Source organism: Ruegeria sp. TASC047 (genome assembly GCF_059612445.1).
Window position 1 is genome coordinate 389,776 of record NZ_JBXWQP010000019.1, and the last position, 113,481, is coordinate 503,256.

Genomic DNA, 113,481 nt, shown 5'->3' on the forward strand with positions numbered 1-113,481 from the left:
GGAACAAGTACATCAATGTCCGTGAAAACTCCGGCCGGGAGCGCCTCGCGCGGCCAGGGGTGAATTGTGACGTCGTGCGCTTCGATCGTTTGACCAAAAGCAATTTCTGATCGGGCCACGTAAATCTCAACCAGATCGGCATCTGGCGAGACATCGGCAGTGCTTGTCTTAAACTGAATGTGATCTTTCGCCAGGTAAACGGAACCGGACGCTATCGCAATTCCAAACAGTGTAGAAATGATTGGCCTGATACGCATCACTCTCTCCAACAATTACGTTCTGAAATATGGAACTTCGGTCGTCTTGCTTTCGCGAAATTCCTGGCGGTGAACTCTGCGCCGCAACAGTGGCGCGGCGGCGCAGAACTCAGTATTTTGGTAAGTGTGTTTGGGTCAGCAGGTCGCGCTACCCAGAGCAGCGCATGCACCAGTCACGTTTGTGTTGGTGGTAGTGCCCAGATACGAGAATGCGCCAACTGCAATCGACGCCACGACCAAAAGAGCCAGGCCATACTCGACGATTGCTGCGCCGCTTTCGTTTTTAACAAACTTCTTCATGAATTTAGTCATTATTTCCCCCAAATAGGTTAGACGTTTTCAGCACTCCGTACTCTTGAGCGCAAGCCAGGCGAAAATGCATTAGCTCGGAAATCAGAATAGGATCGGGGGAAGTGCGTGCCTTCCTTCAAAGGTAATTGAAATACAACTAATGATAGAAATAATTATAGCAAATAACCCTTTTGGGAGAATACTTTTAACCCTGCATTAACAACGTATTAACGTATGGCGAATCACCTTTTTCGGAAACAATGAATTGAGCCGGGTCGCGATTGTGAGCGGGATGGTGGTTGATTTTTACTGACCGGTCTGGCGTTTGCGGATTGGCATCGTGCGGTTCAGTGATGACAAGACTCAGAAAAGCATATTAAAAACAGATATATAAAGTTTCTTAAAAGGCTTTGTTTGAAAACTTCTCGTGCAGACAAGCCGATAATTCCGGTTGCTGTGACTTCGAAAGGGACACAAATTCGTTGTAGTAACCCGAACCTGTTTGTTTGGTCGGTCTGTTTGGTTGAATGGTTAATTGTTATGAGTGTGAGTTTTTTAAAGAGCGCTCAGGCGAGGGAGAGTCTGGACTTTGTAGTGGAGTGGACTCAGGCCCTATGCGGTAATGGCTCCGTGTCTCGATCCGTAAATTGTTTAATGCGCCTGGCAAATGCTGATGCGGTTCTAATTGTCAGAATGCAGAAAAAGGATTGGAAGGCAAAGCATATTGCGCGCTGTTGTGTCCAGCAGGGGAAAATCTGGCCTTCACAGCCGCAAACGCAGGCAGAGTTGGTTATTGGAGAATGTATATCAACTGCAAGGCCGGGTTCAGTCTGGAAACTATCAGACTTGGTGTTATCCGACGCATCACCAATGTCCCATTGTCGGCCCCAAAGGCCTGAGGGGCTGGTGGAGGTTATCCTGATTCCGCTGGACGTAACCGGAGCGCAGGTTGATTACATCGAGCTTCACTACAGTATTCACCCGCAGACCTTCGAACTTGATCTGATAAGTGCGCTGGCTCCAACATTATCGTCTGGCTGGAGAAAACGCTTGCCCGGAACAGTTGCTGCCAATTCCGAGGTTCTTCGGAGTCACCGGTCCAAGTTCAACAGCAACAATCGCTTTGTTCCGATCCTTGATCCACATAATCCGGCCGACCTCAGCAGATGCGAGTTTCGGGTATGTGCGATGATGAAAGAGGGAATGACAGTGAAGACGATTTCGGAGACTCTGTCCATTGGCCCGACAACGGTTCGTTCGCACCTAAGTTCCATTTTTTCCAAAACAGGGGCGACGAGCCAGGTCGAGCTTTTGCATCTATTGAACCGAAGCGTTGATGCTGACAGGGGTTTTGCTCAGATCGCGGGTTAGCGAACCGAATGGATTGCTATCAGGACGGTCTGAAGACCTTTTCTTGATCTTTTAAGGATCCATCTGTCGTCATGGTCCTGCCCATTGTTGTGCCATGACGGTCGAACAACTGCTGAACTTAGTCGCAATTTCTTCGGCTGTCTTGTAAGTTTCTAAATTTCGGCCGCAATTTTGCTCTCTATAGCAATGTAGGGAATCTGACTCGTTCGCCATGACCAACTGCCGCTTTCGTGGGGAGGAAACAACCCTACGGAGTGGGGAGAGCGCGTCAGATTTTTATGCCCTTCCAGTCTGATTGTATCTGATGACGAAAAAATATCCTGTTTTGTTAGCCACTTAGTCGTTGTTCATGATTTCGCGACAACATTAACATAATGTGAACAATGTATTCTCTGAGTGTTCAACTGGCTCGGGGCATACTGATCGCACAGGCCGGGCAAACCACGTCCGGTTGAATGGAAGGGGAACAGCATGATTAAGACTGCTATTGAGGTTGCGCCGTATGCATGTGCGACAATGCAACCCCATAATCCCGTCATGAACGGCGAAGTTTCAAGTAATACAAATTCGAGCAGCAGTCGCTTCCCTCCTATCGAAAATGCACTGACAGAAATCGTAAATAACAAGCGACTAGAAGAGGCGAACCGGGACTTCTGAAAATCAGACGCCCGATGGATTTCCGGATCAACTTGATCAGGGAAAGATAAAGCCCGCTCCGAATTGGAGCGGGCTAAATTTTTTCTCAGTAACCTTTGCCAACTTGCGTCGGGCATACGCGCAATACAACCTGGCGGTCAGAATCTTAATGGGAAAGTCGGGCCAGCCAAACGGCTGGTAATCACTTAGCTGGCCCGGTCTTCTGCCCACTTCATAAGAATGAAGGCAAAAGCTATTAGCTATCCAGTCCGAGCATTGCCTTTACAGCAGCCTCGACCTCGTCGGTGACGGGTTTGTTCGCAGCGTCTTCCAATGCCGCGCGCTCATCGAGTGACTGCTGCTCAACGGCGTCTGCCAGGTCTTCGACGTTTTGCACGGCTTCCTCGTACTCCAAGGCTGCCTGTTTTTCGGCATTCAGGCTGTCGGCGGCATCTTTGGAAGCTTGCAGATCATCGTTTGCGTCCTGAAGTGCGTCCTCGATATCAGGATTGGTGCCTCCCGCATCTGCCAGTTGCTGTTCGAGATCATCGACGATGTCCTGCTTTTCCTGAACATCGGCCAGCGCATCCTCAAGGTCGTCATTGATTTCAGCGCTGGAGCGCTCCGGCGGGGTCATATCATCCAGAAGGTCTTGTTTTTCGGCAAGCTCCGCTCGGATGCTGTCGCCAGCCAAAACTGTGTCGCGATAGGTTGCAATGCGACCGACGCGCGAATTCGGGGCAGCGTTCTGAAGGGCCTTCTCACTTGCGTTGGCTGCGTTCAGTGCGCCCAGTTCCGAAGGGTGGACGCCCAGCGCGGCAGCCAGTTTATTCCCCTTCTTATGGGAATCGGTCAGGTCCGTTTCCTCGACTTGAACCTTGGATTTTGTCGCGTGCGCTGCCGGTGCGGTCTTGGTCTGAGTTTTCTTGGACTTCTTACCGGTAAACAATTCTTTCAAAGAGAACGATTTTCCCTTCGAAGATTTTGACTTCGAACCCTTTGCGCCAGAGGTAGTGCGCCCCGACTTACCGGCGGATTTTGAACCACCACTTTTAGCCGCCCCATTACCGCCGCCTTTGCCATTTCCGGCGCCGTCGCTGTTTCCTTTACCGCCGCCGTTTCCTTTACCGCCACCATTGCCCCCACCGTTGCCATTACCATCTTTGGCATAGGCCACATCAGGAAGGGCAACTGCCGCCACAATTGCGGTGGAGCCCAACATTGCGATTGCGAGAGCGGAGGCCTTCAGCACGCCGGTCAAGTTGGTTTTCATAGCGGTCCTCGTAGGTCAAACGCGGGTTTCATTTGGACCGGCAGTGTGTTTCGCGCTTTGCACACACAGAAAACGCTTGCCGGAATCAATATCTGACAGGTGCCATCTAAACCCATCATCATTGAACCCACGCCGAACTGCTCGTTCATCGCCAGTTCATGTTGAAATCGGTAGATTGTTAAGGTGGTTGCGCAGTAAAGAGTGCTGAAGATGAGAAAGCTCTTAACCATCTTGTTTCTTGTTGCCGTTCTCCAGCCCGGAGAAGGCAATGCAGCCGTTCGTGAGCTGAAGCAGACAGAACTGCGCAAAGCAACAACCTCGGGCAACGCAATCCGGTTGCAGAAAGTCATCAAAGGGGTCGAACAGGTCTTTGGCGGTACGCCCATTGATGCGCGAGCTTTTCAGGCCGACAAAGTTTACTACCGCGTGCTGGTCAAAAAACCGAACGGGAAGATTGTCAGTGTTATTGTTAACGCAAAAACCGGCGTTGTCGTTTCCAACAGGTCCAAGATCGGCAAACAAATCTCAGAAGCGGCCAAATCTGCGCCCGGAAACTCGGCCAATGCGAAATCTCAAGGCAAGTCTTCTGCCAACGCAAATGGTGGTCAAAGCGGCAACCGTGGGAACAGCGGTGGCGGTCGCGGCAATGGTGGAGGCAATTCCGGAGGTAACGGTGGCGGAAACTCCGGTGGTAACGGTGGTGGCAACTCCGGTGGTAACGGTGGCGGAAACGGCGGCGGCAACGGGGGTGGTAAAAAGTAATGGTTAAACTGCCATTCGCAGGCCTATAATTCCCAAGTATGAGAGTCTTACTGGCAGAAGACGAACCGCGCCTTTGCGAGCAGATCAAGAAACTGTTGAACGCTGAAGGTCGGGTCGTGGACATTGTGAACAGCGGCCTGGAAGCTTTGCATCTGGGTGCAACAGAACCCTATGACATGATCATCCTCGATATTGGATTGCCAGAACGAGATGGCATTTCAGTTCTGCGGGAATGGCGCAGCGCGGGCATCAAGACCCCGGTGCTGATCCTCACGGCCCGCGATGGCTGGAGCGAAAGGGTCGACGGATTGGACGCAGGCGCGGACGACTACATGACCAAACCGTTCCATATGCCCGAACTGGCGGCGCGGGTCCGTGCCATACTGCGGCGGCAGAGCGGTCAGTTGAATCCCGTCGTCGAAATGGGAAATGTTGTGCTGGATACCCGCAACGGGCGTGTAACGGCGGATGGCGTTCCAATCGACCTGACCGCGCAGGAGTTGGCTGTTCTTACATATCTGGCCCATAATGTTGGGCGTATGATCTCAAGGACCGAGTTGTCGGAACATATTTACGAATACGATGGAGACAGGGACTCGAACACCATTGCCGTCTTCATAACCCGTCTGCGCAAAAAACTTGGCCCTGATCTGATCACAACGATTCGGGGCCGCGGATACATGATCGACTCTGCCTGATGTTATCCCTGCGTCAACGGGCTCTACTGGGGGGGATCGCGTCGGGTGCCCTTTCAGTGGGTGTTGGTACGCTGGCCGTGTTCTCGTTCATCAATGCCCGCGTTTCAGACAGGTTTGATACCGCACTACTTGATCGTCACACGCAACTGGTCGTTGGGTTGAGCGTTACGACCCATGACCCGGATGCGCTGCGGAATCTGATGTTCGATCCAGCCTATGGCACACCGTATTCCGGCAGATACTGGCAAGTCAGCAACAGCGAAGGTGAGATCTTTACCTCGGCTTCCTTGTTTGATGAAGTCATTGCCGAACCGCCGGGGAACCCTGATGTAACGACGCTTTGGAACACTCCCGGTCCGGAAAGCGAAGCTTTACGAGGAGCCTTTCAGAAAATTACCTATGAGGATGGTACGGTCTGGGGGGTCAGCGTTGCCGAAAGTCAGGCCCAGCTTGTCGCGGAACGCCGCGCTGCACAACAAAGCCTGCTTCCGGTTTTTGCGCTGGTTGGTCTGATCGGTGTCGTTGGGTCGCTACTTCTGACGTCAATCATCCTGACGCCACTCAGAAAGCTTCGGTCAGATGTGGCGCATCGTTGGGATCGGGACGAAGACCTTAGGCCAGGCGATTATCCAGAAGAGGTGTCTCCTCTGGTCGAGGATCTGAACCAGCTCTTGCGTCGAAACCGGGAAATCGTATCGGGATCACGTCGTCAGGCGGCAGATTTGGCCCATGCCCTGAAAACACCTACTGCAATCATGCGCAATGAACTGCTGCTGTTGTCCGAAGCGGGAGGTTCTACGGAAACCGCTGTTGAAGCTCTCGACCGCATTGACGCGCAACTGGGCCGGTCTTTGGCCAGAATGCGGGCGCTGAACACTGCAGACTTGACCCATTCTCGTACTGATCTGTCTCATTCGATTGATCGGCTGGAGCGTCTGTTCACGACCATGGCCGAGCGCGAAGGAAAGTCATTGGAAATTGAACGCGACCCCGGTCTTTGGGTGCGAATGGACGCGCAGGATATCGAAGAAGTCTTGGGTAACCTGCTGGATAACGCGGTCAAATGGTGCAAACACAAGGTCCGCATGACGGCTATGAGAACCTCGAACGGGATCGAAGTTGTGATTGACGACGATGGCCCGGGAATTCCTCAGGACGCTCACCGCGAGGCGTTGCGATCGGGGGGGAGGCTGGATACCTCTGTTTCGGGCAGCGGCCTTGGGCTGGCCATCGCGGTTGATTTGTTAAAGGCCTATGACAGTCGGCTTGATCTGGGTGCATCCAGCTCGCTTGGCGGTCTGGAATGCCGGATCGTAATTCCGAAGGGAACCAATGCGCATCCTGCGTCAGGCTGATCATTTGCCCTGAAGGTTCAGGGTGTTTTGGGTGTGTCGTACGTGGACAAGATGCGAAAACAAGAAAAGCGGACCCATGACAGGTCCGCTTTTGCCCTTACGGGCGATAGGCAGCCAAGGTGGGCTTAGCTGCTCATGTCATAGGCCCGCTCACCATGTACCGAGAGGTCAAGGCCATTTGTCTCGGTCTCGGCGTTTACGCGAAGTGGTGTGATCAGTGCAACCGCCTTGACCAGAACTATCGTGACAGCTGCCGTAAAGACACCCACGATAACCAGCCCGCCCAACTGTGCGGTCCATGTGCCAAGGCCAAACACGGCGATCATGATGGTGCCGAAGATGCCTCCGACGCCATGTACCGCGAACACGTCCAGCGTATCGTCGATATTCAGCTTGTTGCGCACCAGGCTGACGGCTTCCTGACACAGAACGCCCGCAACAGCGCCGATGATAAGGGCCTGAACCGGACCCACAAAACCCGAAGCGGGCGTGATCGAAGCCAGACCTGCAATTGTTCCGGTAACAAGACCCACCATCGAGGCTTTGCCAAAGCGGATGCGTTCCCAAAGCGCCCACGTCAGCGAGGCGGTTGCGGCGGACAGGTGGGTAACGGTCATCGCCATCGCAGCGCCACCGTCCGCGGCCAGTTGCGAACCGCCATTGAAGCCAAACCAGCCGACCCATAGCATCGCGGCGCCGACCATGACATATCCGGGATTATGCGGCGGGGTCGTGCGGTTGCGGCGCGGGCCAAGGATGACGGCGATGATCAGGGCTGCCAGACCAGCGGTTTCGTGCACCACGATACCACCTGCGAAATCACGCACGCCAATGTCGCCCAAAATACCACCATCGGCCAGCATGCCACCGCCCCAGATCCAGTGAACCACAGGCGCATAGCACAGCAGCATCCACAGCGCCGAGAAGGTCAGCACAAAGCCAAAGCCCACCCGTTCGACATATGCGCCCACGATCAGGGCTGGGGTGATGATGGCAAAGGTCATCTGAAAGGCAAAGAACAGGATTTCCGGTAGAGTGCCAGCAAGGCTGTCTACATCAACACCGTTGAGGAAAGCCTTGCCCAAACCACCCCAAAGCCCACTTTCACCGGCTCCAAAGGCGATGGAGTACCCGGCAACCAGCCACAGAATGCTCATCAAACAGGCAATGGCAAAGCAATGCATAAAAACGCTGAGCACGTTTCGGGCACGTACAAGCCCGCCGTAAAACAAGGCCAGCCCCGGCAATGTCATGAAAAGGACCAGTGCTGTAGCAACAATGATCCAGGCTGTATCGGCTCCATTCATGGGCCGCTCTCCTTTTCCCTGCATGGTTTCCCGGGCAGGTCATCTGACAACGCCCGGGATCGAGTGAGTGTATGTGCAGAGCCTTGAAGCGGAGGGCAGGTGAGGAAAAAAGAGGCAATACCCGAATTGGTCGCCTATTTTGTCGCCTTTTGTTCAAGTGATGACAGTTTTGGCGGCTATGGGCAGATAATGCTTAAAAAAGGTGCGCGTTATGAAAACCCAGTCAGAAGCAACGCCAGCGCATGATCCCGCGCGGCGCGGCGCACCGCATCCCGCCCTTGCGCGCCAAACTCAATCGTTTCTGTTCGGGTTTCCCGGCCTTCTCTGGCCAGTCCGAAACATACGCGCCCTTCGGGTTTGAATTCAGACCCGCCCGGCCCGGCAATGCCGGTAATCGCGACCGCAAGCTGAGCTTGTGAGTTGCGCAATGCGCCTTCGGCCATTTCGCGCGCAACCTCTTCGGACACTGCGCCGAAAACCTGCAGGGTTTCCGCTAGCACACCCAGCATGTCCTGCTTGGCCCCGTTGGTATAGGTGACAAAACCCCGATCCACGACGGCCGAGCTGCCGGGTATATCCGTCAGGGCCGCAGCGACCATACCGCCGGTGCAGCTTTCCGCTGTTGCGATCATAACGCCCTGCGCTTTGGCGCGGTTCAGCAGGTCGGGCACGTTCATAGGCCCAGAACCCCGTGCGTGATGCCAGCCAGAACCATCACGCCAACGGCTGCGAAAATACCCGCAATCACGTCGTCCAGCATCACTCCCATAGGATCGCCGCGACGATCTGCCCAACCGACGGGGCCGGGTTTAGTGATGTCGAACAGGCGGAACAGAGCGAACCCGGCAACCCAGCCGGGCCAGAGGGCGGTAATGTCGATCCCATGCGCCCAGGACGGATATGAGATCGCCCAGAGGGCAATGAACTGGCCCGCGACCTCATCGATGACGATTTCCGACGGGTCGTGATCGTCCTGGCCGTCGGTCATCACGCGCGTGGCCCACAGGCCGCCTGCGAACACCACGAGCGTTGCGATTGCCAGCAATGGGAATCCGCCCAGCGTGTGCAGGACCCAAGCCATCGGCAGCGCGGCCAGCGAACCCCAGGTGCCGGGGGCAGGGCGTATATATCCGACGCCGCCAACGGTGCCAATCAACAGCGCCGCGTTCATGATTTCACCAGGCAGGCCGTCGCAAGCGATGCGATGCCTTCACTGCGACCGGTGAAGCCCAGACGCTCGGACGTGGTGGCCTTGACCGAGACCTGATCGGCACGCAAACCCATGATTTTGGACATTTCTTCGCGCATAACAGCGGCGTGAGGGCCAATCTTCGGGTATTCACAGACCAGCGTACAATCCACGTTCGAGATGCGATACCCCATCTGTCCGGCCAGTTCGACCGCGTGACGCAGAAAGATCTCGCTGGCGGCCCCTTTCCATTGCGGATCCGAGGGCGGAAAATGCTGTCCGATATCCCCTTGCGCCAATGCGCCATAAATCGCGTCGGTTACAGCATGCATCCCGACATCCGCATCTGAATGCCCCTGCAGCCCGCGATCATGGGGAACCTTCACACCGCAAAGGACCACATGATCCCCGTCGCCAAATCGGTGCACGTCATAGCCGTTGCCAAGTCTTACATCCATATCCATTCCCATGATACGTTCCGCCCGGGCAAAATCCTCGGGGCGGGTGATCTTCAGGTTGTCCGCATCGCCCGGTACGATGCAGACATCTACCCCCGCAGCGCGTGCAACCTCAACATCATCAGCAGCACCGCCCGGATGCGCCGCATGGGCGGCGGTGATGGTGTCATAGTGAAAGCCTTGCGGTGTTTGCGCCGCAAACAGGTTGCTGCGGTCTTGCGTGCCTGTCACGGCCCCGTCTTGTCCTTTCCACAAGGCGTCAGTCACCGCCAGTCCGGGGGCGGCGGCCTGATGTACGTCCAATGCGTTCAAGACGTCCTGAATGGTGCGCGACGAAACGCAGGGTCTGGCAACGTCATGAATCAGGACGCGCTTCACGTCGAGGTGCGCCAGGGCCTTCAAACCGTTGCGTACAGAACCCGTGCGATCTGTGCCGCCCGAGGCGAGGATCAGATCGGTATCACGAAACTCCTCCCAGACCAGAGTGTCTTCGTCGGATAAGACCAGAACGATATGGGCGACCTGTCCGCGGAACCGATCGATTGTCCAGTCTGCCACGCGACGGCCTGCAAGGCCGCGCCACTGTTTTGGGACGTCGCCCCCTGCGCGCAGGCCGCGGCCTGCGGCGACTATGATGGCAGCTGTGGTCATGCCGCGCGCACTCCATTTTGTTGCGTTTGTTTAGGCGGCAGTGATTGCAGTGGCAATCACCTATGGTCTGGTGATTAAAAAATAGGCAGATGATGGTTTTGCGGGCTTGTTGCGCGTCGTTTTGTTGTTCATATGCGTGGAATTCGATATCAGAACTGCAACTGCCCAAGGATTAAGCACGTTGACTTTGCGCTTCGCTGACAAACTCGTAACATCGCCGGTTTTGCTGGCCCCGATGGCCGGAATCACAGATCGCCCGTTTCGGGATCTGGTTATGCGCTTTGGTGCCGGCATGGTCGTCAGCGAAATGGTCGCCAGTCAGGAAATGGTGCAGGCCAAACCCGGAGTGCGGGAGCGCGCCGAACTGTCCGCCGATGTGGAAAACACAGCTGTGCAACTGGCAGGGCGCGAGGCGCATTGGATGGCCGAGGCCGCGCGTCAGGTTGCTGATCGTGGAGCGCGGGTGATCGACATTAACATGGGGTGTCCTGCCAAAAAGGTAACAAATGGGTATTCCGGTTCGGCCCTGCTGAAAATACCGGACCACGCACTGACGCTGATCGAGGCCGTTGTCAGTGCAGTCGACGTTCCAGTGACATTGAAGACCCGTCTGGGGTGGGATGACACCCTGCTGAATGCCCCCGAGGTTGCGCGCCGTGCACAAGGGGCAGGCGTTCAGATGGTTACGATCCACGGACGCACGCGATGCCAGTTCTACAAGGGGCGCGCTGACTGGAGCGCAATCCGGGCCGTTAAACAGGCCGTGTCGATTCCGGTTATTGCGAACGGAGATATTGTAGACACAGCAGCCGCACGAACCGCTTTGGAACAATCTGGTGCAGATGGGGTCATGGTCGGGCGTGGCGCACAGGGTAAACCCTGGCTACTGGCGCAGATCAGTCACGACCTTTACGGGGCGGATGCGCCGGATATTCCGGTCGGGAATGACCTGATCGACATGGTGCGCACGCATTATCAGGCGATGCTGGGATTTTACGGTGCCGATCTGGGCCTGCGTGTCGCCCGCAAGCATCTGGGATGGTACATGGATCAGGCCGCAACCCCTGCGCCGCTGCGGCGGGCGGTTCTGACGTCGCGCAGCACGGATGAAGTCCTGCGTCTGCTTGGGGACGCACTTGCCGAAACGGGCGAGGTGGCGGCATGAATTCCAACGCCAACATCTGGAACTCATTGCCGGTTCCGGCTTTTATTATTGATGAAAACGACCGCATCGCAGATGTGAATTCGGCGGGCGAGGGGTTTTTGAATGCCTCGCGCCGGTCGGTAATCGGGCATCCGGTATGGGACCAGATCGCCGTTGACGCACCGCTGGAGGAAGCATTCCTGCGCGCCCGCTCGCAAGGCACGCCACTGTTTGTAAACGATGTGGATGCGGGTTCTGGGAATCGCGCGCCGTTGCAATGTGCGTTGCAGATCGCGCCTCTGGTCGGCCATCCGGGGTCGATGATCATGATCATAACGCCTCGTGAACTGGCGGGCAGGATGACCTTGGGTAACACGGTCAAGTCAGCGGCGCAGTCGGCGATTGGCATGGCCGAGATGCTGGCGCACGAGATTAAGAACCCGTTGGCAGGGATTACCGGTGCAGCGCAACTGCTGAGCATGAACATTTCGTCACAGGATCTTGAACTTACAGACCTTATTGTGGCCGAAAGCCGAAGGATCGTGAAGCTTCTGGAGCAGGTCGAGCAATTCGGCAACTTGCAGAAACCGGACCTCAGGCCGGTCAACATCCACGATGTGCTGGACCGTGCAAGGCGGTCCGCGCTGCTGGGATTTGGCGCGGATATGACAATCATCGAGGATTACGATCCTTCATTGCCGCTGGCCTATGGCGATCCGGACCAGTTTCTTCAGGTGGTTCTGAACCTGCTGAAAAACGCATCCGAGGCTGCGGGGCCGCAGGGCGGTACGATCCGTCTGCGCACTTATTTCGAACATTCCTTCCGCCTGCGCCGAAGCGACGGATCGGGTCATTCCCTGCCGTTGCAGATCGAGATCATCGATGACGGTCCGGGCCTGCCCGAGGATATCCGGGGTGATATCTTTGACCCGTTCGTGTCGGGCAAGGAAAACGGCACCGGTCTGGGGTTGGCGCTGGTCAGCAAGATCGTTTCCGACCATGACGGCTGGATTTCCGCCGACTCCGTGCCCGGCCGCACCGTATTCAAACTGTCGCTGCGCCGCGCACCGCGAGATGCAACCGAACACAAGAAGGAGAGCACCTGATGGATGGCACCGTACTGGTTGCGGATGATGACCGCACAATCCGCACTGTTCTGACGCAGGCGCTGACGCGGGCCGGATGCAAGGTGCACGCAACATCTTCGCTGACCACCCTGATGCGTTGGGTCGGCGAAGGCAAAGGCGACGTGGTGATCTCGGACGTTGTCATGCCCGATGGCAACGGTCTGGAGATGCTGCCGAAGATAGCAAAGGATCGCCCTGGATTGCCGGTTATCGTGATTTCCGCGCAAAACACGATCATGACCGCAATTCAGGCGGCTGAGGCTGACGCATATGACTATCTGCCCAAACCGTTTGACCTGCCGGATTTGATGAAACGCACGGCGCGGGCGCTGGATCAGAAGCAGCGCGCACAGCCGGAACCCATACAGGCAGGTGGCGAACGCCCGGATGAGCTGCCTCTGGTCGGCCGCACGCCAGTTATGCAGGCCTTGTATCGTTTGGTCGCACGCGTGATGAATACCGACCTGCCGGTTATGATCTCGGGTGAAAGCGGAACGGGTAAGTCGCTGATTGCCCGGGCAATTCACGACTATTCGGATCGGCGTACATTACCCTTTGTCACAGTCACCGCAGCCGACCTAAGCGATCTGGAGGGCCCGGCCCGCGTGATGGCGCGGGTGCGTGGCGGTACGCTGCTGATAGATGAAATCGCGGATATCGGCGATGAAATTCAAGCCCGCGTGGTGCGTATGATGGATACGCCCGGTGATCATGTTCCGCGTTTCATGGCAACCAGCCAGACAAACTTGACCGATGGGATGGAAAACGGCCGTATCCGTCAGGACCTGTATTATCGTTTGTGTGGGGCGACGATCCACGTGCCCTCATTGCGCGAAAGGGTCGACGATATTCCGCTGCTGGCCGAACATTTTCTGGCCCGGGAGGAGAAGGAAAATGGCAACAAGCGGTGGCTCAGCCCGGAAGCGGTTGAGTTGGTGCGGCGCTATTCATGGCCGGGGAATGTGCGGCAACTGGAAAACGCCGTTCGCCGTTTGGGGCTGACCAGTCGGGCAGATGAGATTTCAAAGGCCGAGGTGGAAATGGTGTTGGGCAGCCAGCCCGAAGCTGCACCGGTTCTGAGCGGCGGCGAACGCGAGAAGCTTTCAACCTCGGTCGAGCGTCACCTGCGACGGTATTTCGATCTGCACGGCAATATATTGCCGCCACCGGGCCTTTATCAGCGGATATTGCGTGAAGTTGAGGCCCCGCTGATCGAAATCGCACTGGATGCAACTGGTGGGAACCAGGCAAAATGTGCTGATTTACTGGGGATTAACCGAAATACGCTGCGAAAAAAGATTACAGATCTCGATATTCAGGTGACACGGCGCCGCAAACTGATGTAATATCGCCACACAAACCGTGGCATCCCGGCATCTGTCGGGAAAAGATCACGAAATATGGCGGTAAGCCGCACAAGCGGCACATCAGGATGAGGGCAGACGGTGGCAACCCGAGCACAGAGCGGGATGATCCCATCAATTGGTCGATGGCGTAAATCACGGAAACTGCGCAATTTCGGCACCTTTGGGCTGGTCCTCATGGGGCCTGTTCTGGCGCTTGCCACATATCTTGTCATTGGTCCCTTTGACCTAGGTGCGACCGCGCCGACATTGCGGCTGATTCTGCTGGCCGATCTTGTCTATGTTTTGGTCGTTGCGGCTTTGGTGCTCAGTCAGTTGGGCAGCCTGATTGCGGCCAGACGGGCCAAGTCGGCGGGCTCGCGCCTGCATTTGCGCCTGATTGGGGCGTTTACGCTGCTTGCGCTGGTTCCGACCGTTACGGTCGCCATTTTTGCCGGCCTGACCGTGAATATCGGCCTGGAAGGCTGGTTTTCGGATCGCGTGCGCCAGGTTGTCGGGTCTTCCCTGACGGCGGCAGAGGCTTATGAGCAGGAACATCGCAGCGGTCTGACGCAGGACGCTACGGTTCTGGCGCGGTTCCTGAACAATGCACGTTCGGTGGAGTTTTACATTTCTGATGCCGAACTCCGCGAGGTTCTGGCGCAGGGGCAGGCCCGGATTCAGCGCGGATTGCGCGAAGCCTATGTCATCGACGGAACGGGCGAAATCCGGTCGCGCGGGGATCGGTCCTATCTGTTCAACTATGAGGCACCAACAGCCGAGCAAATGACGGAAGCGGCAGATAAGGGGCTGCTGATCATTGCCGACTGGCCGAATAATGAATTCCGCGCGCTTGTACCTCTGACCGCTTATCTGGACCGCTACCTCTATGTTAGCCGCGAGGTGGATGGGCAGCTGTTGACGCTGCTGGATGACACCAAGGAAACGGCGCAGTTCTATCAGCAGCTGGAAAGTGAACGGGGCAGGGTGTTGTTCGAATTCGGTCTGCTTTATCTGGGCTTTGCGCTGATCCTGATCCTGGCTGCGATGTCGCTGGGGATGTGGTTTGCCGAACGGTTGTCGCGCCCGGTCGGACGTTTGACCACAGCGGCGCAGCGGGTCGGCGCCGGAGACTTGAGCGTTCAGGTCATCGAAGAGGCCAGCGACGACGAAATTGCGATGTTGGGCCGATATTTCAACCAGATGACCCGACAACTAAAAGGGCAGCGGGACACACTGCTGGAAAATACCCAGCAAATCGAAAGCAGGCGTCGCCTGTTTGATTCCGTGCTCAGTTCGGTCACGTCCGGTGTTGTCGGCGTGGACCCCGATGGATGCGTTACGTTTGTCAATCGCTCGGCTGAACGCTTGCTGGACTGGTCGCGTGGTGAAGAACACCTGGCTATCGGCATTGCGGTTCCCGAGTTTCTGCCTTTGTTTGAAAGCCTCAAGGACAGCGGGCAGGAGGCTGTTCAGGGTGAGGTTAAGGTCACACGTAAGGGGCAGCTTGAAAACCTGCTGGTTCGCATGGCTATCCGTCGTGGAGAGGATGGCGGGCTGGAAGGCTATGTGGTTGCCTTTGACGATGTAACCGATCTGGTCAGCGCGCAGCGAATGGCGGCGTGGGGTGACGTGGCCCGCCGCATTGCACATGAAATCAAGAACCCATTGACGCCGATCCAGCTCAGCGCAGAGCGCATCAAGCGCAAGTTCGCCCGCAAACTGGATGAGGAAGACAGCGGCAGCCTTGAATCGATGACCGGCGTCATCGTGCGGCAAACCAATGACCTGCGGCGTATCGTGGATGAGTTTTCCAAGTTCGCGCGGATGCCCGAGCCCGTTCGCCGCGAAGAGGACCTTGTCGAACTGGTACGCGAAGCCGTACTTTTGCAACAGGCGGGACAGCCGGACGTACAGATTGACGCCGATCTGCCGCAGCAGCCGATCATGGCGGATGTAGATGCGACCATGCTCAACCAGGCGTTGACGAACCTGATTAAGAATGCCGGAGAAGCCATTGTTACCTTGAAAGAAAAGGGTGCTCCGGAAAACCTGGTGCCACAGATCAAGGTGGCGGTTTCAAGCGATGATGCGGGTACAGTCATCACCATTGCAGACAATGGGATCGGTCTGCCGGAAGACCGGGCGCGTTTGTTTGAACCTTATGTAACGACACGCGACGAAGGGACCGGGTTGGGTCTTCCGATCGTTAAGAAAATCATAGAAGAGCATGGCGGCGCGCTGACCCTTGAGGACGCGCCCGTATTCGACGGACAGGACCATTTTGGCGCAATGGCAGTGATCCGTTTGCCTGGGGCAAGTATGTCCCCAACCGTTGCGCCGCAGAAGCAGGCAATTAGAACCAACAAACTGAAAGCAGGCCAAAGATGAGCGACATTCTGATCGTAGATGACGAGCGCGATATTCGCGAGCTGGTGTCCGACATTCTGGAGGACGAAGGCTATTCAACCCGGCTGGCAGCCAACTCGGACGAGTGCATGGCGTCGATCAATTCCGAACCGCCGGGTCTGTTGATCCTGGATATCTGGCTGAAAGACAGCCGCATGGACGGGATTGATATTCTCAAGACGGTAAAGCGCGATAACCCGGATGTGCCGGTGGTGATTATTTCGGGCCACGGCAACATTGAAATCGCTGTTGCTGCCATCAAACAGGGTGCTTACGACTTTATCGAGAAACCGTTTAACATTGACCAGTTGATGGTGGTGATCCGCCGCGCGATGGAGACGTCTCGTCTGCGGCGCGAGAACGCGTCGCTGAAGCGGAAAGAGGTCAACAACTCGGACATGATCGGCAAATCCGCGTCGTTCCGGGCCATGCAGGGGCAGTTGGACAAGGTGACCAAATCAAACGGTCGCGTCATGCTGCGTGGACCTGCGGGTTCGGGCAAGGAAATTGCTGCGCGTTATATCCATGCCCACTCCAACCGTGCGAACGCTCCGTTCGTGACCGTCAACTGTGCCGGGATTGAACCTGAGCGTGTGGAAGAAGTTCTGTTTGGCCGGGAATCGGCCGAACGTGGTGTGGAATCCGGATTGCTGGAAGAAGCTCATGGCGGCGTGGTCTATTTTGATGAAGTTTCCGACATGCCTTTGGGCACACAGTCCAAAATCCTGCGGGTGCTGGTGGATCAGCAATTCCAGCGCGTGGGTGGCTCGGACAAAGTGCGCGTGGATCTTCGGGTGATCTCATCAACCAACAAGGATCTTGATGATGAAATCGCCGCCGAGCGTTTCCGGGAAGAGCTGTATCACCGTCTGAATGTGGTTCCGATCTCCGTACCCTCACTTGAGGACCGGCGCGAGGATATACCGGTACTGGCCCAGCACTTCATCGAAATGTGCAACGAAACCCAAGGGTTGCCTATGCGGGAGCTGTCGGACGAGGCGGTCGCTTTGCTGCAGACAATGACCTGGCCGGGTAACGTGCGCCAGTTGAAGAACCTGATCGAACGTGTTTTGATTCTGGGCGACGGCACCGGCCCGATTGAGGCGCGCGAGCTGCCCAATGAAGAAGACAAGGCCGAAGAGTCGGGCCGCGTTGTCTTGTCGGGTGCGCTGGCCACTTTGCCGCTGCGCGAGGCCCGCGAAGCGTTCGAGCGAGAGTATCTGCTGACCCAGATCAACCGCTTTGGCGGCAATATCAGCCGCACCGCCAGCTTTGTCGGCATGGAACGCAGTGCGCTGCATCGCAAACTTAAGTCGCTGGGTGTTGTGACCTCGAACAAATCTGGTGCGCGGGTCGCGCAAATCGACGAACCTGAACCGGCGGAATGAGTCTGGGGTCATAGTTCACGGGCAGATGGATGTGTGGAACTGATGGCGAGAACGGTGAACTCTGATCTGTCTGGCCGGTTCGTCGAAGGCTACCCGGCTTTTGGCAGGCGGTTAAAGCGACTTCGACGGTCGATCGGATTGAAACAAGCTGCGCTGGCCGAGGTTCTGCAGGTCGATCAGACCACGGTTTCCAGATGGGAGAACGGGATTCAGCTTCCAACGCCTGATCAACAACACTCGGTGTTTGCTGCGCTGGCTCCTTTCAGGGCGGATGACAACGCGCTAAGACGGCTTGTCGTGAACTCGGCAGACTGCATCCATCTGGTTGAGGAGGCCAGCCACCTGTGCCTGGCCTATTCCCGCAGGCGGGCGCGGGACTGGAAAACCACCCAACGGGCACTGCTTGGCGTGTCCCTCTGGCAATTTGCGACGGACGAAATCCGTCAGGCTGAGGCCGAGCTACAGGACGAGGGATGGTGGGATTTGCAAGCGCCCAACCCCAAGTCGTTTGTAACCTCCGAAGCGCGGCACGACCGTATCCGGATCAGTGCCGGACAGATCACCTGGGAACGGTTGTACCTGTCGGATGGAACGCCGGTCCGGCTGGTCAGTGGGGCACGGTCGGGACGCGCATAATTTATGCGTATTCCTGTGCGGTCGGGTGCAGTAGAACCGGCTTATGCCCCATCCATTACGCATCTTGTTACAGGTTTTGTTGCTTTGGCTTGCCGGGCTAGGTGCGGCGACCCAATTCGCCAAGATCGCGGTTCCTTTTGCTCAGGTCGCAGCCCTCTATCCTGCGCACGCGGATAAGATTGGCTGGCTTTTGTCAGTCATCAGCCTGATTGGTGCGATTCTTGGTGCATTGTCCGGCGCGATAGCCGGGCGGGTTGGGCCTGTCCGGCTGCTGATGTTTGGCTTGACCCTTGGCGGGGCGGTGTCCCTGTTTCAGGCCAGTATCCCCGGTTTGGGCCTGATGCTGGTCAGCCGCGTTGTCGAAGGGGTCTCTCATCTGGCTATCGTTGTCGCAGCACCAACACTGATTGCGCAAATCACGATTGGAAAATGGCGCAACGCGGCAATGGTTTTGTGGAGCAGTTTCTTTGGTGTCGCCTTTGCCCTGAACGCATGGCTTGGGCTTCCCTTGATCGCTCAGGTCGGGCTGCCGGTTTATTTTGCTACCCATGGCGCGCTGATGTTTCTGATCGCCGTCCTGATCGTATCTTTCCTTCCCAACAGTGCATCGGCTTTGGTGAACAATCCCTTTTGGAGCGTGCGAACACTGATTGACATACACGTACAGACCTATCGCTCTGCGTTTGTGTCCGCTCCGGCGCTCGGGTGGTTCTTTTACACGCTGACCTTTGTCTCGCTGCTGGCCATTCTTCCGGGAAGATTGCCGGACGATGTCAGTGCGATGATTGCTGGTCTGATGCCGTTGGCCGGGATCGTGATTTCCTGGCTTACCGTTCCGGTGTTGCTGAGCGTTTGTTCTGGTGTTTTTGTTGTTAACCTCGGTTTCGGACTGTCTATCCTTACGATAGGCGCCCTGTTTCTTGGTGCCACGTTGCCCGTTGTCTGCGTTGCGCTTTTTGCGGTGCTGGGGCTTGTTCAGGGCGGCAGCTTTGCGGCGGTGCCGCAGTTGAACTCAACGTCCGAAAACCAGGCGCTGAGCTATGGTGCCATGGCTCAGATGGGGAATGCGGGTAACCTTTTGGGCACACCTGTTTTGCTTGCAATACTGTGGCGGACTAGTGAAGCGGGCATGTTGATTGCCGTGGTCGGGTTCTATGCTGTTGCCATGGCTCTGCATTTGTGGCTTGCCGCGCGGCGCAAACGCGCTTCAACCGGACTGGAATGATCGATCGCGCGGTACCGTGGTTTTTTTATCCGGATTGCCCCGGTGTGATGATCTGAAACGACCCGTCATCGAACTTCACAAAACATGAGGCACTGTTGAGGGGCGGCAATGTTGTTGTTCGCGCCAATGGTACCCCCGATTTCACATTTTGCTTGCAGGGCGGCAAGCTGACAGGGCGAAATCCCTTTCCGGCCATGCATTGCGCTTCGACCGTGTTCCGCAGGCCCTGATTCACATCGACGGTATAGACCCTGCCGGGCTGCCACCAGCCTGGGGATTGATAGCAACGACCTCTGCCGTCACAATATGTGCGCCCGGGCCAATAAGTCGGCGGGCTTTGGCGGATCTGATTGGCAACCGGCACCTCTTTGACCGCCCTAAGCTGACACTGGGTGGTCTCTTTTTGCAGACGTGACACGGTTTCACCCTCGCGATAGTAAAGCGAGAGCGGCCCGCACGAGGACAGCACCATCAGAGGCACGAGCATAGGAAACAGCGTTTTCATATGCTTATCTTGCCGCAGCTGATCGGCGATGACAATTCAATTGACCGCTTTGGGGCCATCTGTCATTCAATCCTTTCAGGCAGAAGGGCCAGAAACATGAAGGTCATTATTTGCGGCGCGGGTCAGGTCGGTTGGCAGATTGCGCGGCACCTTTCGGGTGAATTGAACGACGTCACCGTTGTCGACAACAATCCCGATCTGGTACGGCGGGCGACCGAAACGCTGGATGTGCAGGGGATCGCCGGGTTTGCAAGTTACCCCGATGTGCTTGAAAGGGCAGGCGCGCGCGATGCGGACATGATCATCGCTGCGACCCATTCGGATGAGGTGAACATGGTCACCTGCCAGATGGCGCATTCGGTCTTTTCGATCCAGCGCAAGATCGCGCGACTGCGGTCGAAATCATATCTTGAGGCGATCCACTCGGACCTTTACCGGCGCGATCATCTGCCGATTGATGTGGTGATCAGCCCCGAACGCGAAGTTGCCGCTGCCGCGATGCGCCGCCTGTCGGCCCCGTCCGCCTTTGACACCGAGATTTTCATGGACGGCAAGGCGCAGCTTTTGGGTATTCGCGTGGATGAAGACTGCCCGATCGTGAACACACCTTTGCGGCAACTGACCGATTTGTTCTCGACGCTCAGTTCGATCGTAGTGGGGGTGCGTCGCGATGGCACGCTGTTTGCACCAGAATCCGAGGATCAGCTGTTTGTGGGCGACGAATGCTACGTCTTTACTAATGTAAAAGACGTGGATCGCACCATGGAGGTGTTTGGCAAGACCCAAAAGCGTCAGGATCGTGTGGTGATCGTGGGCGGGGGCAATGTCGGGCTTGAAGTGGCGCGAACTCTGGAAGAACAAAAAAGCCGCGTGCGCGCCAAAATCGTCGAGCGGGATCGCCGATGCGCCGAGATCGCCGCCGAGGCGCTGGAACGGACGATTGTGCTGCACGGTGATGGCCTTGATGCCAGTTTGTTGAGCGAAGCCGGTATCGACAGGGCGGATGCAATGCTGGCGGTTACGGATGACGACCGCACGAACATGCTGGCCGCTGTACGCGCCAAGGCCGAGGGTTGTGCCCTGGCGATCGCTTTGATCAATGATCCCAGTATGGTGGCCCTGATGGGACCTTTGGGGATTGATGCGTATATCAATCCGCGGGCAACCACCGTCAGTTCGATCTTGCGCCACATCCGTCATGGCCGGGTGCGACAGGTCTACTCGATCGGAGATGCTGAGGCCGAAGTGATCGAGGCTGAGGTTCTTTCAACCTCTCCCATGGCGGGTCAAAAGCTGCGCGATATCGATTTTCCCGAGGGCGTACTGGTGGGGGCCGTGCGCAAAGGAGATGAGGTTATGCGACCGACGGGCAGCCTCAGAATCGATGAAAAGGATGTCGTCGCGATCTTTGCCATGGCCAACGATGTGCCAGAGGTCGAACGTCTGATGCAGGTTTCAATCGATTTCTTCTGATGGCGCATGCGGGGATACAACAGATCGGGCTATTGCGGCGGTTGCCGCTGTTTCTTCTGATCTGGGCTATTGCGTCACTGGCCATGTGGATTCCGGCAGTTTACGCGCTGGCGCTGGATGATCACGATACATCCCGGTCGTTTTTGTACTCCGGTATCATAGGGTTGTTTCTGGTCGTCAGTGTCGCACTGGCCTCGTCCAACCGTGTGCCAAGGCGCGGAACTTTGGGACAATTGGCGGTGATGCTTGCATGTTTCACCATTCTGCCTGTCTTTCTTGCGATTCCATTTCACGATGCGCTGGGAACGACCACATTCCTGAACGCCTATTTTGACATGGTCAGTGCCCTGACAACCACGGGGGCAGATCTGTTTCCGGATCCAGACCGCCTGACGGCGCCGCTGCACCTGTGGCGCGCCTTGGTTGGATGGATGGGCGGTTTGCTGATGTGGATTGCCGCTGCGGCAATCCTTGCGCCTTTGTCGCTGGGTGGGTTCGAGGTCACGGCCCGCGGTCAGCCGGGTCGCCCGGTATCGGGTGTTGCGCAAAGCGAACGCGTTGATCCGCGCGGTCGACTGCTCCGTGTGGCAAAGGGACTGACCCCGGTCTATGCCGGGCTGACGGCTGTGATCTGGATCCTTCTTCTGATCGCAGGCGAAACCGGACTGACAGCCGTTTGCCACGCAATGTCGGTCATGGCGACGTCCGGAATTTCTCCGGTGGGCGGCATGGAAGGCGCGCAGGCGGGCTTCACGGGTGAGGCGATCTTGTTTTTGTTCCTGTTCTTTGCCCTTTCGCGCCTGACATTTTCGACCGACACGGCGACATCCGGTTATTCCCGACTGGATACGGACCCGGAGTTTCGCATTGGCCTGATGATTGTTCTGGCCGTTGCGGCCTTATTGTTCTTTCGCGTTATTGCTGGTGTTACGGAAATCGGTGGGCAAATCGAGCCTTTACAGGCATTGCAGGTCATTTGGGGTATGCTGTTCACCGTTCTGGCCTTTCTGACAACCGCCGGGTTTGAAAGCGCAAACTGGGATGATGCGCAGCAATTGTCTGGTCTGGGAACGCCCGGATTGTTGCTGATGGGGCTGGCCCTGATCGGTGGCGGGGTTGCGACCACGGCTGGCGGCGTGAAACTGCTGCGGGTTTTTGCCCTGTACCTGAACGGTGCGCGCGAGATCGACCGGTTGATCTATCCCTCATCCGTCAGCGGGGTTGGAGGCGGCAACCGACGCATTCAAAGGGACGGCGCGTTTATCGCCTGGATTTTTCTGATGCTCTTTGCGCTGACACTGGCGGTGTTCAACCTTTTGCTGGCCGCAATGGGTGCCGGGTTCGAACAGGCCATGGTGCTCAGCGTCGCAACGCTCAGCACGACGGGTCCGCTGATTGAATTGGCCACTGATGTTCCAATCCGGTTGATCGACCTGTCCGCAGGGGCCAAGCTGACGCTGTGCGCGGCGATGGTCATTGGCCGGCTCGAGACGCTTGCGATCATCGCCCTGATCACCCCTTCGCTGTGGCGGGATTGAACCGGTTGGATCCCGTCGTCTTTAGTGCTTAATTTTTCGTCTGGAATATCTTACCGCGGCACTCCATACTCACCGGGAGGGAGCGCGTTGGTCCGCAACGCGTAGCAAGAACAATGGCGAGATTATCATAATATGGCTTCGGACAGACAGAATCTTCAGGATGCTTTCCTGAACAATGTACGGAAAGCTAAGGTTCCGGTTACAATTTTCCTGATCAATGGCGTGAAATTGCAGGGTGTGATCACCTGGTTCGACAATTTCTGTGTATTGTTGCGCCGCGACGGACAGTCGCAGCTGGTGTACAAGCACGCGATTTCAACCATCATGCCATCACAGCCGATCAACCTGTATGAGGGCGAAGACGCCTCTTGATGGAACATGACCGGACGCGCACCCGGGCCTGGGTGCTGCATCCCGAAATCAAATCAGATGAACAGCGCCGCGTTCCCGAACCAGCGCTGGCCGAGGCGGTTGCGCTGGCCGCCGCTTTGCCCGATCTGGATGTGATCGGGTCTGAAATCGTACGCCTGCAACGCGCCCAACCCGGCTATTTGTTTGGCAGTGGCAAGATCGAAGAACTGGGTGAGCGGCTTCGTGAAGACGAGGTTGAGCTGGTTCTGATCGATGGACCGGTAACCCCGGTTCAACAGCGCAATCTGGAAAAGGCATGGAAGGTCAAGATCCTCGACCGGACCGGGCTGATCCTTGAGATTTTCAGCGACCGTGCGCGCACCCGTGAAGGGGTGTTGCAGGTCGAAATGGCTGCGCTCAGCTATCAGCGGACACGGCTAGTGCGGGCCTGGACCCACCTTGAACGTCAGCGTGGCGGTTTGGGATTTGTCGGCGGACCCGGCGAGACCCAGATTGAAGCCGACCGCCGCGCCATTGATGAACAACTGGTGCGTCTGCGTCGCCAATTGCAGAAAGTGGTCAAGACCCGCACGTTGCACCGTGCCGCGCGGGCCAAGGTGCCATATCCAATCGTTGCGTTGGTTGGATATACCAATGCCGGGAAATCTACTCTGTTCAATCGGCTGACCGGGGCCGAAGTGTTGGCCAAGGACATGCTGTTTGCCACGCTGGACCCTACCATGCGCCGCGTGCAACTGCCCGATGGCCCGGAAGTGATCTTGTCGGATACGGTGGGTTTTATCTCGAACCTGCCGACCGAGCTTGTGGCGTCTTTTCGGGCCACGCTTGAAGAGGTGTTGGGTGCTGATCTGATTGTTCACGTGCGCGATATCAGCCATGAAGAAACCGAAGCACAGGCGCAGGATGTCGAAGCAATCCTGACCTCGCTTGGTGTCGACGAAGAACGCCCCCGGCTTGAAGTTTGGAACAAGACTGACTTGCTGAGCACGGAAGAAAAAGACGCCGCCTTGGCGAGGGCGGATCGCGATCCTGCTATATTTGCCATTTCGGCAGTTACCGGCGAAGGCGTGACCCCTTTACTGTCCGAGATTGCAGCAATTCTGCAAGGGGCCCGGCACGAGGTTGTTTTGAACCTGACCTTTGCGGAAGGGAACAAGCGGGCGTGGTTGTTCCGGCAGGATGTTGTACAATCTGAAGAGCAGACCGAAGAAGGGTTCTGTATCACTGTCCTTTGGACAGATAAGCAGGCCGCCCAATTCGACACACTATAGATACAGTGAAATTGCGGAAGATGGCTGATACATTGGATCAAAGAGTATTCCTGACCGGATTTATTGATGTCTCGGCGGACCGCCTTGAAGATGTGCGCGCCGCTCTGCCCACGCATATCGCCCTCACAAAGGCGGAAGAGGGTTGCCTGTCGTTCGACGTTGTCGAGGATCAGATCACACCCGGACGGTTCACTGTTTCAGAGGTTTTTGTGAATCAGCACGCCTTTGATGCGCATCAGCAGCGGACGAAGGCATCCGAGTGGTTTCTGATTACACAGGGAATACCGCGGAGTTACACAATTGAAACCGCTGGCAAAAAGACGTCCTAAGTCACACGCCTTCAAGTTGTCGCTGTAAGTCATCGGTGTCGAACCAGCCTACTGACGACTGTACAAGATGATCGGGCGCAAGTTCCCATTCATCCCATCCGCGCGCGATAACATGGTTGCCGGTCTGAGCATGATGCCCCTCACGTGTCCAGACAAACAGGGCGTGAGAGCCAGCCCATCGCATCATGTCGCACCGCACTTCCAGATCCGGAAAATCGGCATAGACGTCTCGGGCCATTTCGGCAATCGCGGCACGCCCTTCGACAGGCTCACCCCGGTTAGTTGTGATCCGCCCGTCCGGCGCGAAAAAACTGGCAACGGCATCGGCGTCACCTGAACTCCAGGCGATTGCGTAATCCCGGGCAAGGTTGTTCAGAGTATCCCGAATGCTGGCCATAGTTTCCCCCTGGTCCGAAACAGTTCGCCCGGTGATGGTAGGCGAAACTGCCGCATGGCGTCCACGGTCCGGACAAAAAGGGGCGGGGAGTCGCCGAAACCCTGATGCTTAACGTGGGATCAGATTGGTCACTCCGACAGCAGCGGCGCGGGCAAGGTCAAGGTCCAGCGACATGGGAATATACTCGCCACGCCGCCACAGCTGCGCCTGATCGTCGTAATAGCGCGACAGGAAATGGCCCGATTGGCCGGTAGCGGTAATAAAGACCGAGCTGTTGGGATCGGCAAAGTCATACACACCGCGATACCCGGCCCCGTGCACATTCTGAAACGGGTCGAGCCCTTCGCCCGACGTGCGCCCGCGCAGCAAGGTGTTGTCGCCGCCACTGGTCGATTGGCGAATGTTCACAAAATACCGAAGTATAGGCACGTTCCCCAGAACCGGGTGGTCGTGGGTCGCCTGATGGGCATCACCCCAGCGCAGGGATTCCAGTGCGCTGCCGTAGCGTTCGGTGATCCAGATTAGCGCGTCATCCAGCGCAAGTCGTGCCATTTCGGTACAGGTTTCAACCGGCGCGCTTTGTCGTACATCGCACCAGACACCGGCGCCATCAATATCACGATAGACCCGTTCGATGAACAGGGGCTCGACGTGTTTGAATTCGCTGGCCAGCGGCCCAAGCTCGTCCGAAATCAGGCGGATCTGAAGCGCCCGCACCCAGGCTGCATAGATCAGCGGTTCGGGCAGGTGCTCGTTCATCTCGCCGTTCCAGTCCGCCAGCAGCGACAGCGCAATCTGGCGCTGTCGTTCGGGCGTCCCTTCAGGGGCCGAGGCACCGGTGTACCAAAGGTCAGCACCGATCAGCGGCAGCAGAGAGCGCGCGGTGAAACTGACCGTATCCAGTTGCGCCTCAATGAAACTGTCGCGGGTATGCACCTCACGCGATTGCATCAGGCGTTCCCAGCGATGTACGCGCTGAGTGTCACCCCACTCGTAGGACACATGATCCGGGAACGGGCGGTCGATGATCTTGTTGTTGGTGTTGCCCAGAACGCCACCGGCAGGGGCCACGAATTCCGGGTTGTTGGCGTAGGGCAGGCGGCCTTGCCAGCGGTTTGCTTCGATCCAGCCGGGTGTCGGAATGCGTCCGCGGCTTTGGTTTTGCAGATCACGCCGGGGCATGGCGCCAATCAGTTTCATCCCTATTGTCGTTTTGTCGACCAGTGACAGGTTTTGCGAGGGCGCAATGAATTGCCGCGCCACGGTTACGGCGTCCTGCACGTTGTCCGCGTTCATCAGGGCCATGGACGCCGTCATCGAAGTGTCTTGCGGGCTGAGCGCAGTCCAGGACAAAGACGCAACATGGCCGGGCGGTGTGATGGTTTCCAGCTTGTAATCCGTACCGGGCAACACTGGCCCGTTTTCAGTCCAGCGCAGCGTCAGTGTAACCGGAGCTTCCCCTTTGATTTCAATGATCGAAGGACGGGTCTGGAATTCCTTATAGCCATCCGGGGTCAGGTATTCTTCGGGGTTTTCCGGGTTCAGCTGCTCAATATGAATGTCCTGATCGTCAAGATAGGATGACGTCACCCCCCAACCCAACCGGTCACTGCGGCCGGTCATGATTGCGGGAATACCAGGGATCGAGGCCCCAATAACGCTTCCCTTTTCCAGACCAAGATGCGCCAGATACCACACGCCGGGTGCTGTGAAGCCGAGATGCGGGTCGTTGGCCAGCAATGTTCCACCGCTTGCCGAGCGCGAAGGCGCAGCAGTCCAGGCGTTTGATGCCCCCGCCAGCCCGCGTTTGGGAAGGGGTGACAGCAGCGTTTCAGGAAAACTCGTACCAGCGGCATAGTGTGGAAGGTTGGGAAACAGCGAAGCATATTCAGGCAGCGCGGCAATGCCGGGGCCGGGAACATCGGGCAGAATATCTGCCAGCCTGTCAGGATTGCTCAGCATCAAAGACGTACGCGCCCGGAGCACCTCGTCGGTCAGGTGACCGGACAGTTGCAGCGCCATAAGCTTGATCACGGCGATACTGTCACCCGGTTGCCAGGGCGAGACGGGTGCATTGAACAGGAACATCTCAGGCGCGCCGCGCCCCAAGGCCTCGTCGTTGATCTCGGTCAGGCGTGCGTTGACCCCGGCCGCATAAGCACGAAGGGCAGCCTTGGTATAGTCGTCCTGCACTTCGACCGAGCGATGGGCAAGGCCGTACAGATCCAGCCGGCGCAAAAGCTTGTCGACGCGCAGGGTGCGTGGTCCAAAGATTTCGGACAAGCGGCCCTGCGCGGTGCGGCGCATGACCGTCATCTGCCACAATCGATCCTGCGCGTGGGCATATCCAAGACCGAAAAACACATCTGGGTCATTTTGGCCCAGTATGTGCGGCACATTGGCGGTGTCGCGCACGATCTCAACCGGAGCGGTCAACCCGTTGACTTCGAGCGTCTGGTCATAATCCGGCAGGGATTGGCTGGCCAGAAAATAGACAAGGCCCATTGCGGCGAGGATCAGCATGATCAGACCCGACACGATGCGCACCAGCCAGCGGAAAACAAGACCCATTACTGCCCCAAATTCTAGTACATGAAGGTTGCGCGGAGATTAGTGGATGGCGGGTCCAACCGAAAGAGGAACGCGGCGAGAACCTGTGCAGAAAGGATGAAAACAAATACCCCACCGCAGCATTCCGCTGTGATGGGGTTTGTCAGAAGAAGTGGGAAGCCCGAGTTATGGAATAATGCGGGTATATTTTGTGCCTTCCACGGTCGCACCGACCTGAAGCCCAGCCTGTCCGAAGATGGCGGCCAGAACGGGCGAGCGCAGTGTCGTTGTGTCTGTCGACAGGGAATCGCCCTGATCGCTGACCACATAGCCAATATCTGCTCCGGCCGTCCAACCACTGGAGCGCCGGAAATCGTTCAGGGCATCTTCGGTCATGAAAAACAGAACATGCGCATATTGCTGCGCGCCGATCTGTAGCCCGGCCGTGCCCTTGACCGCCGAGTAAAAGTCAACTGTTGCACCGCTGATGCGCAGTGCGCCGCGACCGTAACCGCCACCGAACACGAAACCGGCTTCGGTAATCAACGGCATGACCAGCATGCCGTTGGCCTTGTTCGCAATTTCAACCGTGTTGGGATAGCGGCTGTACATCTCGGTCAGCGTGGCGTCGACACGGGCATCGATTGTTGCTGCGTTGGAATTGCCGACACCGTTGCCGCAGGCGGCGGTCAAGCTCAGACCTGCCATGCCCAAGGCAAAGCCGCGACGATTCAGTCGGGGGGAATTGGAACTGCTCATGGTTTTATATCTCTGTAACTGTGCCTGATATGCCGGGTGATCCCGGTCTTGGCGGCAAGGATACGCCGATCAGGGCGATGTGTCACGGGAAAGCTGCCCGATCGGGCAATCTTATCGGCGAAATATCGCGAAACTTGCGGGCTTTATCCCTGCAGGATGCGCGCAACCTGAGGAGAGAAATAGGTCAGAATTCCGTCGCATCCGGCGCGTTTGAAGGCCAGAAGGCTTTCCAGCATCACCTTCTCGCCATCGATCCAGCCGTTCTGGGCTGCGGCCTGAATCATCGCGTATTCGCCCGATACCTGATAGGCATATGTCGGCGCACCGAAACTGTCTTTCACGCGGCGGCAGATATCCAGATAAGGCATGCCCGGCTTGATCATCACCATATCCGCGCCTTCAGTCAGATCGCGTTCGATCAGGCGCAAAGCCTCGTCCGAGTTTGCGGGGTCCATCTGGTAGGTCTTCTTGTCGCCCGTCAGGGCCCCCGATGCGCCGACCGCGTCGCGGAAGGGTCCGTAGAACGCACTGGCATATTTTGCGGCATAGCTGAGGATCATCACGTTGTGATAGCCTGCACCTTCCAGCGCGCAACGCATTTCCCCGATCCGGCCATCCATCATGTCCGACGGGCCGATGATATCCGCACCGGCGTCGGCCTGTGCCAGCGTCATCTTTACCAGTGCCTCGACGGTCTGGTCGTTGACGATTTCGCCGTCAACGACATATCCGTCGTGACCGTTGATGTTATACGGGTCAAGCGCCACATCCGTCATTACGGCAATGTCCGGAGCCGCTGCCTTGATTGCCCGGATGGCCCGGTTTGACAGGTTGTCGGGGTTCCATGCCTCGGCGCAGTCTTCGGTTTTCAGTGCCGGGTCGGTGTAGGGAAAGATGCAAATCGCAGGAATCCCAAGGGCCTGGGCCTCGACCGCCGCTTTGGCAATCAGGTCAACCGATCTGCGAACCACACCAGGCATCGAGGGCACGGGCTCTTCAATGCCTTCGCCATCGCGTACGAAAACCGGCCAGATCAGGTCATCCGTTGTCAGAGTGTTCTCACGCACCAGCGCACGAATTGCCTGTGATTGACGGGCGCGGCGAAAGCGGGTCATGGGAAATGGGGCAATGGTCGGTTTCATGGCGCGTTCTCCTTGAACATTCGTGCATTGGGTGGCATGAATTCACAAAGGTCTCAAGGGTATCAATGGACGCGCGCCTAGATGGAACCCCCCTGAGTAGTGTGAATAAAGGGTTGGGTTTGGACTGGTACTCTTCGATCTTTGAACTCATCGATATGCGCAGCTTTTCGAATCTGTGGTTCTGGATCGTACTGGCGGTACTCTGGTCGTCGGCCAGCCACTGGGTGATGGGCATCCCATATGATCTGGTTGTCCGTGCTCGCCGGATCGGAGGTCAGGTCGAAACCGATCTGCTGGACATCGTTCGCATCCATACAAATCGGATTCTGCTGATTGTCGACATGTCTGGCACCATCCTTTTGGCGTTTGGGTGTTTCCTGTTTACCGGGATGGCCACGCTTGGATTCTATTATGACGTCGAATTCGCGCAGGCCCTGTTTTTGCTTTTGTTCCCAATGACCTTGGTGCTTTTGGTCAATATCGTGCATGCAAGGCGTCTTCGGCGGCAGGAATTGACGCTTGAAACAGTCTCAAAAACAATTTCCCGCTGCCGACTGTATACCCAGATCATCGGCATGATCTCGATACTGGTCACTTCGTTCTGGGGCATGTATCAGAACCTTTCGATTGGCGTTCTGGGATAGAAGATTCTGAAAGGCGAGGCGATGAAGGCTCCGAACCACGTGACAGTTGGCGGCGCCCCCGAAGGGTTTGACGCGCAGCTGGTGCTGAACGAGATTGCCCGTAGCAAGGGGCCGGTGGCCCATGTCGCACGCGATGACAAGCGGATGGAAGCGATGCGTTCCGCACTGGCGTTCTTTGCGCCTCAGATGCCTGTCTTTGTGTTTCCGGGCTGGGATTGCCTTCCTTATGATCGGGTCTCGCCCAATGCGGATATCTCGGCGGCGCGCGTCGCCACACTGGCGGCGCTGGTTCACCAGATGCCCCAACAGTATGTATTGCTGACCACGCTGAACGCCGCGACCCAACGCGTCCCGGCACGGGAGGTTTTGCGAGAGGCGGCGTTTACTGCCCGAGTTGGTCATCGCATAGATGAAACCGCTCTGCGAAACTTTCTGGTGCGTATGGGGTTCACACAAAGTCCAACGGTGATGGAACCCGGCGATTACGCCATCCGTGGCGGCATTATCGACATCTTCCCTCCGGGAGAGACGGGCCCGGTTCGGCTGGACCTCTTCGGTGACGTTCTGGACGGTGCGCGACGCTTTGATCCGGCGTCCCAGCGAACAACCGAAAAGCTGGACATCGTTGAACTTGCACCGGTGTCCGAAGTCATCCTGGACGAGGCCGCCATAACCCGGTTCCGTCAGAACTATCGCATCGAGTTTGGTGCCGCCGGTACAGATGACCCATTGTATGAGGCCGTAAGCGCGGGCCGCAAACATCAGGGGATCGAACATTGGCTGCCGTTCTTCCACGAAAAACTTGAGACGTTATTCGACTATTTGCCGGATGCGGTGATCACTGTCGATGATCAGGTGACGCCCGCGCGTCTGGCGCGTTGGGATACGATTGCCGATCAGTACGAAACCCGGCGACTGGCGCTGGAAAACCGATCCCGTATGGACACGGTCTATAAACCCACACCTCCGGGGTTGTTGTATCTTGACGATACCGCCTGGGAGGCGGCGGTCGCGGATCGTCGGGTTTTGCAGTTCAGCCCGCTGCCGCAAGCCTCTGGCCCCGGTGTCATAGACGCGGGCGGACGTATCGGACGCAACTTTGCACCGGAACGCCAGCAGGAAAGCATCAGCTTGTTCGGTGCTTTGGCCAGTCACATCACTGCAAAGCTCGACAAAGGACCGGTGCTGATCGCCTCATATTCCGATGGCGCGCGGGAACGCCTGACCGGCCTGATCGAAGACGAAGGGTTGGCCGAGGCGATACATGTGGCCAATGGCACCCGCATTGGAAAACGCGGCTTGCACCTTGCCGTCTGGGCGTTGGAGCATGGGTTCGAAACTCCTGATCTAACGGTGATCGCTGAACAGGATGTGCTGGGCGACAGGCTGATCCGTCAGCCCAAAAAGCGCCGCAAGGCCGAGAACTTTCTGACCGAAACCCAATCGCTCAGCCCCGGTGATCTGGTTGTACACGTGGATCACGGCATAGGTCGTTACATGGGCATGGAGGTCGTCACCGCAGCCGGTGCTGCCCATGAATGCCTGTTGCTGGAATATGCCGAGCAGGCAAAGCTGTACCTGCCGGTCGAAAACATAGAATTGCTGTCGAAATACGGACATGACGAAGGTCTGCTGGACCGTTTGGGCGGCGGTGCATGGCAGGCAAAGAAGGCCAAGCTGAAAGAGCGCATCCGCGAGATGGCCGATAAGCTGATCCGCATCGCCGCTGAACGCGCGCTGCGCAAAGCCCCGGTCATGGATCCGCCGCCCCACGCGTGGGAGGAATTCAGCGCGCGATTCCCGTATCAGGAAACCGAAGACCAGTTGCGGGCGATCTCGGATGTGATGGAAGATATCCATTCCGGCGCACCAATGGATCGTCTGATCTGCGGTGACGTTGGCTTTGGAAAGACCGAGGTTGCCATGCGTGCCGCATTTGTCGCAGCCATGTCGGGCGTTCAGGTTGCGGTTGTAGCGCCCACCACCCTGCTGGCCCGCCAGCATGCCGCGAGTTTCAGGGAACGCTTTCGGGGGTTCCCGCTGGAGGTGCGGCAATTGTCACGCTTTGTTTCGGCGAAAGAAGCCCAGCAAACCCGTGACGGGCTGGCCCGCGGGACAGTGGACATCGTGATCGGAACGCACGCGCTTTTGGCCAAGAACATACGGTTCAACAATCTGGGGCTTCTGATCATTGACGAGGAACAGCATTTTGGCGTGGGTCATAAGGAACGGCTGAAACAGCTGCGCTCAGACATTCACGTGCTGACCCTGACCGCGACACCGATCCCGCGCACGCTGCAGCTGTCGTTGACCGGCGTGCGCGACCTGTCGATTATCGGAACACCTCCAATCGACCGACTGGCAATCCGCACCTATGTCAGCGAGTTTGATGCAGTCACAATCCGAGAAGCGCTGCTGCGTGAACACTATCGTGGGGGGCAAAGTTTCTATGTTGTACCGCGCATCTCGGACCTGCCTGAGATCGAAGAATTTCTGAAAGACCAACTGCCTGAGCTCACTTACGTGGTTGCCCATGGCCAGATGGCAGCGGGTGAGCTCGATGATCGGATGAACGCGTTTTATGACGGCAAGTACGATGTGTTGCTGGCCACAACAATCATCGAAAGCGGGTTGGACATCCCGACCGCAAACACGATGGTCGTGCACCGTGCGGACATGTTTGGCCTTGCCCAGCTCTATCAGATCCGGGGGCGCGTTGGGCGCTCGAAAACCCGTGCTTATGCTTACCTGACCACTAAACCGCGCCAGAAACTGACTGCTGCCGCCGAAAAACGCCTGCGTGTTCTCGGCTCGCTGGACACGTTGGGGGCCGGCTTCACTCTGGCCTCGCAGGATCTGGACATACGTGGTGCGGGCAACCTGTTGGGTGAAGAACAATCCGGCCAGATGCGCGATGTCGGCTATGAGCTTTACCAATCCATGCTGGAAGAGGCGATTGCCAAGATCAAAGCTGGCGAGATGGAGGGGCTGTCAGATGCAGACGATCAATGGGCCCCGCAGATCAATCTGGGTGTGCCGGTTCTGATCCCCGAGAACTATGTGCCAGATCTGGATGTGCGTCTGGGACTCTATCGCCGTCTGTCATCGCTATCGACAAAGGTCGAACTGGAAGGCTTTGCTGCGGAATTGATCGATCGTTTTGGCAAATTGCCGAAGGAGGTGAATACCTTGATGCTGGTTGTGCGGATCAAGGCCATGTGTAAACGCGCCGGGATCGCAAAGCTCGAAGGCGGGCCGAAAGGCGCGACCATCCAGTTTCACAATGACAAATTCGCTTCGCCGCAGGGACTGGTTGAGTTCATTCAAAATCAACGCGGTATGGCCAAGGTCAAAGACAACAAGATCGTCGTGCGCCGGGACTGGAAAAAAGACAGCGACAAGATCAAAGGGGCTTTTGCAATTGCCCGCGATCTTGCTGAAAAAGTGGTCGCCGCGCAGAAAAAGGTTAAAGCAGGTTGAGATGTGAGAGGGGGCTCTGCCCCGCTGCGCGTTCCGCGCATCTCCCCCGGGATATTTACGGCCAGATGAAGAAGCGGATCCCTGCTTCATCTGGCTAAAAATATCCCCGCCGGAGGCATCGTGTGTCAGCACGATCAAGACATTTTAGCTACGCATTGCCGCCTGCGCACAGAAGCAGGACGCAGCTACCATCCGGTCGGCGCGGGCCAACGCAAGGTCGAGCCGCTGTTTGATCTGCAGGACTTCGACCTGTTCGCTGCGTGCCTTGAGGCAATCATAAAGGCCCTTCAAACTCCAGACGTTGTCAGGATGTATCGAGGCGCGACTTAGCGTGCCGCCCAAACCCAGATCTTCACGATAGACGTTTTCAGCTTCGGACAGTCGTCCTTGTTCGAAAAGAAGCGCCCCAAGCGCGTGGCGGGTCGGCTGCATCCATCCCCAGGGTTCGTCATAGGGCAAGGTATCGTCCAGCTCGACCGAGCGTCGCAGATGGGCAAAAGCGATTTCAAAGTTGCCCTTGCGGTACTCGATCTCACCGCGCAGCATTTCCCGTGCAATTTCCAGCAGGTCAATCACACGGTTGTTGTGCAGCCTGCGTGTTTCCGGAACGCATTCCTTGGCAGCAAGGAAAAGATTTTCTTCGGCCTCAGCATTGGCGATATCACCGGTTGCTGCATGAGCGATGGCGCGCGCGTAGTGCGTTGTGGCGGTCAGAGTGCGGAACAGGTCTGGATCTGAGGGCAGTTTCAGTGCCTTAGCCTCGTCCCAGCGGCCAAACCGGATCAGGATGTGAGGGCCCATGGACATGTAGCTTTCGAAGTAATCGGCCATCGGGGGGCTTTCGATACGCAGCAATTCTTCGGGCGTTGTATCCCACAATCCCTGATTGGCACGTAGGGCGGGTTCGATCTGTCCAAGAAAAAGCGCACCGTAGATGGCAAAGTGATAATTGTGCTGGCGATAGCCTGTATAAATGTTGAACGCGCCTTCGCGTTCGTAATATTTCAGGTCGGCTTCCGAGGCTTTTTCGTTCCAGTGCACAACGTTGTGGTAATGTCCGCAGAGCACATCGATATGTGTCGGCATATGTACCAAGTGGCCTGCATCCGGAACCAATGTGCGCAGGACATCCCCTGCTTTCAGGGCTTTTTCTGGTGTTGGAGACATCTCCATCAGATGAACATAGAGGTGCAGCAGGCCCGGGTGAGACATCGCAGACGGATCGTTCGCCATGGCCCATTCAAGCGCATCTTGCGCTTCCTTCGTTGCCGCGCCCTGGGCGGGTTGACCCGTTTCCAGATCCCACATTTTCCACGGTGTCAGGTTCAGCAGTGATTCGACATAGATGGTACGCAAGTCAAGGTGGTCCGGGTGCGCCGCAAATGCCGCGCGCATCGCGTCGGCAAAACCGTGGTCCCATTGGTGCATGTCCTCAACCGGACCGCGTTGCGGGTAACGCGCAGGCAAGGCCTGAATTAAGGCCTGTTCGACGGCAGTGCATCCTTCGAGCAGGCTAAGGGCTTTCTGCATCGCGTCGTAAGCCCGTGACAACGCTTCTTCCCGACCTCTCTCATCCAGCAGGTCCCAGGGGAGGTTGTAGTTTGGTCCGGCGGCATACGCGACACCCCAATGGGCCATCGCGCAGTTCGGATCATGCTCGGCCGCGCGTTGGAAACAGATAACCGCTTCTTCGTGATTGTAGCCGTATGTCCAGTTCAGCCCTCGGTCGAACCACAGCTGAGCTTCGGGACTGGAAGTGGAAACTGGGCAGGAATAGCTGCCCAGATCGTAGTAATCGTTCATCGCAGTTCCTCCCGTAATTTCAGGGTAGGATAGCGTGATTCACCCGCAATTCACAGGTCAGGCAGGCAGCCTTTCTTCGATGCGACCCATGTGGATCATCAGGCCAAACGCCAGAACGCACATACTCAGGATGCCAATTGTCAAGGGCGCGATGGACCCGTTGAACAGAAGCCCGATCGGGGCGGCGATTGCCGCAGCCAGTACTGTTGAGATCGACCCGACAACCGACGCGGCCATGCCCGCAATGTGGCCCATGGGTTCCATGGCAATGGCATTCAGATTGCCGATGGTTACACCAGCCATGAAAAAGACCATCGTCTGCCAGAAGACAAACAGGGCAAATGACATCGCGGGCGAAAGGTTCGCCATGTTCAGGATGATGACGACAGACGTGATGGCAATCTGCGCGCCGAAGGCAAAAGTCACCATCCGGCGCATCCCGACACGCACCACCAAAGCCGCGTTCAAAAGGCTGGCCGAACCCGACATCAGGGCGACAAATCCGAACCAGAAGGGAAAGCTGTCGGCCCGATCATGGATCACGTCATAGACCGGTTGCACCATAGTCAGCATGGTGAACAAGGTCCCCATGCACAAGGTCTGCACAAGGATGGACAGGCGCACAGTGGGATGGGCAAACATTTCGTTCACGGCCGCAATCATCAGATGCAGGCGAAAGGGGCGGCGGTTCTCGACGGCCAGGGATTCGGGCAGTCGTGTGCTCATCCACATCACGACGATCAGGGCAAACAGTACGAAGGAGATGAATATCCCGCGCCAACCGAAGAGGGCAATAACGCCCGCGCCCAGCATCGGGGCCGCTGCTGGTACCAAAGTGAATATCATCATAGCGATTGAGATGATGCGCGCCATTTCCCGGCCCGAATACAGGTCACGGATGATGGCCATCGCCACGACACGTGGCCCGGCAGCGCCCAGACCCTGCACAACACGCGCAATCAGTACCAGCTCCAGCGAAGAACTGGCCCAGGCCACAGCCGAAGCCGCAATGTACAAAAGCGCACCGCAAAAGATCACTGGCTTGCGCCCCAGCGCATCCGATAGCGGGCCGGTAAAGAATGTACCGATACCCATTCCCAGAACGAAGGATGTCAAGATCAGTTGGGCGCGATTGACGTCATCAGGGCTAAGCTGCGCGCCGATTTCAGGCAGGGCGGGCAGCATTGAATCGATCGAAAACGCGATAGTGGCGAACATCATTGCGATCAGCGCAATGAATTCCGCCTTCGACATGCGGTTGGCCATGAAGCACTCCTAACCTGTTCGCGCTATCATGGCGGGTCAGGTTAGACCAGACTGGAAATTCGCACAGACCTCTGTGCTATTCTGCAGGATAAGTGTCAAGTTGAGACATGATTTCAGCGATCACTTTCTCCCACATTTCAGGCGGTTGAGCACCCGGAACGGCATGTTGATTGGCAACAATGTAGGTCGGGACCGAACTGACGCCCATTTCACGAGAATGAGTATCGCGGTTGCGAATATCCTCGCGATCAGCGTCGGATTTCAGCAGCTTCATGACCACCGCAGCGTCCATTCCGGCACTGTCTGCAATGTCGGACAGGACCTCGGGGTCGCCGATATCGCGGGCCTGAACGAAGTAGGCATCGAACAGCGCATCGACGACAGCATTCTGTTTGCCTTCGATCCCGGCCCAATGGATCAGGCGATGTGCATCCAGCGTATTAGGTGTGCGTTTCATGCCTTCGAAGTCAATCTTCAGACCGGCGTTTTCAGCGTGTTCAACCACGGGCGCATAAGCACGTACGGCACCGTCCTTGCCACCGAACTTGCGTTCCAGATATTCGCGACGATCCATACCTGCGTCCGGCATATCAGGGTTCAACTGAAACGGATGCCATTCGATGACAAAAGGGTGCTCGGGCACATTGGCCAATGCTTTGTCCAGATGCGTTTTGCCGATATAGCACCACGGGCAGATCGGATCGGACAGGATGTCGAGCTTGACGGTCTGGGTCATGTGGCTGGTGCCTCGAAATAGGCCGGCAACGCCCGGCGCAGGAGTTTGCCATTGCCACCGGTGGGCAGCGCAGACAGGTGGATGAAGGCGCGTGGTTGTTTGTAACGTGCCAAGTTTGCCTCGACATAGGTGCGCAGGGCTGCATCGTCCAGCTTTTCCGGGCCGGTATAGAAGGCTGCTATCACAAATGTGTCCGGTTTGACCTCGACCGCGGCCGCGCCGACCTGCGTGATGCCGGGAAAACGGGACAGGGCGGCTTCGACCTCGACCGGGGACACGCGGTAGCCTCCGGCATTCATCATGTCGTCGTCCCGGCCCAGATAACTGATCTGGCCGTCCACTGCCATTGCCCCTTGATCTCCGGTCAGGAACCATTCGCCTTGCATCCGGGTTTCAACTTCATCCGGTGCATTGAGGTAGGTCAGCATCAATCCAGGGTCAGAGCGGTGAATGGCGATGGTGCCTTCTTGCCCCCGCGGCACCGGGCCGTCCGGGCCCAGAATGGCCAAGCGACGGCCCGGTTGCGGGTGCCCCAATGCGTCGCCGCGTGCGGGATGGGCCGGGCTGGAGGATATGAAGGTCGAGCATTCAGACATGCCATAGGCTTCGAACAATTCCGTACCGGTGGCGCTTAGCCATTTCTCGTGCAGTGCGCGCGATAGCTTTTCCCCCGCGCATAAACCGTGGCGCAGGTCAGGTAAGCTGATTTGCTCATACTCTTGCACCAATTTGCGAAAGACCCCCGGTGCCGCGGCAAAGATCGTTGCGCGATGCTGGCGGAGCAGAGCGGGCAGGGCGGAGATGTCCGTGCCCGGTTCCGGGATCAAGGCGGTTGCGCCGATGGTCCACGGGTCCATCAGCCCGGTGCCAAGTGTATAGGTCCAGTTGAACGCCCCGGCGTGACACAGCCGATCGGACGCGCGCAGACCATACCAACCATGGACCATCATCTGCCGCGCCCAGATTGCCCGATGGGCGTGGGCCACGGCACGCGGACTGCCCGACGTTCCCGAGGTGTAGACGACATATGCCATGCGCTCGGGGTCGCCCAGGTCATAGCTGGCGGGAGGAATGTCGCGCATGGCCTTTAATGCATCCAACTCGATCTGTCTGGGATGAGGTGCGCATGAGACAGCGGGATCACGAAGAACCGCAGCCGGGGACAGATCGTCGATCATTCTGGCGGTTTCGGGTTCCGTCAGTTGCGACGAAGTCGGCACCGGAATGATACCCACTGAAATCGCGCCCAGATAGGCAATCGGGAAATCCACCGTATTGCCGAGCCGCATCAGAACGGTATCGCCGGGTGTCAGACCTGATTGCAGCAACCCCGCGCCTGTGCCCAACACGGCAGATTGCAGGTCGCGATAGGTCCAGTCCTGCGCGCCGTGGGGCATTAGTACCGACAGGGCCACTTTGTCAGGGACCTGATCGGCGCGGCCAAGGACATGCGCCGCCAGATTGAACGGTGCGGGGCAGGGCGCGGGCGCCCCCTGATCGAAGACAGATAACATGGCCATTGGCTAACGCGGTGTCTGGCGCGTTGCAAGCGCGGCTGGCCAAGCCTATAGAGAATGGCATGAGCACCCAAGATCCCAAATCCCTGATCCGAATTGCCCGCGATTCCGGCGATCACACCGAAGTTGAACCGCTGGACCTTGGCGCGCGCGTGCGCGAATTGCGAAAAGCGCGGAAATGGACGCTGGAGCAGGCCGCCAGTCAGGCCGGTTTGGCCCGTTCGACGCTCAGCAAGATCGAGAATGGGCAGATGTCACCTACCTATGACGCGCTCAAAAAGCTTGCGGTTGGGTTGGAAATCTCGGTGCCTCAGCTTTTCACACCGCCGCAGCGGGACCAGGTCATCGGACGGATGGCGATTACCCGGATGGGCGAAGGGGCGGCCCACGCGACAACGACCTACGAGCATGAGTTGCTGGCCGAAACCCTGACCAAGAAGCACATGCTGCCCTACCGTGCGCGGGTTCGGGCGCGATCCATGGACGAATTCGACGGCTGGGTGCGCCACGATGGCGAAGAGTTCATGTATGTTCTGACCGGTGTTGTCCGGCTTTATACCGAATTCTATGAGCCGGTTGAAATGCGCAGGGGTGACAGCGCCTATTACGATGGCAGCATGGGCCACAACGTAATCTCCGTCAGCGACGAAGACGCGACAATCCTTTGGGTAACATCACTTGCTTAGCGACGCGCGGCAGAATTCTCTGTTCAGACCTTCGGTGAACAGGAAATCTTCGACCTCTTCATGAGCTTCGTTCATGGTCAACTGGTGACGCTCTGCCAGATAGGCTTCGAACCCTTTACGGTCTTTTGATACGCGCATCATGTCCTGGTCACGCAAATTCGGAAAACGCCGCTTTGCACGCGCGTAGGCCGCATTCCAGTCTTGTGTCAGATCCGTCCAGTTCATCATGTATGAGCTTTCCTTATGTAGCGATTAGGACTGCTCTCCCCCTCTTTAGGGTACGTAATGGGTGCCGTTAGGGAAGACATGACAAAATGTCGCAGCATGTCTCGGCATTCCTTTTACAAGATTGTGCCTCTGCAATACCTGCCACAACAGGGCGGCAGGCTCGAAACTGTTGAAAGTACCTGCGGATCAGGAGGCCTGTTTGGTGCGGAACCGGGTATTCCCGGCGCGCAGGTTGTAAAGGCGACCTCCATCTTTGGGCAATGTCTAACTACCGCGATTCAATGCAACTTTTGACGTTGACCGAAGCAGGCTGAAGGAGCGTCTCATGAGATCGACCGGCATCCGATATGGCCTGCATGTGAGGCTGCGACCTGCTGTCGCCAAACGTATCCCTGAGTGTGATGGCCATGTGCTGATTTCCGCCGACAAGCGTAGTTTTCCGGGGCCAATCGTGCAGGAAGCGTAAAGGAATCGCGTATTTCAAGGGGTCCGCCAACACCCCGCGGTGAACAGCCGGTGTAGTGCAAAGCCCGGCTGTCCTGATGTTCAAGTGATTACCTGGCGTCGTACCACCACACTTCCGGCATGTATTGTGGTCCGTCGCCATAGATTGGCACAGTCTCAGGGAACTTGAGCTCGCGGATGTGGGCAATCCGCCCGACATCAAAACTCCAGATCGGGATGACATAGCGACCAGCCGTCAGAACCCGGTCAAGTGCGCGGGTTGCAGCAGTGAAATCTTCACGTGTTTCCGAGACAAGCATGGCGTCAATCATCGCATCAACAGCGGGCGAGGCCACGCCCATGAGGTTGCGTGTACCGGGTGTGTCCGCGTTCTCGCTTCCCCAATACAAACGCTGTTCGTTGCCGGGAGACAGTGAAAGAGCACGCCGGAAGGGCGTAACATCAAAATCCAGTTCCCCGGTGCGCCCTACATACTGCGCGTTGTCGACCTGCTCCGTCGTAACCTGAATGCCAAGCCGTTCCAGAGCGCGGGAATAAATCTCGACCACCGACGCCATCTCGCTATCCCCCTGCTGTAGCAAGACCGTCATTTTGAACGGGTCACCATTCGTGTTGCGCAGGACCCCGTCCTGAACGGTCCAGCCCGATTCGGTCAGCAGTTTGGTGGCTTTGCGAATATTTGCGCGGTTGCGGGCTGAACCGTCGCCCTTCGGCAGTTCATACCCTTCCAGCGAGCCGGGGATCAGATCCGAGGCATAGGGTTCCAACAGGGCTTTTACCTGCCCTTGGGCCGGTCCGGGCTGCATGGCCAGGTCTGAGCCCGAGAAGTAGGACGTAATCCTTGGCTGCGCCCCACCAGTGATCGTGTCGTTGATGAATTCGAAATTGAAGGCCAGGGTCAGGGCCTCGCGAACGCGCCAGTCGTCGAACGGGGCTTTGCGGGTGTTCATCACGAACCCGGTCATGCCTGACGGTTTGCCATGCGGTATCTCGGTCTTGATGACATCACCGCGCTGAACGGCGGGGAAGCTGTATTGCGTGTCCCATTTGTCGCCGTTGAACTCACGCACCGCTGACAGCTCACCAGCTTTGAAGGCCTCGAACAGAACGCTGCCGTCGCCGTAGAACTCGATCCGCATTTCATCCAGATTCATGGTACCGCGACGGAACGGGATATCCTGCCCCCAATACTCAGGGTTGCGACGAAGGTTCACATAGCGCCCCGCCTCGTAGCTATGGATCACATAGGGGCCGGTACCGATTGGGACATCGTGCAGGGCGGCGTCGGCAAAATCCTTGTCCTGCCACTGCGCCTTTTGCAGAATCGGACGCATCCCTGCGAGCAGGGCAAGTTCGCGATCAGGCACGTTGAAAGTAATCCGAACCGAACGCGGGCCAGTCTGTTCGATCCTGTCGATTTTGTCCCAAAAACCGCGATAGCGCAGATGCCCCTGAGTGCCGAGCGTCTCATATGACCAAATCACGTCGTCAATCGTGACCGGGCTGCCGTCAGAAAACCGGGCCTCTTCCCGCAGGGTAAATTCAACCCACGACCGGTCCGGCGCCGTCTCAACTGATTCGGCTAACAGCCCGTAAAGTGAGAAAGGTTCGTCCCAGGATCGCCCCATCAGACTTTCATGGGTCCAAAATGGCAATTGCCAAGGCGAGGTGCCTTTTTGCAAAAACGGGTTCAGGCTGTTATAGCCGCCGGTATTTCCGAAAACGACTTTGCCGCCTTTGGGGGCATCGGGGTTGGCATAGGGTAGGGACACAAAATCCGGTGGTAGGGCCGGGTCCCCATACATAGCTATGCCATGTGACGATTCTGCATGGGCGACAGAGATCATGAAAATGCTTGCGATTCCCGCCGCAAGTGGTCGAAACGGTCGGAGAAAATCCGGGCTCATTTTGGAAACAATCCTGCTCTGGCCTTATTTTGTTGGGATTCACCGTAGTGATGATTTTTCATATTATCAAACTTTTAGCTTGGACGAAGGCGTGGAATTGCTTATAAAGGATGCACTGCTCGATAGGTTTCTTGCCTGTATGAAACCTGCCTCAATAACTTAACGCCCGCTTCGTGCGGGCGTTTTTTTTGGCTGCTTGAGAAGTGTCAGGCTGGGATTTCAGGCAGGTGTGTTTCCCCGTTTTCTTTGCAGGTGCAGCATGGCATTGTGCACCAAATCATCGCTTCAGGGAGAACGGTCATGAGCCTTTCCGGCAAAACAGCAATCATCACGGGGTCTAATTCTGGCATCGGACTGGGGGTCGCGCGCGAGCTGGCGAAGGCCGGAGCTGATGTTGTCCTGAATTCCTTTACGGACCGAGACGAAGATCACGCGCTGGCCGCTGAGATTGCCAAAGAGACCGGAACCAAAGCGCGTTACATCAAGGCGGACATGTCAAAAGGCGAAGAGTGCCGGGCGCTGATTGAGCAGGCCGGAGCTTGCGACATACTTGTGAACAACGCGGGCATTCAGTTTGTGTCCCCGATCGATCAGTTTCCGGCGGAAAAATGGGATGCGATTATTGCGATCAACATGAACTCGGTCTTTCACACGACCGCTGCCGCACTGCCGATGATGCGCAAGGCGGGTTGGGGTCGTATCGTGAATATCGCCTCGGCCCACGGCCTGACGGCGTCGCCATTCAAGGCAGCCTATGTTGCCGCCAAGCACGGGGTGGTGGGGATGACCAAGACCGTTGCGCTGGAAACCGCGCAAGAACCTATCACCTGCAACGCCATTTGCCCGGGCTATGTGCTGACACCCCTGGTCGAGGCCCAAATCCCGAACACGATGAAAGAATACAATATGAGCCGCGAGGAGGTTGTAAAAAACGTGCTTCTGGAACGGCAACCTTCCAAGGAATTCGCCACGGTTGAGCAACTGGGCGGGACAACCATTTTCCTGTGCTCGGACACGGCGGCGCAGATCACGGGAACCACGATTTCTGTCGATGGCGGCTGGACCGCCTTGTGATTGGCCTTGGGGGCGCTGCCCCCAAACCCCCGGAGTATTTCTGAAAAGATGAAGGGTGAGGGCGGTGATACGGATCAATCTGGCTTTGCAGGGCGGCGGTGCGCATGGGGCATTCACCTGGGGTGTGCTTGACCGACTGCTGGATGAGGAAGACATCGAGGTTGCCGCGATCACCGGAACATCCGCCGGTGCGTTGAATGGTGCGGCGTTCAAATCGGGGATGGTTCATTCAGGACGTGAGGGTGCGCGCGCGCAGCTGGACGGGCTTTGGAGGCGTATGGGTGCGATTGGAGATATGCGTATAGCCAATTGGTTTCGCGGGTTGGAACCGGCCGCAATCGCGCAGGCGATGGAATATTCGGTGCCGTTTTCAATCGGTGATGCCTGGTCGCGGATGGTGTCGCCTTATGCCTATGGTCCATTCTACAGCAATCCGCTGGAGCCGGTGGTGGACAGGTTCAATTTTGCGGAAGTATGCGCCGATGCGGGACCCCGCCTGTTTGTGTGCGCCACCTGCGTGAGAAGTGGGAAAATCCGCGTCTTTACTGGCGAGGAGGTCTCGACAGATGCCATTCTGGCTTCGGCTTGCCTGCCGACCCTGTTCAAGGCAGTCGAGATATTTGATCCAAATACTAACCGGGTCGAAGCCTACTGGGATGGCGGTTATACTGGTAATCCGGCGCTCTATCCGCTGTTCAACAATGATCTGCCGGATGACGTAGTGATCGTGAATATCAACCCGTTGGAGCGCGACGCGGTGCCGGTCACATCGCAGCAGATCCAGAACCGGATCAACGAGATCAGCTTCAACTCCTCCCTGTTTCGCGAATTGCGGGCAATCAGTTTTGTTCAGCGGCTTCTGAAAGAGGGCAAGCTGAAGGCCGGGGACATGAGCCGCGTTCTGGTGCATATGATTGCGGATAACGAGTTGATGAGCAGCCTGTCTGTTGCCACCAAAACCGTGCCCAACCCGGTTATTTTGCACAAGCTGAAACAGGCGGGGCGGGCGGCAGCGGATCGTTTTCTGACCAAGCACAAGAGTGATCTGGGCCAGACCAGTACAGTCGATCTGCCGACCATGTTCGGTTAATCACTCGGGCGGTTGCGTAGGGTCTTTTTCGTTGGGATAAACGAGCCCGGCCGAGATCACCAGTTTCGCGGCATCCTCAATTGTCATGTCCAACAAAATTACGTCTTCCGCCGGGAAAAACAGCAAAAATCCCGAGGTCGGGTTGGGCGTGGTCGGAACAAAGACGCTGAGCAGCTCTCCTCCGGTCTCTGCGCGTTTGCTGATTTCGCCCCTGGCGGTTGTCGAGACGAACCCAATGGCCCAGATTCCGCGGCGGGGGTACTGGATCAGGCATGCCTTTTCAAAGGAGCGTTCGGTTTGGGCAAATACGGTTTCCGAGATCTGTTTGATTCCCGAATAGATCGAGCGGACGACCGGCATCCGATCTACCACGCTTTCGGCGAACAGGATCAGGGACCGGCCCAGAATGCCTTTGGCGATCCACCCTACAATCACGGTAAAGATCAGGAAGATCACGACGCCCACACCGCGCAGGTTGATACCAACGTATTGTTCCGGTTGGAACTGATGAGGCACCAGTGGCAAAACGGCACTGTCGATCCAGCCGACTACCGACCAAATCAGCCAAACCGTCAGCCAGACCGGTGCAATGACAACGAGGCCGGTCAGGAAAGATGCGCGCAGCCGTGCCAGCATGCCAGGGCGGCGATGATGCGGTTCTTCGTCGAACGGTGTATTCATCTTGGTTCCGAGTGGTTATCGGGATTTAGGTAGTCAATCGGTATCCATGGCACAATAGGCTTGCGTTATCCCTGTTCTGCCAGTGCCCGTGCAATCGCCGCAGCAAGGCGCGCATTGTTGCGCACGAGGGCAATGTTGGCGGTCAGCGAACGTCCTTCGGTCTTTTCAAAGATACGTTGTAGCAGATAGGGCGTCACATCTTTTCCGGTGATCCGATGCGCATCTGCATCAGCCTGTGCCTCGGCGATGATGGGGGCCAGTATTTCGGCAGGGATCTGATCCCCGATCGGGATCGGGTTGGCCACCAGCTGCCCGCCGGGCAGGCCCAATGCGCGACGCGTTGCATGGGCCTTGGCGATAGCTTCAGGAGTGTCCATGCGCAGGGGGGCAGCATAGGGTGATTTTGCAGACCAGAAGGCAGGAAACGCATCCTGACCATGGGCGATGACAGGCACCCCCAGCGTTTCCAGAACCTCAAGAGTTTTGGCCAGATCAAGGATGGCCTTGGCCCCGGCTGCGACGACGGTGACTGGTGTATGGCCAAGTTCGTGCAGATCAGCCGAGATGTCGAACGTGGTTTCGGCGCCTTGATGCACGCCGCCGATGCCGCCGGTGGCAAATACCTCGATCCCGGCATAATGCGCGGCGATCATGGTGGCGGCGACGGTTGTGGCTCCGGTACCACCGGTCGAAATGCAGGCCGCCATATCCGCGCGCGAGATTTTGGCAACGCCTTGCGCCTGACCCAGCCATTGCAACTGGTCAGGCTCGAGCCCCACGTGCAATTTGCCTTCAATCACCGCCATGGTCGCCGGAACCGCCCCCGCATCGCGGATGTCCTGTTCGACCTGCGCCGCAACTTCCACGTTTTGCGGGTAGGGCATGCCATGGGTGATGATGGTGCTTTCCAGCGCAACGATGGGATGACCCGCGTCCTTGGCGGCGCGGACCTCGGCTGAATATTGAATGTCAATCACAGTGGGGTTTCTCCGGAAACGTAGGTTGCTGCGGCATGCAGAGCGCGGGTCAGAGCCTCATCACTCGATGCGCCGCCGGATTCTGAGGCGATATGAGCCGCCATGAAGGTATCCCCGGCGCCGGTCACACGGGTGACCAGAACGGAGGGGGGTGTTTGGGTCAGAATTTCGTCCGAACTGCCGATCGTGGCCGAGCTGCCGCCATCGGTGACCAGCACGCGCAGTGCGCCACGATCCAGAAGGCCCTTTGCGGCAGAATCAGAATCGGTGAATTCACGCTGGCACAATATTCCTGCTTCTTCGAGGTTCACATAAAGCGTGGCGCGGGCATGTTTCAGGAAGGGCAATAGGCGCTCGGCCTTACCGGGCGAGGCCGGGGCAACACGCAGATCGGCACGGGCAAATGCAGGGCTTTGGGCGATTTCTTCCAGCAGGTTCAGGGTCAGGTTGCCGTCAAGCGCAATGGGCCCCTCAAAGGGCGTGTTTTCATAGCCAAGCGGGCCGTGCATCAGCGGACGCAGTATCTTAGCGCCAGCGGCTTCCAGCGAATGCGCGTCGGCAATGGCCGCGATCAACCCGTTGGCACCTTCGACGGCCATATATCGGTCGGTCGGCAGGTCCTGCGAGCGATAGATGTGATCCGTGATCATACCGAGACGGGAACAGGCATGAATCAGTTCGTCGCCCTCGGGGTCGCGGCCAATGGCGGTCAGCAGGGTTGGTGTCATACCAAAACGCACCAGCGTCATGGCTATGTTCATCGCAACACCACCCGGCAGGCGGGTAATCCGGCCAGGCACGTCCGAGCCTTGCCGCATGGCACTGGCCGATCGTCCGATCACGTCCCACAGGACCGAACCGATACACAGGATATTACTGTTCTGAACCATAAAGGACGTCATGCCGCAGCGGTGATGCCCATGCAAGTCAGAACGTTACCGCAATCAGAGATTTACGGTGCACAGGTCCGATATGCCCTTTGGGCTTGCGATCTACGGCCTTCGCGGGAACAATCGATAGCAATGATTGGTGATTTGATTTTCCTGTTGGAGCTTTTCGTATGAATGGCCCTGTTTTCCGCGCCATCTTTCGAACCCTCAAAACCTGTGCCCTGAGTTTTTTTGTTCTTGTAGCTATGCATCCCGGATCCGGCAGAGCGCAATCCGCCCCGCCGACCGTCGTTGATTTCTGGGTCAAGTCCGACACTTTGTTTCTAGAGTTGAAATGGAATGCCGAGGCCATGTTAACCGGGAACAATCCCGCGCAGCCCGCTGCGTTTTCCGACGATCCAAACTACAAATCCTTGCGGCGACTGGTTTCCTCTGAGCTGGAACCCCAGATCAGAGAGTTCGTTCAGCTCTGGAAACATAATCTTGTCGTGGAGGCACCAGAGCGATTGAGTTTGTCTTATGAAGGTGTGCGTATTCCTGTTGTGGGAGAAACGGAGAAAGTGCGGGTTTCCAAACTGTTACTGACTGCTCCTTTGCCCGATCAGGCGTCAAACTTGCGTCTGATCTGGCCGTCAGAAAGCGGACCCATCGTTCTGCGACAGCAAAATGTCGCGGCGCCATACACCGGGTATTTGGCTGCCGGTGAAGCCAGCCCGCTGATCCCCTTGCAAGGCGGGGCGTCTCTGACAACGCAACAAACATTGCAGACATATTTCACAAAAGGGGTCGATCAGTTTCTCCGAAACCCGATTAAGCCATCCATTCTTGTTTTGGCGCTAGTGTTTCTGTCTTTGAAATTGCGCCCAGTGGTATCTCAACTGGTGTTCCTGTCAGCGGGCGCGCTGATCGGGCTTGGGCTGGGTTTGCATGGCGTATTGGATGCAGGAAAAGTGAGCGAGGCCCCGGTTCTGGTGGCTTCGACCATCGTTCTGGCGCTGTGGAACCTGGTTGCCCGGCGATTGCAGGTCTGGCGTTTGCTGGCCGTTCTCGCCATTGGCGGTCTTCAAGGTCTGGTATTTGCGTCGGCCCTGATCGGCATCGGGGTGCCGCCAGATCATCTGCCTCCGGCCATCTTGGGCTTTGGCGCCGGGAATATTCTGCCGCTTGTTGTTGTAGCCTTTGCCGGGCTTGCTCTGGCGCTTTTGTTTTCTGGCGGCTCACACCGTAAACGAGGCCGGGTATCGGTTCTGGCCTCGATGCTGATTGCAGGTGCCGGTGTCTACTGGATAGTCGAGCCTTGGGTGCAGGGTTAAGGCAACGCGGCCAGCAGCGTTTTCAGTGCGCCAAGCGGATCGTCACTGCCCCAGATCTCATCGCCGATGCCAAAGAAATCGGTGCAGGGGGCCAGATCACGGATCAATTCGGGCGTCAACCCACCCTCGGCCACAACCGGAACCTCGATCATCTCTGACCACCATTGGAACAGGTCCTTTTCGGCGCGGGTTCCGTCCCTCAGTTTGGCCGAGCCGACAGGACCGAAGGCCACATAATCCGCTCCGTTTTCGCCAGCAGTCATACCATCATGGCTGGACGCGCCGCAAAAGCTTCCGACGATTGCATCAGCGCCCAGTTCCTTGCGCGCGGTGCGGACCGAGCGTGCAGCATCATCCAGGTGTACCCCGTCCAGCCCCAGACGCTGCGCCAGCAATACATGGTTCGAGATCACGATGGCCACTTCGCGCGAATGGGCGACTTCGCGACAAGCGTCCGCTGCACGGGCGATGGTATCTTCGTCGCTTCCGGCCAAAGCGAGGCGAATACAGGCAATCTCGACCCCGTCCAGCACAGTCGCCAGCTTGTTCGTGAACGTGCTCAACTCGATGGTCGGAGGCGTGATCAGGTAAATCTGCGGCTGCTCGGGGGTGTCCATGGGCGCGTCCTTCGGCTTTCAGTCTTTGGCGCGGTTTAGCGGATTGCGGCTGGGAAGCAAACTTTTATGGTCCAGAGCCTGCAAATAACGCTCCTGCGCCTTGCCCTGCAAGAGCCTGCCAATTACAGCAGGCCAAGTTTTCTTAAGGTGAGCCATGCCCAGCGACAAACTCCAGCCTTCCTTCGTGCTTGTGCGCCCGCAGATGGGTGAAAACATCGGTGCTGCTGCGCGGGCGATGTGGAACTTTGGGCTGGATCGAATGCGTATCGTGGCCCCGCGTGACGGCTGGCCGAACCCCAAAGCGGTGGCAATGTCCAGCGGTGCAGGGCGCTTGCTGGATGATGCGCAGTTGTTTGATGATCTGGCCGGGTCGCTGGTCGACAGCACGTTTGTCTTCGCCACGACAGCCCGTCAGCGGGGCTTGACCAAACCTGTCTACAGCCCAGAACACGCAATGAAGATTGCCGCCGAAAAGATTGCTGCGGGCGAGAAGGTTACCGTTCTGTTCGGCCCTGAACGCGCGGGGCTAGAGAATGAAGACATCGCCAAGGCCAACGCGATCATCTCGGTGCCGGTAAACCCGGAATATGCCTCGCTGAACCTTGGTCAATGCGTATTGCTGACCGCCTATGAGTGGATGCGCCAGACCGGGGATGTGGTGCATGAATCGACCGACCTGGGCAAAGGTGACTGGGCCACTGGGATCGAGGTCGAAAAACTTGTCGAGCACTACGAGGATAGGCTGGAGGAGGCGGGGTTTTTCTACCCTCCCGAAAAGGCCGAAGGGATGAAGGTTAACCTGCGCAACTTGTGGTCGCGGATGCGCATGACACGGGCCGATGTGCAGATGTTGCACGGGATCATGCGTCAGATGGTCCGCTGGAAGGATAAAGGCTGAGGCTGGACCTATCTTCACCCAAGCCCTAGCTTGCGACAAAATCAGGACATGAGGACAGCATGAGCGGTAGGCGCAGCATCTTCGAAGAGGTCACGGACACCAAAAAACAACAGGCGGTTCAACCCGGTATGATCGACCGGGGGCGCGGCGGCGCGCGCAATGCGATCCGCGTCTGGCTGATGATCCTGTTTGCTCTGGTCGTTGTGATGATCGCGGTTGGCGGCTTGACGCGCCTGACTGACAGCGGCCTCTCGATCACCGAATGGCGCCCGATCACCGGAGCTTTGCCGCCGATGACCGAAGCGGACTGGCAGGCAGAGTTCGACAAGTACAAGCAGATTGACCAATGGCGCATCCAAAACCAGTGGATGGAACTGGGTGATTTCAAATCCATCTATTGGTGGGAATGGGGCCATCGTCAGTTGGGCCGCATGATCGGTCTGGTCTGGGCCGCTGGATTTCTGACCTTTCTACTCACCCGCAAGATCCCGACAGGGTGGACGGGAAAGCTGATCGTTCCGGGTCTTCTTGGCGGTCTGCAGGGCGCTGTTGGTTGGTGGATGGTGGCCTCGGGCGTCACCCAGGGTGAAGGCATGACGGCTGTTGCAAGTTACCGTCTGGCAACGCATTTGGGGCTGGCTTTTGTGATCCTGGGAGCGCTGGCCTGGTACATCTTTGAACTCGGCCGGGAAGAACGTGACCTGATGCAGGCGCGCCGGGCCAAAGAGGTCAGGCTGTTTTCATTGTCCACAGGGCTGATGCACTTCGCCTTTTTACAAGTACTCATTGGCGCGCTTGTCGCTGGGATCGACGCCGGGCGGTCTTACACCGACTGGCCGCTGATGGGAGGGCAGTTGCTTCCACCGGATGCGACTATGTTGGAGCCGATGTGGCGAAACTTCTTTGAAAGCCCCGGTCTGGTACAGTTCATCCACCGGTGTGCAGGGTATCTGCTGTTCATCTTCGCCGTTGTCGTCTGGCGACGTGGCAGCGGCAGCGCGCATCCGCAGACGCGTTTTGCCTTCAACGCTGCTTTCGCCGCGCTTTCGTTACAGGTCGTCGTCGGCATCGTGACCGTGGTTTACGGCGCGCCATGGCAGGTCGCTATCTTCCACCAGTTTATGGCCGTCATCGTTTGGACGCTGATCCTGCGCGCGCGGTTCCTCACGGCTTATCCAATCGCAACATCTGTGCGCGGAGTTTAAAATTATGACCGCTTTCAATGAACTGATGACCTTTCAGCGGGAAACTTCGGCTTTGGGCCAGATCGCCGGTCGGCTTGGCTGGGATCAGGAAACCGTCATGCCGCGCGGCGCAGCGCCACAGCGCGCCGAAGAAATGGCAGCTATCGAATCTGTCCTGCACGCACGTCGTTCTGATCCTCGTGTTGCCGAATGGCTGGATCAGGCCGCGCCTCAGGATGAGGTCGGCAAGGCGCAGATGCGTGAAATCCGGCGCGCATATGATCGCGCGGTGAAGGTGCCTGCCGATCTGGCGACGGCGATTGCCCGTGTGACATCCGCTGCGCAGGGAAAGTGGGCGCAGGCGCGCGCGGACGAAGATGTCACGGTCTTTCTTCCGGTTCTGGAAGAAGTCGTGTCGCTGAAACGACAGGAAGGCGAGGCGCTGGCGCAAGGGGGCGACGTATACGACGCCATGGTCGAAGATTACGAGCCTTACACGACCAGCGCACAGATTGCGGATATCTTCGACCAGATGCGCCCACGACTGGTGGCCCTGCGCGCCGCTGTGCTGGAGCGGCCCGAGCCCGCTGCCCTGAACCGCAGTTTTGATGAGCAGACCCAGATGCGTCTGACACAAAAACTGGCGGTCGCCTTTGGCTATGACCTGAACAATGGCCGCGTGGACAAGGCGGTTCACCCGTTCAGTTCAGGCAGTGGTCTTGACGTCCGCATCACCACGCGAACCAGCGAAACAGACCCGTTCAATTGTTTCTATTCCACCATTCACGAGGTGGGCCACGCCGCCTATGAACAGGGGATCGACAGGAAATACCTGCTGACACCGCTCGGGTCTGGTGTGTCGATGGGCGTGCATGAAAGTCAAAGCCGGATCTACGAAAACCAGTTGGGTCGGTCGCGGGCCTTTACCGGTTGGTTGTTCGAACAAATGAAAGGGGCGTTCGGCGATTTCGGCATTGCCGATCCGGATGCGTTTTATGCGACGGCCAACCGCGTCCATAACGGCTATATCCGCACCGAGGCGGATGAGGTTCAATACAATCTGCACATCATGCTGCGGTTTGATCTGGAACGCGGGCTGATGGCCGGAGACTTGCAGGTCGGCGATCTGGAAGCCGCCTGGAATGATCGGTTCAAGGCAGATTTCGGTTATGCGGTCGACAAGCCCTCGAACGGTTGTTTGCAAGATGTGCATTGGTCGGTTGGCCTGTTCGGTTACTTCCCGACATACTCGCTGGGCAATGTCTATGCTGGGTGCCTCTATCAGGCTTTGCGCGGTTCAGAGCCCGATCTTGATGCGCAACTGGCTCGCGGCGACACCACCGGCGCAACCGGCTGGTTGCGCGAGCATGTGCAGCAGCATGGCGGCCTTTATGCACCGCGCGAGGTGATTGCCCGTGCTAGCGGCATCGAGCCCGGACCGGACCCATTACTAAGCTATCTTGAGACCAAGTTCGGCGCGCTCTACGATTTGTGAGTTTCCGAATTGCGGCTCAGGCGTTAGAATCGGTGCACCGATACCATCGCCTGGGAGGCAACGATGACCGGAAACGCCCGCAAAAAAGCCAGTGATTTTGATCCGCGTATCCTCGAAATATTCGACGGATATGTGCACGGCACGATGTCCAAGCGTGAGTTCATCTCAAAAGCCGGTAAATACACGGCTGCCGGAATGACAGGCGCAATGATTCTGGACCAGTTGCAACCCAATTACGCCTGGGCGCAACAGGTGGCCCCGGACGATCCCGCGATCCAAACCATGGTGGTCGCATATGACAGCCCGGATGGGCATAGCGAAACCAGCGGCCTGATGGCGATGCCGGCAAATGCCGAAGGAAAATTGCCAGCGGTACTGGTCGTGCACGAGAACCGGGGTCTAAACCCCTATATCGAGGACGTTGTGCGCCGCGCGGCCAAGGCCGGTTTTCTGGCTTTTGGACCTGATGGGTTGTCGCCCCTTGGCGGCTATCCCGGTACTGATGAAGAAGGGCGAGAAATGCAGCGCTCGATGGACCGGGAAAAACTGATGGCGGATTTCTTCGCCGCCTTTGAATTCCTTCGTGATCATGAACTTTCGACAGGCAAGGTTGGCGCTGTCGGCTTCTGCTATGGCGGAGGTGTTTGCAACGCGTTGGCCGTAGCCTATCCGGACCTTGCGGCCTCGGTGCCATTCTACGGTCGGCAACCACCAGCCGAAGATGTTCCGTCCATCGAAGCACCTCTTATGATCCACTATGCCGGTCTGGATGAGCGTATCAACGCTGGATGGCCTGCATATTCAGAGGCGTTGAAAGCCAATCAAAAGAAATTCAGCGTGCACTTCTATCCGGACGTCAATCACGGCTTTCACAACGATACGACGCCCAGATATGACGAAGCCGCGGCAAATCTGGCATGGAGCCGGACCATCGCTTTTTTCAATACCTACCTGACATGAACTGAACCCCGGGAACCGTCGAACCGGTGCCCGGGGTTACTGTCATTCTTCCTCGTCGCCCTGATCGGCGATCCACGCGACGCTGACGACTTCTTCGCCCTTGCCGGTATTGAATACCTTCACGCCACCTGCGGAACGTGAGCGGAAAGAGATACCATCGACCGGCACCCGGATAGATTGGCCTTTCGATGTGGCCAGCATGATCTGATCGTCGATCTCGACCGGGAAGGATGCAACCAAGTCCCCGCCGCGCATGGCCTTGTCCATCGCCGCCACACCCATGCCGCCACGTCCGCGCACAGGGTAGTCGTGGCTTGAACTCAACTTGCCTGCACCACCAGCGGTGATAGTAAGGATAAGGTTTTCGGCAGCCGACATCTCGGCGTATTTCTCCTGACTGAAATCGCTGCTTGCTGCGGCTTCCTCGTCTTCACCAGCGTCTTCTTCGGTAAGCCCCGCAACCGCACGCCGCATCTTGAGATAGGCCACACGATCTTCGGGTGTCGCCTCGAAATGACGGATCACGGACATCGAAACGACGCGGTCACCGTTGGTCAGCCTGATCCCTCGGACACCTGTGGATTCGCGCGAGTTGAAGACACGCACGTCAGTTGTCCGGAAGCGGATCGCGCGGCCGGAATTGGTGACCAGCATCACGTCTTCGTCTTCCGAACAGATGCGCGCATTCACCAGCTCAACGCCGTCGGGCAGCTTCATGGCAATCTTGCCGTTGCGCCGGACATTGGTGAAGTCCGACAACCGGTTACGACGCACGTCACCTGCGCTGGTGGCAAAGACGATCTGGAGGTTTTCCCATTCCTCGTCCGGTACATCCACGGGCATGATCGCGGCGATGGAAACGCCAGTTGGGATCGGAAGGATATTGACGATGGCCTTACCTTTGCCGGTGCGCCCGGATTGGGGCAAGCGCCAGGTCTTGAGCTTGTAGACCATCCCGTCCGTCGTGAAGAACAGCAGCTGTGTATGGGTGTTCGCAACGAAGAGGTTGGTCACAACATCCTCTTCCTTGGTTTGCATCCCCGACAGGCCCTTGCCACCGCGTTTCTGGGCGCGGAAATCTGCCAGCGGCGTGCGTTTGATGTACCCGCCCGAAGTGACGGTCACGACCATGTCTTCACGCTCGATCAGGTCTTCGTCTTCCATGTCACCGGACCAGTCGACGATCTCAGTGCGGCGGTCGACCGCGAACTGTTCACGCACGCTGCGCAACTCATCAGCGATGATGCTCATGATCCGTTCGCGCGAGGACAGAATATCAAGGTATTCCTTGATCTTGGCCGCCAGTTCTTCCAGCTCGTCCGTAACCTCTTTGACACCCAGTTGGGTCAGGCGTTGCAAGCGCAACTCCAGAATGGCACGGGCCTGAACCTCGGTCAGATTATAGGTGCCATCGTCATTCATCTTGGACAGAGGATCATCGATCAGGCGCAAATAGCCTTCGATGTCGGAGGCAGGCCAGCGACGGGTCATCAGTTTTTCGCGGGCCTCGGCGGCGTCCGCCGACGACCGGATCGTTGCGACCACTTCATCGACATTGGACACGGCCACAGCCAGACCACACAGGATGTGGCTGCGTTCGCGCGCCTTGCGCAGGTCATAGGCCGTACGACGGGCAACGACATCTTCACGGAAGTCGATGAACGAGGTCAGGAACCGGCGCAGGGTCAGCTGTTCGGGGCGGCCACCATTCAGCGCCAGCATATTGCAGCCAAAGGAGGTCTGCATCGGCGAAAAGCGGTAGAGCTGGTTCAGCACCACCTCGGGCGTTGCATCGCGCTTGAGCTCGACCACAACGCGCACGCCGTTGCGGTCGGATTCGTCCTGTACATGGGCCACGCCTTCGATCCGCTTCTCGCGAACCGCCTCGGCGATTTTTTCGATCATCGCGGCCTTGTTCACCTGATAGGGAATCTCGTCGACAACGATGGCATAGCGGTCCTTGCGAATTTCTTCCACTCGGGTCTTGGCGCGGATGATGACGCTGCCACGGCCCTCCAGATAGGCCTTACGCGCACCGGAACGCCCCAGCATTACGCCACCGGTTGGAAAGTCGGGGCCGGGGACGTATTCGATCAACTGTTCTGATGTAAGGTCGGGATCGTCGATCAGCGCCAGAGTCGCATCGACCACTTCGCCAAGGTTGTGCGGCGGAATGTTTGTCGCCATACCCACGGCGATACCTCCGGCACCATTGACCAGCATGTTCGGGAAACGGGCCGGCAGAACTGTCGGTTCCCGGTCCTTGCCGTCATAGTTGTCCTGAAAATCGACCGTTTCCTTTTCGATATCAGCCAACAGGGAAGCGGCTGGCTTGTCCATCCGCACTTCGGTATACCGCATAGCCGCCGGGTTGTCGCCGTCCATCGAGCCAAAGTTGCCCTGACCATCCAGCAGCGGCAGCGACATCGAGAAATCCTGCGCCATCCGCACCAGCGCGTCATAGATCGCGCTGTCACCATGCGGGTGGTACTTACCCATCACGTCGCCCACCGGGCGTGCCGATTTGCGGTACGCCTTATCGTGCGTGTTCCCCGTCTCGTGCATTGCATAAAGGATACGCCGGTGCACCGGTTTCAGCCCATCGCGCAAATCAGGGATCGCGCGGCTGACGATGACCGACATGGCATAGTCCAGATAGGACGTGCGCATTTCGGATTCGATGGAAACCGTCGGGCCGTCATAGACTGGGCGCTCGGGCGGGGTTTCATCCATGTTTTCAGGAATTTCTGGCGTATCGCTCACGTAAACTGCCCGTGTCTTGTTCTGGGTCTATATCTTGTGGGTGTATCTTATCAGACCCGGCACATAAGGTGCAAGCAAGCAGCGCCTTTACGGGGAAATTCCCCGGTAATACTCAAGTAACATATTGTTATATAAGTATTAGAAGGTTTTCGTGGTATCTTGAACAGGCCTTGTATCAAACAGGAGGTCTGAATGAATCCAAGCGAAACCGAATTGATGCTCAAGGGGTACGGGCTGACGACGGCGGAGTTTTTCTATCATATGCCAGACTATATCCACGTCTTGAACACGTTCATCTGGCAGGATTACGACCTTGCGCCGGATCATCCGAAATTGTTCAAATTCATCGACTTCTGGCAGCGCGAAATCGAAGGCCCGCTGCATTCTGTCAAATTCACCCATCGCAAAATGATCGCACCGGGTGAGTGGCGCAACATGGTAGGCGAGTTTCGTGTGAATTGAGCGGTCAGCCAAGTCTGTCGAACATCGTATTATCCGTTCTCATTTGAGGTCAGTCGGGTAAGGTGGCAGCCAATTTGCCTGAGTCGCAGGAAGACATGCTATGACAAGAGCCTTAATACTTGCCGCGCTGTGCGTGAGTAGCCCTGTTTCTGCAGAAGGCGTTCTGGACAAGATCAAGAGAGGCGCCGAATCCGTCGGGAATACCATCGACAAGGGTGCAACAGCGGTTGATAAAACCATTAATTCCACGTCCGAGCTGCTATCAAATGAGGCAACACCGGAAGAAACACGCGCCAAGCTTGACGCAATGGCAGGCGATATTCTGGATCAGTTGATGGCGGAAAACCACGAGGCGCAGTCTCTCTATGATATCAGTGCCGGACATGCGGTTTTCGACTCGCGCAAGATAACAGTATTTCCTGTATCGGCGGGCTATGGTCGGGGCGTCGTGGTGTCCAAAGACACAGGCCAGCATACTTATATGAACATGGGGACTGGCGGCGTAGGGGGTGCAATCGGGATCGGTGGTTTCGAGACCAAATTCGTAATCCTGTTCGAAACTCCGTCAGATCTGGATAAGTTCATCGCCCAAGGATACGACGCTACAGCAGAAACTGGTGCCATGTATGGCGAGGAACGCACAGGCGAGACGCTGCGTTTTACCGAAGGGCGCTCTTTCTTTATACTTAGCAAAAAAGGCTGGCGCGTATCTGCCGGTGCGTCCGGTACGAAGTTTTGGAAATCCCCAGAACTGAACTGATCAGCCAGAACAACTGGCTCCGCCCAGCACGCAGAATTTGGCACAATGGGGGTGGTTCAGGTGAACGTCAGCCTCGGATTCGGCCAGAGAATGACCCATCTCGAATTCCGGCTCGTAGGGCAGCAGCGTGCAGGCCAACACGGCGGGCCGGTCAGCGCCTTTCCGTTTCACCACCATGCGGGCGCTGGCGCACATCAATGCATCGGGTGACTTGTTCAGTATTCCCCAGCAAGCCGTTGTAATCTCGGGTACTTCGACAGTTTCGTCCATCTCGGGGAATAGGACGGTCTGTGCCGGGTTATGCGGGTCAATGTCAAAGCCGTGCTCTGTAAAGAATGCGGCATAACCCGCACGACTTTCCGTGTCAGACTCACCCCAAACGGTGCGCCCGGCGACAGCCATGTTAAAGCCGTGATCGCGCAGCCACTTCATACCCGTCAGGGTTTTTTCAAAGCTCCCCTTGCCGCGTTCAAGGTCGTGCAGTTCTGCGCGGTAATGATCGACGGAAACACGCAGGGTCAGCTTGTCATTGAATTTCCGTTGCAATGCTAGCAGCCCGTCACGCATCTTGCGGCGCATCATCGGGGCCATCGCGTTGGTGAGGATCAGAACTTCGTATCCAAGCTCCAGCGCGGCACGTGTCATGTCGATCATCTCGGGGTTCAGGAAAGGCTCGCCGCCTGTAAAACCGATTTCACGCACCGGCCAATTGCGGGCTTTGATTTGATCCAGGTAGTCACGAACCTCGTCCGCAGTGATATAAACCAGTGCGTCATTGGTCGGGCTGCTGGCGATATAACAGTTTACGCATTCAATATTGCACAGCGTGCCGGTGTTGAACCACAGGGTCTGAGGGTTGGTTAGGGAAACTTTTGCGCGGGTCTGGCCATCGGCTGTCACCCGCTTACGCTGAAACTTGCCGATATTCGCAAGCTGAGGGGCGTTGTCTTTCATTCCCACATCCGGTTCGTTGAAGTCATCAAACTGATCTAGCCCTTTGTCGCGGATTTGGTAAGTCTGGTGCAGAGGTTCTGACAGAGTTTTGATCAACAAGATTTATTGGATTTTGGTTGCGCTAACATTGGACATGCCGGAAGGGTCAGGGTAAGGACAACTCATGGTTTCACGTGTCATCCCTGTTGATCCATTTGATCTGGTTATTTTCGGCGGCACCGGTGATCTGGCGCAGCGTAAGATCCTGCCTGCGCTTTACCGTCGGTATTGTGCAGGTCAGTGGCATGAGGATGCCCGGATTATTGCAGCCGCGCGCGCCGGTCATTCAGCGGATGAATTTCGAAAGATGGTTGCAGCGTCGCTGCAACGGCATGCTTCGGAACGGGCCCGGAATTCGCAAGCCCTGACCCGTTTCCTGCAACGGGTCGACTATGTATCGCTGGATGCCTTGGCGACCGAAGGTTGGAATGTGCTGGGCGAAAAGCTGTCACCGAACCGGGTTCGCGCTTTCTATTTCTCGGTCGGTCCCAGCCTGTTCGGGCCATTGGCCGAGCGGGTTAGGGCGTTTGATCTGGTGACAGAAGAAACCCGTATCGTGGTCGAAAAGCCGTTTGGACATGATTTGGCAAGCGCACGGGACTTGAATGCCACACTGGCCGCGCATTTTAACGAAAATCAAATCTACCGGATCGACCATTATCTGGGCAAGGAAACCGTCCAGAATTTGATGGCGGTCCGGTTTGGCAATATGCTGTTCGAACCGCTGTGGAACAGCCAGTATGTCGACCATATCCAGATAACGGTCTCGGAAACTGTCGGTATCGAAGGGCGCGAAGACTATTATGAACGCGCGGGTGCGATGCGGGACATGGTGCAAAACCACCTGATGCAGCTGCTGTGCCTGATTGCGATGGAACCTCCGGCCAAATTTGATCCTGACGCAGTTCGGGATGAAAAGCTCAAGGTGATCCGGGCACTTGATCCGGTTGAACCGCACCACATCGTGCGGGGGCAGTTTGCGGCCGGATCGGACGGTCCGGGATACCGGGACTGCGTTGGCAATCCGCGATCAACCACCGAAAGCTATGTGGCGTTGAAGGCTCATATCAGCAATTGGCGTTGGGCAGGTACGCCGTTCTACCTGCGCACCGGTAAGCGTCTGGTGGCGCGCTCGTCGGTGATCAACGTGATGTTCAAGGACGCGCCACATTCGATATTTGGGGAAGAGGCGGGGCGCCATGCAAATACGTTGTCGATCCGGTTGCAGCCGAACGAGGGGATCACGCTGAAGGTGACGATCAAGGAACCGGGGCAGGGTGGGATGCGTCTGATCGACGTTCCCTTGGACATGAGCTTTGCCGAAGCCCTGGGCCCCGAAAATCAGGACCCGCCAGATGCGTATGAACGCCTGGTGATGGACGTGATCCGCGGAAATCAGACCCTGTTCATGCGCGGGGATGAGGTTGAGGCCGCGTGGGCCTGGACCGACCCAATAACCGCAGGATGGTTGGCGCGCGGGGATGTGCCCAAGCCTTATGACAGCGGCAGCACGGGGCCGGGCGACGCCGAACTGCTGATGAAACGTGACGGACGCCACTGGCAAGGGATAAAGCCATGAAAATTCAGGAATATGCTGATCGCGAAATGCTTGCCATCGACGTGGCTAACGTGCTGGCGGGCGACCTTGAGGCCGCATTGCTGCACCATGATACCGTTGCAATGTCTGTTCCGGGGGGAACAACTCCGGGCCCCGTTTTTGACAGCCTGTGTGCTGCCGATCTTGAGTGGGATCGCGTGCGTGTGTTGCCCACGGATGAACGCTGTGTGCCAGCGGACCATGAGCGCTCGAACGAGCGTTTGATCCGCGAAAGGTTGCTGACCAACCGGGCCTCTGTGGCGCAATATATTCCGCTTTATGTCCCTGGTTCAGAACCTGAAGCAGCGTTGCCCGAAATCGAGTCACTGATCGCGCCGGTATTGCCATTGTCGGTGTTGGTGCTGGGAATGGGCGAAGACATGCACACGGCCTCGTTGTTTCCGGGGATGGAAGGGCTGGACGAAGCTTTGCGCAGTGATGCCCCTACGTTGATCGTTGCCCGGACCGAAGTGCAGCCAGAGGCACGAATTTCCCTGACCGCTCCGGTCCTGGACGGGGCGCTTTCGAAACATCTGATCATCTATGGTCAGGCAAAACGCGCCGTTCTTGAAAAAGCTATGTCGCTACCGCCGGAAGAGGCACCGATCGCCGCGGTTCTTGGTGGCATGACCGTACATTGGGCGGAGTAAAGCAATGCATCTGGATGCTTTGAAAACACTGGCTCAGACGACAAGTGACCGTCGTATCCTTGACCTGTTTGCAGCAGATGCAAACCGGGCCGAAGGATTTTCAGCCTCAACCGGGGATATGGTTTTCGACTATTCAAAGACACAGATTGATGATGAGGTGCGATCCGCGCTCATTCAATTGTGTGAAGAGGCTGGTCTGGCGTCTCGGCGTGATGCGATGTTTGCGGGTGAGAAGATCAACGAGACCGAAGGCCGCGCGGTGTTGCACACGGCCTTGCGCAACCTTGATGGCGGGCCGGTTGAGGTGGACGGTCAGGACGTCATGCCCGAGGTTCTGGATACGTTGCAACGGATGCGCGTGTTCGCTGAAGAGGTGCGTGGCGGCGCCATCGCAGGGGCGGGGGGCAACTTTACCGATGTGGTCAATATCGGCATCGGCGGTTCAGACCTGGGCCCTGTCATGGCCACGTTGGCGCTGGCACCTTATCACGATGGGCCGCGGGTGCATTACGTCTCGAATGTGGATGGGGCGCATATCGCGGACACGTTGCGGCAGCTTGACCCGACGCGCACGCTGGTCATTGTCGCCTCAAAAACCTTTACCACAATCGAAACGATGACCAATGCGCGCACCGCCCGCGCGTGGATGTCAGAAGGCGGCGGCGATCCGTCGCGCCAATTCGCCGCCGTTTCCAGCGCTCTGGACAAGACGAAGGCCTTCGGTATACCCGAGGCGCATGTATTTGGTTTCGCCGATTGGGTCGGTGGGCGTTATTCGGTTTGGGGGCCGGTCGGCTTGCCGGTCATGATTGCTGTTGGTTCAAACGCATTTGACGCGTTTTTACGCGGCGGGCAGGCGATGGACCTGCACTTCCGCTCGGCTGACTGGGATGAAAACATGCCTGTGATGCTGGCATTGGTTGGCATCTGGCATCGTCAGGTTCTGGGGCATACCAGTCGTGCGGTGCTGCCTTATGATCAGCGGTTATTGCGTCTGCCCGCGTATTTCCAGCAGTTGGAAATGGAATCGAATGGCAAATCCGTGGCGATGGATGGCTCAAACCTCACCATGCCTTCAGGACCTGTCGTCTGGGGTGAGCCGGGCACCAATGGACAACACGCGTTTTACCAGCTGATCCATCAGGGTACGGGTGTCATTCCCTGCGAATTCATGGTTGCGGCCGAGGGGCATGAACCCGAACTGACCCATCACCACCGTCTGCTTTTGGCCAATTGTCTGGCGCAGTCCGAGGCCCTGATGCGTGGCCGTTCGTTCGAAGAAGCGCGCCAACGCATGGCGCAGCAGGGGTATCTGGGGGATGAACTGGACCGGCAGGCCCGGCACCGGGTTTTCCCCGGCAATCGTCCCTCGACAACATTAATTTACCCCAAACTCACACCGTTTGTGTTGGGTCAGATTATTGCGCTTTATGAACACCGGGTGTTTGTCGAAGGCGTGTTGCTGGGCATCAACTCTTTCGACCAGTGGGGGGTTGAGCTGGGCAAGGAACTGGCCAATTCGCTTGGCCCCATCGTGGATGGCGAAGAAAGCGCCGAGGGCAAGGATGGGTCGACCGCAGCATTGGTCGCCTACGCGCTGAAACACCGGGATTAGGCGACGGGATGTATTCCGCTACCGGTGTGGCTTGCATTCTCTTATTGTCAGACAATTAAATGATTGGCAGGGTTCCTTCTAGGAAACGGCTGGACTGACGTGACGGGGAGCACCCCTGCCTGTCAGTGCCAGACGGAACAGGCAGGGGCCAGGCAAGGTCCCGCCCATGACGGGAGGATGTCCATGCTGGGACAGATGATGACGCAGCCTTTGCTGATTTCGTCGCTGATTGATCACGCACAGCGCTACCACGGTCAGACCGAGATCATCTCGGTCGAAACGGATGGATCAGTGACAGAAACCAATTGGTCCGAGATAGCCGTGAACGCCCGGCGTTTGGCGTCGGCCCTGACGCGGCTGGGTCTGGAGCCGCAGGACAGGGTCGGGACGCTGGCCTGGAACAATCGTCGGCATCTGGAGATCTATTATGCCACCTCGGGTGCGGGATATGTCTGTCACACGGTCAATCCGAGGCTTTTTCCTGAACAACTGACGTATATCATCAACCATGCTCAGGATCGGGTGTTGTTCTTTGATGCAACCTTCGTCCCGCTGGTTGCCGCCTTGCACGGTGCGCTGACGGATGTTCGCCATTTTGTTCTGATGGGCCCCCGCAATGATGACGTCGCTGCACAGATACCCGACCTGAAGATTTATGATGAGCTGATCGAAACCGGTGACGCGGCCTTTGATTGGCCTGAACTGGATGAAAACACCGCGTCAGGGCTGTGTTACACGTCGGGTACAACCGGCCATCCCAAAGGGGTTCTTTATTCCCACAGATCGACGGTCCTGCACAGTTTCGCGTCGAATACGCGCGACGTGATCGGCTTTTCGGCGATGGATGTCGTGATGCCCGTCGTTCCTATGTTCCACGTTAATGCATGGGGCTCGCCTTATGCCTGCGCCATGTCCGGATCGCGACTGGTTTTACCCGGCCCGGATTTGCATGGCGAGGCGCTGGTCAATCTGATCGACACCTATGGCGTGACGCTGGCCATGGGGGTGCCAACCATCTGGCAGGGACTGTTGGCGCATGCGGCCAAATGCGGGACGAGATTGAAAAGCCTCAAACGGACCGTGATTGGAGGTGCCGCTTGCCCACCTTCGATGATGGAAACTTTCCGGAATAAATATGACGTAGATACGGTACATGCGTGGGGAATGAGCGAGATGAGCCCACTTGGTACGGCCAACTACCCATTGGCCAAACATCTGGTGCTGCCGCTTGAAGAACAACACCTTATCCGTCTGAGTCAGGGTCGGCCACCGTTTGGGGTTGAACTGAAAATCGTGGATGATGACGGCAAAGATCTGCCACATGACGGTGAAACGCAGGGCGATCTGATGGTGCGGGGGCATTGGGTACTGGACAGCTATTTCCTGATGCAGGATCAGGATCTGTTGCAAGACGGTTGGTTCGCCACAGGCGATGTCGCAACGCTGGACGCCGATGGTTACATGACCATCCGGGATCGATCCAAGGACATCATCAAGTCCGGAGGGGAGTGGATCAGCTCGGTCGAACTTGAAAATATCGCTGTTGCGCATCCGAAACTGGCAACTGCCGCCGTGGTCGGTGTTCCGCATCCGAAATGGGACGAACGCCCCTTGCTAGTTGCAGTAAGGGCCGATGGCGAGAATCCAAGCGAAAAGGAACTTCTGGCCTTTTTCGAAGGGAAAATTGCCAAATGGCAGATTCCGGACAAGGTTGTTTTTGTTGACGCGCTGCCGCTGAACGCAACCGGAAAGGTGCTGAAACGCAACCTGCGTGCAGATTTCAAGGATGCCCTTGGGGGATGAGACGCGATTTAGCGGGCTGAATTGGCTCCGGCGGTAGGGATCGAACCTACGACCAATTGATTAACAGTCAACTGCTCTACCGCTGAGCTACGCCGGAACGGTCCGCGTCATATAACAACCGGAGTTTCCAGCGTCCAGAGGGAGTGCAGCATTCTTGACGAATATTTTCCCAGCCCGAAATCTGAGAACCAAGCTGTTCCTTGGGTCATTGCTGTTTTCTTGATGCTTGTGCGGTAAGCTGTATATCCCGGCACACCTGTAGCCAATATGTAGGGGTGCCATTGTGGAGGATTCTTGGCCGGGTAATCAAGTCGTTGCTATTGATTTCGCTGTCATGTGATGAGAATTTTGTAGCGGAAGATTGTGCAGGTTCAGAAACCACGGCGAATTGCAACGTCAGGCATCAAAAGCGAAAAGACCCGGAGATCGAATTGAATACGGCAAGCCTTGAAAAACCTGTTTTAACCATGCCGGAAGATGCGCAGAGCGTCCTGCGAAAGCACTATGATGCAGCCTCTGTAATTCTTGAATATGGCTCGGGCGGTTCGACTGTGGTCGCTGGGGAGATGGAAGCAAAAACTGTTTTCAGTGTCGAAAGTGATCGAGGCTGGGCTCGCATGATGCGGCGTTGGTTTCGTGAGAATCTTCCTAGTACAGGGACTGAGGTCAATATTTCATGGGTCGATGTCGGTGAAACCAAGAAGTGGGTTTTCCGGTAAATCGGGACAAATCGGCGCGCTATCCCAGATACCCCCTGTCAATCTGGCAGAGCAACGGATTCAAGCACCCGGATGTGGTTCTTGTTGACGGTAGGTTTCGTGTGGGTTGTGCTTTGGCAACGGCCTTCAATTTAACCCGACCAGTGACCTTGTTGATCGACGACTACGGAGATCGCCCACGGCTACAAGCGGCGGAAGAGTTTCTGCCCAAGCCTGAGCTTGTTGGTCGAATGGCGATATTCGAGATAGAGCCAATGCAGATTCCCGTCGATTGCTTGATTCGTGTCATTCGATTGTTAACGCTCCCTTAGGGACGTGTTAAATTCGGTTTGTTCCTTAAAGGGTCCGAGAGGCAAGCACTGGACCAACTTAACGCTTAGTTGAGATGTGCATAAAACTGGATTTGAACCTTGGCCATGTGAGCGATTGGCACGTTATTTCCATCAAACCGGAAAATTCAAGATCGCGATTTGGGAAAAGCCAAATATCTGGTTTTCAGATACATTTGGCTCCGGCGGTAGGGATCGAACCTACGACCAATTGATTAACAGTCAACTGCTCTACCGCTGAGCTACGCCGGAACTGAGGGGCGTATAGCAACCCGGAATCCCGGCGTCCAGAGGTTAAGCACGCGAACTTTGAAAATTTTTTGCGGCTTCATAGTTCTCTGCGAAAAACCGCCGTGGCAGATAGTTCGCCGAGCGATGACACCTGTTTTTTTCCCGTCAGATCAACGAGGTGGGCAAAAACGTTCCGCTCTGCTGCTGGCAGCAGGGTCGCGGGTGTGTCGGTGTAGATACGCTCGGCCAATTGCCGCGCCGTTCCGTCTGCATCCTCCAAGGCAGTCAGAATCTGGACTTCTCGGTTTTGCCTGTGTCGGATCAGCCAGTCCAATCGCGCAGCGGGTTCTGTGATCGGTGCACCGTGGCCCGCATGAAAAACTGACCAGTCGCGCGCGCGCAGGCGGTGGCAGGCCATCATGAAATCAGTCAGGTCTCCGTCCGGTGGCGACACCAGCGAACTGGCCCATCCCATCACATGGTCGGCGGTGAAACAGGTATCCTGCCATGCCAGGGCAATGTGGTTTCCCAGATGCCCCGGAGTGTGAATAACCTCAAGCTGCCAGTCATCGCCAAAGATGACCTCACCATCCGCAATCTCGATATCCGGACGAAACGCGGTGTCGATGCCTTCGCCACCTCCGGCCAATCCACGCGCTGCAAGGGTCGCCATAACAGCGCTGCGACCGGATTCGGGACCACCAAACGCATAGATCGCAGCTCCCGTTCGCGCGGCAAGGGGTGCTGCCAAGGGTGAGTGATCCAGATGTGTGTGCGTGACGACTATGTGGCTGATTCTCTGGCCAGGTCGCAGTTCACTCAGGATCGCGTTCAAATGCTCTTCGCTTGCGGGGCCGGGATCAATGACGGCAATGTCACGATCGCCCAGCAGATAGGTGTTGGTGCCGCGATAGGTCATCGGTGACGGGTTGGGGGCCAGAATGCGCCGAAGACCCGGTTGCAATTCTGTCGCAACACCAGCGGGTGGATTGAATTCGTCAGGTGCCTGCATTCTGTGCTCTTTCTCTTGTCCGGGCAGCCCGCTAGGTTTAGCGCATGTCCACGCACTGGCTCAAACCCTATATGCCACGCAGCCTTTATGCCCGAGCAGCGCTGATTCTGGTTCTTCCTGTGATCGCGTTGCTGCTGGTTGTAGGAGTCGCCTTTCTTCAAAAGCACCTGGAAGACGTCACTGACCAGATGACGCGCGCAGCCTCAAGGGAAGTGATGCTGATCACCACCATGATGGACAGGGCCGAGACGCAGCACCAGGCCTTGGCCGAAGTGCGCCCGGATCTTCTGGCGCTGGAAATGCAGGCCAGATTTCTGCCCCCCAACGAAACTCCCAAATTAGATCGCCCACGGTGGTACGACTTCATAGCACCGCAGGTCGAGGCCGAGCTTCGTGCAAGGTTGCCGGAGCTGAGTGCTGTTGCGTTGCCAAGCAGCCGCGAAGCGCGTTTGTACCTGGATACGCATCTAGGGGTGCTGGAACTGACCTTCGACCGGCGCAGATTGTCGCCAGCGGCGCCGCATCAGTTGATCGTGACGATGCTGTTTTTCGCGATCATCATGACTTCGATTTCATTTCTGTACATGCGAAACCAGTTGCGCCCCATCACACGGCTGGCCGATGCGGCGCAGGCGTTTGGACGAGGGCGGAGCGTACCGTACTCGCCGGGCGGTGCCATCGAAGTACGCGCGGCGGGGAATGCGTTTCTGGATATGCGATCACGGATCGAACGTCAGATCGAACAACGGACGCTGATGTTGTCCGGCGTCAGTCATGACCTGCGCACGCCTCTGACGCGCCTGAAACTTGGACTGGCAATGTTACCCGAGGATGAGGCACGACCTTTGCTACAGGACGTTGCGGAAATGCAGTCCTTGGTTGATGCATTCCTCGAGTTCTCACGCGGGGCGTCCGAAGGATCGCCCGAGGAAATCAATCCGGCTGAGTTTGTTCGACAGATTGTAGATGACGCGACACGAGCCGGGCATCAAGCCGAACTGGTCGCTGTCGAGGGGCAGGGAACGGCAATGCTGCGCCCCATGGCTGTTCGTCGGGCCGTTGAAAACCTCATCGGCAATGCCGTGCGCTACGGCAGCCGGGCCGAGGTCAGCCTGTCACTGAACACCAAATCATTGCGCATCCGTGTTGAAGATGATGGCCCTGGAATTCCCGCAGAGCAGCGCACAGAGGCGGTCAAACCCTTTACGCGGCTCGACCCAGCGCGCAATCAGAATCATGGTAGTGGCGTGGGTTTGGGGTTGGCGATCGTGGCGGACGTTGCGCGCGCCCATGGTGGCACTCTGAGACTGGCCAAAAGTGAACGCTTGGGTGGTTTGTGCGCCGATATCATAATTGGCCGGTAAACTGACACCTTCACCGGTTCAAAGCCGCGCCAACATGACGATACTCTGAGCCGAGGCGCTGGATTTCTCGCGAAGTGATTTCGGAGGTTTTACCGCAAGACCTGTCATCCCATGGCGATTAAATCGAAACTGGAAATCTGCGAACTGGACCAATGCCTTTGAATTCGAACTGCATATGGACTGGTTGCACAGGTCAGGATGAATGCTTGTTTTCAAAAACGCAAACAAAACCAGTGGGATGTGCGGGGTGTTCAAGGCACGTGGCGGTGATTTGGTAGGCCCGGAGGGACTCGAACCCCCAACCAAAGCGTTATGAGCGCTCTGCTCTAACCAATTGAGCTACAGGCCCGCCTAGGCGCATTGCGTATCACGGTGAACAGCCGCGTCAAGCCTGACCGTTGCAACAAACGCCACAATCGAATAACCCGCCCGCAAAGCATTCAAAAGGAACTGGCCATGACAGCGGGCAAGAACGGAATCACCTATGCCGATGCAGGCGTGGATATTGACGCGGGCAATGCTCTGGTTGACCGGATCAAGCCCGCAGCAAAGCGAACCAACCGCCCCGGCGTGATGAGCGGTCTGGGCGGTTTCGGCGCACTGTTCGACCTGAAGGCTGCCGGGTATCAGGATCCCATTCTGGTTGGTGCCACGGACGGGGTTGGCACAAAACTGCGAATTGCGATCGATACCGGCGTCGTGGGCGGGGTCGGCATCGATCTGGTGGCCATGTGTGTCAATGACCTGATCTGTCAGGGGGCCGAGCCCCTGTTTTTTCTCGACTATTTCGCGACAGGCAAGCTGGACACGGATACAGCCGCGCGGATCATTGAAGGAATTGCCGAAGGGTGTGCGCAATCCGGCTGTGCTCTGATTGGTGGCGAAACTGCCGAGATGCCCGGCATGTACCCTGATGGCGATTTCGATCTGGCCGGCTTTTCCGTCGGGGCAATGGAACGCGGCGCTGACCTGCCTTCCGGAGTGCAGGCGGGGGACGTGCTGCTTGGTCTGGCCTCGAACGGAGTGCATTCCAACGGGTATTCACTGGTACGTAAACTCGTCGAACTGTCTGGTCTGGGCTGGGATGCACCGTGCCCCTTTGGTGAAGGTTCGCTGGGCGAGGTGCTGCTTACGCCAACGCGCCTTTATGTCAAACCGGCCCTGTCCGCGATCCGCGATGGTGGAGTTCACGCACTGGCCCATATCACCGGTGGCGGTCTGACCGAGAACCTGCCGCGCGTATTGCCGGAAGGGTTGGGGGGCCAGATTGATCTGGACAGCTGGCAATTGCCGTCTGTTTTCAGCTGGATGGCGCAGATTGGCGGTATCGCGGAAGCTGAGATGCTCAAGACCTTCAACTGTGGCATCGGTCTGATCATGGTGTGCGATCCAGATAAGGCCGATCAGCTTTCGACCTTGCTGGCCGAGGCTGGCGAGACCGTGTCGCGGATCGGTACGGTCACCGAAACGCCCGGAGTTGCCTATTCAGGCAAACTGCTGTGAACCACAAGCGCGTCGCGATCCTGATTTCTGGGGGCGGGTCCAACATGGTGTCGCTTGTCGACAGCATGACCGGTGATCATCCGGCGCGGCCCTGTTTGGTCCTGTCCAACGATGCGCAGGCGGGTGGGCTGAAAAAAGCTGCGGACCGTGGCATTCCGACCGCAGTGGTCGATCACCGGCCATTCAACGGCAATCGCGCAGCCTTTGAGGCTGAGTTGCTAAAGCCTTTGGAAGACGCGCGGCCGGAAATTGTCTGTCTGGCCGGGTTCATGCGGGTCCTGACCGCGGATTTCGTAACGCGCTTTCAGGGACGAATGTTGAACATCCACCCCTCATTGCTGCCCAAATACAAGGGGTTACATACCCACGCCCGCGCAATTGAAGCGGGTGATGCGAAACATGGCTGCTCGGTCCATGAGGTGACGGCGGCGCTGGATGATGGCCCAATTCTGGGTCAGGCACTGGTGGATATCGAACCAGCGGATACCCCGGAAACTCTGGCTTCAAAAGTTCTGATCCGGGAACATGAACTTTATCCAGCGGTGCTGCGCCGCTTTGCCGAAGGCAACAGGTCACCCGTTCTCATGCAGTGAGGTTCCGAGGGTGATTTACACTCGCCTGAAAATCGTCCTATGGTCGACGGTATCGCTTGGGGGCGAGGGAAATTACGGGCACTCACAAGAGCAAGAGCAAAACTAGTACGGCGCATGAAAACTCTGACGACGACGCAAGAACTGGCTGATTTCTGCAAGGCGGCCGCAAGCTATCCATATATCACAGTCGATACCGAGTTTCTGCGCGAGCGGACCTATTATTCGAAACTGTGCCTCGTGCAACTGGCGCTTCCCTCTGATGATGAAGACAGCGCGGTTCTGGTTGATCCGCTGGTTGATGGCCTGTCTCTCGAACCGCTGTATGAGCTTTTCCGAAACGAGAACGTGGTCAAGGTGTTCCACGCCGCGCGTCAGGATCTTGAGATTTTCTGGGTCGAGGCCGGTGTTTTTCCCAACCCGTTGTTCGACACACAGGTCGCCGCAATGGTCTGCGGGTTTGGCGAGCAGGTCGGCTATGAGACGCTGGTGCGGAAAATCTGCAAACAGGGCGTCGACAAGACGTCGCGGTTCACCGATTGGTCCCGTCGTCCTTTGACGGAGGCGCAGAAAACATATGCATTGGCGGATGTGACGCATCTTCGCAAGATCTACGAATATCTTGCTGCGGAACTCAAAAAGACGATGCGCAGCCACTGGGTGGCTGAAGAGCTGCGTACGCTGACGCAGCCTGCCACGTATGACATTCGCCCCGAAGAGGCGTGGAAGCGGGTCAAAACGCGAACCAACTCGGCCAAGTTCCTGGCTGTTGTACGCGAGCTGGCGCAGTTCCGCGAAAGGTATGCGCAGGAACATAATGTACCGCGCAACCGGGTCTTCAAGGATGACGCCTTGATCGAACTGGCGTCGACCAAGCCCAAGACAATCGCCGATCTCGGTGGATCGCGCCTTTTGTTGCGCGAGGCGCGAAAAGGACCGATTGCCGAAGGTATTCTTGCTGCGGTGACGAAGGGCACAAATTGTCCACAGGAAAATCTGCCGAAGATCGACAATTCCCGTGACAACCTGAAGGTCAACCCGGCTTTGGCCGACTTGCTTCGGGTTCTGTTGAAATCCAAAACCGAAAGTTCGGGCGTTGCGGCCAAGCTGATCGCAACAAGTTCCGAGTTGGACCAGATTGCCGCGGGCGAGCGAGAATTGCCCGCGATGTCAGGTTGGCGTTACGAAGTCTTTGGTGAAGACGCGCTGAAACTGTGCGAGGGGAAAATCGCGCTGGCGGCCAAAGGGCAGGCGGTCAAGGTCGTCTCACTTTAACGGCGATTACCGCCGCCGCGATTCCAAGGTGTTCTGTTGCCCGACGACGCGGATCAGGCGAATGCCTTCAAGATCCTGAGTCGAAACATTTACGGCATCCGACACCATTCTTGTTCGTTCAGATCCTTGCGGGGTCTCTGAGTTGGGGTAGTTCACGCGGAATACAAATTCCAGAATCCCTTTTTCTTTGTTTTCTTCTGATTTAACCGAAACCAAGCGTGCGTTATAGGCACCCTGCCGAAGCGCGGTGCCAGAGGAATAAATGATCGCGCCTGACGGTATTGGTTCGATCCGCAGCTCATCGATTTTGGCGATTGGAACACTGGTGTCTTCGGCATCTGGGCGCGAAAACAGGCCGCTTCCCTCTCTTGTCTTGGGAACCAACGCATCGGGGGCATTTGGGTCCGGCGGTGTTTCAGACTTCACAGACTTGCTGGAGCCAAACCAGTTTGACGGATTCACCCGCGAGTCGCGCCAGCTGCCGCAGGCAGTCAGGGTCAGCATGGCGATGATAAGAACGGACAGAGACTTTTGCATGGACCCACTGCTTTTCACACGAATTCAGACAATGGGTTAGCGTATATTCTTCGCGTTGAAAAGCCACAGCTGGGGCTGGACAGCAGGGGGTCGTCGGCTTAGGTCACATTGTGATTTTAACGAAAGGATCACTGCGCCATGGCCACGCCCGCCTTTGAAGACATTGTCGAGGATTTCGAGTTTCTCGAAGACTGGGAAGACCGGTATCGCCATGTCATCGAACAGGGCAAGGCGATGGAGCCTTTGGATGACGCGTTGAAGGTTCCAGCGACGAAGGTTCACGGCTGCGCCAGTCAGGTCTGGCTGCACCCGATGATCGAAGCAGGTGTGTTCAAGTTTGATGGTGACAGTGACGCGCTGATCGTTCGCGGGCTGATCGCCGTGCTTCGGTCCCTATACAACGGTCTGCCGGTGTCCGAGGTGCAGCAGGTCGATGCGGCAGCGGAACTGGCCCGATTGGGCTTGAACGACCATCTTTCAGCGCAGCGGTCCAATGGACTGCGGGCCATGATCGAACGCATCCGCCAGGTCGCGCAGGAAAACGCCTGAGGTCACTCGGGGCGGTTTGCCCAGTCTGACAAAGTGGTTTCCAGATCGCCGTAGCCGGTGAAACGCCGTTCGAACGCCAATCCCATGCGATCCGCGCATTCCCGTGCGCGTTCGGTCAGTTTCGGATCGTCGATCTGGGCCTGATAAATCAGTTTGGTGTAATTGCCGAAATACATGTCCCGCAGTTCCGGGTGGCGATCCAGGCCCAGTGGTTTCCAGACAAATGCGTCGAACTGGCGGGCCAGAAAGTCAGTAAGGTAGAAGGCAGTTGTTTCGTCCTCGCCGCGTTCCTGAAAGGCCTGATTGCCTTCGAAGAACGAATAGCAATGAGGGCCTTTTACCAGCTCGACACCCAGTTTATCGCAGGCGGATTGCAGCAGACCTCCGGTTCCGCAATCGGCGTAAACCACATAGATTTTTTCGAACCTGCCGCGGTGTTTGGCCACGCTGTCTTCAACTGCTTGTGTGATCCGTTCCGGGTGAACATGCAGGATTGCAGGCAGGCAGGTCAGCGCCATGTGATCCCAGCCGTTGCGCGTTTTGATATCCAGAATTTCGCGAGCAAGCGCCCCGCAGGCGATCAGCAGGATGCTTGCGTTTTCCACGCCGTCATAACCTTTGGTCGTCAGGCTTGCATCATCTGGTAACGTATCGCTTGGCATGGATCGGCATCCTTATGGGCTCATGGCACAAGAGAATGAAAACAGCTTGCAGGCAAGCCTTCTTCCGACATCTCTTGTCAGGCTGCCGACGTTCGTGTTTCGAATGCCGATAACAGAGGCCGAGCGGGTGGGCCGTAGGCGACAGTACCTTGCTTTGATATCTCGGGGAACAAGGACAGGATCTCTTGTTGGGCTGACTGTTCAAGGGCGTTCCAGCTTTGGGCGCCGGGATGAAAGCTCTCGCTCAGGCAGCCTTCCGACCAGAGCAGCTCATGCTGATCAAACAGAATGTGAATGTAGGTTACGACCCCGCCGGGTTTGAGGATGATGTCATGTCCGTTGATCAGGTGTTTGGCGGGGGCCAGTGCTTCGTTTTGGCCGGTATGCAGTTCCAGGCGCCAGCTCTGGATCAGCATCCTGTGTTGTTGCGACACCAGCAGATCGCGGGTGTTCCCAAGCGCGCCTGCCTTGAACAGGACCGGCGCGAACGCGCCAACCGCCTGAACCCGCCGCTGCCCGACCCAGCGCACCGTTTGAAACCCGTGATCAAGGGTTTCCACCCAGGCGCCGGGGCGCAGCGTTTCCACTGGGCGTTCCCCTTTGCGGGTTCTGATCAGCGTGCCAGAGGTAAAGCAGGGGACCAGGTCCCAGTCTTCACGGCTGGACACCATGCCTGAATATCGATTGCCAGCAAGGCTGTTGAAGGTGATCGAATGTATAGGCCCCGCTTCCAGAGCGGCTTGATCTGCATTGGCCGAGAACTCAGGCACCAAATATGTGTTGCCATCCACATCCTGCGCGACAACGGCAGTAATGTTTGCACTTGTGCCGTCGAAATAAGTGACGGTGGCGTGGTACACTGATGTGCCATCAAAGGTTTGCGGCGCGCCGCCGTCGATCGAAAACCGATCATTGGCAGACATGTTGTTCATGTCATAGGCAGAGCCGGAGTTTCCAACCACGTTCCACGTCACGCTGTTATGCGCCAACGGCGCGTCCGCGTGACCGAAGGTTTGCCCAACCAGGGCAGAGGCGTTTTCGGCGACATTATTGCCCTCGGCGATATCGATATCGGCAAGTTTGCCCAACGAAATGGCTGTGAAAGACTGCGGCACGGAACCCCCGAAACTTGGACGTTTCGGTTTTTAACCGCACTTTCGTTTACAAACGGATAAACGATACACCTCATGAAGGGGCGGAGCGCTAAAACGAAAAAGACCGCCCGAAACGGGCGGCCTTTTAAGAAAAACCTTAAAGGTCTTAGCCAGCCAGTTGGTTGTGCTTGCGGCCCACGAAATCCTTGGCGGTTTCCACTGCAACCGCAGCGTCACGGCAGTAGGCGTCTGCACCGATGGCTTTACCGAACTCTTCGTTCAGCGGCGCGCCACCGACCAGAACAATGTAATCGTCGCGCACGCCCTGTTCGACCAGAGTGTCGATAACGACTTTCATGTAGGGCATCGTGGTGGTCAGCAGGGCGGACATACCCAAAATGTCTGGCTGTTCCGTTTCCAGTGCTTCCAGGTAATTCTCGACCGGGTTGTTGATTCCCAGATCGACAACTTCGAATCCTGCACCTTCCATCATCATCGACACAAGGTTCTTGCCGATATCGTGGATGTCACCCTTCACGGTGCCGATGACCATCTTGCCAACACGCGGAGCACCGGTTTCGGCCAGCAGCGGCTTGAGGATCGACATGCCGCCTTTCATCGCGTTGGCTGCCAGCAGAACCTCGGGAACGAACAGAATGCCGTCGCGGAAGTCATGGCCCACAATGGTCATGCCGCCAACCAGAGCTTTGGTCAGGATGTCATACGGCGTCCATCCGCGTTCCAGCAGGATATTGGTGCCTTCTTCGATCTCTTCTTTCAATCCGTCATAGAGATCGTCGAACATCTGATCGACCAGTTCGTCATCATTCAGTTCGGACAGGACGATATCTTCTTCGTCGGACATGGGGTATTCCCTGTGCTGGGCGGGCCATCGGCCCGTGGTGGCATTTTTTCCGTTTTGGCCAAAACGTCGCATTCTGACTGTGACGATTGCGACGTTGGTCGTTTCGGGACCGACCTATATGCCAAAAATGGCACCGGCTCGATTGAAAAGTCTGCAATATTATCCTGTTTATTTTTCATCAATGCTTCCCGGTTTCTTCGCGGTGCTGGCTTGCACAGGATTCGTTTCAGGCTTATCGTGCGATAGGAACAAAAAGGGAACACAAGTGCGTTGAGCATTGGGCATATCATCAAAGCAAGGGAGGTGACGTCCAATACGACCGGGCGGTTTGAACGGTTTGCAACACAAGCTGTTGATGACGGGTGGGACATCGATGAAGAGTTGCCGCCCTTGCGAACCGAGACGCGGGATGAGGTGGCGCGCAGTGCTATCACCTTTAACCGTTCACCTGATTTGCCTTTTGATCGTTCGATCAACCCATATCGGGGGTGTGAGCATGGCTGTGTCTATTGTTTCGCCCGGCCAAGCCACGCCTATCTTGGCTTGTCCGCAGGATTGGATTTCGAAACCCGCCTTATTGCGCGCCCTAACATGAGAGTTGTTCTGCGCAAGGAACTGTCGGCGAAGTCCTACAAGGTCGCCACGCTCGCGATCGGGACAAACACTGACCCTTACCAGCCCATCGAAAAAAACCTCCTGATTACAAGGTCGTGCCTTGAGGTCTTGCAAGAATTCAACCACCCGGTCGCAATCGTGACCAAAGGAACATTGATCGAGCGTGATCTGGATATTCTGGCTGACATGGCTAGCCGGGGATTGGCGCGGGTTGGTATATCTCTCACCACGCTGGATGCAGGTCTGTCCCGGCGGATGGAGCCTCGCGCACCGTCTCCGGCGCGTCGGTTGCAGACGATCAAAGCGTTGATCGATGCGGGCGTTCCGGTTCGCGTAATGACCTCGCCTATTGTGCCTGGGCTGACAGATCATGAGTTGGAGAGCCTGTTGGACGCTGGAAAAGAGGCGGGCGCAGATGCGGCAAGCTGGATCATGTTGCGATTGCCCCGCGAAGTCACTCAGCTTTGGCAGGACTGGCTGGCAGAACACGAACCCGCCCGTGCAGAAAAGGTCATGTCCAAGCTGCGTGAAATGCATGGCGGGCGCGACTATGATCCACGCTGGGGGCACAGGATGCGGGGTGAGGGGGAATACGCCGAGCTCATCGCCCTGAGGTTTGCTAAAACCTGCAAAAGACTGGGGCTTTCGATCAAATCCGCTCCGTTACGATGCGACCGGTTTGCAGTTCCGCCGCAACCCGGGGATCAAATGAGCTTGTTCTGAAACCAAACGCCGAACCGTCCGCTGCTTCAGTAACGAAAGCAAAAGACCCCGGTTTAACCGGGGCCTTCTGGATTGATTGCGAACTCAAACGGCTCAGCGGTTTTCGATGTCTACGTAGTCGCGCAGCGTCTCACCCAGATACAGCTGACGCGGACGGCCGATCTTGTTCTGTGGATCTTCAATCATCTCTTTCCACTGGCTTACCCAGCCAACGGTCCGTGAAAGTGCGAAGATTGGTGTGAACATTGAGGTCGGGAAACCCATCGCCTCGAGGATGATGCCCGAATAGAAGTCAACGTTCGGGAACAGCTTTTTGTCGGCGAAATACGGGTCTTCCAGCGCTTCGCGTTCCAGCTCTTTAGCGACCTGCAGTTTCGGGTTGTCTTCAATGCCCAGAAGATCCAGAACCTCGTCGGCCGACTGCTTCATCACCTTGGCCCGTGGGTCAAAGTTTTTGTACACGCGGTGGCCAAAGCCCATCAGGCGGAACGGGTCGTTCTTGTCTTTGGCGCGGGCGATAAATTCGGGAATGCGATCAACGGTACCGATCTCTTCCAACATCTCCAGACATGCCTGGTTGGCGCCACCATGGGACGGTCCCCACAAGCAGGCAATGCCGGCGGCGATGCATGCAAACGGATTTGCGCCCGATGAGGATGCCAAACGCACGGTAGACGTTGACGCATTCTGCTCGTGGTCCGCGTGAAGCGTGAAGATACGGTCCATCGCGCGGCTGAGGATCGGGTTGACCTCATATTCTTCGGCGGGAACGCTGAAACACATGCGCAGGAAGTTCGACGCATAATCCAAGTCATTGCGCGGATACACGAAGGGCTGCCCTGTGTGGTATTTGAAAGCCCATGCTGCGATTGTCGGCATTTTGGCGATCAGGCGATGCGATGCGACCTCGCGCTGGTGCGGGTCCGCGATATCGGTCGAATCGTGATAGAAGGCCGACATCGCGCCGACAACACCGACCATGATGGCCATCGGGTGCGCGTCGCGGCGGAAACCACGGTAGAAATACTGCATCTGCTCATGCAGCATGGTGTGGCGGGTGATTGTGGTTTCGAATTTCTCCAGATCTTTTGCGACCGGCAGCTCTCCGTAGAGCAGAAGGTAGCAGACCTCAAGAAAGTGCGATTTTTCGGCCAGTTGGTCGATTGGATAGCCGCGGTGCAGCAACTCGCCTTTTTCACCATCGATAAAGGTTATGGTGCTGTCGCAGCTTGCTGTCGAAGTGAAACCGGGGTCATAGGTGAATACACCTGCCTGACCGTAAAGCTTTCGAATATCAATGATATCCGGACCGGCGGTCGGGGAATGAACCGGCAACTCATACTCTTTGCCGTGAACGGTCAGAGTGGCTGTTTTGTTGCTGTCAGTCATGGTTATCCCTTCTTCATTCATGCGCACGCCAAAGAAACCTCGGGCAGTGCGGGCAACGACTGCGCGCTTTGGCGCAGTCCGGGTGTTAGCGGAGCAGCGTTACCCGTTTATGAAATTCGGGTTACTTCGCTGCTTCTGAAAGCCGCGCCAGGGTTTCATCCCGTCCCAGCACAAGCATCATGTCAAAAACCGAAGGCGTGACGGCCCGACCCGCCAACGCGGCCCTGAGCGGGCCAGCCAGCTTGCCGAACGTGAGCTCCTTTGTCTCGGCAAAGGAATTCAGGGTCTCCTCCAGTTCGTTCCGAGACCAGCTAGCATTTTGCAGCTGCGGCGTCAATTCTCCCAGTATACCGTCGGATACAGATGCCAGCGCCTTTGCCGCTTTCCCGTCGGGAGCAATCGGGCGTTCTGTCAGAACAAAATGAGCCTTTTCAAGGAGTTCAGGAAAAGTCCGCGCCCGATCCTTGAGGCAATACATCGCACGTTCCAAATCACTGGATTGTGAATCTGTCAGGGGCGGTAAAGCGGCTGCGGCCAAGTACGCTTCGATTTCACGCCGCAGCGCAGCATCATCAGAGATGGCGATGTGTTGACCACACAGGTTTTCCAATTTTTTCAGATCAAACCGGGCAGGGCTTTTGCCGATGCCGTTCAGATCAAACCAGTCCTTTGCCTGTGCATCCGTAAAGAATTCATCGTCACCATGACTCCAGCCCAAGCGGGCCAGATAGTTGCGCATTCCAGCGGCGGGATAGCCCATGGCCTGATATTCCTGCGCGCCAAGCGCGCCATGGCGTTTGGACAGTTTCTTACCTTCTGGCCCGTGGATCAGCGGAATATGGGCCCAGACCGGAACATCCCAGCCCATCGCCTCGTAAATCATCATCTGGCGCGCCGCGTTATTGAGGTGATCGTCGCCGCGAATGACATGGGTAACACCCATATCATGATCGTCGACCACCACCGCCAGCATGTAGACCGGTGTCCCGTCGGAACGCAGCAAAACCATGTCATCCAGTTGGTCGTTGCGAATGGTCACGTTGCCCTGAACCTGATCGCGGATCACTGTTGTGCCGTCTTGCGGAGCCTTGATGCGAACGACAAATGGCAGGTCGGGATGTGCTGAAGGATCAGCGTCACGCCAGGGGCTGCGGAACAGGGTCGACTTGCCCTCGGCCCGTGCCTGTTCCCGAAAGGCGGCAATTTCGTCCTGCGTCGAGAAGCATTTATATGCCTTTCCCTCGGCCAGAAGCTGGTGCGCGACTTCAGCATGCCGGGCAGCTCCTTCGAACTGGCTGATTACATCGCCATCATGGTCCAGTCCCAGCCATTCCATGCCCTGAAGGATCGCGGCGGTCGCCTCGGGGGTCGAGCGTTCCCGGTCGGTGTCTTCGATCCGCAGCAGGAACTTTCCACCACGTCCGCGGGCGTAAAGCCAGTTGAACAATGCGGTGCGCGCGCCACCGATGTGCAGAAAACCTGTGGGCGATGGGGCAAAACGTGTGACGACCTGTTCGGACATGTTGAGGATTAACCTTTTGGTAACCGTATCTGGCATAGTTTGACGCCTGTCTAACGAGCCCGAAGGACGGGGGCAACCATGCGTGTTCTTGCACGGGTCGAGGCCGCGCTGCTGCACCAGACAGGTTACCTGTTTCCGTGGACGCCAGTCATGCTGGCAACGGGGATCGGTCTCTATTTCGGTGCCCGGAGCGAGCCCGGCTGGCCGGTATATGCAGGTCTGTGTTGCTTGTTCCTGGCTCTTTTTGCCTTAAGCCGCCGGCTGCCACCGGGGGTGGGAACGTTAGCGACCGGGGGGGCGCTGATTGCAGTCGGTGTTATACTGGCAGATACTCGCGCCCATATGGTGGCAGAACCGGTTCTGTCCTGGCGGTACTATGGTCCTGTCGAGGGGAGGGTCGTCGCCATGGATCGGTCTGCCTCGGATGCGTTGCGGTTGACGCTCGATCAGGTGCGCGTAGGGGACGTACCGAATGAGCGCAGGCCGCAACGCATCCGTCTTTCTGTTCATGGCGCGACAGACCCTTTTGCGCCTGGGCAACGGATCATGACCACAGCGCATCTTTCGCCACCGCAGGGCCCGGTTGAACCTGGCGGGTTCGATTTTCGTCGCCATGCCTGGTTTCAGGGGCTGGGTGCAGTCGGGTATACCCGCGTTCCTGTTTTGACGATTGCGCCAGCCAAAGACGGTATTGGCGGTGTTCGAATTACCGCAATCCGAATGGCGATATCGCGGCGAGTGAATCAAATCCTGCCCGGAGAAATCGGTGGGTTTGCTGCTGCCGTCACCACAGGTGATCGCAGTGGTATGGGGCAAGAGACGCTCTTGGCCTTGCGCGCGTCGAACCTGGCGCATTTGCTTGCCATTTCCGGACTTCACATGGGGTTACTGACGGGTTTTGTTTTTGTGGCCTGTCGCATTGGTTTTTCACTGATCCCCTACGTGGCATTGAGGCTACCTGTTCGAGATGTTGCGGCTGTGTTCGCGCTGATCGCGGCAACGCTCTATTTGCTGTTGTCCGGCGGGAATATCGCAACCGAACGCGCCTATGTCATGGTCAGTGTCATGCTGGGGGCCGTGTTGATCGACAGGCGTGCGATTTCATTGCGTGCGGTTTCTGTTGCTGCGCTGATCGTTCTGGTTCTTTGGCCCGAGTCGCTGCTTAGCCCAGGGTTTCAGATGTCCTTTGCCGCAACGACAGCATTGGTCGCCGTCTTCGGTGCATTGCAAAAGGTGGGTCCGTTACCGGGCCCGAATTGGTTAAAACCGATTGCTGGCGTGGTTATGTCCTCGGCGATAGCCGGGCTTGCCACGGCCCCAATTGGCGCTGCGCATTTCAATACGATGTCTCACTATGGATTGCTGGCGAATCTGCTGTCCGTGCCCGTGATGGGCCTTGTTGTTGTACCTGCGGCAGTTGTCGCCGCACTGGCGGCCCCATTTGGGTTGGAGGCTTTTCCGCTGACCGTTATGGGCTGGGCGTTGCATTGGATCCTTGGGGTTTCAAACTGGGTGTCTCATCTGGGCGGTGCTCAGGGTTTTGTAGTCAGTCCGCCCTGGTATGTATTGCCACTTGTTGCTGTTGGGGCTTTGTGGCTGGCCTTGTGGCAAGGGCGCGCGCGTTGGTACGGGGTCGGGCCCGTCATTCTGTCATTTGTGCTTTGGAACTCGGGCCACAGGCCAGATGTTCTGATTGCAGAAAACGGAGGGTTGGTCGGTGTAATGACCCCTCAGGGCCGGGCCCTGAGTAAAAGCAAAGGCAGTGGGTTTGTTGCCAGAGTCTGGCTGGAGAATGACGGTGACGGCGCGGATCAGATCGCGGCAGCAGGCAGATGGCCGGATAGCAGCACCGTTCAGCGGTACACTTATCAGGACAAGGAAATTATCCATATCTCGGGCAAAAGGGCTGCGCGCAAGTTTGACGAATGCGAAGGCAACCAGATTATTGTTTCGACGGTCGCGCTGCCCCTTGCGGGTGCGTGCGCCGTCTTCGATCCGGATGATCTGAGCGAAACCGGCAGCCTGTCATTGTCGGACGGAAAACTGACTTCTAGCGCAGAACTGACAGGCCAACGGCTCTGGTCCCCGAAGCCCGCCGGGGACCGTCGTTTGAAGCAGGATTAATAGGCGCGGATCAGACCGACTAGGCGACCCTGAACCTTGACCATTTCTTCGGGAAGAACGCGCGTCTCATAAGCCGGGTTGGCCGCTTCGAGTGCAATAGCGTTGCCGCGGCGGAAAAAGCGTTTCAGCGTCGCTTCCTGATCTTCTACCAGTGCAACCACGATATCTCCGTTATCAGCAGTCGCGGTTTCGCGGATGACAACCACATCCCCGTCGTTGATGCCCGCGTCGATCATCGAGTCGCCGCGAACCTCTAGCGCATAGTGCTGGCCTTTTCCGGAAACCATGGGGCCGGGGACCGCTACGTGATGGGACACGTGGCTGATCGCCTCAATGGGGACACCCGCCGCGATCCGACCCATCACCGGCAATTCCAGCGCATCCACAGCAACCGGCTCAATATTGGTCGGGCGGGGGCCCTTGGGCCTGTCACCCTCGATCACGCGGGGTGAAAAACCGGCAGTTGGTTCACCGCCAAGGCTTTCGGGAAGTTTCACAATTTCAATCGCGCGGGCACGATGCGCGAGGCGACGAATAAAGCCACGTTCCTCCAGTGCAGTGATCAGCCTGTGGATGCCGGATTTCGACCGCAGGTCAAGCGCGGCCTTCATTTCATCGAAACTGGGCGGAACACCGTCCGCCTGCACGCGTTTTTGGATGAATTTCAACAAATCCAATTGCTTCTTGGTCAGCATTGCTCACACCTCGTCGCTCATGCGTTTTCTTTTGTTCTACGCATGTTCACGTTTTGTGTCAATGAATTTGGGCGAAGTTCAGATCGGCAGGTACTGAACCGTTTCCCCGGTCTTGCGGGCGGGATCGTTCGGGGGACGGACCAAAAGGGCGTTTGCCTGCGCCAGAACGCTAAGGAGAGAGCTGTCCTGATCTGCACAGGCCTGGATACCCGTTTCGCCCAGAACCGCGCGCATGTAATGCTCGCGCGGGCCGTTTTCTGTCAGTGGTTCGGTCAAGCGGGCAGACCGAAAGGGTGGCAGAACCAATTCCAGCCCCAGCATCCGGCGCACCATCGGGGCAAGGAACAGATAGCCACAGACCATCGCGCTGACCGGGTTCCCAGGAAGTCCGACCATCGCGGTGCCACCCATGCGACCAGCCATCAGGGGTTTTCCGGGGCGCATTCGGATCTTGTAGAAAGACCGATCCATCCCCAAACCCTGCGATACATCAGACACAAGGTCGTAGTAACCAACCGACGCACCGCCAATCGTCACGACGAGATCGGCCCCTCGCGCCAGGTCAAACGCAGTCTCAAGCGATGAAACCGTGTCCCGTGCAATCGGAAGGACACGAACCACAGCACCGAGCCCCTCAAGCAATGCCCGCAATCCAAACGTGTTCGACGCGATAATCTGGTCCGGTCCCGGTTCTTCGCCAGGCATGACAAGTTCGTCGCCGGTCGAGATCAGGGCAATCACGGGTTTTCGAGAAACCGGGACCTGCGCGATATTCATCGCAGCCATCAGGGCAACGTCTTCGGCGCGGATCATACGCGGTGCCGTGATGGGCGTGCCTGCCATGAAATCCACACCGGCAGGGCGGATGTTTGTTTTGGGGCCGGGGTCGTCTGTGATCGTGATCAGATCGCCACGCCGGTCGGTATCTTCCTGAATCACAACGAAGTCTGCGCCCTCGGGAACCGGAGCGCCGGTAAAGATACGTACGGCCTGACCGGGGCCTACTGAGCCGTCGAAACGACGGCCCGCGGCGGATTCTCCCACCACTTTGAACATGGCATGAAGCTCGACTTCGTCGGCTTTGACGGCATAGCCATCCATCGATGATGCGGCGAAAGGAGGCTGGTCGCGCGTTGCCACAACCTCGTGTGACAGAACACGTCCCGCAGACTGGTCCAGAGGAACCTGTTCCGAAGGTAGAGGACTGACAAGATCGAACAGCAGGGCGCGCGCTTCTTCGACGGTAATCATTTCGCCTCGTAACGTCCTGATTTTCCGCCGTCTTTGAGGCTTACATGAATGCCGCCAATTTCCATCGCTTTGTCGACGGCCTTGGTCATGTCGTATACAGTCAAGGCTGCGGTGGAAACGGCGGTCAGGGCCTCCATTTCAACACCGGTTTGACCTGACGTCTTGACTGTCGCTTCGATCTGAACACCCGGCAGATCCGGGTCGAGGGTCAGTTCAACGGCAACCTTGGTCACCGGCAAAGGATGGCAGAGCGGGACCAGATCCGGTGTCTTCTTTGCCCCCATGATACCGGCCAGGCGGGCAACGCCCAAAACATCGCCCTTTGCCGCGCGTTGTTCTGAAATGATTTCATAGGTTTCCGGTGCCATCTTCACGTGACCTACAGCCACGGCTATGCGATCTGTGACCTCTTTGCCCGAGACGTCGACCATATGCGCCTGACCTTGAGCATCGAAATGGGTCAGCGGCATCACATCACTCCGGGGATAAGCGGATTGGACAGGATGTGTCGGGTGGCCGCTTCGACATCGTCCTGGCGCATCAGGCTTTCGCCGATCAAAAAACACCGGGCGCCATAGCGCGCAATATCCCGCAAATCTTCCGGGCTGCCCAACCCGCTTTCACACACGATAGTACGGTCTGCCGGTACCAGTTTGGACAGGCGTCGTGTTGTATCAAGAGTGGTCTCGAAGGTCTTGAGATTGCGGTTATTTATACCGATCAATGGGCTTTTCAGTTGGGCTGCGCGTTCAAGCTCGGCTTGGTCGTGCACCTCAATCAGAACATCCATCTCCCAATCAAATGCGGTCTGTTCCAACTCGGCTGCCTGATCATCGCTGACGGATGCCATGATGATCAGAATACAGTCGGCTTCCAAAGCACGTGCCTCGACCACCTGATAAGGGTCATACATGAAATCCTTGCGCAAAGCGGGCAGAGATGTCGCGTTACGCGCTTGTGTCAGATATTCCTTGGCACCCTGAAAGCTTGGCGTGTCGGTGAGCACGGACAAACACGCAGCACCGCCTTCTTCATATGCCTTGGCCAAGGCAGGCGGGTCAAAATCAGGCCGGATCAAACCCTTGGAGGGGCTGGCTTTCTTGACCTCAGCGATCAGGCCGTAACCTTGCCGGGACGCAGCTTGAAGCGCTGCGGCAAACCCGCGGGTTTCCGAAGCGGCACGTGCTTCACTTTCCAGCGTTTCCAAGGACTTCTGAGCCTTGTCTGCTGAGATTTCTTCCAGTTTGTAGGCTTTGATCTTGTCCAGAACGGTTTCGGTCATGCGGCCTCCTGAGTCTTGGCGGCCAAGGCCGTGATTTTGTTTTTGGCTTCGCTGCTGTCGATGCTCTCGGCGGCCATGGCCACACCTTCGCGCAGATCACTTGCCGCATCAGCGACAACCAATGCCGCGGCAGAGTTCAGCAACACTGCGTCACGATACGCGGACGGGGCGCCGTCCAGCAGCGCACGAAATGCGATGGCGTTCTCTTCAGGGGTTCCACCGAGGATGTCTTCGAAAGGGTGCACAGGCAGGCCAGCATCCTCGGGGTGCAGCTCGACCTCTTTGATCACGTCATCTTCCAAAGCGGCGACCCAGCTGATACCGGTGATCGTCAACTCGTCTGTCCCGTCCGATCCGTGTACCAGCCACGCGCGGTCTGACCCCAGCAAGCCTAGTGTTTCAGCCATGGGGCGGATCAGCTCGCGGCTAAAGGCGCCGGTCAGTTGCCGTTTGACACCGGCAGGGTTGGTCAGCGGGCCCAGGATATTGAAAATCGTGCGCGTTCCCAGTTCCTGCCGTGAAGGCATAACATGCGCAATGGCCGGGTGATGCATCGGTGCCATCATGAAGCCGATACCGACATCTTTCAGAGCATTTTCAACAACTTGTGGTCCAACCATAACGTTGATACCCATTTGCCCCAATGCATCCGCTGCGCCGGATTTGGAGCTTAGGTTGCGGTTGCCGTGTTTAGCGACTGTCACGCCAGCACCTGCGACGACAAATGCAGTCGCGGTCGAGATGTTCAGGGTGCCTTTCCCGTCTCCGCCGGTGCCAACGATGTCGATCGCTCCGTCGGGTGCGCGCACGGCATTGCACTTGGCGCGCATCACAGCCGCGGCCGCGGCATATTCATCAACCGTTTCCCCCCTTGTACGCATGGCCATCAACAGCCCGCCAATCTGGCTTGGCGTGGCTTCGCCGTTGAACAGGATGCCAAAGGCAGTCTCGGCCTCTTTACGGGTCAGCGGACGATCGGCGGCTGCTCCAATCAGCGGTTTCAGCGCGTCGCTCATGCGGGGACTTTCAGTTCTTGCAGGAAATTCTTGAGAAGGGCGTGACCATGCTCGGACGCAATCGATTCAGGGTGGAACTGAACACCGTGAATAGGCAATTCCCTGTGTTGCAGCCCCATGATCGTGCCGTCTTCCAGCTCGGCTGTGATCTCAAGACAGTCGGGCAGTGTCTCGCGCTCGACCACCAGTGAATGGTAGCGTGTGGCTTCAAAGGGCGATGGAAGGCCAGCAAAGACGCCTTTTCCGGTGTGGTGCATGATGCCCATCTTGCCATGCACAATTTCGTGGCATCTAACAACCTTGCCACCGAATGCCTGTCCGATGGTCTGATGCCCAAGACAAACCCCCAAAAGAGGTGTTTTTGTCTCGGCGGCGGCTTCGGTCAGAGCCAGACAGATGCCCGCCTGATCCGGGTCGCAGGGGCCGGGGCTTAGCAGGATTCCAGCCGGGTTCATGGCCATTGCTTCCTGTACATCCAGCGCATCATTGCGGCGAATGACCATTTCGGCACCAAGTTCGCCCAAATAATGTACCAAATTGTAGGTAAACGAGTCGTAGTTGTCGATCAGCAGCAGCATATGGGCACTTATCTTCGCTTGGGCATTTCGGGCTGGCGATGCAACCCCGGGCCACGGTATAATGTCCGCACATACATGCTCAGGCTTGGGCGGCAGCGTCAAGAGGACTTACGGTTTCTGACGCCTCCAATTGACCGAGCGCCACACCAGATGGCGCAGAGCAGGGCGAGGCAGGGAAAAGAGGCGAAAGGCAGGAAATATGGGCGGATTTTTCGGAGGAATGGTCGCAGGGGCGATCGTTGTTTTGATCTTGGGTGCGGTCGTGTCGCTCAACACGCCGATGGTCAAGACACCGGTTGTTGCGACCGAAGCACCAGCGCCGACGATTTCAGAAACACCAGAGGCGCCTACTGAACTTGCCGAGGGCGTTTCTGATGCCGATCTGGTGGAACTGGCCCCGCGTGCGCCAGAAGCCGCCGATAATGCCAACGAAGATCTGGCCGATTTGTCCGGGTTGGAAGCGTCATCCGAGCCGCAGCCCGAGGTTGGCAAAGCGGCTGAGGCCCCGAACGAGCCCGCTGCAACGGTGGCGACCGAGGTGTCCGTCATGACCGAAGCCCCCGCTGCGCCGCCCGAGCCTAGCCAGGTACCCGCAGTTCAGCAGGAACAGTCCGTGCCGGTTGTAATTGATGAAACCCCCACGCCGCCGACCGAGTCTGACACAACCGAGGTCGCAGTTCTTGAGCCCGAACCAAATCCGTTGCCACAGGTCGAGGCTGAACCACAAACAAAAGACACTACGACTGATAATTCATTTGAAAGCAGTCCGATTGCGGTGGAAGGGGATGAAGATACCTTGCCCCGTGAGCTTCCGCGTATTGCTGCGCTGCCTCAGATCGGGGGAGAACAGGAAGAAAGTGCCAGTTCGATTGTCGGAAAACGTATCCTGCCGTTGACGGAACGCGATGATGAGCCTGTTGCAGAACAGACGATTTCCGAACAGCCATCTGCGGAAAAACCGATTGAACGTTTTGCCGCCAAGTTCGAGAACCCGGAATCTAAGCCGCTGATGTCGATCATTCTGATTGATGACGAAGGCGCATTCGGCGCCGAAGCGTTGCAGGATTTCCCTTACCCGATCAGCTTTGCCGTGAACCCGTCTGATCCGGATGCGGCGGAAAAGATGGCACGGCACCGCGCGGCTGGGTTTGAAGTTCTGGCCCTTGCGGACTTGCCCGAGGCAGCAAGCGCGCAGGATGCCGAAGTTTCCTTGTCTGTGTGGCTGGACACCTTGCCTGAAACAGTGGGTATTCTGGAAGGCGTGAACAGCGGCATTCAGGGAAATCGCAAGCTGGCCGATCAGGTCGCGGCGATTGCCGCCGGTACCGGACGCGGGTTGATCACACAGGACAATGGGCTGAACACTGTCCAGAAGTTGGCGGTTCGCAATGGCATTCCGTCCAGCGTTGTGTTCCGCGATATCGATGGGGCGCGACAGGATCCCAGAATCATGCGCCGGTTCCTGGATCAGGCCGCGTTCCGGGCAGGTCAGGAAGGAACCGTTGTCATGCTGGGGCGGGTACGGCCCGAGACAATCTCGGCCCTGTTGCTGTGGGGTCTTGAGGATCGTGGCAGCCGGGTGGCGATGGCACCGATCTCGGCCGTCTTGATGAAACAGGTACAGTGACAGCTTGAAACAGGGCGGTGATCAATTGATCAGCCGCCCTTGTTTTTTTAACTGTTGCCGTTTCCGGTGAACCGAGCGGCATCTTCCGCCGCGCGCCGAATGGCGTTTGACTTATGGACAGTCTCCATGAACTCGGCCTCGGGGTCGCTGTCATAGACAACACCGCCGCCAGCCTGAATATAGAGTTTCTGATCCTTCACGATGGCCGTGCGCAGGGCAATGCACATGTCCATGTCACCGCCTGCGCTGAAATAGCCAACACCACCGCCATAGACGCCGCGTTTTTCCGGCTCAAGCTCGTCAATGATCTCCATCGCCCGCACTTTCGGCGCACCCGAGACGGTGCCCGCAGGCATCCCGGCAAAGAAGGCGTCCAGCGCATCTTTGTCTTCCGCCAGCTCACCCACCACGTTCGACACGATGTGCATCACATGGCTGTAGCGTTCGATGATGAACTCTTCGGTCGGGCGAACTGTGCCGATTTTGGACACGCGGCCGGTATCATTGCGCCCGAGGTCCAGAAGCATGAGATGTTCGGCTAGCTCTTTCTTATCGGCCAGCAGGTCAAGCTCGTTCGCCTTGTCTTCCTCGGGGGTCGCGCCACGGGGACGGGTGCCTGCAATCGGGCGAATGGTGACTTCGCTGCCGAACACCCGCACCAGAATCTCGGGGCTGGCCCCAACGACCTGAAAACCGCCGAAGTTGAAGTAGAACATAAACGGCGAGGGGTTGGTGCGCCGCAGCGAACGATAAAGCGCAAAAGGTGGCAGCGGAAAATCCTGCGTCCAACGCTGCGCTGGAACTACCTGGAAGATATCGCCAGCACGGATGTATTCCTTGGCCTTTTCTACTGCTTCCATATAGCCGGATTTGGTGAAGTTCGACACCGGCGCCGCAATTTCGCGCGCGTCGCCCAGATCACGGGTTTCGGCGGGCATCGCACGTTCCAGATCGCGGACCGCATCCATCACACGCTCGGCCGCCTGCGCATAGGCAGCTTTGGCAGATTGACCGTCGCTGGCCCAGGCGGGTGAAACCACCGTCACCTCGCCTTTGACGCCATCCAATACAGCGACAACAGACGGGCGCAACATGATCGCATCTGGCAGTCCCAGCGGATCGGGGTTCACGTTCGGCAGGTATTCGACCAGCCGGACCATGTCATAGCCCAGATATCCAAACAGTCCGGCGGCAGCCTGAGGTAGGTCGTCTGGCAGTTCAATACGGCTTTCGGCCAGCAAGGCACGCAGATTGTCCATCGGATTGCCGTCCTGCGCAGCAAAGGCGTCGGCGTCGAACCGCGCCGAGCGGTTCAACTCGGACGTTTCACCGTGACAGCGCCAGATCAGGTCCGGTTTCATGCCGATGATCGAATAGCGGCCACGCACCTCACCGCCCGTAACCGACTCCAGCATGAACGCATCTTTCTGCGCTCCCGTCAGTTTGAGCATCAACGATACGGGTGTGTCCAGATCGGCGGCGAGACGTGTGTAAACCACCTGGTTTTCGCCCGCTTCATAGGCGCGTGCGAAGGTATCGAAATCGGGTGTCAGGGCCATCTTGGTCTCGCTTAAAAGCTCGCCTGCACGGCGTTTAGCGCCTGCTGATCCACGACCGGGCGGGCGCGGGTCTGAGCGTCCCGTACGTATGCGTCAAAAATATTCTGCGACAGCGCCTGATCCATCTGCGTTGCCAGTGCGTCGCGCAACCGGCGCAGCTCGTCGGAATCCTCGGGGGGCAGAACCTCGTCCAGACGCACCAGCAAGGCTGCACCATTTCCACCAATGACGCGCAACTCACCGAGTTCCATCTGAAACACTTCATTCATGAAACTGGCGGGGACGTCATCAAGAAACGCGGTACGCGTCAGTGCGTTTTCAACGCGGAAGGGCAGGCCAGTCGCAGCGAAGTCACCATCAGTGGCCAGTTGGCTCAGTGCGGCGTTTGCTTTGTCCAGCAAGGCTTTGTTGGTCTCCGCCTGTACCCAGGCAGCGGCGACACGGTCGCGTGCGCTTTCCAGCGGTTCAGGGCGACGCGGCAGAACGTCGTTCAGGCGCAAGGCAAAGATCGATCCATCTTCGAGAAATGCGATTTCAGGGAAATCTCCTTCTTGCACGGCTTCGGCCGCCGCGCGGAACCCGTCATAGGCCGCTATGTTCTCGGCGCTGTCTCGGGTCCAGTCGATCTGACCCAGTTCCATTTCGGTTTCACTTGCCAGTTCTTCCAGAGTCGCACCGCCAGCCAGCATGTCGTTTATGTCTTCGGACTGAGACTCGATCAGGCGGCGGGCGCGTTCTGTCGCCAGTTCTTCGCGCAGGGCCGGTTCGGCCTCCTCAAAGGGAACGCTGTTTGCAGCCAGGGATCCGTTGACACGGAACAGGGCAGGGCCAAATACCGAAGGCAGAGGGCCAACAACAGCATCAAGCTCTGCCGCGAACACGGCGTCGGCGGCCTCGCCCAGATCCTCACGTGTCAGGTCGCCTAGATCGATATCGGAAAGTTCTAGATCACGATCGCGAACCAGTTGTTCAAAGGTCGTTCCGCCGACCTCAAGTTGCGCCTTGGCGTCGTTGGCTGCTTGTTCATCCGGGAAATTCAGGCGCTCGACCAGACGGCGTTCCGGTTGATTATATTCGTCCGACCGCTCTTCAAAAAGCTTGCGAAGGGAATCTTCGTCAACCTTAACTGTGTCCACCAACATGGCCGGAGACAGAATCGCATAAGTCAGCTTTTTTGTACGGGGCAGGGTGAACTGTTCAGCGTTTTCGTCATAGAAGGTCTGAATCTGCGCGTCAGTCGGCTCGGCCACGGGGGTTTCCAATGACTCGGTCCCTGCCGCCGCAACGGTAAAGCTGCGACGGGCGCCAATGTAGTTGGCCATCGTTTCTGTCACGGTGGCAGGCATTTCCACACCCCCCATGATCGCACCTTGAACGATCGTACGGGCGGATTCTTTGCGCAGGTCCGTCTCGAACTCGGAATCCGTCATGCCGACTTGTTCAAGCTGAAAGCGGTATGCCTCGCGGTCGAAACTGCCGTCTACGCCCTGAAAGGCCGGAACTGACACGATCTCTTTTTGCAGGTTCTCATCCCCTATGGAAATCCCAAGCTGGCTCACCTCGTTGTCCAGCGCCGCCAAGGCCGTCAGGCGGGCAAGCGCGTTTCGGTCCAGCCCCAGATCCCGTGCCTGCGACATTTGCAGGGGCTGACCCGATTGCGCCTCAACCGCGCGGATCTCGCGCTGCAACTCGCGGACAAAGTCATCGATCGAGATGCTTTCATCACCAACCTGCGCCACGGTACGGACTGTGCCGCTCAGGTTGACGGCACCGAACCCCGCGAGCCCCAGCATGAGCATGCCCATCAGAATCCAGACAAAGGTTTTCGAAAGACTTTTAGCGCCTGCGGCCATGGTGCCCTCTTGTTATTACGGCAGCGTTCTGCCCTGTCGGTTGCCGCCTTGAATACGACGCACACCGCCGGGGGGCAAGCTTAGAAGGACAGGCCCTGCAACCGTTCGAACAATTGGCCCAAACCTGTGCGGTCGAGGTTGGCGAAGGCAATGCGCACTTGCCGTTTCCCGTCCGGGTGGTGATCGGGCATGAACATGGTACCGGGCAATAGCAGAACACCGGCTTCACGCACCAAACGCCGGGCAAGTTCGTCGGACGGAATGTCAAACGGATGCTCCAGATAGGCGAAATACGCCCCAAGTCCCAAAAGACGCCAGCCTTTGGCTTCCAGTGCGGGTATCCTCTCAAGGATGGCAGCGCGGCGGTCGAGTATTTCGTCGCGTTCGCCCGCCAGCCATTGCGACAAGTTTTGCATACCCCAAAGCGCGGCGAACTGTCCGATCTGACCGGGGCAAATGGCAACAGTGTCGAGAAACTTCTCGACCTCAGCCAGAAGTGCGGTGCCCGTTGCAATTGCGCCGACCCTGTGGCCCGTCAGCCTGTAGGCCTTGGAGAAGGAATAAAGGTGGATCAGCGTCTGATCCCAGTCTGGTTGCTGGAACAGGTCATGTGGTGGCCCGCTGCGACTGTCGAAGTCACGGTAGGTTTCGTCGACGATCAGGTGAATCCCGGTTTCGCTCGCAAGCTCAAAGAAGGCGCGGACAAGGTCTGCCGGGTATTCAACGCCGCCGGGATTGTTGGGCGTGACCAGAGCGATGGCGCGTGTTTTGTCCGTGATCAGCGCGCGTGCGCGCTCAGGATCGGGCAGCAAATCGTCGCCGGTCTTCAGGTCCACAGCGTGGACACCTGACATATCCAGCCACATTTTATGATTGAAATACCAAGGGGTTGGTAGAATGACCTCATCCCCTTCACCGGTGATGGCCGATATCACTGCTGAAAACGCCTGATTGCAGCCTGAGGTAATTGCAACATCAGATGCCTCAACCCTTGCTGCGTAATGCGCGCTGATCTGCGCAGCCAGTTCCGCGCGAAGATCGTCATTTCCCAGCACAGGGCCATAAAGATGCGCATGGTCTTCGCGTACGGTAAATTCGGCCATAGCCTCGCGCAAGGCCAGCGGCGGCGGGTCAACCGGCGCCGCCTGGCTTACGTTGATCAGCGGGCGTTCGGGTGGGAACGTAACGCCCTCGAGCCATCGGCGCGCTTCCATCACTGGCGGCGCGAATGTTGCGGCGGTACGGCTGAGCGTCATGTGCTGCCTACTGATCTGGTTTCAATCGGTGCCGCGATAGGGCTCGACATATTGAAGGGCCATGTCCCACGGGAAAAAGATCCACGTGTCCTGACTGACTTCGGTGATGAACGTATCCACCATAGGGCGTCCCTTGGGCTTGGCATAAACCGTCGCAAAATGCGCGTTCGGATACATCTCTCTAACCAGTTCCAGGGTTTTCCCGCTGTCCACAAGATCGTCGATGATCAGAATTCCGGTTCCGTCGCCCATTAACTTGGCATCGGGTGCTTTCAGAACTTCCGCCTCACCCTGAGCTTGATGGTGGTAGGATTTGACGCTGACCGTATCGACGGTACGAATATCCAGTTCACGACTGACGATCATTGCAGGGGCCATGCCGCCACGGGTGATTGCCACAACAGCACGCCAGCTGCCATCATCGGGGCCTTGCCCGTCCAGACGCCACGCCAATGCGCGCGAGTCGCGGTGGATCTGGTCCCAGCTGATGTGAAATCCTTTTTCGTGCGGCAGGCGGTCCTTAGCGCTCATGTTCTTAACCTTTTTCCACGTCAGGGGCGTCAACGGCCTTCATTCCGACAATATGGTAACCCGAATCCACGTGCAGATTCTCTCCGGTGACGCCGCTGCTGAGGTCCGACAGCAGGTACAGGGCCGACTTGCCGACATCGTCAATGGTCACGTTGCGGCGCAGCGGAGAGTTGTACTCGTTCCATTTCATGATGTAGCGAAAATCGCCAATGCCACTGGCAGCCAGGGTTTTGATCGGGCCGGCCGAGATCGCGTTCACGCGAATACCGTCCTTGCCCAGGTCTTCGGCCAGGTATTTGACCGACGCTTCCAGAGCGGCCTTTGCAACACCCATCACGTTATAGTGGGGCATCACCTGCTCGGCTCCGTAATAGGTCAGTGTTATGGCACTGCCGCCTTCGGACATCATCTTTTCCGCGCGCTGCATAACCGCGGTGAACGAATAGACGGAGACATCCATCGTCAGCGTGAAATTGGCCCGGCTGGTATCCACATAACGTCCACGCAATTCGTTCTTGTCAGAAAAACCGATGGCGTGAACGATAAAGTCCAGCTTGCCCCATTTCTCTTCCAGCGCCGAGAAAAGCCCATCAATTGAAGCCTCATCGCTCACGTCGCAGGGCAGAACGATTTCGCTGCCTAATTGCGCAGCCAGCGGGTCCACACGTTTTTTTAAAGCGTCACCCTGATAAGAAAAGGCAAGTTCAGCTCCGGCTTCGGACAAGGCGCGGGCGATTCCCCATGCGATTGATTTGTCATTGGCCAGTCCCATGATGAGGCCACGTTTGCCGGCCATCAACTGATTTGACATGTTTGGTTCTCCGCCTGTCTTCGCGTTAGATTGGCATGGTTTATGCCATTGGTAGCGCTGCATCAAGGCCGTGCGCTCTTGCTCGCAGCGGGTTCTCGCCTTAGGCTCGTCATTAATACTTTCCAGGGGATGGAAATGACCGAGCGTGATGGCATCTTTGCTGGCTCCGATCCGTTTGAAATTGCGGCCCGGTGGTTAGCTGAGGCTGAAGAAACTGAATTGAATGATCCGAATGCGATTGCGCTTGCAACCGTTGGCCCGGACGGTTTGCCAAATGCACGCATGGTTCTGCTGAAGGAAATCGAAGCGGATTCATTTGTATTCTATACAAACTACGAAAGCGTCAAAGCGAACGAGCTGGATACGTCGGAAAAAGCTGCATTTGTCATGCATTGGAAATCTTTGCGGCGTCAACTTCGCGTTCGTGGTACAATATGTCGTGAAAACGGGCCCCAGGCTGATGCGTATTATGCATCAAGGTCATTGAAAAGCCGTTTGGGTGCCTGGGCTTCAAAGCAGTCACAACCGCTTTCAAGTCGGACAGCTTTGATGGCAGAGGTCGCGAAAGTGACCGCTAAACTTGGGCCGAATCCACCTCGTCCTCCATTCTGGGGCGGGTACCGATTAACGCCGACAGAGATTGAGTTCTGGGCCGATGGAGCATTTCGCTTGCATGACCGGTTCAGATGGCAACGAATTGAGCCGGGATCGGCATGGCATGTTGAAAGGTTGAATCCATGACGTTCACGTGTCGTGAAATGCAACAAGCAGAAAGTAAACAATTTTTTCGGCTTGAAATTGTCTGCCATTCCCATAAACAACAGACCCTTAACGAACTGCTAAAATTCGCGATGGGAAAACCGTGCCAGAAGACCTGAACAACATGTATCGCGTCCGTGGACACGTGAAATGGTTCGATCCCGCCAAGGGATACGGCTTTGTTGTGTCTGACGAAGGCGGCCCGGATATTCTGTTGCACGTTAACGTATTGCGCAATTTCGGCCAAAGTTCCGTCGCGGACGGAGCGGGTATCGAGATCATGACACACCGCACGGACAGAGGTGTTCAGGCGGTTGAGGTTGTTGCAATTGACCCGCCAGCGCGCGCCGAGTCGATGATGTTGGCCGATTTCGCCGAGTTGGATCCGGACGCTATCGCAGAAGCCCCTCTGGAGGCCGCGCGGGTGAAGTGGTTCGACAAAGGCAAGGGCTTCGGGTTCGCAAATGTTTTTGGGCGCGGTGAAGACGTATTCTTGCATATCGAAGTGTTGCGGCGCTCGGGGCTTGCTGACCTCCAGCCCGGAGAGGCGCTTGCGATGCGCGTAATTGATGGCAAGCGCGGCCGAATGGCGGCGCAGGTTCTCGCCTGGGAAGCCGCGCTGGACGGCTGACACTTCGATGACTCGTTTTCTGGTATTCTGGACACTTCTGATCACACTGTGGACAGGGGGAGCGTTTGCTGCGTGCAGCGTTGATCATATCACTCTCCGAAACGACAGCGCGACAATCCGATTTGACGTGGAAATGGCGGTTACGCCTCAGGAACGGTCAAAGGGGTTGATGTTTCGCGAGTCGTTGCCGAATCGATCCGGTATGCTGTTCGTGTTCGACCCACCGCAACCTGTCGCGTTCTGGATGAAGAACACACTGATTCCGCTCGACATGATATTTCTGGACCGTACGGGCACAGTGACACATGTGCATGAGAGAGCGATTCCCGGCGATCTGACACCGATTGAAGGTGGGGATGCCGTTTTCGCGGTGCTGGAAATCAATGCCGGATTGTCCGCACGCTACTCTATCGGCGTCGGCACTCAGATGCAGCACGAAATTTTTTCGCAAGGTCCTGCGATTTGGCCCTGTTAGGGCTTTTCAAATCAGATTGTCATCGTTAGGAAGGCGCACGGTCCGGGGCGTGGCGCAGTCTGGTAGCGCACCTGTTTTGGGTACAGGGGGTCGTAGGTTCGAATCCTGCCGCCCCGACCACTTCCTTCACATACTCATGTGGGCGTGCCGCCCATCGCCAGATACAGCGAGCTGATCGCCTGATCCAGCGCGTCACTTTCCAGTGGAACCTCAACGATTTGGCCGGTTTTCTGCGGCACTTTAAAGTACGATCGTGCGTCAACGCGATAGCCGGAACCTGTTTTTGACGATGTCAGGCGCATGACACTCTGGGGCAGGTCTTGCGGAAATCCGTCATAGTTCAGAATCAAATAGGCTGCCGCTTTTGGGGGCAGATACTCGCTGCATTCAAAAGCCTGGTCGCTGATTTTTTCAAAGACCTTACCGGGACCAGAACAACTGGTTTCGAATGCCTCAAATAACCTTCTAGGATGGGTTTCGAACAGCGCGCTACGTGACGGGGTGGGCGTTTCTTGTGGCGTGCAGGCCACGATACAGGCCAACGCGGGGATAAAGCGAAGCAACTTCATTCGTTTGGCCTTTCTCATTCCAAAGTGAACCTTTGGTTGTTCAACGTGGGTTCGCCAGACCCGGCGAAGATGATTCCTTTGCAGCCTAACCAGCGCGACGTTGGTTGATCAAATACAGATAACTATGCTGGTAAAAACGGTAATTCGATTTGAGGCTTCGAGTCGTGACCTGAAATTTACCGCAGGCGAGCCTGTGGAGGAATCGTACCCTGAGTTTCACTCCCCTCGTGTCTGGGTCCGGTCAACAAAAAAGATTTCAAATTTGGCTGAAAAAGGGCGTTGACCTTCTATGGCAATATACGCCAAATTGTATGAGCCGAAGAGATTGCCACAATATCTGGTGTTCAAGCCGGGACGGCAACAGGCGAGGGTCGGATAAGCACAGTCTATTAACGTGCAGCCGTTGTAACGGCTTTTTCGCTGTCTAATGCAGCGACCAGTACCTTTGCGCGCTTCTGTCGGCGTTGCGGGTGGTGCTCCGCAACTCAAAATGTAGTGCCGTGAACCGAAAATTAGGCGGAATTTAACTAGGGCTGCGGACATGAAGATTGAAAGAAAATTCACCAAACCAGATCAGGATGCCTATTCGGAACTGGATTTTGTGTCCGCGACATCTGAAATCCGCAATCCCGACGGCACCATTGTATTCCGCCTGGAAGGGATCGAAGTTCCAACATCCTGGTCGCAGGTGGCAAGTGACGTAATCGCCCAGAAATACTTTCGCAAAGCTGGTGTTCCGTCCAAACTGAAGAAAGTTAAGGAAAAAGACGTACCCGAATTCCTTTGGCGGTCGGTTCCCGCTGAAGATGCTGAATTCGAGGGCGAAATTTCCTCCAAGCAGGTCTTTGACCGGCTGGCCGGTGCGTGGGCATACTGGGGATGGAAAGGTGGCTACTTTTCGACTGAAGAGGATGCGCGCGCCTATTTCGACGAGATGCGGTACATGCTGGCGACTCAGCGCGCCGCGCCAAACAGCCCGCAATGGTTCAATACTGGCCTGCACTGGGCCTATGGAATCGACGGCCCGGCGCAAGGGCACCACTATGTCGACTACAAGACCGGCAAACTGACCAAATCCAAATCCGCCTACGAGCATCCGCAGCCACATGCCTGCTTCATCCAGTCCGTCGATGATGATCTGGTGAACGAAGGCGGCATCATGGATCTATGGGTGCGCGAGGCACGGTTGTTCAAATACGGCTCGGGTACCGGGACCAATTTCAGCCATCTGCGCGCAGAAGGCGAGGCACTGTCGGGTGGCGGCAAATCCTCGGGCCTGATGGGCTTTCTCAAGATCGGCGACCGCGCCGCTGGCGCAATCAAATCAGGCGGGACAACCCGTCGGGCAGCAAAGATGGTTATTGTCGATGCGGATCACCCCGATATCGAACAATTCATCGAATGGAAGGTAATCGAAGAGCAGAAAGTGGCCTCGATAGTTGCCGGATCGAAGATGCACGAGAAGATGCTGAACGGTATTTTCGAGGCCATTCGCTCATGGGACGGTACTGCCGAAGATGCCTATGATCCCAATAAAAACGACGCGCTGAAAAAAGCGATCCGCGAAGCGAAAAAAGTCGCAATCCCGGAGACTTACATCAAGCGCGTGCTGGATTATGCCAAGCAGGGTCACGACAGTATCGAATTCCCGACATATGACACGGATTGGGATTCAGAAGCTTACAGCTCAGTCTCGGGGCAGAATTCGAACAACTCGATCCGCGTGACCAACGGGTTTCTGACCGCGGTGGAAAAAGACGCGGATTGGGAACTGATCAACCGCACCGACGGGAAGGTCGCCAAGACCGTCAAAGCGAGGGATCTGTGGGAAAAGGTCGGTCACGCCGCATGGGCCTGTGCGGATCCGGGTATCCAGTTCCACGACACTGTCAACGAGTGGCACACATGCCCCGAAGATGGTGAAATTCGCGGATCGAATCCGTGTTCGGAATACATGTTCCTGGATGACACGGCCTGTAATCTGGCCTCGATGAACCTGCTGACCTTCCTCAAGGATGGTGAGTTCCAGGCAGCCGACTACATGCACGCCTCGCGCCTGTGGACCCTGACGCTGGAAATCTCGGTGACCATGGCGCAATTCCCGTCAAAGGAAATCGCGCAGCTGTCGTACGACTTCCGCACTCTGGGCCTGGGTTACGCAAACATTGGCGGCCTGTTGATGAACATGGGCTACAGCTACGACTCGGATGAGGGCAGGGCGATCTGTGGTGCGCTGACCGCGATCATGACCGGTGTGGCATATGCCACTTCAGCTGAAATTGCCGGTGAGCTTGGCCCGTTCAAGGGATACAAGCGCAATGCCGAGCATATGCTGCGCGTCATCCGCAACCATCGCCGCGCGGCGCAGGGTGTGACCGAGGGGTACGAGAAACTGGCCGTCAAGCCGGTACCTCTGGACCATGGCAACTGCCCCGACAAGCGTCTGGTCGATCTGGCCATGTCGGCCTGGGACGAGGCGCTGAGCCTTGGCGAGCAGAACGGTTACCGCAACGCACAGGCCACGGTGATTGCACCCACCGGTACCATCGGTCTGGTGATGGATTGCGATACAACGGGGATCGAGCCCGATTTTGCGCTGGTCAAGTTCAAGAAACTGGCAGGCGGCGGTTACTTCAAGATCATCAACCGTTCGGTACCTTCTGCGCTAGAAAAGCTTGGCTATTCCTCGTCGCAGATTGAAGAGATCGTATCCTATGCCGTTGGTCACGGCACCATCGGCAACGCGCCGGGGATCAACCACACCTCGTTGACCGGCCACGGCTTTGGGGCCAATGAACTGGCCAAGGTGGACGCCGCGCTGGAAAGCGCCTTTGACATCCGGTTCGTCTTCAACCAATGGACCTTGGGCGAAGATTTCTGCACCGGCGTTCTGGGCATTCCGGCGACAAAGCTGAATGACCCTACCTTTGATTTGCTGCGCCATCTGGGGTTCACCCGCGCGGATATCGACGCGGCCAACGACCATGTCTGCGGAACCATGACGCTGGAAGGTGCACCGCATCTGAAGGAAGAACACTACGCGATCTTCGACTGCGCTAATCCGTGCGGCAAGAAAGGCAAGCGTTTCCTTGGGGTTGACAGCCACATCACCATGATGGCCGCAGCGCAAAGCTTTATTTCGGGCGCGATCAGCAAAACGATCAACATGCCGAATGATGCGACAATCGAGGATTGCCAGAAGGCCTATGAACTCAGCTGGTCGCTGGGTGTGAAAGCCAACGCGCTGTACCGCGACGGCTCGAAACTGTCTCAGCCTCTTGCGGCTGCGCTGGTTGAGGATGATGACGAGGCAGCCGAGGTGCTGGAAAGCGGCTCTGCTCAGGAAAAAGCCGTCGTTCTTGCCGAAAAGGTGATCGAAAAGGTTGTGGTCAAGGAAATCATCCGCAGCCATCGCGAGAAACTGCCGCACCGCCGCAAGGGGTATACTCAGAAGGCCATCGTTGGCGGCCACAAAGTGTACCTGCGCACGGGTGAGTTTGAAGACGGTCAATTGGGCGAGATTTTCATCGACATGCACAAGGAAGGTGCTGGCTTCCGGGCGATGATGAACAACTTTGCCATCGCTGTGTCGGTTGGTTTGCAATATGGCGTGCCGCTGGAAGAGTTTGTCGACGCCTTCACCTTTACCAAGTTCGAACCGGCAGGGATGGTTCAGGGCAACGACTCGATCAAGAACGCGACTTCGATCCTGGATTACATCTTCCGCGAACTGGCCGTGTCTTATCTGGACCGTACCGATCTCGCCCATGTGAAACCCGAGGGTGCTACCTTTGATGATCTTGGCCGCGGAGAAGAGGAAGGCGTTTCCAATGTCTCGGAAATCAGTGAAACTGCGGCGTCCAAGTCTTTGGAAGTGTTGAAACAAATCAGCTCGACCGGGTATCTGCGCAAGCGTCTGCCGCAGGATTTGATGGTGTTAAACGGCAGTTATGGCGACGTGGCCGGAATGTCGGAAACAGCAACTGTGTTCGAAGCGCCTGCCACCGAAACGGCAGTGGCAACCGGAATGGACGCCCGCACCAAAGCCAAGATGCAGGGCTATGAGGGCGACCCCTGTGGCGAATGCGGAAACTACACGCTGGTGCGTAACGGCACTTGCATGAAGTGCAACACCTGCGGCGCGACAAGCGGGTGTAGCTGACTTTAACGCCCCGGCACCCCGGGGCGTAGGGGTCGGACGCTGCCCTAAGTAACCGACCCCGACGAATACGGAGAACAGGTCTGAGACTTACCGACTGACCTTTCTCCACTCGGCCGACATGCCCGTGTTGGCCGGGAACAGGGTGGGGCGGAATATTTGCTCCCTCCCACTCTTTCACGGGGCGGGTGCGCTCGCCCCATGCGCAGTCCAGGCCGCAGGCAAAAAAACACCGGGCGGTCAACGAAATGAGCCTGGAAGGCGAAACTGACAGGGGGCTTCGGCCCCCTTTCTTTTTTTACCCACCGAGTCGTCCCGGATAAGCGCCACATTGCCGGATTGAGGTGGTCCTGTCGGGCAAGAGCCGCCGACAACGGTTTCATGGTTTTCTTCAGGCGGTGAACCGCAAACCCGACTCGGGCAAACACGCAAAGATTGGCGTGAAATCACGAAGTTCTACCAAAATGCGTGACGCGCATGGGCGTCCATGTGCTTCTGGGCGCTGTCCGGACGTAAACACAAACACACCTTTCAGGAGGTACTGAAATGAAATCGCATTATTTGATCGGGCTTTCCATGGCCGTTCTGGGCTTGCCCGGCGTTGCTTCGGCCCAATCCTCAGCCGATACCAACGGCGATGGTCTGCTGACCATCGAGGAAATTCAGGCAGTCGTACCGGAAGTCAACGCCGATACCTTCTCGGCCATGGATGCCAATGGTGACGGAGCGTTGGATGCGGACGAGGTCGCGATCGCGCAGGAGGCAGGATTGCTGCCGCCCAGTGACGGGTAGGCATTATATGAACAGGCGGCCCGATCCCTTTCGGGCCGCCTTTTCCATCACCTTAGGCGGGAAGATGGATTTTGAATTTTTTCCGAAGCTCCGCGTCCAGAAGCGGGTCGAACCTTGCAGGGGAAGGGGTGGAAAGGATTTCCTCTTTCCTTGCCACGGCTTTTTCCACCAGATCGGGCTTGCCAAGCTCAACCCACTCTTTCGGCGAGGAGCGATCTCCGAATGTCGGATAGACGTAATCTGACTGCATCCGGCTCAGCGTTGCGTCAGTCCCCAGATAGTGGCCTGGGCCGCCCATGCAGACCGCCGCCATTTGATCCAGTGCCAGCGTGTCATCCGTCACTTCGATTCCACGTACACAGCGTTGCGCCTGTCCGATCAGATCGTCGCTGAGGATCAGGCTTTCCAGGCAGAACCCCAGCAACGAGGCATGCATCCCGGCCGCCTCATATACCATGTTCAGACCGGACAGACCTGCCATGACATTCGAACACATCTGTTCCCAGCCGGCCTGCATATCGGGCAGTTTCGAATCCGATGCGCCAGCCGCAGCACCGCCCGGCAAGTCATAGAATCGGTGCATCTGGGCACATCCGGCAGTCAGAAGGGCCTGTTCCCCTGAACCAATCGACATGGCACCGGTCCGCAGGTCCAGACCAAATGGCCAGGTGCCAAAAATCGCCGGAGCACCGGGACTTACGGCATTAACATAAACCAATCCCGCAAGGCATTCCGCCGTTGCTTGTGTGATCGCACCGGCGATGGTCGACGGCGCTGTAGCTCCGGCCATACCAGCAGATAGCAGCAAGACTGGCATTTCGGCCTTGATGCACGCTTCCATCACTTCGCAGCTTTCTGTCGCGAATTTCATTGGAGGAACAACAAAGCAGTTCGAGTTGGAGACGAAGGGTCGCTCGCGAAATTTGTCTTCACCGCCCGCAATCATGTAGATCATCTCCATCGCCGGAGCGACGTGGCTTGGCTCGGTGAAAGATGTTCCGACGTGTTTGAAGGACCCCGAACAGCAGGCGTAAATCGTGTTGAGGTCCATTTCGAGGTTGTCGGCGATGTCACGACAGACCATTGGCCGTTGCACAAAGTGAATGTTATCAAGCTGTTGGCAGATACGTGCGGCATCGTGCAGATCTTGCACGGTGGAATGGCGATATTCCCGACCGTGCACGTCAACCATGGACACGGCGGCTCCGGCCGTACCGTAGTGCACTTTGGTGCCGGACAATTCCAGATCGGTGTTTCCATCCCGGCTGTACAAAGTGACCGAGCGGTTCGCCTTTGCAATCGTGTCCTCGACAAGGGCACGCGGGAAACGGATACGGCCATCGTCGCCCAAGATGCAGCCTGCACCGACCAGATAGTCAATGCCACTTTGCGGGGCGTCCGCCAGGCCAATGGTTTCAAGCGCGGTCAGTGCTGCTTCGTGGATACGTTCGATCTGCGCCTGTGTCAGTACATTCAGGACGCCGCCTTCCATTCCGGGGCGGACAGGTCGCAGGTGCTCGGGCAGTGCGGTTGCACGGGCAGCACGGCGCGCGGCACGGCCGCCACTGCGCGATGAATTGCGGGGTTGGTCGTTCATTTCAAGAATCCGGTCGTTGAGTGATGTCTTAAGGTGTCAGCAAGCACACCTTTACGGCCGTCCTCGTGCGGCACGGCCGCGATCTGCCCCAATGGTGCGGCTGATCAGGCTGATTTTCCAGTCGTCGTCTGCCATTTTGCCCCTCAACGTCTTGCGCGACCATTCCAAAACGCGGCGACACAATCTGTTCTATTTGCGACCTTTGAAAATTATTCACATGGACAATTCTCACGGCTTTTGGGGTCAGAGAACCAAACGCCGAGATTTTCACCCGTTTTGGAAGAAATCTGTTATACTGCATTCACTTACTTCCAAGGTCTGCTGAGCGGAGTTGAATTATGACCAGCAGGTCTCAGATTGAATTGAAGTCATGCCTCTGATCGAAACCAGAGCGGTGTTGCATTGAGCCCGACTATGAACCCTTTTTCCGTCCTTGTTGTTGCGATATTGATCGCCGGAGCTAGCCCGGTTGCGGCTGAGGATTGGACTGGCGGGTATGCAGGGTTCAGTTTTGGATTTGCAGATGCCGACGGTCCGGGCGGTGCGAATGGCGATGATACGGCCTTTGGTGCGCATCTGGGCTATGATCAGGACTTTGGGAATTTCGTTCTGGGCGGTGAGTTGGAATATAACCGGCTGTCCCTGAACCTTGGCCAGTCTCAGGGCAGTCTCGACAGCATGACCAGCTTGAAACTGCGTGGCGGATATGATTTTGGAAACGCTCTGGGATACGTGGTCGTAGGCGCGGCGCGGGCTGATACGTCGGTCGACAGTGACACGGCAGCGGTTTACGGAATCGGATTGGCCTATCCGATTGGCGAGAATTTCATCATCAGCGGTGAAGCGCTGCGGCAGAATTTCGACGATGTCACCCGATCCAGCGGCAGTCTGGACACCAATGTTTTCAACCTGCGTACGACATTTCGGTTTTGAATGCGGCTATTCATCCGCGTGTCGCTTGGCGAGCTGCGCTGAAAACGCGCACAGGGTTCTCAAGGCACTGACAAATTTCTCATCATCCACGGTCATGGCAACCCGAATGTGACCCGCTGCGGCTTTGCCAAAGCTTTCGCCCGGCATGACGGCAATCGCATGAGTGTCCAGCAGGGCGTTCGCAAACCCTTCGCCCGTCAGCCCGGTCGCCCGTATATCCAGCATCAGATACATAGAACCCTGCGCTGGGACGAGCCCCACTGTGTTCTGTGCCGCCAATATGTCCATCGCCAATGAACGGCGGCGACGGAATGGCGCGGCGATCTTGTTTTCAAGTTCGTGTCCTGCGGTCAGTGCAAAGCTGGCCGCGTCCTGAATGAACCCCGGAACGCCATAAGTTGTATGAGTAGCCAGATCTATCAGGTGGCGGATCACGTATTCCGGACCAACGATCCACCCGCATCGGGACCCGGTCATGGCATGAGATTTCGACATTGATCCAACCACCAAGGTACGGTCGGCCATTCCGGGCAGCGCGCGGGCAGATAGGTGCTCGCCCTCCCAGATCTGGGTGTCATAGACTTCGTCTGATATCAGCCACAGGTCACGGCGTTGGCAAACATCGGCAATGGCTTCAAGTGACTGACGGGAATACACCACTCCGGTCGGGTTGTTCGGCGTGTTGATCAACAGCGAAACCGCGCCTTCCGCCGCTGCATCAATCAAATCTGCGCGCGGTTGAAATGCATCTTCTACGGTGGTTCGAACAGCGCGGGCAATGGCCCCGGCACCGCGAATCGTTCCGGGGTAGGTGGCATAATACGGGGCCAGATACAGTCCGGTGTCGCCGGGATCGCACACAGCCATATGCGCGGCGAAAAGGGCGGACTGCCCACCGGGCGTGATCAGTACATTGTGACGCGTCGTTGGGATACCTGTGCGGGACTGAACCCGGGCAGCAACCGTATCGCGCAGCAAATCTGTTCCGGGCACCGTGGCATAACCAGTGTGACCGTTGCGGGCCGACAGGTCCATAGCGTGCAGGATCGACGGGTCGGTACGAACGTCATGCTCGCCGATTGTCAATTCTGTCACGGCATGCCCATCATTCAGCATCCGTCGGGCCCGATTGAACACCTCCCACCCGTCGCTGCCGCCGGTGATCTGCGTGATGCGCTTGGACAATTCCATGACAAGGGCCTCGGTTACTCTGCGCTGAATGGGACAGAGCGGCAGGCGTTTGTCAATCAGCTTCGCGGCGCTATCGAGGCCTGAAGTTTTTTGGTCAATGATGCGCGGACAAGGTCATAGGACACAGTCAAACGATGGCGCATTTCGTCTGCACCGGTGTCGAACGGAAGACGCACCCAGCTGCGGTGGAAATAGGGGGCTTTTATGCCGATCCCGGTGTCTATCAGCATCTGCGCCGTTTCGATATCGGGCGTTTTTACGGAAACACCGTCATTTGCGATCCCGATACAGGCGAACATTTTGCCACCAATTTTCCAGGCGTCATGGCCACCGCCCCAGGGATCGGACAGTTCAGCGCCGGGCAGCGTTTTGCAGATGGAATTGACGAAATCTCGGTCCATGTTCGGCACTGTGCCGAACGGGGATGGCAAACTCAACACTTGGCTTGGGAATGATCCCATGCTAACCGATGTCCCATGAACCCGGTGACCTGCATCATTATTATCTGCTGCATTACCTGCTGATTTATCAAGCGGGCCGGTTTCTTTCGTTTTCATCCCTGAGACAAGTTGCTAAGCCCGCGCCAACGCGCAAGCCTTTGCTGTTTCTTAGGAGCCCGACCGATGACGACGATCAAGCTGCACAACACGCGGACGCGGACGAAGGAAGATTTCGTTCCGATCGACCCTGAAAATGTGCGGATGTATGTCTGCGGTCCGACCGTCTACGACCGCGCGCATCTTGGCAACGCCCGCCCGGTGGTGGTGTTTGACGTGCTGTATCGCCTGCTGCGCCACGTCTATGGCGCGGATCACGTGACTTACGTGCGCAATTTCACCGACGTGGATGACAAGATCAACGCCACGGCACTGGCCCGCAAACAGGCTGGTGTAGAAGGCACGCTTGAGCAATTGGTGCAGCAACGGTCCGATGAAACCATCGGCTGGTATCTGCATGATATGGGTGCTTTGGGCGCGTTGGAACCGAACGAGATGCCACGCGCGACCCAGTATATCTCCCAGATGATCGCGATGATCGAAGACCTGATCGCCAAGAGTCATGCCTATGCCACCGAAGGCCATGTTCTGTTCGCGGTGGATAGCTGGAAAGAAAGCTACGGCAAGTTGTCGGGGCGCTCGGTGGATGACATGATCGCTGGCGCGCGGGTCGAGGTCGCGCCATACAAGAAGAACCCGATGGATTTTGTCTTGTGGAAGCCTTCGACCGACGACCTGCCGGGTTGGGACAGCCCATGGGGCCGGGGACGTCCGGGCTGGCACATCGAATGCTCGGCCATGAGCTATGAACTGCTGGGCGAGAGTTTTGACATTCACGGGGGCGGCAACGACCTGATGTTCCCGCACCACGAAAACGAGATCGCCCAGAGCAAATGCGCACACCCGCACGGTGAATTCGCGCGGGTCTGGCTGCATAACGAGATGTTGCAGGTCGAAGGTAAGAAAATGTCCAAATCGCTGGGCAATTTCTTTACCGTGCACGATTTGCTGGAGCAGGGCGTGCCGGGCGAAGTGATCCGGTTCGTCTTTCTGCAGACGCATTATCGCAAGCCGATGGACTGGACCGAAAAAAAGGCCCACGAGGCAGAGGCGACGCTGCGCAAGTGGCGGGTGCTGACAGCGAGCATCGAGCCCGCAGCCAGCGCGGCACCTGAAGTCATCGCAGCACTAAGTGACGATCTGAATACGGCAGGTGCCATGAGCGAGCTTTATCGTCTGGCTTCAGGCGGTGACGCCGCAGGCCTGTTGGCAAGTGCGCAACTGCTGGGTTTGCTTTTGCCTGAAATGGGCGACTGGGCTGATACCGCATCTGTCGACCTGACCGCCCATGCAGATCGTTTGGCGAAGGCACGAGCCACCGCAATGCAAAGCAAGGACTTCTCGGAAGTTGACCGCTTGAAGGCAGCTTATCTTGCGGCAGGGCTTGAAGTCCGGATGAGCAAGGACAGTGTTGAGCTGGTGCCCGGCGCCGGTTTTGATGCCGCCAAGCTGGAGGAGGTCTGATGACCAAGGAACGCCTCTACCTTTACGACACGACCCTGCGCGATGGGCAGCAAACGCAGGGCGTGCAATTCTCGACGGCAGAAAAAGTGCAGATCGCGCAGGCTCTGGACACTTTGGGCGTGGATTACATAGAAGGCGGTTGGCCCGGCGCCAATCCGACCGATAGCGCGTTTTTCGAGGTGGCCCCAAAGACCTCGGCCCGGTTGACGGCGTTCGGCATGACCAAACGCGCAGGACGCTCAGCCGAGAATGACGATGTGCTGGCAGCCGTGATGAATGCGGGAACGCAGGCTGTTTGTCTGGTCGGCAAGTCGCATGACTATCACGTCACCCACGCGCTTGGCATTTCAATGGAAGAAAACACGGAAAACGTGCGCGCCTCGGTCGCGCATATCGTCGCGCAGGGGCGTGAAGCGCTGTTTGATGCGGAACATTTCTTTGATGGCTACAAGGACAATCCGGAATATGCCGTGGAGGTTTGTCGCGCAGCGCTTGAGGCTGGCACACGGTGGGTTGTTCTGTGTGACACCAATGGTGGAGCTTTGCCTTCCGAGGTTGGGCGGATTGTATCCGAGGTGATCGCAGCAGGGCTGCCCGGTGATCGGCTGGGCATTCACACCCATAACGATACCGAAAATGCCGTTGCCTGTTCCCTGGCTGCTGTTGAGGCCGGTGCACGGCAAATTCAGGGCACATTGAATGGTTTGGGCGAACGTTGCGGCAATGCGAACCTGACCGCTTTGATTCCGACGCTGTTGCTGAAGGAACCCTATGCGTCGCAGTTTGATATTGGCGTCAGCCGTGAGGCTTTGTCTGGTTTGACCCGCATCAGCCGGATGCTGGATGATGTTCTGAACAGAGTGCCCAGCAAGCAGGCGGCTTATGTCGGGGCGTCGGCTTTTGCGCATAAGGCCGGGCTGCATGCCAGCGCGATCCTCAAGGACCCATCGACATATGAGCATGTGGACCCCGCAAGCGTCGGGAACGCCCGCATCATTCCGATGTCGAACCAAGCTGGTCAGTCAAACCTGCGCAAGCGTTTGACCGAGGCCGGTTTACGTGTTGAAGAAGGTGACCCCGCACTTGGCCGCATCCTTGACCAGATAAAGGCACGCGAGGCGGATGGATATTCCTATGACACCGCTCAGGCCAGTTTTGAACTGCTGGCGCGGGAAGAGCTGGGTCAATTGCCTGAGTTCTTCGAGGTCAAGCGTTACAAAGTCACCGTTGAACGGCGTAAGAACAAATACAACAAGATGGTCAGCCTGTCCGAGGCCGTTGTTGTCGTAAAAGTGGATGGCGAAAAGAAGCTGTCTGTCAGCGAATCCATGGACGAGTCAGGCAGCGACAGGGGGCCGGTGAACGCCCTAGCCAAAGCCTTGGCCAAGGATCTGGGACAGTATTCACAGGTGCTGTCAGATATGCGTCTGGTCGACTTCAAGGTGCGGATTACGCAAGGCGGCACCGAAGCGGTCACGCGTGTCATCATCGACAGCGAAGACGGGCAGGGGCGGCGTTGGTCCACTGTGGGCGTCAGCGCGAATATAGTCGATGCGTCTTTCGAGGCGCTTCTGGATGCGATTCAGTGGAAACTGGTGCGCGATTGTGATCCGAAAAAGGCGGCAGCCGAGTGAGCGTGGTCTTTGACCAAGACGTCAAAGCCTGCGCGGCACTTGTGCAACGGGCTGATCCAGATCGATTCCGCGCAGCGATGGCTGCACCGGTGGCAGACCGTGCAGTCCTGTTCCCGATTTACGCGCTGAACGTCGAAGTTGCCCGCGCGCCCTGGGTGACGCAAGAGCCAATGATTGCCGAGATGCGGCTGCAATGGTGGCGTGACGCGCTACAGGAAATCGCCGAAGGGGAGACCGTACGGCGGCACGAGGTGGTAACACCCCTGTCACGGGTTCTTTCGCCTCATCTGGCTGGTGTTTTGGATGAATATGTGGCCGTAAGGCGTTGGGATATATATCGTGATCCGTTTGAGGATCAGGATCACTTTGACGCCTACATTAATCACAGCGCGGGCTCATTTGTTGTTGCATCAGCCCAGGCGCTGGGGGTGGCCGATGAAACTGTGTTGCGTGACTTTGGATATGCGGTTGGGGTGGCGAACTGGCTCAGGGCTATTCCTGAACTGGAAAAACGCGGGCGGATACCGCTTTTGGACGGTACCCTTGAAGGGGTGCGTGCCTTGGCTGGAACCGCCTTGAATCGTCTGCACAACGCCAGATCGCATCGGGCTGATATTTCGGTTGAGGCACGGCCGGCATTATATTCCGGGTGGTTGGCCGAACGGATTTTGAAGCAAGCCATAGCCCGACCTGAGCGTGTTGCCTCCGGTGATCTTGTATCGGGAGAAATACAGCAACGGCTGTCCTTGATGTGGTCTGTGGGCAGCGGGCGCTGGTGATCAGGCCCGTTCCGGGTCGGCCGGCCGCAGAACCAGCCACAACAGAGCCCCGCCTGCTAGTGTCAGCAATGGGATCATTGCAAGGTTGACTGCTGTCCACCCTTCGACCGGGGAACCGCCCGAGCAGTTCATCAATCCACCCGAAGCCAGCGAGGCCATAGTCACTCCGCCAAACACCAGCAGGTCGTTGAGGCCCTGCATCCGACCGCGTTCCTGCGGTTCATGCGACGCGGCCAGCATCGTGGTCGCGCCGATAAAGCCAAAGTTCCACCCAACACCAAGAAGAATGAGGGCAACGAAAAAGTTCCCCAATTCCACGCCCTGCAGGGCGACCAGACCAGCGGCTGCAAGAATCGCCAGACCCAGCGCCACAATCCTCTCGATACCAAACCGGGCGATCAAGTGACCGGTGAAGAAACTGGGCACATACATGGCAAGCACGTGGCTGGTGACGATATCCGCCGCGTCATTGGCCGAGTAACCACAACCAACCACGGCCAACGGCGTCGAGGTCATCACGAGATTCATCAGCGCGTAAGATACCATGGCACATATGATGGCCACAGCGATGCGGGGTGTTTTCAACAACTCCAGTCGCGACCGCCCCTTGGGTTCGGTGCCGGTGGGTTTTGCAGGTGTTGGAATATCAAGGAAGAAGAATAGGGCGGACCCCAGAACATTGATCCCAATAACAGCCAGATAGGTGCCCAGAAACGGGATGACGTAGGCTTCGGACGTGAGCTTTACGATCTGCGGGCCAATGATGGCAGCTGCCAATCCACCAGCCATGACATAGGAAATCGCTTTGGGGCGGAACTCGTCCGATGCGGTGTCCGCTGCGGCGAACCGGTAGAATCCGTGGGCGCTCATGTAGATGCCTGTTAACAGGCTGCCTACAAGGAAGACGGGGAAAGAGCCAAGAAACAGGCCATAGGCCCCGATCAGCCCGCCCAACGCACCGGATGTCGCGCCAACAAGGAACCCGACCCGACGCCCCCATTTTTGCATGATGGCCGAGATCGGCGTGGCTGCCAGCATCGATCCCAGAACAATCAGCGAAATGGGCAATGTTGCCAGGCAGGGATTAGTCGCCAGCGACTGACCTGCCAGCCCTCCGACGATGAACATCATTGGCATCTGCGCGCCCAGAATGGCCTGCGCCGCCACCAAGACAGTAACGTTGCGTTTGGCCTGACGGTCATCGGGAAGGGTCGGGATCATGGTCATGGCGGAATGGTTATCGGCTAAGGGTTTGCGGCACAAGCCGGTTGCATCTGCGGCACATGCGCCTAACGTGCCAGTGACAACCGAGCAGGGAGACCACATGCCCGTTGGCCGCATCATCGAAACGCCGGATTGTGTGGCGGAAGGGGCCAACTGGCTGGCCCAGAGCTGTCCGCGCATGGCCTATGCAATAGAACAGACTGGCCCATTGCCCTTGCGTCGCCGTCCCGACGGGTTCGCGCAGTTGCTGAGTGCCATTGTCAGCCAACAGGTCAGCGTGGCTTCGGCCAATGCAATATGGCAACGCTTGCAAGATGCCAAGTTGACGGGTCCGCGAAAGATCATGTGGGCAACGGATGACGATCTGCGGGCCGTAGGGTTAAGCCGTCAGAAGGTCCGCTATGCAAAGGCTCTGGCAGAAGCGCGTATAGATTACAAAGCGTTACGTGATGCTCCTGATGCAGAAGTTGTGGCCACGTTGACGCAGGTGTCTGGCATCGGCGTCTGGACTGCGGAGATATACGCCATGTTCTCGCTTGGTCGCGCTGATGTGATCGCACCTGGTGATCTGGCACTGCAAGAGGCCGCGCGCATCCTTTATGACCTGCCCAACCGCCCAACAGATAAAGAACTGCGCAAGATGGCCGAGGCCTGGTCGCCCTGGCGCTCGGTTGCGGCGCGGGTGCTGTGGGCCTATTACCGGGTTGCAAAGCAAAGAGAAGGGATCAGATGACACGGGTTTTGAATGCGCTCCGGAAAGAGCCTGTTTCGGGCGACACGCGCTCGGTTGTGGTGTTCGTACATGGCTATGGCGCAAACGGTGCCGATCTGCTGGGTTTGGCTGACCCGCTGGGTGAACATCTGCCCGACACATTGTTCGTGGCCCCGGACGCGCCCGAGCAGATCCCTGGAATGCCCAATGGTTTTCAGTGGTTTCCGATTCCCTGGATTGACGGGTCGTCCGAAGAAGAGGCGCGCAGGGGCATGGAAATGGCGGTCGAGGATTTCAACGCCTTTCTGGATGCTCTGATGGTGGATGAAGATGTTCTGCCCGAACAGGTTGTCCTGTTTGGCTTCAGCCAGGGCACGATGATGAGCCTGTATGTCGCGCCCCGCCGCGAAGACCCCGTGGCCGGAATTGTCGCTTTCTCAGGCCGTTTGCTAGAGGCGGACCTTCTGGCAGACGAAACCGTCAGCCGGATGCCGGTATTGCTGGTGCATGGCGATGCCGACGACGTCGTCCCGCCGCAATCCTTGCCCGAAGCGGCAGAGGCCCTGCAATCCGCCGGTTTCAAAGAGGTCTATGCCCATGTCATGAAGGGCACCGGGCACGGAATCGCCCCGGACGGGCTGAGTGTGGCTCTGGCCTTCATGCGCGACAAGCTGAGCCTTTAGCCAGTAAGGTCAGTTCAGCGGAACACGGTCGTTTTGTATTGGTTCAAGACCAAAGATGGGCTTCCGCAAATTCGACTGAGTTTCCGGCCGGGTCGCGCACGTACAAGGAACGTGCGCCTCCGGGCCAGTCAAAATCTGCATCTACGGGGACATTCCAGTCCAGAAGGTGCTTGCGCATTACCGCGATTTCATCTCGGGTCAGTACAAGACACACGTGTCCTGCACCACGGGCGCCGTGGGGCGGAACAGGCATGCCCGGGTTGAGGGGCGGCTGTTCCGTCTTTTCGGGATTAAAGATCAACAGGACCGATCCGCCAATTCGGTAAAACACGTGGCGGTCGGCGACACGCTGAATGCGTTCCAGGCCCAGTACTTCGCCGTAAAACTGTTCCGCTGCGTCCAGATCATCGACATAAAGCGACGCTTCCAGAATCGCCGAAGGGGCCGGTATTCCGGGAGTTAGTTTCATGACTCGAGTTTAGCAGATCAGGGCAGGGTATGTCACCGGCGCGGTCGACGGTCGCGTTTTCGTTGCGGTGTGGAGTTCAGGGACGGCATGGGCAGGCTGTCCCACTGGCCCGGTTCCAGATCGTCCAGTGTCCAGTCACCGATGCGGCAGCGGATCAGGCGCAGGGTTGGCAGGCCCACGGCGGCCGTCATTCGACGCACCTGACGGTTTTTGCCCTCGCGTATGGACAGTTCTATCCAACTGTCTGGAACAGTCTCGCGTTCGCGGATTGGTGGGGTTCGGGGCCACAGGTCGTCCGGCTCGTCGATCTGCCGCACCTTCGCCGGACGGGTCAGGCCGTCTTTCAACTCGATGCCGTTTCGCAGCGCTTTCAGGGCGGTTTCGTCCGGGATTCCTTCGACCTGAACCCAATAGGTTTTTGCCATCTTGTGCTTGGGGTCCGAGATCTGCGCCTGTAACTTGCCGTGGTCAGTCAATAGCATCAAACCTTCGCTGTCACGGTCCAGTCGACCGGCAGGATAAACCCCGGGCAGATCGATGAAATCGGACAGTGTACTGCGCGGAGTATCCGCATTGTCGCGGTCGGTGAACTGCGGCAGCACATCGTAAGGTTTGTTGAAGCGAATGAACCAGGACATGACGTGCGCATACCCTGAAGAGTGCACCCCGCGCAAGCTGTGGATAACTGTCATGTGCCTGTTACGGAGTTGCACTACCCAGTTTGCGACATATTGTGGAAAATCAGGGCTTGTCAGAGTATTAACACGATATATAGTTATTTTAAGGCCGGGGCGGGTGTTCCCCGCTCTGATGTCAAAAACGGGCAGAGCAGAGCGAGGAGCGATTCTGATATGGACGGAGACTTCAGGACCGAATTTGTC

Annotated in this window: 103 protein-coding genes and 4 tRNA genes (2 of these 107 cut by a window edge); 55 read left to right on the plus strand and 52 right to left on the minus strand. The window is 57.2% G+C overall.

Going from position 1 to position 113,481, the window contains the following annotated elements; translation table 11 throughout:
* A protein-coding gene (cpaB, locus tag AC2FLO_RS04485) for a Flp pilus assembly protein CpaB (protein WP_496751532.1) crosses the window boundary here: on the minus strand, positions 1 to 257 show its start. 703 nt of this gene lie to the left of the window's left edge; the window shows 257 of its 960 coding nt (coding positions 1-257); the start codon lies at positions 255 to 257; the stop codon falls past the left edge of the window.
* A 135-nt stretch (positions 258 to 392) separates the two neighbouring features.
* Positions 393 to 557 (minus strand): Flp family type IVb pilin, encoded by a 165-nt coding sequence (locus AC2FLO_RS04490; RefSeq protein WP_267367933.1) that lies wholly within the window; start codon positions 555 to 557, stop codon positions 393 to 395.
* 897 nt (positions 558 to 1,454) lie between these two features.
* Here AC2FLO_RS04490 and AC2FLO_RS04495 point away from each other — a divergent pair.
* On the plus strand, positions 1,455 to 1,919 hold the full coding sequence (locus AC2FLO_RS04495; RefSeq protein ID WP_496806670.1) for a helix-turn-helix transcriptional regulator: 465 nt from the start codon (positions 1,455 to 1,457) through the stop codon (positions 1,917 to 1,919).
* 892 nt (positions 1,920 to 2,811) lie between these two features.
* Here AC2FLO_RS04495 and AC2FLO_RS04500 read toward each other — a convergent pair.
* On the minus strand, positions 2,812 to 3,828 hold the full coding sequence (locus AC2FLO_RS04500; protein ID WP_480584583.1) for a hypothetical protein: 1,017 nt from the start codon (positions 3,826 to 3,828) through the stop codon (positions 2,812 to 2,814).
* Between the two features lie 210 nt (positions 3,829 to 4,038).
* Between AC2FLO_RS04500 and AC2FLO_RS04505 the strand changes: the two genes are divergently transcribed.
* From AC2FLO_RS04505 to AC2FLO_RS04515, 3 genes are read left to right on the plus strand one after another with little or no spacing between them, the layout of a single operon-like run.
* Positions 4,039 to 4,590: a PepSY domain-containing protein gene (locus AC2FLO_RS04505; RefSeq protein WP_496751536.1), complete on the plus strand. Its 552-nt coding sequence runs from the start codon at positions 4,039 to 4,041 to the stop codon at positions 4,588 to 4,590.
* Positions 4,591 to 4,628: 38 nt separating this feature from the next.
* A complete protein-coding gene (locus AC2FLO_RS04510; RefSeq protein WP_496751538.1) occupies positions 4,629 to 5,288 on the plus strand; it encodes a response regulator transcription factor in 660 nt (219 codons plus the stop codon).
* Positions 5,288 to 6,643 (plus strand): sensor histidine kinase, encoded by a 1,356-nt coding sequence (locus tag AC2FLO_RS04515; protein WP_496751540.1) that lies wholly within the window; start codon positions 5,288 to 5,290, stop codon positions 6,641 to 6,643. The genes AC2FLO_RS04510 and AC2FLO_RS04515 overlap by 1 nt, the downstream gene beginning before the upstream one ends.
* Before the next feature lie 125 nt (positions 6,644 to 6,768).
* Here AC2FLO_RS04515 and AC2FLO_RS04520 read toward each other — a convergent pair whose 3' ends face one another.
* The 4 genes from AC2FLO_RS04520 to AC2FLO_RS04535 all read right to left on the minus strand — a co-directional run bounded on the left by AC2FLO_RS04520 (position 6,769) and on the right by AC2FLO_RS04535 (position 10,248).
* Complete coding sequence (locus AC2FLO_RS04520; protein WP_496751542.1) at positions 6,769 to 7,950, minus strand: ammonium transporter; 1,182 nt, start codon at positions 7,948 to 7,950, stop codon at positions 6,769 to 6,771.
* 209 nt (positions 7,951 to 8,159) lie between these two features.
* A complete protein-coding gene (locus AC2FLO_RS04525) occupies positions 8,160 to 8,627 on the minus strand; it encodes a CinA family protein (RefSeq protein WP_496751544.1) in 468 nt (155 codons plus the stop codon).
* On the minus strand, positions 8,624 to 9,121 hold the full coding sequence (locus AC2FLO_RS04530; protein WP_496751546.1) for a phosphatidylglycerophosphatase A family protein: 498 nt from the start codon (positions 9,119 to 9,121) through the stop codon (positions 8,624 to 8,626). Before AC2FLO_RS04530 ends, AC2FLO_RS04525 begins: the two co-directional genes overlap by 4 nt.
* Positions 9,118 to 10,248 carry a bifunctional 2-C-methyl-D-erythritol 4-phosphate cytidylyltransferase/2-C-methyl-D-erythritol 2,4-cyclodiphosphate synthase gene (locus AC2FLO_RS04535; RefSeq protein WP_496751548.1) on the minus strand — a complete coding sequence of 377 codons (1,131 nt, stop codon included), beginning with the start codon at positions 10,246 to 10,248 and terminating at the stop codon, positions 9,118 to 9,120. Before AC2FLO_RS04535 ends, AC2FLO_RS04530 begins: the two co-directional genes overlap by 4 nt.
* 181 nt (positions 10,249 to 10,429) lie before the next feature.
* Between AC2FLO_RS04535 and dusB the strand changes: the two genes are divergently transcribed.
* From dusB to AC2FLO_RS04570, 7 genes are all read left to right on the plus strand, one after another.
* Positions 10,430 to 11,413, plus strand: a complete 984-nt coding sequence (gene dusB / locus AC2FLO_RS04540) for a tRNA dihydrouridine synthase DusB (protein WP_496751549.1) — start codon at positions 10,430 to 10,432, stop codon at positions 11,411 to 11,413.
* Positions 11,410 to 12,498, plus strand: coding sequence for a two-component system sensor histidine kinase NtrB (locus tag AC2FLO_RS04545; protein WP_480772779.1), 1,089 nt, complete (start codon positions 11,410 to 11,412; stop codon positions 12,496 to 12,498). The genes dusB and AC2FLO_RS04545 overlap by 4 nt, the downstream gene beginning before the upstream one ends.
* A complete protein-coding gene (locus tag AC2FLO_RS04550; protein WP_496751552.1) occupies positions 12,498 to 13,865 on the plus strand; it encodes a response regulator in 1,368 nt (455 codons plus the stop codon). Before AC2FLO_RS04545 ends, AC2FLO_RS04550 begins: the two co-directional genes overlap by 1 nt.
* 123 nt (positions 13,866 to 13,988) lie before the next feature.
* Positions 13,989 to 16,253 (plus strand): sensor histidine kinase NtrY-like, encoded by a 2,265-nt coding sequence (locus AC2FLO_RS04555; RefSeq protein ID WP_480584567.1) that lies wholly within the window; start codon positions 13,989 to 13,991, stop codon positions 16,251 to 16,253.
* Positions 16,250 to 17,659 (plus strand): nitrogen assimilation response regulator NtrX, encoded by a 1,410-nt coding sequence (ntrX, locus tag AC2FLO_RS04560; protein ID WP_480480685.1) that lies wholly within the window; start codon positions 16,250 to 16,252, stop codon positions 17,657 to 17,659. The genes AC2FLO_RS04555 and ntrX overlap by 4 nt, the downstream gene beginning before the upstream one ends.
* Positions 17,660 to 17,701: 42 nt before the next feature.
* Complete coding sequence (locus tag AC2FLO_RS04565; RefSeq protein ID WP_496751554.1) at positions 17,702 to 18,295, plus strand: helix-turn-helix domain-containing protein; 594 nt, start codon at positions 17,702 to 17,704, stop codon at positions 18,293 to 18,295.
* Between the two features lie 43 nt (positions 18,296 to 18,338).
* On the plus strand, positions 18,339 to 19,520 hold the full coding sequence (locus AC2FLO_RS04570) for an MFS transporter (RefSeq protein WP_496751556.1): 1,182 nt from the start codon (positions 18,339 to 18,341) through the stop codon (positions 19,518 to 19,520).
* A 25-nt stretch (positions 19,521 to 19,545) separates the two neighbouring features.
* On the opposite strand, the gene AC2FLO_RS04575 is transcribed toward AC2FLO_RS04570, so the two are convergent.
* Positions 19,546 to 20,025, minus strand: coding sequence for a hypothetical protein (locus tag AC2FLO_RS04575; RefSeq protein WP_496751558.1), 480 nt, complete (start codon positions 20,023 to 20,025; stop codon positions 19,546 to 19,548).
* A 96-nt stretch (positions 20,026 to 20,121) separates the two neighbouring features.
* On the opposite strand from AC2FLO_RS04575, the gene trkA reads away from it, so the two are divergent.
* The 5 genes from trkA (at position 20,122) to AC2FLO_RS04600 (ending at position 25,008) form a co-directional block, all read left to right on the plus strand.
* Positions 20,122 to 21,498 carry a Trk system potassium transporter TrkA gene (gene trkA, locus AC2FLO_RS04580; RefSeq protein ID WP_267366209.1) on the plus strand — a complete coding sequence of 459 codons (1,377 nt, stop codon included), beginning with the start codon at positions 20,122 to 20,124 and terminating at the stop codon, positions 21,496 to 21,498.
* Positions 21,498 to 23,036 carry a TrkH family potassium uptake protein gene (locus AC2FLO_RS04585; RefSeq protein ID WP_267366208.1) on the plus strand — a complete coding sequence of 513 codons (1,539 nt, stop codon included), beginning with the start codon at positions 21,498 to 21,500 and terminating at the stop codon, positions 23,034 to 23,036. Before trkA ends, AC2FLO_RS04585 begins: the two co-directional genes overlap by 1 nt.
* 132 nt (positions 23,037 to 23,168) lie before the next feature.
* A complete protein-coding gene (gene hfq / locus AC2FLO_RS04590) occupies positions 23,169 to 23,408 on the plus strand; it encodes an RNA chaperone Hfq (protein WP_005982826.1) in 240 nt (79 codons plus the stop codon).
* Entirely contained in the window at positions 23,408 to 24,679 is a 1,272-nt protein-coding gene (gene hflX / locus AC2FLO_RS04595; RefSeq protein WP_496751560.1) for a GTPase HflX, read from the plus strand. The genes hfq and hflX overlap by 1 nt, the downstream gene beginning before the upstream one ends.
* Before the next feature lie 20 nt (positions 24,680 to 24,699).
* Complete coding sequence (locus AC2FLO_RS04600; RefSeq protein ID WP_496751562.1) at positions 24,700 to 25,008, plus strand: putative quinol monooxygenase; 309 nt, start codon at positions 24,700 to 24,702, stop codon at positions 25,006 to 25,008.
* A 1-nt stretch (position 25,009) separates the two neighbouring features.
* Here AC2FLO_RS04600 and AC2FLO_RS04605 read toward each other — a convergent pair whose 3' ends face one another.
* From AC2FLO_RS04605 to hemB, 4 genes are all read right to left on the minus strand, one after another.
* A complete protein-coding gene (locus AC2FLO_RS04605; RefSeq protein ID WP_496751564.1) occupies positions 25,010 to 25,405 on the minus strand; it encodes an SgcJ/EcaC family oxidoreductase in 396 nt (131 codons plus the stop codon).
* A 108-nt stretch (positions 25,406 to 25,513) separates the two neighbouring features.
* Entirely contained in the window at positions 25,514 to 27,976 is a 2,463-nt protein-coding gene (locus tag AC2FLO_RS04610) for a penicillin acylase family protein (protein ID WP_496751566.1), read from the minus strand.
* 165 nt (positions 27,977 to 28,141) lie between these two features.
* Positions 28,142 to 28,714 carry a lipid-binding SYLF domain-containing protein gene (locus AC2FLO_RS04615; protein ID WP_496751568.1) on the minus strand — a complete coding sequence of 191 codons (573 nt, stop codon included), beginning with the start codon at positions 28,712 to 28,714 and terminating at the stop codon, positions 28,142 to 28,144.
* A gap of 143 nt (positions 28,715 to 28,857) precedes the next feature.
* Positions 28,858 to 29,856 (minus strand): porphobilinogen synthase, encoded by a 999-nt coding sequence (gene hemB / locus AC2FLO_RS04620; protein ID WP_496751569.1) that lies wholly within the window; start codon positions 29,854 to 29,856, stop codon positions 28,858 to 28,860.
* Positions 29,857 to 29,975: 119 nt separating this feature from the next.
* Here hemB and AC2FLO_RS04625 point away from each other — a divergent pair, with 119 nt between their 5' ends.
* Both AC2FLO_RS04625 and mfd read left to right on the plus strand, forming a co-directional pair.
* The gene (locus AC2FLO_RS04625) at positions 29,976 to 30,500 is read left to right on the plus strand and encodes a component of SufBCD complex (protein WP_480486469.1); all 525 of its coding nucleotides are present in this window, start codon (positions 29,976 to 29,978) and stop codon (positions 30,498 to 30,500) included.
* A gap of 21 nt (positions 30,501 to 30,521) precedes the next feature.
* The gene (mfd, locus tag AC2FLO_RS04630) at positions 30,522 to 33,980 is read left to right on the plus strand and encodes a transcription-repair coupling factor (protein ID WP_496751571.1); all 3,459 of its coding nucleotides are present in this window, start codon (positions 30,522 to 30,524) and stop codon (positions 33,978 to 33,980) included.
* A 144-nt stretch (positions 33,981 to 34,124) separates the two neighbouring features.
* Here the strand turns inward: mfd and AC2FLO_RS04635 are convergent, their stop codons facing one another.
* The 4 genes from AC2FLO_RS04635 to AC2FLO_RS04650 all read right to left on the minus strand — a co-directional run bounded on the left by AC2FLO_RS04635 (position 34,125) and on the right by AC2FLO_RS04650 (position 39,299).
* Positions 34,125 to 35,783: a hypothetical protein gene (locus AC2FLO_RS04635; protein ID WP_496751573.1), complete on the minus strand. Its 1,659-nt coding sequence runs from the start codon at positions 35,781 to 35,783 to the stop codon at positions 34,125 to 34,127.
* Positions 35,784 to 35,840: 57 nt separating this feature from the next.
* Complete coding sequence (locus AC2FLO_RS04640) at positions 35,841 to 37,049, minus strand: multidrug effflux MFS transporter (protein ID WP_496751575.1); 1,209 nt, start codon at positions 37,047 to 37,049, stop codon at positions 35,841 to 35,843.
* Between the two features lie 76 nt (positions 37,050 to 37,125).
* A complete protein-coding gene (locus AC2FLO_RS04645; RefSeq protein ID WP_480584548.1) occupies positions 37,126 to 37,785 on the minus strand; it encodes a DsbA family oxidoreductase in 660 nt (219 codons plus the stop codon).
* Positions 37,782 to 39,299: a class I adenylate-forming enzyme family protein gene (locus tag AC2FLO_RS04650; RefSeq protein WP_496751577.1), complete on the minus strand. Its 1,518-nt coding sequence runs from the start codon at positions 39,297 to 39,299 to the stop codon at positions 37,782 to 37,784. The genes AC2FLO_RS04645 and AC2FLO_RS04650 overlap by 4 nt, the downstream gene beginning before the upstream one ends.
* A gap of 65 nt (positions 39,300 to 39,364) precedes the next feature.
* Here AC2FLO_RS04650 and AC2FLO_RS04655 point away from each other — a divergent pair, with 65 nt between their 5' ends.
* Complete coding sequence (locus AC2FLO_RS04655) at positions 39,365 to 39,988, plus strand: helix-turn-helix domain-containing protein (RefSeq protein WP_209503779.1); 624 nt, start codon at positions 39,365 to 39,367, stop codon at positions 39,986 to 39,988.
* Here the strand turns inward: AC2FLO_RS04655 and AC2FLO_RS04660 are convergent.
* Positions 39,977 to 40,216 (minus strand): hypothetical protein, encoded by a 240-nt coding sequence (locus AC2FLO_RS04660; protein ID WP_209503780.1) that lies wholly within the window; start codon positions 40,214 to 40,216, stop codon positions 39,977 to 39,979. The genes AC2FLO_RS04655 and AC2FLO_RS04660 overlap by 12 nt on opposite strands.
* A 325-nt stretch (positions 40,217 to 40,541) precedes the next feature.
* On the opposite strand from AC2FLO_RS04660, the gene AC2FLO_RS04665 reads away from it, so the two are divergent.
* A complete protein-coding gene (locus tag AC2FLO_RS04665; RefSeq protein WP_496751579.1) occupies positions 40,542 to 40,682 on the plus strand; it encodes a hypothetical protein in 141 nt (46 codons plus the stop codon).
* Positions 40,683 to 40,770: 88 nt separating this feature from the next.
* On the opposite strand, the gene AC2FLO_RS04670 is transcribed toward AC2FLO_RS04665, so the two are convergent.
* Positions 40,771 to 42,588, minus strand: a complete 1,818-nt coding sequence (locus tag AC2FLO_RS04670) for an extracellular solute-binding protein (RefSeq protein ID WP_496751581.1) — start codon at positions 42,586 to 42,588, stop codon at positions 40,771 to 40,773.
* 300 nt (positions 42,589 to 42,888) lie between these two features.
* Here AC2FLO_RS04670 and AC2FLO_RS04675 point away from each other — a divergent pair, with 300 nt between their 5' ends.
* Positions 42,889 to 43,662 carry a 3-hydroxybutyrate dehydrogenase gene (locus tag AC2FLO_RS04675; protein WP_496751583.1) on the plus strand — a complete coding sequence of 258 codons (774 nt, stop codon included), beginning with the start codon at positions 42,889 to 42,891 and terminating at the stop codon, positions 43,660 to 43,662.
* Positions 43,663 to 43,726: 64 nt separating this feature from the next.
* On the plus strand, positions 43,727 to 44,752 hold the full coding sequence (locus tag AC2FLO_RS04680) for a patatin-like phospholipase family protein (protein ID WP_496751585.1): 1,026 nt from the start codon (positions 43,727 to 43,729) through the stop codon (positions 44,750 to 44,752).
* Here AC2FLO_RS04680 and AC2FLO_RS04685 read toward each other — a convergent pair whose 3' ends face one another.
* From AC2FLO_RS04685 to AC2FLO_RS04695, 3 genes are all read right to left on the minus strand, one after another.
* Positions 44,753 to 45,433, minus strand: a complete 681-nt coding sequence (locus tag AC2FLO_RS04685) for a DUF502 domain-containing protein (protein ID WP_267365243.1) — start codon at positions 45,431 to 45,433, stop codon at positions 44,753 to 44,755.
* Positions 45,434 to 45,498: 65 nt separating this feature from the next.
* The gene (locus tag AC2FLO_RS04690; protein ID WP_496751587.1) at positions 45,499 to 46,410 is read right to left on the minus strand and encodes a pseudouridine-5'-phosphate glycosidase; all 912 of its coding nucleotides are present in this window, start codon (positions 46,408 to 46,410) and stop codon (positions 45,499 to 45,501) included.
* Positions 46,407 to 47,300, minus strand: a complete 894-nt coding sequence (locus AC2FLO_RS04695; protein ID WP_496751975.1) for a PfkB family carbohydrate kinase — start codon at positions 47,298 to 47,300, stop codon at positions 46,407 to 46,409. The genes AC2FLO_RS04690 and AC2FLO_RS04695 overlap by 4 nt, the downstream gene beginning before the upstream one ends.
* 170 nt (positions 47,301 to 47,470) lie before the next feature.
* On the opposite strand from AC2FLO_RS04695, the gene AC2FLO_RS04700 reads away from it, so the two are divergent.
* Positions 47,471 to 48,613: a HupE/UreJ family protein gene (locus AC2FLO_RS04700; RefSeq protein ID WP_480584537.1), complete on the plus strand. Its 1,143-nt coding sequence runs from the start codon at positions 47,471 to 47,473 to the stop codon at positions 48,611 to 48,613.
* On the opposite strand, the gene AC2FLO_RS04705 is transcribed toward AC2FLO_RS04700, so the two are convergent.
* Positions 48,610 to 49,230 (minus strand): thiamine phosphate synthase, encoded by a 621-nt coding sequence (locus tag AC2FLO_RS04705; protein WP_496751589.1) that lies wholly within the window; start codon positions 49,228 to 49,230, stop codon positions 48,610 to 48,612. The two genes, AC2FLO_RS04700 and AC2FLO_RS04705, sit on opposite strands and share 4 nt — an antisense overlap.
* A gap of 154 nt (positions 49,231 to 49,384) precedes the next feature.
* Between AC2FLO_RS04705 and AC2FLO_RS04710 the strand changes: the two genes are divergently transcribed.
* The 4 genes from AC2FLO_RS04710 to yghX all read left to right on the plus strand — a co-directional run bounded on the left by AC2FLO_RS04710 (position 49,385) and on the right by yghX (position 53,767).
* The gene (locus tag AC2FLO_RS04710; RefSeq protein ID WP_496751591.1) at positions 49,385 to 50,128 is read left to right on the plus strand and encodes an RNA methyltransferase; all 744 of its coding nucleotides are present in this window, start codon (positions 49,385 to 49,387) and stop codon (positions 50,126 to 50,128) included.
* Between the two features lie 59 nt (positions 50,129 to 50,187).
* Positions 50,188 to 51,333 carry a heme A synthase gene (ctaA, locus tag AC2FLO_RS04715; protein WP_496751593.1) on the plus strand — a complete coding sequence of 382 codons (1,146 nt, stop codon included), beginning with the start codon at positions 50,188 to 50,190 and terminating at the stop codon, positions 51,331 to 51,333.
* A 4-nt stretch (positions 51,334 to 51,337) separates the two neighbouring features.
* Positions 51,338 to 52,807: a carboxypeptidase M32 gene (locus AC2FLO_RS04720; protein ID WP_496751595.1), complete on the plus strand. Its 1,470-nt coding sequence runs from the start codon at positions 51,338 to 51,340 to the stop codon at positions 52,805 to 52,807.
* A gap of 63 nt (positions 52,808 to 52,870) precedes the next feature.
* Positions 52,871 to 53,767 carry a YghX family hydrolase gene (yghX, locus tag AC2FLO_RS04725; RefSeq protein WP_480584531.1) on the plus strand — a complete coding sequence of 299 codons (897 nt, stop codon included), beginning with the start codon at positions 52,871 to 52,873 and terminating at the stop codon, positions 53,765 to 53,767.
* 42 nt (positions 53,768 to 53,809) lie between these two features.
* Here yghX and gyrA read toward each other — a convergent pair whose 3' ends face one another.
* Positions 53,810 to 56,530, minus strand: coding sequence for a DNA gyrase subunit A (gyrA, locus tag AC2FLO_RS04730; protein WP_267366490.1), 2,721 nt, complete (start codon positions 56,528 to 56,530; stop codon positions 53,810 to 53,812).
* A gap of 192 nt (positions 56,531 to 56,722) precedes the next feature.
* On the opposite strand from gyrA, the gene AC2FLO_RS04735 reads away from it, so the two are divergent.
* Both AC2FLO_RS04735 and AC2FLO_RS04740 read left to right on the plus strand, forming a co-directional pair.
* Positions 56,723 to 56,992, plus strand: a complete 270-nt coding sequence (locus tag AC2FLO_RS04735) for an usg protein (RefSeq protein WP_267366492.1) — start codon at positions 56,723 to 56,725, stop codon at positions 56,990 to 56,992.
* Between the two features lie 100 nt (positions 56,993 to 57,092).
* Positions 57,093 to 57,752, plus strand: a complete 660-nt coding sequence (locus AC2FLO_RS04740) for a lipid-binding SYLF domain-containing protein (RefSeq protein ID WP_496751597.1) — start codon at positions 57,093 to 57,095, stop codon at positions 57,750 to 57,752.
* Here AC2FLO_RS04740 and AC2FLO_RS04745 read toward each other — a convergent pair whose 3' ends face one another.
* Positions 57,753 to 58,706, minus strand: a complete 954-nt coding sequence (locus tag AC2FLO_RS04745; RefSeq protein WP_496751599.1) for a radical SAM protein — start codon at positions 58,704 to 58,706, stop codon at positions 57,753 to 57,755. It abuts the gene before it with no gap.
* 163 nt (positions 58,707 to 58,869) lie between these two features.
* Here AC2FLO_RS04745 and zwf point away from each other — a divergent pair, with 163 nt between their 5' ends.
* The 4 genes from zwf to AC2FLO_RS04765 all read left to right on the plus strand — a co-directional run bounded on the left by zwf (position 58,870) and on the right by AC2FLO_RS04765 (position 64,410).
* The gene (gene zwf, locus AC2FLO_RS04750) at positions 58,870 to 60,324 is read left to right on the plus strand and encodes a glucose-6-phosphate dehydrogenase (protein WP_496751601.1); all 1,455 of its coding nucleotides are present in this window, start codon (positions 58,870 to 58,872) and stop codon (positions 60,322 to 60,324) included.
* Entirely contained in the window at positions 60,321 to 60,992 is a 672-nt protein-coding gene (gene pgl / locus AC2FLO_RS04755) for a 6-phosphogluconolactonase (RefSeq protein WP_480584521.1), read from the plus strand. The genes zwf and pgl overlap by 4 nt, the downstream gene beginning before the upstream one ends.
* A 4-nt stretch (positions 60,993 to 60,996) precedes the next feature.
* Complete coding sequence (gene pgi, locus AC2FLO_RS04760) at positions 60,997 to 62,607, plus strand: glucose-6-phosphate isomerase (RefSeq protein ID WP_496751603.1); 1,611 nt, start codon at positions 60,997 to 60,999, stop codon at positions 62,605 to 62,607.
* A gap of 183 nt (positions 62,608 to 62,790) precedes the next feature.
* Complete coding sequence (locus tag AC2FLO_RS04765; protein WP_496751604.1) at positions 62,791 to 64,410, plus strand: long-chain-fatty-acid--CoA ligase; 1,620 nt, start codon at positions 62,791 to 62,793, stop codon at positions 64,408 to 64,410.
* Between the two features lie 22 nt (positions 64,411 to 64,432).
* Here AC2FLO_RS04765 and AC2FLO_RS04770 read toward each other — a convergent pair.
* A tRNA-Asn gene (locus tag AC2FLO_RS04770) sits at positions 64,433 to 64,507 on the minus strand.
* Between the two features lie 184 nt (positions 64,508 to 64,691).
* Between AC2FLO_RS04770 and AC2FLO_RS04775 the strand changes: the two genes are divergently transcribed.
* On the plus strand, positions 64,692 to 65,129 hold the full coding sequence (locus tag AC2FLO_RS04775; protein WP_496751606.1) for a hypothetical protein: 438 nt from the start codon (positions 64,692 to 64,694) through the stop codon (positions 65,127 to 65,129).
* Positions 65,130 to 65,635: 506 nt separating this feature from the next.
* Here the strand turns inward: AC2FLO_RS04775 and AC2FLO_RS04780 are convergent.
* Together AC2FLO_RS04780 and AC2FLO_RS04785 are read right to left on the minus strand one after the other, a co-directional pair.
* Positions 65,636 to 65,710, minus strand: a tRNA-Asn gene (locus AC2FLO_RS04780).
* Positions 65,711 to 65,786: 76 nt separating this feature from the next.
* Entirely contained in the window at positions 65,787 to 66,701 is a 915-nt protein-coding gene (locus tag AC2FLO_RS04785) for an MBL fold metallo-hydrolase (protein ID WP_496751608.1), read from the minus strand.
* Between the two features lie 44 nt (positions 66,702 to 66,745).
* Here AC2FLO_RS04785 and AC2FLO_RS04790 point away from each other — a divergent pair, with 44 nt between their 5' ends.
* Positions 66,746 to 68,065, plus strand: coding sequence for an ATP-binding protein (locus tag AC2FLO_RS04790; RefSeq protein ID WP_496804167.1), 1,320 nt, complete (start codon positions 66,746 to 66,748; stop codon positions 68,063 to 68,065).
* 272 nt (positions 68,066 to 68,337) lie between these two features.
* On the opposite strand, the gene AC2FLO_RS04795 is transcribed toward AC2FLO_RS04790, so the two are convergent.
* Positions 68,338 to 68,414, minus strand: a tRNA-Ile gene (locus AC2FLO_RS04795).
* 107 nt (positions 68,415 to 68,521) lie between these two features.
* Here AC2FLO_RS04795 and purM point away from each other — a divergent pair.
* From purM to rnd, 3 genes are all read left to right on the plus strand, one after another.
* Positions 68,522 to 69,568 carry a phosphoribosylformylglycinamidine cyclo-ligase gene (gene purM, locus AC2FLO_RS04800; protein WP_496751611.1) on the plus strand — a complete coding sequence of 349 codons (1,047 nt, stop codon included), beginning with the start codon at positions 68,522 to 68,524 and terminating at the stop codon, positions 69,566 to 69,568.
* Positions 69,565 to 70,161: a phosphoribosylglycinamide formyltransferase gene (gene purN, locus AC2FLO_RS04805; RefSeq protein ID WP_496751612.1), complete on the plus strand. Its 597-nt coding sequence runs from the start codon at positions 69,565 to 69,567 to the stop codon at positions 70,159 to 70,161. The genes purM and purN overlap by 4 nt, the downstream gene beginning before the upstream one ends.
* Before the next feature lie 114 nt (positions 70,162 to 70,275).
* Positions 70,276 to 71,433, plus strand: coding sequence for a ribonuclease D (gene rnd / locus AC2FLO_RS04810; protein ID WP_480480756.1), 1,158 nt, complete (start codon positions 70,276 to 70,278; stop codon positions 71,431 to 71,433).
* Positions 71,434 to 71,439: 6 nt separating this feature from the next.
* Here rnd and AC2FLO_RS04815 read toward each other — a convergent pair whose 3' ends face one another.
* Positions 71,440 to 71,970, minus strand: a complete 531-nt coding sequence (locus AC2FLO_RS04815; protein WP_496751614.1) for a hypothetical protein — start codon at positions 71,968 to 71,970, stop codon at positions 71,440 to 71,442.
* A 138-nt stretch (positions 71,971 to 72,108) separates the two neighbouring features.
* Here AC2FLO_RS04815 and AC2FLO_RS04820 point away from each other — a divergent pair, with 138 nt between their 5' ends.
* The gene (locus AC2FLO_RS04820) at positions 72,109 to 72,519 is read left to right on the plus strand and encodes a SufE family protein (protein ID WP_496751616.1); all 411 of its coding nucleotides are present in this window, start codon (positions 72,109 to 72,111) and stop codon (positions 72,517 to 72,519) included.
* A 2-nt stretch (positions 72,520 to 72,521) separates the two neighbouring features.
* Here AC2FLO_RS04820 and AC2FLO_RS04825 read toward each other — a convergent pair whose 3' ends face one another.
* The 3 genes from AC2FLO_RS04825 to AC2FLO_RS04835 form a co-directional block, all read right to left on the minus strand.
* Positions 72,522 to 73,181 (minus strand): DUF1638 domain-containing protein, encoded by a 660-nt coding sequence (locus AC2FLO_RS04825; protein WP_496751618.1) that lies wholly within the window; start codon positions 73,179 to 73,181, stop codon positions 72,522 to 72,524.
* A gap of 77 nt (positions 73,182 to 73,258) precedes the next feature.
* Entirely contained in the window at positions 73,259 to 74,296 is a 1,038-nt protein-coding gene (locus AC2FLO_RS04830) for a Hint domain-containing protein (RefSeq protein WP_496751620.1), read from the minus strand.
* Positions 74,297 to 74,441: 145 nt separating this feature from the next.
* Complete coding sequence (locus tag AC2FLO_RS04835) at positions 74,442 to 75,140, minus strand: corrinoid protein (RefSeq protein ID WP_209503809.1); 699 nt, start codon at positions 75,138 to 75,140, stop codon at positions 74,442 to 74,444.
* 270 nt (positions 75,141 to 75,410) lie between these two features.
* Here AC2FLO_RS04835 and AC2FLO_RS04840 point away from each other — a divergent pair, with 270 nt between their 5' ends.
* On the plus strand, positions 75,411 to 76,478 hold the full coding sequence (locus AC2FLO_RS04840; protein WP_496751623.1) for a PA0069 family radical SAM protein: 1,068 nt from the start codon (positions 75,411 to 75,413) through the stop codon (positions 76,476 to 76,478).
* Positions 76,479 to 76,571: 93 nt separating this feature from the next.
* Here the strand turns inward: AC2FLO_RS04840 and gltA are convergent, their stop codons facing one another.
* Complete coding sequence (gltA, locus tag AC2FLO_RS04845) at positions 76,572 to 77,867, minus strand: citrate synthase (protein WP_496751625.1); 1,296 nt, start codon at positions 77,865 to 77,867, stop codon at positions 76,572 to 76,574.
* 121 nt (positions 77,868 to 77,988) lie between these two features.
* A complete protein-coding gene (gltX, locus tag AC2FLO_RS04850) occupies positions 77,989 to 79,389 on the minus strand; it encodes a glutamate--tRNA ligase (protein WP_496811638.1) in 1,401 nt (466 codons plus the stop codon).
* Positions 79,390 to 79,467: 78 nt separating this feature from the next.
* Here gltX and AC2FLO_RS04855 point away from each other — a divergent pair, with 78 nt between their 5' ends.
* The gene (locus tag AC2FLO_RS04855) at positions 79,468 to 81,513 is read left to right on the plus strand and encodes a ComEC/Rec2 family competence protein (protein ID WP_496751626.1); all 2,046 of its coding nucleotides are present in this window, start codon (positions 79,468 to 79,470) and stop codon (positions 81,511 to 81,513) included.
* Here AC2FLO_RS04855 and lexA read toward each other — a convergent pair.
* The 6 genes from lexA to AC2FLO_RS04885 form a co-directional block, all read right to left on the minus strand.
* Positions 81,510 to 82,208, minus strand: a complete 699-nt coding sequence (gene lexA / locus AC2FLO_RS04860) for a transcriptional repressor LexA (protein ID WP_496751628.1) — start codon at positions 82,206 to 82,208, stop codon at positions 81,510 to 81,512. The two genes, AC2FLO_RS04855 and lexA, sit on opposite strands and share 4 nt — an antisense overlap.
* 78 nt (positions 82,209 to 82,286) lie before the next feature.
* Entirely contained in the window at positions 82,287 to 83,459 is a 1,173-nt protein-coding gene (locus AC2FLO_RS04865; RefSeq protein ID WP_496751630.1) for a molybdopterin molybdotransferase MoeA, read from the minus strand.
* Complete coding sequence (gene moaC, locus AC2FLO_RS04870) at positions 83,456 to 83,929, minus strand: cyclic pyranopterin monophosphate synthase MoaC (protein WP_496751632.1); 474 nt, start codon at positions 83,927 to 83,929, stop codon at positions 83,456 to 83,458. The genes AC2FLO_RS04865 and moaC overlap by 4 nt, the downstream gene beginning before the upstream one ends.
* The gene (gene trpC, locus AC2FLO_RS04875) at positions 83,929 to 84,741 is read right to left on the minus strand and encodes an indole-3-glycerol phosphate synthase TrpC (RefSeq protein WP_496751634.1); all 813 of its coding nucleotides are present in this window, start codon (positions 84,739 to 84,741) and stop codon (positions 83,929 to 83,931) included. The genes moaC and trpC overlap by 1 nt, the downstream gene beginning before the upstream one ends.
* Entirely contained in the window at positions 84,738 to 85,757 is a 1,020-nt protein-coding gene (trpD, locus tag AC2FLO_RS04880; RefSeq protein ID WP_496751636.1) for an anthranilate phosphoribosyltransferase, read from the minus strand. Before trpD ends, trpC begins: the two co-directional genes overlap by 4 nt.
* A complete protein-coding gene (locus AC2FLO_RS04885) occupies positions 85,754 to 86,335 on the minus strand; it encodes an anthranilate synthase component II (protein ID WP_209503818.1) in 582 nt (193 codons plus the stop codon). The genes trpD and AC2FLO_RS04885 overlap by 4 nt, the downstream gene beginning before the upstream one ends.
* Before the next feature lie 199 nt (positions 86,336 to 86,534).
* Between AC2FLO_RS04885 and AC2FLO_RS04890 the strand changes: the two genes are divergently transcribed.
* Positions 86,535 to 87,962, plus strand: a complete 1,428-nt coding sequence (locus tag AC2FLO_RS04890; protein ID WP_496751638.1) for a divergent polysaccharide deacetylase family protein — start codon at positions 86,535 to 86,537, stop codon at positions 87,960 to 87,962.
* Positions 87,963 to 88,009: 47 nt separating this feature from the next.
* On the opposite strand, the gene trpE is transcribed toward AC2FLO_RS04890, so the two are convergent.
* The 5 genes from trpE to fabI all read right to left on the minus strand — a co-directional run bounded on the left by trpE (position 88,010) and on the right by fabI (position 93,972).
* On the minus strand, positions 88,010 to 89,521 hold the full coding sequence (trpE, locus tag AC2FLO_RS04895) for an anthranilate synthase component I (protein WP_480584485.1): 1,512 nt from the start codon (positions 89,519 to 89,521) through the stop codon (positions 88,010 to 88,012).
* An 11-nt stretch (positions 89,522 to 89,532) separates the two neighbouring features.
* Positions 89,533 to 91,374, minus strand: coding sequence for a SurA N-terminal domain-containing protein (locus AC2FLO_RS04900; protein ID WP_496751640.1), 1,842 nt, complete (start codon positions 91,372 to 91,374; stop codon positions 89,533 to 89,535).
* Positions 91,375 to 91,454: 80 nt separating this feature from the next.
* Positions 91,455 to 92,630 (minus strand): aminotransferase, encoded by a 1,176-nt coding sequence (locus AC2FLO_RS04905; RefSeq protein ID WP_496751642.1) that lies wholly within the window; start codon positions 92,628 to 92,630, stop codon positions 91,455 to 91,457.
* 21 nt (positions 92,631 to 92,651) lie between these two features.
* The gene (gpt, locus tag AC2FLO_RS04910; protein WP_267365342.1) at positions 92,652 to 93,161 is read right to left on the minus strand and encodes a xanthine phosphoribosyltransferase; all 510 of its coding nucleotides are present in this window, start codon (positions 93,159 to 93,161) and stop codon (positions 92,652 to 92,654) included.
* A gap of 4 nt (positions 93,162 to 93,165) precedes the next feature.
* Positions 93,166 to 93,972, minus strand: coding sequence for an enoyl-ACP reductase FabI (fabI, locus tag AC2FLO_RS04915; RefSeq protein ID WP_267365343.1), 807 nt, complete (start codon positions 93,970 to 93,972; stop codon positions 93,166 to 93,168).
* 135 nt (positions 93,973 to 94,107) lie between these two features.
* Between fabI and pdxH the strand changes: the two genes are divergently transcribed.
* The 4 genes from pdxH to AC2FLO_RS04935 all read left to right on the plus strand — a co-directional run bounded on the left by pdxH (position 94,108) and on the right by AC2FLO_RS04935 (position 95,957).
* On the plus strand, positions 94,108 to 94,713 hold the full coding sequence (gene pdxH / locus AC2FLO_RS04920) for a pyridoxamine 5'-phosphate oxidase (RefSeq protein ID WP_496751645.1): 606 nt from the start codon (positions 94,108 to 94,110) through the stop codon (positions 94,711 to 94,713).
* Between the two features lie 142 nt (positions 94,714 to 94,855).
* Positions 94,856 to 95,362, plus strand: a complete 507-nt coding sequence (locus AC2FLO_RS04925) for a cold-shock protein (protein ID WP_245220458.1) — start codon at positions 94,856 to 94,858, stop codon at positions 95,360 to 95,362.
* A gap of 7 nt (positions 95,363 to 95,369) precedes the next feature.
* Positions 95,370 to 95,837: a DUF192 domain-containing protein gene (locus tag AC2FLO_RS04930; protein WP_496751647.1), complete on the plus strand. Its 468-nt coding sequence runs from the start codon at positions 95,370 to 95,372 to the stop codon at positions 95,835 to 95,837.
* A 43-nt stretch (positions 95,838 to 95,880) separates the two neighbouring features.
* Positions 95,881 to 95,957: transfer RNA gene (locus AC2FLO_RS04935), tRNA-Pro, on the plus strand.
* A 14-nt stretch (positions 95,958 to 95,971) separates the two neighbouring features.
* Here the strand turns inward: AC2FLO_RS04935 and AC2FLO_RS04940 are convergent.
* Positions 95,972 to 96,406, minus strand: coding sequence for a hypothetical protein (locus AC2FLO_RS04940; RefSeq protein WP_496751649.1), 435 nt, complete (start codon positions 96,404 to 96,406; stop codon positions 95,972 to 95,974).
* A 541-nt stretch (positions 96,407 to 96,947) separates the two neighbouring features.
* On the opposite strand from AC2FLO_RS04940, the gene AC2FLO_RS04945 reads away from it, so the two are divergent.
* Both AC2FLO_RS04945 and AC2FLO_RS04950 read left to right on the plus strand, forming a co-directional pair.
* Positions 96,948 to 100,568 (plus strand): vitamin B12-dependent ribonucleotide reductase, encoded by a 3,621-nt coding sequence (locus AC2FLO_RS04945; RefSeq protein WP_496751651.1) that lies wholly within the window; start codon positions 96,948 to 96,950, stop codon positions 100,566 to 100,568.
* 543 nt (positions 100,569 to 101,111) lie between these two features.
* Positions 101,112 to 101,357: an EF-hand domain-containing protein gene (locus AC2FLO_RS04950; RefSeq protein WP_209596397.1), complete on the plus strand. Its 246-nt coding sequence runs from the start codon at positions 101,112 to 101,114 to the stop codon at positions 101,355 to 101,357.
* Positions 101,358 to 101,409: 52 nt separating this feature from the next.
* Here AC2FLO_RS04950 and AC2FLO_RS04955 read toward each other — a convergent pair whose 3' ends face one another.
* Positions 101,410 to 102,954, minus strand: a complete 1,545-nt coding sequence (locus AC2FLO_RS04955) for a trimethylamine methyltransferase family protein (RefSeq protein ID WP_496751653.1) — start codon at positions 102,952 to 102,954, stop codon at positions 101,410 to 101,412.
* A 414-nt stretch (positions 102,955 to 103,368) separates the two neighbouring features.
* Here AC2FLO_RS04955 and AC2FLO_RS04960 point away from each other — a divergent pair, with 414 nt between their 5' ends.
* Positions 103,369 to 103,887, plus strand: a complete 519-nt coding sequence (locus AC2FLO_RS04960; protein WP_496751654.1) for an outer membrane protein — start codon at positions 103,369 to 103,371, stop codon at positions 103,885 to 103,887.
* Positions 103,888 to 103,893: 6 nt separating this feature from the next.
* On the opposite strand, the gene AC2FLO_RS04965 is transcribed toward AC2FLO_RS04960, so the two are convergent.
* Positions 103,894 to 105,078, minus strand: coding sequence for a pyridoxal phosphate-dependent aminotransferase (locus AC2FLO_RS04965; RefSeq protein ID WP_496751656.1), 1,185 nt, complete (start codon positions 105,076 to 105,078; stop codon positions 103,894 to 103,896).
* 56 nt (positions 105,079 to 105,134) lie between these two features.
* Entirely contained in the window at positions 105,135 to 105,479 is a 345-nt protein-coding gene (locus AC2FLO_RS04970) for an MmcQ/YjbR family DNA-binding protein (RefSeq protein WP_480564624.1), read from the minus strand.
* A gap of 222 nt (positions 105,480 to 105,701) precedes the next feature.
* Between AC2FLO_RS04970 and cysS the strand changes: the two genes are divergently transcribed.
* From cysS to AC2FLO_RS04985, 3 genes are read left to right on the plus strand one after another with little or no spacing between them, the layout of a single operon-like run.
* A complete protein-coding gene (cysS, locus tag AC2FLO_RS04975; RefSeq protein ID WP_496751658.1) occupies positions 105,702 to 107,099 on the plus strand; it encodes a cysteine--tRNA ligase in 1,398 nt (465 codons plus the stop codon).
* Positions 107,099 to 108,733, plus strand: coding sequence for a citramalate synthase (cimA, locus tag AC2FLO_RS04980; protein WP_496751659.1), 1,635 nt, complete (start codon positions 107,099 to 107,101; stop codon positions 108,731 to 108,733). The genes cysS and cimA overlap by 1 nt, the downstream gene beginning before the upstream one ends.
* 2 nt (positions 108,734 to 108,735) lie before the next feature.
* Positions 108,736 to 109,512 carry a squalene/phytoene synthase family protein gene (locus AC2FLO_RS04985; RefSeq protein WP_496751660.1) on the plus strand — a complete coding sequence of 259 codons (777 nt, stop codon included), beginning with the start codon at positions 108,736 to 108,738 and terminating at the stop codon, positions 109,510 to 109,512.
* On the opposite strand, the gene AC2FLO_RS04990 is transcribed toward AC2FLO_RS04985, so the two are convergent.
* Positions 109,513 to 110,739, minus strand: coding sequence for an MFS transporter (locus tag AC2FLO_RS04990; protein WP_496751661.1), 1,227 nt, complete (start codon positions 110,737 to 110,739; stop codon positions 109,513 to 109,515).
* 97 nt (positions 110,740 to 110,836) lie between these two features.
* Here AC2FLO_RS04990 and AC2FLO_RS04995 point away from each other — a divergent pair, with 97 nt between their 5' ends.
* Both AC2FLO_RS04995 and AC2FLO_RS05000 read left to right on the plus strand, forming a co-directional pair.
* The gene (locus tag AC2FLO_RS04995) at positions 110,837 to 111,469 is read left to right on the plus strand and encodes a DNA-3-methyladenine glycosylase family protein (RefSeq protein WP_496751978.1); all 633 of its coding nucleotides are present in this window, start codon (positions 110,837 to 110,839) and stop codon (positions 111,467 to 111,469) included.
* Positions 111,466 to 112,131, plus strand: coding sequence for an alpha/beta hydrolase (locus AC2FLO_RS05000; RefSeq protein ID WP_480472927.1), 666 nt, complete (start codon positions 111,466 to 111,468; stop codon positions 112,129 to 112,131). Before AC2FLO_RS04995 ends, AC2FLO_RS05000 begins: the two co-directional genes overlap by 4 nt.
* A 43-nt stretch (positions 112,132 to 112,174) precedes the next feature.
* Here the strand turns inward: AC2FLO_RS05000 and AC2FLO_RS05005 are convergent, their stop codons facing one another.
* Entirely contained in the window at positions 112,175 to 112,600 is a 426-nt protein-coding gene (locus tag AC2FLO_RS05005) for a VOC family protein (protein ID WP_496751662.1), read from the minus strand.
* A gap of 32 nt (positions 112,601 to 112,632) precedes the next feature.
* Positions 112,633 to 113,238 (minus strand): rRNA large subunit pseudouridine synthase E, encoded by a 606-nt coding sequence (locus tag AC2FLO_RS05010; RefSeq protein WP_496751980.1) that lies wholly within the window; start codon positions 113,236 to 113,238, stop codon positions 112,633 to 112,635.
* 213 nt (positions 113,239 to 113,451) lie between these two features.
* Here AC2FLO_RS05010 and AC2FLO_RS05015 point away from each other — a divergent pair, with 213 nt between their 5' ends.
* Positions 113,452 to 113,481, plus strand: partial view of an HNH endonuclease gene (locus AC2FLO_RS05015; RefSeq protein ID WP_480485548.1) — the 5' portion only. 558 nt of this gene lie beyond the right edge of the window; only the first 30 of its 588 coding nucleotides appear in the window; it begins with the start codon at positions 113,452 to 113,454; its stop codon lies beyond the right edge, outside the window.

Excerpts from the sequence above, each read along its gene's own strand:
- AC2FLO_RS04490 (WP_267367933.1), bottom strand. The coding sequence starts at position 557 with ATGAAGAAGTTTGTTAAAAACGAAAGCGGCGCAGCAATCGTCGAGTAT.
- AC2FLO_RS04500 (WP_480584583.1), bottom strand. The coding sequence starts at position 3,828 with ATGAAAACCAACTTGACCGGCGTGCTGAAGGCCTCCGCTCTCGCAATC.
- AC2FLO_RS04505 (WP_496751536.1), top strand. The coding sequence starts at position 4,039 with ATGAGAAAGCTCTTAACCATCTTGTTTCTTGTTGCCGTTCTCCAGCCC.
- AC2FLO_RS04510 (WP_496751538.1), top strand. The coding sequence starts at position 4,629 with ATGAGAGTCTTACTGGCAGAAGACGAACCGCGCCTTTGCGAGCAGATC.
- AC2FLO_RS04515 (WP_496751540.1), top strand. The coding sequence starts at position 5,288 with ATGTTATCCCTGCGTCAACGGGCTCTACTGGGGGGGATCGCGTCGGGT.
- AC2FLO_RS04520 (WP_496751542.1), bottom strand. The coding sequence starts at position 7,950 with ATGAATGGAGCCGATACAGCCTGGATCATTGTTGCTACAGCACTGGTC.
- AC2FLO_RS04525 (WP_496751544.1), bottom strand. The coding sequence starts at position 8,627 with ATGAACGTGCCCGACCTGCTGAACCGCGCCAAAGCGCAGGGCGTTATG.
- AC2FLO_RS04530 (WP_496751546.1), bottom strand. The coding sequence starts at position 9,121 with ATGAACGCGGCGCTGTTGATTGGCACCGTTGGCGGCGTCGGATATATA.
- AC2FLO_RS04535 (WP_496751548.1), bottom strand. The coding sequence starts at position 10,248 with ATGACCACAGCTGCCATCATAGTCGCCGCAGGCCGCGGCCTGCGCGCA.
- AC2FLO_RS04545 (WP_480772779.1), top strand. The coding sequence starts at position 11,410 with ATGAATTCCAACGCCAACATCTGGAACTCATTGCCGGTTCCGGCTTTT.
- AC2FLO_RS04550 (WP_496751552.1), top strand. The coding sequence starts at position 12,498 with ATGGATGGCACCGTACTGGTTGCGGATGATGACCGCACAATCCGCACT.
- AC2FLO_RS04555 (WP_480584567.1), top strand. The coding sequence starts at position 13,989 with ATGATCCCATCAATTGGTCGATGGCGTAAATCACGGAAACTGCGCAAT.
- ntrX (WP_480480685.1), top strand. The coding sequence starts at position 16,250 with ATGAGCGACATTCTGATCGTAGATGACGAGCGCGATATTCGCGAGCTG.
- AC2FLO_RS04565 (WP_496751554.1), top strand. The coding sequence starts at position 17,702 with ATGGCGAGAACGGTGAACTCTGATCTGTCTGGCCGGTTCGTCGAAGGC.
- AC2FLO_RS04570 (WP_496751556.1), top strand. The coding sequence starts at position 18,339 with ATGCCCCATCCATTACGCATCTTGTTACAGGTTTTGTTGCTTTGGCTT.
- AC2FLO_RS04575 (WP_496751558.1), bottom strand. The coding sequence starts at position 20,025 with ATGAAAACGCTGTTTCCTATGCTCGTGCCTCTGATGGTGCTGTCCTCG.
- trkA (WP_267366209.1), top strand. The coding sequence starts at position 20,122 with ATGAAGGTCATTATTTGCGGCGCGGGTCAGGTCGGTTGGCAGATTGCG.
- AC2FLO_RS04585 (WP_267366208.1), top strand. The coding sequence starts at position 21,498 with ATGGCGCATGCGGGGATACAACAGATCGGGCTATTGCGGCGGTTGCCG.
- hfq (WP_005982826.1), top strand. The coding sequence starts at position 23,169 with ATGGCTTCGGACAGACAGAATCTTCAGGATGCTTTCCTGAACAATGTA.
- hflX (WP_496751560.1), top strand. The coding sequence starts at position 23,408 with ATGGAACATGACCGGACGCGCACCCGGGCCTGGGTGCTGCATCCCGAA.
- AC2FLO_RS04600 (WP_496751562.1), top strand. The coding sequence starts at position 24,700 with ATGGCTGATACATTGGATCAAAGAGTATTCCTGACCGGATTTATTGAT.
- AC2FLO_RS04605 (WP_496751564.1), bottom strand. The coding sequence starts at position 25,405 with ATGGCCAGCATTCGGGATACTCTGAACAACCTTGCCCGGGATTACGCA.
- AC2FLO_RS04610 (WP_496751566.1), bottom strand. The coding sequence starts at position 27,976 with ATGGGTCTTGTTTTCCGCTGGCTGGTGCGCATCGTGTCGGGTCTGATC.
- AC2FLO_RS04615 (WP_496751568.1), bottom strand. The coding sequence starts at position 28,714 with ATGAGCAGTTCCAATTCCCCCCGACTGAATCGTCGCGGCTTTGCCTTG.
- hemB (WP_496751569.1), bottom strand. The coding sequence starts at position 29,856 with ATGAAACCGACCATTGCCCCATTTCCCATGACCCGCTTTCGCCGCGCC.
- mfd (WP_496751571.1), top strand. The coding sequence starts at position 30,522 with ATGAAGGCTCCGAACCACGTGACAGTTGGCGGCGCCCCCGAAGGGTTT.
- AC2FLO_RS04635 (WP_496751573.1), bottom strand. The coding sequence starts at position 35,783 with ATGAACGATTACTACGATCTGGGCAGCTATTCCTGCCCAGTTTCCACT.
- AC2FLO_RS04640 (WP_496751575.1), bottom strand. The coding sequence starts at position 37,049 with ATGGCCAACCGCATGTCGAAGGCGGAATTCATTGCGCTGATCGCAATG.
- AC2FLO_RS04645 (WP_480584548.1), bottom strand. The coding sequence starts at position 37,785 with ATGACCCAGACCGTCAAGCTCGACATCCTGTCCGATCCGATCTGCCCG.
- AC2FLO_RS04650 (WP_496751577.1), bottom strand. The coding sequence starts at position 39,299 with ATGTTATCTGTCTTCGATCAGGGGGCGCCCGCGCCCTGCCCCGCACCG.
- AC2FLO_RS04655 (WP_209503779.1), top strand. The coding sequence starts at position 39,365 with ATGAGCACCCAAGATCCCAAATCCCTGATCCGAATTGCCCGCGATTCC.
- AC2FLO_RS04660 (WP_209503780.1), bottom strand. The coding sequence starts at position 40,216 with ATGATGAACTGGACGGATCTGACACAAGACTGGAATGCGGCCTACGCG.
- AC2FLO_RS04665 (WP_496751579.1), top strand. The coding sequence starts at position 40,542 with ATGAGATCGACCGGCATCCGATATGGCCTGCATGTGAGGCTGCGACCT.
- AC2FLO_RS04670 (WP_496751581.1), bottom strand. The coding sequence starts at position 42,588 with ATGAGCCCGGATTTTCTCCGACCGTTTCGACCACTTGCGGCGGGAATC.
- AC2FLO_RS04675 (WP_496751583.1), top strand. The coding sequence starts at position 42,889 with ATGAGCCTTTCCGGCAAAACAGCAATCATCACGGGGTCTAATTCTGGC.
- AC2FLO_RS04685 (WP_267365243.1), bottom strand. The coding sequence starts at position 45,433 with ATGAATACACCGTTCGACGAAGAACCGCATCATCGCCGCCCTGGCATG.
- AC2FLO_RS04695 (WP_496751975.1), bottom strand. The coding sequence starts at position 47,300 with ATGGTTCAGAACAGTAATATCCTGTGTATCGGTTCGGTCCTGTGGGAC.
- AC2FLO_RS04700 (WP_480584537.1), top strand. The coding sequence starts at position 47,471 with ATGAATGGCCCTGTTTTCCGCGCCATCTTTCGAACCCTCAAAACCTGT.
- AC2FLO_RS04705 (WP_496751589.1), bottom strand. The coding sequence starts at position 49,230 with ATGGACACCCCCGAGCAGCCGCAGATTTACCTGATCACGCCTCCGACC.
- AC2FLO_RS04710 (WP_496751591.1), top strand. The coding sequence starts at position 49,385 with ATGCCCAGCGACAAACTCCAGCCTTCCTTCGTGCTTGTGCGCCCGCAG.
- ctaA (WP_496751593.1), top strand. The coding sequence starts at position 50,188 with ATGAGCGGTAGGCGCAGCATCTTCGAAGAGGTCACGGACACCAAAAAA.
- AC2FLO_RS04720 (WP_496751595.1), top strand. The coding sequence starts at position 51,338 with ATGACCGCTTTCAATGAACTGATGACCTTTCAGCGGGAAACTTCGGCT.
- yghX (WP_480584531.1), top strand. The coding sequence starts at position 52,871 with ATGACCGGAAACGCCCGCAAAAAAGCCAGTGATTTTGATCCGCGTATC.
- AC2FLO_RS04735 (WP_267366492.1), top strand. The coding sequence starts at position 56,723 with ATGAATCCAAGCGAAACCGAATTGATGCTCAAGGGGTACGGGCTGACG.
- AC2FLO_RS04740 (WP_496751597.1), top strand. The coding sequence starts at position 57,093 with ATGACAAGAGCCTTAATACTTGCCGCGCTGTGCGTGAGTAGCCCTGTT.
- AC2FLO_RS04745 (WP_496751599.1), bottom strand. The coding sequence starts at position 58,706 with ATGAAAGACAACGCCCCTCAGCTTGCGAATATCGGCAAGTTTCAGCGT.
- zwf (WP_496751601.1), top strand. The coding sequence starts at position 58,870 with ATGGTTTCACGTGTCATCCCTGTTGATCCATTTGATCTGGTTATTTTC.
- pgl (WP_480584521.1), top strand. The coding sequence starts at position 60,321 with ATGAAAATTCAGGAATATGCTGATCGCGAAATGCTTGCCATCGACGTG.
- pgi (WP_496751603.1), top strand. The coding sequence starts at position 60,997 with ATGCATCTGGATGCTTTGAAAACACTGGCTCAGACGACAAGTGACCGT.
- AC2FLO_RS04765 (WP_496751604.1), top strand. The coding sequence starts at position 62,791 with ATGCTGGGACAGATGATGACGCAGCCTTTGCTGATTTCGTCGCTGATT.
- AC2FLO_RS04785 (WP_496751608.1), bottom strand. The coding sequence starts at position 66,701 with ATGCAGGCACCTGACGAATTCAATCCACCCGCTGGTGTTGCGACAGAA.
- AC2FLO_RS04790 (WP_496804167.1), top strand. The coding sequence starts at position 66,746 with ATGTCCACGCACTGGCTCAAACCCTATATGCCACGCAGCCTTTATGCC.
- purM (WP_496751611.1), top strand. The coding sequence starts at position 68,522 with ATGACAGCGGGCAAGAACGGAATCACCTATGCCGATGCAGGCGTGGAT.
- rnd (WP_480480756.1), top strand. The coding sequence starts at position 70,276 with ATGAAAACTCTGACGACGACGCAAGAACTGGCTGATTTCTGCAAGGCG.
- AC2FLO_RS04815 (WP_496751614.1), bottom strand. The coding sequence starts at position 71,970 with ATGCAAAAGTCTCTGTCCGTTCTTATCATCGCCATGCTGACCCTGACT.
- AC2FLO_RS04820 (WP_496751616.1), top strand. The coding sequence starts at position 72,109 with ATGGCCACGCCCGCCTTTGAAGACATTGTCGAGGATTTCGAGTTTCTC.
- AC2FLO_RS04825 (WP_496751618.1), bottom strand. The coding sequence starts at position 73,181 with ATGCCAAGCGATACGTTACCAGATGATGCAAGCCTGACGACCAAAGGT.
- AC2FLO_RS04835 (WP_209503809.1), bottom strand. The coding sequence starts at position 75,140 with ATGTCCGACGAAGAAGATATCGTCCTGTCCGAACTGAATGATGACGAA.
- gltA (WP_496751625.1), bottom strand. The coding sequence starts at position 77,867 with ATGACTGACAGCAACAAAACAGCCACTCTGACCGTTCACGGCAAAGAG.
- gltX (WP_496811638.1), bottom strand. The coding sequence starts at position 79,389 with ATGTCCGAACAGGTCGTCACACGTTTTGCCCCATCGCCCACAGGTTTT.
- AC2FLO_RS04855 (WP_496751626.1), top strand. The coding sequence starts at position 79,468 with ATGCGTGTTCTTGCACGGGTCGAGGCCGCGCTGCTGCACCAGACAGGT.
- lexA (WP_496751628.1), bottom strand. The coding sequence starts at position 82,208 with ATGCTGACCAAGAAGCAATTGGATTTGTTGAAATTCATCCAAAAACGC.
- AC2FLO_RS04865 (WP_496751630.1), bottom strand. The coding sequence starts at position 83,459 with ATGATTACCGTCGAAGAAGCGCGCGCCCTGCTGTTCGATCTTGTCAGT.
- moaC (WP_496751632.1), bottom strand. The coding sequence starts at position 83,929 with ATGCCGCTGACCCATTTCGATGCTCAAGGTCAGGCGCATATGGTCGAC.
- trpC (WP_496751634.1), bottom strand. The coding sequence starts at position 84,741 with ATGACCGAAACCGTTCTGGACAAGATCAAAGCCTACAAACTGGAAGAA.
- trpD (WP_496751636.1), bottom strand. The coding sequence starts at position 85,757 with ATGAGCGACGCGCTGAAACCGCTGATTGGAGCAGCCGCCGATCGTCCG.
- AC2FLO_RS04885 (WP_209503818.1), bottom strand. The coding sequence starts at position 86,335 with ATGCTGCTGCTGATCGACAACTACGACTCGTTTACCTACAATTTGGTA.
- AC2FLO_RS04890 (WP_496751638.1), top strand. The coding sequence starts at position 86,535 with ATGGGCGGATTTTTCGGAGGAATGGTCGCAGGGGCGATCGTTGTTTTG.
- trpE (WP_480584485.1), bottom strand. The coding sequence starts at position 89,521 with ATGGCCCTGACACCCGATTTCGATACCTTCGCACGCGCCTATGAAGCG.
- AC2FLO_RS04900 (WP_496751640.1), bottom strand. The coding sequence starts at position 91,374 with ATGGCCGCAGGCGCTAAAAGTCTTTCGAAAACCTTTGTCTGGATTCTG.
- AC2FLO_RS04905 (WP_496751642.1), bottom strand. The coding sequence starts at position 92,630 with ATGACGCTCAGCCGTACCGCCGCAACATTCGCGCCGCCAGTGATGGAA.
- gpt (WP_267365342.1), bottom strand. The coding sequence starts at position 93,161 with ATGAGCGCTAAGGACCGCCTGCCGCACGAAAAAGGATTTCACATCAGC.
- fabI (WP_267365343.1), bottom strand. The coding sequence starts at position 93,972 with ATGTCAAATCAGTTGATGGCCGGCAAACGTGGCCTCATCATGGGACTG.
- pdxH (WP_496751645.1), top strand. The coding sequence starts at position 94,108 with ATGACCGAGCGTGATGGCATCTTTGCTGGCTCCGATCCGTTTGAAATT.
- AC2FLO_RS04925 (WP_245220458.1), top strand. The coding sequence starts at position 94,856 with ATGTATCGCGTCCGTGGACACGTGAAATGGTTCGATCCCGCCAAGGGA.
- AC2FLO_RS04930 (WP_496751647.1), top strand. The coding sequence starts at position 95,370 with ATGACTCGTTTTCTGGTATTCTGGACACTTCTGATCACACTGTGGACA.
- AC2FLO_RS04940 (WP_496751649.1), bottom strand. The coding sequence starts at position 96,406 with ATGAAGTTGCTTCGCTTTATCCCCGCGTTGGCCTGTATCGTGGCCTGC.
- AC2FLO_RS04945 (WP_496751651.1), top strand. The coding sequence starts at position 96,948 with ATGAAGATTGAAAGAAAATTCACCAAACCAGATCAGGATGCCTATTCG.
- AC2FLO_RS04950 (WP_209596397.1), top strand. The coding sequence starts at position 101,112 with ATGAAATCGCATTATTTGATCGGGCTTTCCATGGCCGTTCTGGGCTTG.
- AC2FLO_RS04955 (WP_496751653.1), bottom strand. The coding sequence starts at position 102,954 with ATGAACGACCAACCCCGCAATTCATCGCGCAGTGGCGGCCGTGCCGCG.
- AC2FLO_RS04960 (WP_496751654.1), top strand. The coding sequence starts at position 103,369 with ATGAACCCTTTTTCCGTCCTTGTTGTTGCGATATTGATCGCCGGAGCT.
- AC2FLO_RS04965 (WP_496751656.1), bottom strand. The coding sequence starts at position 105,078 with ATGGAATTGTCCAAGCGCATCACGCAGATCACCGGCGGCAGCGACGGG.
- AC2FLO_RS04970 (WP_480564624.1), bottom strand. The coding sequence starts at position 105,479 with ATGGACCGAGATTTCGTCAATTCCATCTGCAAAACGCTGCCCGGCGCT.
- cysS (WP_496751658.1), top strand. The coding sequence starts at position 105,702 with ATGACGACGATCAAGCTGCACAACACGCGGACGCGGACGAAGGAAGAT.
- cimA (WP_496751659.1), top strand. The coding sequence starts at position 107,099 with ATGACCAAGGAACGCCTCTACCTTTACGACACGACCCTGCGCGATGGG.
- AC2FLO_RS04990 (WP_496751661.1), bottom strand. The coding sequence starts at position 110,739 with ATGACCATGATCCCGACCCTTCCCGATGACCGTCAGGCCAAACGCAAC.
- AC2FLO_RS04995 (WP_496751978.1), top strand. The coding sequence starts at position 110,837 with ATGCCCGTTGGCCGCATCATCGAAACGCCGGATTGTGTGGCGGAAGGG.
- AC2FLO_RS05000 (WP_480472927.1), top strand. The coding sequence starts at position 111,466 with ATGACACGGGTTTTGAATGCGCTCCGGAAAGAGCCTGTTTCGGGCGAC.
- AC2FLO_RS05005 (WP_496751662.1), bottom strand. The coding sequence starts at position 112,600 with ATGAAACTAACTCCCGGAATACCGGCCCCTTCGGCGATTCTGGAAGCG.
- AC2FLO_RS05010 (WP_496751980.1), bottom strand. The coding sequence starts at position 113,238 with ATGTCCTGGTTCATTCGCTTCAACAAACCTTACGATGTGCTGCCGCAG.